We start from the raw sequence: 115,343 nt of genomic DNA, 5'->3' as shown, positions 1-115,343 counted from the left end.
GTAGACACAAGATTTAAACAGGTGCTATTCGATAAGGAATGGGAATCTTTTAAGATCTAGCAAAAAGAATTACCTTGATGTCTCCTCAAAAGTTACCTTAAGGACCTTTTCGGTCTCCTTATTAAATTCTATATTAATAAAAACACCGAATTCCCTATTGTTTTCTTTTAACCAAAGCTTGAACCTTTCGGTGGAGGTTTGTGGTTTACTCGTTCTTCCAACGTGTAGATAATCAATTATTTTTGCATGCGGATACTTTTCATGTGTTTTTTGTAGGGCTAATGTACCCCACTTAGCATAGGGGGGAATCGGCTTATGTTGTGCATTTGCTGTATGAATTGAGGTCAGTGGATGTACACTTTCCGAGATAAAAAGTAAGCTTATATATAAACTAATCAGGATCTTTTTCACGTAATTACCCTCTTTGTTTTTGCTTATAGCATTTCATTTCGAGCAAAAACTTATGTAGGTTTTTGTAAATCATTGTGTTTGTTAACTATCAACACAAAAAATGATGCCATTCAAACCTCAGAGGAGTTATGAATGAAGGAAAAAAAAACAAAATGGATTAAAGAGAGGGGATTATTTTGAAAATTAAATTACTGGATGCATCTGATGCAGAGAGATATTGGAAATTAAGACTAGAAGCACTAAAACAAAATCCTGAAGCATTTTTAACAAGTTATGAGGATGCCATAAAAAGAGAAAATCCCATTGACCAAGTTGCCCGTAACTTTACCACAGAAGGAAACTTTACGTTTGGTGCATTTGATGATGAAGAACTAATCGGAGTAGTCACCTTACTTCAAGAAAGTGCCGAGAAAATACGGCATCGAGCAAATATTTTTGCGATGTATGTCACGCCCAAGAAACAAGGACTAGGCGTAGGTAAGTCATTAATGGTAGAGGCGATCAATAAAGCTAAAACGATGGATGAGATTGAAAAAATTAATTTATCCGTGATGGCAAGCAATGAAAAGGCGAAAAATCTTTATACCCAATTAGGTTTTAAAGTTTATGGATATGAGGAAAACGCAATTAAAACGAATGGAGTTTATTATAATGATGAACATATGGTTCTTGATTTGAAATCAGGGAAGAGAGATTCTAGCCTTAAAGGTGAAAATATCTATATTAGACCATTTTCCACAGAAGATGCACAAGCACTCCTTACATTGCAAACTGTAAACCGCAGTTTTTTCGAACAGTTTTCGATGGAACGAAATGACGATTTTTATACGGTCGAATCTCAATTGAACCGGATAAATATATATGAAGAAGATAGTAAAAATGATCAGACCTATACGTTTGGAATTTTTAAAAATGATGGTCTCTTAATTGGTACTATTAATCTATTTCAAGTACTAAGAGGCTCGCTTCAAAGTGCGTTCATCGGTTATTTTTTAGATGAAAAGCACAATGGGAAGGGCTACACAACTGAAGCGGCTAAACTGCTGTTGAAATATGCATTCAATGAATTGAAATTACACCGGATAGAAGCCGGAGTCATGCCTCATAATATTGGTTCCATTCGAGTGTTAGAGAAATCCGGATTTCATAAAGAAGGAATCGCTTTGAAAAATGTAAAGATCAACGGAAAATGGGAAGACCATCAAGTTTTGGCGATTATTAATCCGAATGACTAATATTATTTCCGTGAAAAGGAAGGTCCCAAAAATGAATATAGTTGAAAAAGCGCTGCAGATAGCGAGTAAAAGTCATCGAAACCAATGCAGAAAGAATACCGACATCCCTTATATCACGCACCCGGTTACCGTCGGGATGATGTTAATGAAAGCAGGGTACGATGATGACATCATCGCAGCGGGAATATTGCATGATACGGTTGAAGATACAGAACTTACTTTGAAAGATATTGAGCGGGAATTTGGACCAAGAATTGCTAGGATTGTGGAAGGATGTTCTGAACCCAATAAATCCCTCCCCTGGAAGGAGCGAAAGGAACATACAATTGAGTTTTTAAAGACAGCATCAGAGGAAATTCGTGTTGTTGCCTGTGCCGATAAATTACATAACATTCGCTCCATAATAAAGGATTATGAGCAGCAGGGGGATGCTGTGTGGAACATATTTAACGCCGGCAAAGAACATCAAGCGTGGTACTACACAAATATTGTTGACAGTCTCCGTCACCAGTCATCGTTCCCATTACTAAAGGAATTAGAAGTTGAAGTAAATCTGCTTTTTAAAAAATAATGTCGATAAGACTCGAATCGGAAGGAGAGGACCTTGGTAAAGGAACTCTTTTTTTCGATTATGTTATAATAAAGTCACAAAAGTAAATTACTTTAATAAGTGTATATTATGATAGGGGGCAAAGGTGAATGGATAATAAACTAATTATGCCAACTGAAATGTCGATAAAAGATAAAAAACATAATGTAAAGGGTAATATAATAAGGGCAGCTGTATTTACACGAAGCAAAGTAATCGAGGTTATGACCGCTGACCAGGAAAGATATTATCTTATTTATTATAAAAATTCCCTAATATTTGGGGAGAAGCTTGATCGAATTGAAGAAGGAACATTTATAGATAAAGCATTTCATGAAGGTATTATTATTGAATCCCCGCATCCGCTCTTAAGTGCATTAATTCCCCTCGTAAACGTCACTATTCCGAATAAAAATAACCTTTTTTCTCAATTACAAATCCATTATTCACTTCAGGAAATGGTCTACATTCTGACAACACTTGACTCGTTTTTTCAAAAAGAACAGCTGATTAAGATCATCGACAAAGTTTTCTTCCACTTTAGAAGAAACGGGAAATTTATGAAATCCTTTCAAATCATTCAAATGTTAGCTGATTTTACACCGACATTAAAATCTGCACAAGAGCGTTTGGCCTCTCTCGAATTTAGTTCATACAACCATTTTTACCATTCCTCGAGTTTACCTGTTATCCAAATGAAGGACCCTCTATATGTTGAATTATATTGCTTCAAAAATCGAACCAATCCAGATGAACGAATATTATTAGAAGAAATAGTGAGTAAACAAGACGATTTAGTTGAGTTATTGCTATGGTTAGAAAATGCAGGGAAATCCAAAGAGGCTAAATCGATTGAAAAGTATACGAGTATTGCGTTGCGCTTTGTGACGATGGAAGAATGGATGCTGATATTGGCTCAACTCAACATCAATCCGTTTCTTGTACTGCCTGATTCAAAATCTTTTATCAAAAAAATGCTTAAAGATGGTAATTATGAGAAAGCTGCCTTATGCATATTAGATTTTATCGATGACATGCCCGCCTCCTACGATGCCATACTCCTTTTAATATGGGAAAATTCTGACCCGAGCTTTGTCATAGAACATTTAGACGAATTTATTAAATTGTTGCAGCACCTGCCACATGCTGAAAAGACCAGGCAATTTGAACAAAAGGTGTTTCAATTTGCTGAAATCCTTCTTAAAGAGCATGATCTTAAAACTGTTCATGAAAAACTTATCCCTATTCAAAAGGTAATCCCGGATTTAGATGTGATTAGAAAAATTAGTGAAATGGTAAATTTATTAGAGGATCCCGATCGGATGATGGAATTGGGTGATTATTATGCGGAATTTAAACAATTCGATCAAGCGATCGATTGCTTCTTCTGGGAAATGGAGCTGCAGCCGCAAAATCCTTCTCCTGTACGAAAAATCAGCAAAATGTATCAATCTAAAGGGATGGTAAAAGAGGCTTCAGCCTATCAAAAAATTTTCGCTCAATTAAAAAGTAATCAAGAAATTGGATGACCCGCCATCATCCGCTTAACTAGTCGCATAAGTTAAGGTCATCAGAGTAGACTTCTGATGACCTTTTGTGGTTACTATACCTTTAATCATAAAAACTAAATTCTGTTTTTAACATCCTCTCTTATTCGTTCGATAATATTCTCGGATAAATTCGCAGGCAGGGATGTCCCATTCTTAAAAACCCAAGCATTTACTAGTTCAAGGTCTCCTTTTTTAAAGGTAATACTATAATCTTGATCTTCGTATGTAAAATCAGCTGTCACTTCTTCTTGGTCATAAGCTTCCTCATCAATAATCATATTAAATATTTCATAAGGTTTCACGGTTATGCTCCTTTGTATCTTTATTGTATGTAAATAGGGTTAACTTTAAAAATATGTTTATTCAATGGTAGCCACAAAAACTACTATATTTCACTTTAATATATTAAATAAGAATATGATAAAATGGGGATGGGAGCGAATGGAGGTTGGCAGCAATTGATTACTTTCTATAAAATCCTTGTATGTATACATATTTTTTCAGCCATCTTGGGGATGGGTCCAGGTTTCATATTAACGACAGTGGTCAAATCTGGGAAGAACATGACCGAATTAAGACATTCATATAGGATTAGACATAAGTTACATATATTTGTAATGGTTGGCGGCACGCTTTTATTAATCACAGGGTTGAGCATGGGGTTTATCAATCCGAGCCTGTTTCGGATGGGATGGTATGTAACCAGTCTCTTTCTCTTTTTGGCTGCACTAGCAATTGGACCACTCGTTTTATCACCTAGGTCAAAACCAGTTAAAGCCCTTTTAGCATCGCACAAAGGAGAAGAAATTCCCGAAGAATATTGGAGTTTATCAAAAATTCTATTTCGATTTGAAAACCTTGAAAATGTAATCTTTCTCATCATCATCGCCCTGATGATTTTCAAGCCATTCTAAAAAGGTGTCAGGCACCACTCGTAGACAAATGTCCACGAACGGTGCCTGACACCTTTTTATTTATGTCTTTTAAGTTTACCTCTTAGCTTGGAATAGTACTGCTTTTAACGTAGAAGATGAGAATAAGCTAATCGGATGGGCTTTCAGTTGAAGTACATTGATAAGCTTTCCGTATACCTTTTGATTGCTTTCACAGGCTAAAATCACTCGTTTTACATACCACTTCAGTAATGGAAGGCCAAACGGTTTTGCACCGTCGGTATGGGTGAAGCGAAAATCTTCAGTTAAAGCGATTAACCATGGGACATCTATGATTTTACTGAAGCTTCGATGAGTATTTTTCGAAATTTGTGAAAGCTTATTTTTATTTAACGATTTTTGAAGTTCCTTTTTCAGAGCAATCGCCTCAAGTGCAGCGATGCTCATCCCCTGTCCAAAAACAGGATCAATACGGCAATAGGCATCCCCACTAACAATTAGTCCATTTGGGAAACGTTGTAACTTCTCATAATGAAAGCGGCGTAAGGCTGGAAACCGATAAACACTGACATCCGTCTCAGGTGTTCCATTTTTAATTGCTTCATATACATCAGGTTGTTCAAGGCTTTTGGCATAGTTTATAAATTCCTCTAACGTGCTAGGTGGTGATTCAACGCCATAGCCAAGTAATGTCACCATCCAGCGCTGATTTTCAATTGGGGAAATGCTCCCTCCACGATTCTGTCTAGGCGGATTAGGGTAAACCAATAAATTACCCCAGTCTTTATTTTTGGAGGAAAGCGAGCTGTAGATGCGACTGGCATAGAAAAGGTTTACTTTTACTTCGGTTTTTTGGGGGGCATCGAAACCTAATTGTCTGAGCCAATTAGTTGAATTTGACCCAGCCCCTGTAGCATCCACAACTAAATTAGCGTTAAGTGGAACGGCTGCTTCTCCATCCTTTTGAATTTCTACTCCTATGATACTGGTAGAATCACTATTTATCAGCATCCTTTTCGCTTTGGCACCATATAAAAAGCTTATATTTGGAATCATCTCGAGCCTGCGCTGGATATGCCATTCAAGGAAGGGTCTGCTTTGCTGGATAATTGATATCCCGGCATGATATTTCACCTTCCAGCTCCCATGATGATTCCAAGCAAGCTCACTGGTGAAATCTGATTTTACTGAGCCATCTGCGATTAGTTCATCGACAATCCCTGGAAAAAGTTCAGTGAGAATCTCCTCACCACTTTTTAAAAGGGCATGGCCATGTGACCCTTGTGGCACTCCGGTTCTGGTCAAATGTTTTTCGCGCTTTTGGTCCTTTTCTATAATTAACACTTCTTCAAAAAAGTCGGACAGGATGCGCGCAGCGAATAAACCAGCAATACTTCCGCCGATAACAAGTGCTTGTTTTCCTAAAAAACTATTTGTTGATGACATTCCTAGCAAACCTCCGATAATACTATTTGCACGATATAATTAATGGTTAGTATTATATCATTTTTTTATGGCCCCTATGAGTTTAGAATGTGGAGGATTTACCTAAACTAATAGGGAAGTAAAGAGAAAATCGGATTAGAGGGAGATTGGTGTGTTTGATAGATTATAAAATTAGTACATATGAGGAAGCGGTCCAGGTCGTTAAGCAAGTTGGTCTACTTCCATTGTCGCCGCTCATTCCTCACTATCCTTCACTTGATAGCATTACATCCAAAGAACATTGGTATTCGGGTTCAGAATTTGACCCATGGTTATGGAGGGCGCAGTTCCCTGTTGATGGTGTGGCAGCCTACGGAAAGTTTGTTAAGAAGAAATCAGTTTTAATTTCCCGCGAGTTCCTCCCATTAGTAAGTGCGATATTGGGGTCACAGTATTCAGTGGCTAAACGTTACAATGACGGTCTTGTTTCTAGAGAAGCCTTAGAATTATTTACTTTGATTAGTGAGGAAGAAGGCATAGACACAAGAGTATTAAGGGCCAAAGCAGGCATGAAAGACAAAGAAAAGAAAAAGGTGTTTGATAACGCATTGTTGGAATTACAGGGGTCTATGGATATTGTTGTTTCAGGGACAAAGGAGAAAACGAATGTTTCGGGCGAGAAAAACGGCTGGAGCAGTACATCCTTCGAAACCCTTGCCTTTTGGTCAAAAAATAACCACGTGGATCAAAGAAAAATAGAAATGGACGAAGCAAAACATGAGCTGAAAAACCATTTTGAGCAGTTATGCGGTCCCGAGTCCATGAAAGCATTAGTAAAGATTTTTAAGGTTTAGGTTAATTTCATTGATATACATTTTATGACAAACTTCGCTCTTGATTCTTAGAGTAGAATAAAGTAGTATGGAAACTACGATATTCGAAAGGGTGACCATAAAGCCAATGATTCACTAAACCTATTAAAAGAAAAAAATTCGGATCATCATACGAACATATTTCTGGATAGGGTTAGTGCGGGCTTTTATAGACAAAAGGGAGTTGAAGGTACTTGGTGTACTGTGCCCTTTTGTTGTAAAGTACCTCCTGTCCAGATAAATGGATAAGGAGGTTTTTTTATGGAAGAAGCAAAATCAAACATTACCATGGGGGACTTATTTAGAAATCGAGTGATACGTACCATCTTGCTATCGACATTATTTTTACAAATCGGTATTTGGGTACGTAACTACTCCATATTGTTGTTTGTTATTGAGCAGACAAATGAAGATCCGGTTGCGGTATCGCTTATTTCTGTTGCAGAATTCGCGCCTATTTTTCTATTTTCCTTTATTGGAGGCACCTTTGCAGACAGATGGCGTCCGAAACGGACAATGATATGGTGTGACTTCCTTAGCGCGCTGTCTATCTTTATTGTATTGTTAACACTAGTATTTGGGGGCTGGAAAGTTATTTTCTTCGCCACACTTGTATCATCGATTCTTTCACAGTTTTCACAGCCTTCTGGAATGAAACTGTTCAAGCTTCATGTAAAGGAAGAACTAATTCAAATGGGTATGTCGATGTACCAAACGGTGTTTGCTTTGTTTATGATTTTAGGGCCGATTATCGGTACGTTTGTTTACCAGCATTACGGCATTAGTGCAGCGATTGCCATTATGGGGATTGCCTTTATGCTATCGGCAGCGATTCTATTTATGCTTCCACCTGACCGGGAAAACGAAGAAAATGCTGTAAAAACCACACTTATGGAAGAAATGAAGGAAGGTTTCCGTTATGTTTGGAACAGCCGGGCACTGACTTTGCTGGGTGGCTGTTTTGCAGCAGCAGGTTTAGGACTGGGGCTAACGCAGCCACTTTCCGTTTTCCTCATTACGGAACAACTTGGTTTACCTAAAGAGATGCTGCAATGGTTGATGGCAGCGTTTGGAGCAGGGATGATTTTAGGTGGAGGTCTCACGATGGGGTTAGCGAAAAAGACTCCTCCGCAAATCTTGCTTGCAATTGGAATGAGCGCCAGTGCTCTTGGATTTTTTGTAATGGGGCTATCAGAGCAGTTATGGCTGACATTGACTGCGCAATTTATTAGCGGCTTGTTTATGCCCTGTATTCACATTGGAATTAATACGATGATTTTGAAAAATACAGATGAAGCTTTTATTGGTCGAGTCAATGGCATTTTAAACCCGATGTTTATGGGGACTATGGTCATTACCATGAGTGCGAGCGGATGGTTGAAGAAATCAACTTCGCTTGTCGCGATGTACGAAGCGTCTGCCCTACTCTTTATAGTGGGTGTAATTATCCTCATTCCACTCTTCAAGCGTTCGGTTAGTATGTTGAAAAAGAGTGAGGAAGTATAAGTTTTACAGCTGCTCTGTTTTTAGAGCAGCTTTTTTACGCAAAAAAATCGCCAGTGCCATCTGCTCTTTCTTCCACAAAAAAAAACGTAGTGGAAGCCTACGATTTTTTAGTCACTATTTTCGTCGATTACTAATGGAAGTGTAATTACTACTTGAGTTCCCTCATTTGGATTACTCTTTATAGAAATTTTCCCGCCATAGGAGTCGATAATTCGTTTGCATACTGTTAAACCTAGTCCAGATCCATCTTTCTTTAATGTGAAGAATGGGTTAAATGCTTGGCTAATTTGATCTTTCTGCATCCCAACTCCATTATCAGTCACTGTAATCAAACAATTATCTAATTGTTTATGAAGCGTAATAGAAAATTTTCCTCCATAAGGCATTGCTTGTAGGGAGTTTTTTGTTAAATTAAGAATGACTTGCTTTAACTGATCCTTGACACAAGAAACAAGCAGTTCTTCTGAATGATAATCAACGGTTAATACCACATTCATATAATTGGCTTCCGAATGAATAATCGGCTCAATCTCAGCTACTATGGAATTAGCATTATAAGTTTTAAGTGTGTGGGCAGTCGGTTTTCCGAGAACAAGCAATTCACTAACAATCACATTGATTCGATCGATCTCCATTTGAATCACTTCGAAATAGGATTGAGTTTTCTTATCTTGATATTCCTCACTTAAAAGTTTTACTAACCCTTTTATTCCGGTTAAAGGATTCCGTATTTCATGGGCCGTACTAGCCGCGAGTTTTCCGATTAATTCTAATTTATGAATTTCAGTTTGTTCATTTTCTTTTTTTATCTTCCTTTTTAAAAGAAAATATTGGGCCAATAAAAATATGATATTTGAAATTGTTAGAAAGATGATTAGGTATTTTAAAAAGGGTTTCCAAAAAGCGAGGTCATTTTCAGACCTAACTAAGACTGATATTGTTAAAGGTATTTTCGCTATCTTCATACTGGATTTTATAGAACTCTCTTCAGGAACGGATCCTGCTGTTAGTAAAATATGATCAGAACCATCTGTGACGATGACCATCTCATCTTTAACATGGTTTTTAATGGCTGCTTTTATTTCGTCTATACGCAAACTGGCAACGAGAACTCCCTGTAATTGGCCATGGTTGATAATGGGAGTAGCAATGGAAATGATTTGCCTTCCTGTAACCCTGCCTATATGTACTTCTGAAAAACTTGTTTTCTCTGTTTTGATTGCTTGCTGAAAATAAGGTTGATCGCTTACATTGATATTTTTTGAATTTGTATTCGTGCTAATTAATAAGTCTCCATTTGCATTTGTCCAAAAAAAACCTGAAAGGCGAAGATCTTTACCCATTGTTTCCCGAAGTAAATTTTCCACATCATTTATGTTATTTTTCTGATATTTAATAGAAGTAGCGAGCATTTCTAATCTGCCAACCGTTTCTCCAAGGAAATTTTCAATGTTCTGTGTGTGAAAGTCGGCATACTCTTGTGCTTTGTATTGATTTTGATCTTCCAAAAATTTAACTTGGTGCTGTGCTAAGACCGTACTGATTGCTATAGTGGGGATCAATGTGAGAAGTAGATATAATAGAAATTTATTCTTCAGGATCGATGTAAAACTTCGAATGACAACCAAGTGGAATCTACTCCTCAAAATTTGTTTATCATTATTCTACTATTTTTTTATGCGCTGAAGTATACCCTACCCATTATTTTGTGATTAAATGAGTAAATTATATTCATGTAAGTGTTGAATCGTTAATAGTTTGGATCTGTTATACTTGGCTGTTGATTTCCGCTCCAGGCGCGTGCGGTTCGCGGGCGGTCCGGGGAGCCTCCTCGGCGCTAAGCGCCTGCGGGGTCTCCCCTTCCCCGTCCTCCCGCAGGAGTCTTCGCGCCTTCCGCTCCAATCAACATGTGCCAAATCAACAATGAGCTTTAACCTAGCCAATAGTTTAAGAAACTGCAAATGAAGGAATAAGGGATAAAAATTCTGTTAAATCCTGTATATTTATCATAAATGTTCTCTTTTTGTGGATTCTAATACCAAATGGTATGTATAATCCGAATTTATATAAAAGAACAGAGGCGATTCTATGGAAGATAAAATAAAAATTCGATTAACGGCTGCCGAAATGTCAACATTATGGAGCCAATATTTGAGTGACACACTTGCGGTTTGTGTGTCCAGTTATTTTATAGAGAAGGTGGAAGACGAGGAAAGTACGTCCCATCATTGAATTTACACTGGATGTAGCTAAAGGCAACATAACGATTATGCAGGAACTGTTTAAAAAGGAGAATTTCCCTGTCCCGATTGGCTTTACGGATCAAGATGTAAATCCAAAAGCCCCAAAACTATTTTCAGACACTTTTGTTTTAATGTTTTTTCGCAGTATGTCTATTCTTGCAATGGCTGCAAGTAGTGCAGCATTAGGATTGGTGACACGGGCAGATATCGTTGATTTTCATAAACGTATATTAAATTGTGCGGTTAAGTTACAGGATCTGACAAGGGATCTCATGTTGGAACAAGGTACATATATCAGACCTCCCTACATTTCTACACCTGACAAAGTTGATTTTGTGAAAAGGGATCATTTTTTGGCTGGCTTTTTTGGACATAAGAGGCCGATTACTTCTGTAAAAGTTACGCATTTGTTTTCAAATATCCAAACAAATATGATTGGAAAGGCATTAATTACAGGGTATGCACAGATTGCGCAGGATCAAGAAGTGAAAGAATTTTTGGTAAGAGGAATGCAAATTGCGCAACATCAGGCAAATCAATTTAGTGAGATTTTAATAAATGAGGATCTTCCCGCTCCAATGAGTTGGGATTCTGCTGTTACCGATTCAACCGTACCTGTGTTTTCAGATAAATTTATTATGTTTAATGTTTCATCAATGATCGCAGCAGGGATTGGAAATTACGGGATGGCCATCGCTGCAAGTCCGAGAAGGGATATTGCGCTAAAGTATGCTTCGTTGCTTCCGGAAATCTCTCAGTATGCGGAAGGAGGAGCGAAGATTATGATCAAACATGGGTGGATGGAGGAACCTCCTCAAGCAGATGATCGGGATGAAATCATTCAGGGCTAGGAGACTAAGTTTAAGTTACTATCTTCAACTATTTTTTTGAAAACCGTCATTTTTAAAATGTCGGTTTTTTTCTTATTTTACTTAAACCGCATATAAAGATACAGCTTGATACTACCGAAGTTACTAAAATAAAAAATTTGAAACTTTTGGACCATCAGGATTTCACCGTTTATTCCTCCAAAAAAATAATCAAATAAATTTTCCCAACGCAAAAATGAACTTAGCGTTGGGATTTTTAATAGAATAGATGATATTTTCGCTGGTGCCTGACACCATGTCCCAACTTTTTCCCAATTATCCTAAAAGATTCATCGTGTTATGATTATTTTGAAAATTCTTACAGAATGATCATTAGGAGGCGGTTGGAGATGAAAAAGAGAACTTCACTTGTACTAGCTTTGGGATTAACGATGGGGTCTGTACTACCGATTACTGCTGCAGCAAAAACTATTCCGTACAATGTTACCGTTACGAAAGACGCGGCGCAGTTTGGTAAGGATGCAAAGGTTAACTGGAAGAAAGGACAAACGGTACCATCTTTTGTCCATGGGAAACTATCGAACAAAGTTTATAAAGACATAGATGGGATTAAGCAATTTTTAAAAGAAAATAAAGCACTTTATCAGTTAGATACAGCTAAAGATTTAACATTACTTGATGTTGAGACGGACGGGCTAGGCAGCACTCACTATAATTTTATTCAATCGATTCAGGGGATTCCGGTGGATGGGGCGAAGTTTAAGGTCCATACCGATAAAAATGGAATCGTAACGGCAGTCAATGGTGATGTGTTCCCAGAAGCATCTTCTTATTTCAAAGGGGCTCTGAAAGCACAGCTATCCAAAGATGCTGCCCTTGATCAGTCTTGGAAATCTATAAAGGTAACCAAAGAGGAAACCATCACGAATGCTGAAGCAGGTCCTACTGGCAAAAAAATAGAAGATACCGTTGAAAAGGCGGAACTAGTTGTTTATAAAAATGGTAATGAATTTAATCTGGCTTACAAAACAAATCTGCAATTTATTCAGCCATATCCTGCAAACTGGGTGGTCTATGTGGATGCCGTAAATGGTAATATCTTAAATTCTTATAATGCGGTAGCTGATGGAACAGGGGTCGGTGTTCTAGGGGATACAAAAACGCTTAATACCTACTATTCGAGCGGTACGTACTATCTATATGATATTACCAAGCCAATGACGGGTGTCATAGAAACAAGAACGGCAAGAAATCTATCTTTCATACCAGGCAATTATTCTGTTGATCCTGATAATAATTTTAACGCAACGTCACAGAGAGCCGATGTAGACGCTCACTATTATGCCGGTGCCGTATATGATTATTATAAAAATAGGTTTAATAGAAATAGTTTTGATAATAATGGAGCTACGCTTCGCTCAACAGTTCATTATGGCAGAAAATACAACAATGCTTTCTGGAACGGAGCGCAAATGGTGTATGGAGATGGCGATGGAACAACCTTCCGTTCATTGTCAGGTGCGCTTGATGTTGTTGCCCATGAATTAACACATGCAGTTACTGAAAGAACAGCAGGACTGGAATATCAATATCAATCAGGTGCCTTAAATGAGTCCATTTCTGATACGTTCGGGGTATTCCTTGATAAAGGCGATTATTTAATAGGAGAAGATGTGTACACGCCTAATAAAGCTGGCGATGCGCTCCGCAGTCTTTCAAACCCTAGTCTTTATGGACAACCGGAGAATATGAACGGCTACGTGAATACTACTTCAGATAATGGAGGAGTTCACACGAACAGTGGTATTCCGAACAAAGCAGCCTATTTAACGATTTCAAGTCTGGGTACAACTGTCGCTGAAAAAATCTACTATCGAGCACTCACAGTTTATTTAGCTCCACAAAGTGATTTTAGTGACGCACGCGCGGCTCTTCTTGCAGCTGCATCTGATTTGTATGGCTCAAGCAGCACACAGTACAATGCCGTTAAATCTGCTTGGACACAAGTGGGAGTAAACTAGACCATTAACTATTTCCAATGTCAGCCGTCACATAATGTGATGGCTGACATTTTTATGGGCAAAAAAAATAGATTGGTGTCAGCACCAATCAAAATTATGGGAAGTTTTAAGAAATGACTCTTTGAACCATTTCCGTATTAACTTGACTTAATCATAAGAAAAACTTGTGTAGAATTTAGGTGGAACTAATGTGGAAGTTGTGAAGATTTCAAACTGACCAGTGTATTTTATAAAGACCTGCGCCCATTTAAGGATTAAAAGAAATAATGATGACAACTGCTACTAGATTAGTGGCGGGTTTTGTTTTAGAACAAGCAGAATTAATGTTATGATAACGTTATTGCTTTCCTGCTGATTTGTAAGGTGAGAATTTGTCTACAATATGAGTAGGATTATTATAATTGATGGGATGAAAAGATGATTAAAGAAGTCAGTTTAAAAGTGAAACCAAAGTTTGTAAATAAATTTAAAAGCGGCTATCCACTTATTTCTAAGGAAGCCATCATAAATGTGAACGACCTCGTAGAAGAGGGGTCCATTGTTAAATTGGTCGATGAAAGAAATATATTTTTTGCCAAAGGCTATTATGGTAAGCAAAATAAGGGAATTGGCTGGGTGTTGAGCAGAAAAGAAAATGACTCTTTTGATCAACGTTTTTTTGAGAAAATGCTAAAAGAAGCGATTAAGGATAGGGAATCATTTTATCAAAGTTCAGAAACTACCGCGTTTCGAGTATTTAATGGTGAAGGTGATGGAATCGGTGGTTTGACGATTGATTACTTTGCTGGTTATTATTTGTTAACATGGTACAGCAAGGGTATCTATCATTTTCGAGACGATATCATTCAAGCTTTAAAGGAACTGGTTGAATTTCAGGGCATTTATCAGAAAAAGCGTTTTGATGAAAAAGGGCAATACATCGAGGAAGATGACTTTGTCGCAGGTGAAAGAGGTCATTTCCCGCTTATTGTCAAAGAAAATGGTGTCAACTTTGCCATTTACTTAAATGAAAGCGCCATGGTCGGGGTGTTTTTAGACCAGCGGGATGTAAGGCGCACAATCCGAGATGTGTATGCAAACGGTAAGACAGTTTTAAATACTTTCTCTTATACGGGGGCTTTTTCCGTGTTTGCAGCTCTAGGGGGAGCAACGAAAACAACAAGTGTAGACCTGGCCAATCGGAGTAAGAGTAAAACGATTGAGCAGTTTAGTGTAAATGGTGTGGACCATGAAACACAAGCAATTATTGTTGAGGATGTATTCAAGTACTTTAAATATGCAGTCAAGAAACAACTGAAGTTTGATATGGTCATCCTTGATCCGCCGAGCTTTGCCCGTTCAAAGAAATTTGTCTTTAGTGCCGAAAAGGACTACAAGAATCTTCTAATCGAAGCGATTGCCATAACTGCGGACAACGGAACCATTGTTGCATCCACAAACAGCAGCGCTTTTGGGATGGATAAATTCAAGAGCTTTATCGATGCTGCCTTTAGAGAATCTGGCGGCCGGTACAAACAATTGGAAGAATTTTCACTTCCCGTCGATTTCAAAACCATTAAAGAATTTCCAGAAGGGGACTACTTGAAGGTAGTATTTATAAAAAAAATAAGATAAGAATGGTGCCTGACACCCACATGGAATTTGATGTGGGGGGGCCTTTTTTTATTTTTCAGGGTGTTGTAAATCCCATTTTTGCAATATAATAAAGGGAAGATGTTCATGAAATTGTCACAAATGCTACTTTCGTAACTTACATAAATTAAAAAATAATCATTTCTGGGGGAAACGATATGATTAGAGCGGCTATTGCTGGTGTTGTTGGTTTTGTGCTTATTTTTATCGAGTCGATGATTGTGATGAAGCTAAAAGGTCTAGAAACGATTGAATTTGGCGGGTTGGCTCCGTTCATTAATGTCTGGGCGATGAATTTCTTTTTCATGTTTGCCATCCTTACACAGGTAACCAATTGGTATATGAACAAAGAAAGTTTAAAAGAAGATAATAGTTTTTAGTATTAAAAAAAAGCGGCGCAATCTGGTAGGATGACCAAGACTGCGTCGCTTTTTGTTTGGATTAAACATTATGTTTTACAGCTTTATTCCCTTTAAATGCTGTGTTACGAATGAATGGGATAACCCAACGGTCAAGACCGATGCGGCCAGCATTATAGCCTGAGAAAATAATAATTGCTCCTAGGAAAAGATCTGTTGGAATATGTGATACGGTTCCTGCTAAGAAAAATGAAAAGTTCATTACAAGTCCAAAGAACATAGCAGCAGTTGTTAAGCATCCAAGAATAAGTCCAAGTCCGATTAAGAACTCTCCCAGAGGGACGATGGTGTTAAAAATATCAACGTTTGGTAAGGCGAAATGCTTTAAGAAATCAACATACCAGCCATAAACCATCGCGCCGTCTGGCCCCTTCACTGGATTAGCGATTGCCCCTTTTAGATAGCCAGAAGCATCAAAACCGCCTGATAATTTGTGGAACCCAGCTGTTATCCAAGAATACCCCATATATAAGCGAAGAACTGTTAAAATTCCAGCGGCAACTTTGTTTTCTCTTAACCAATTTACTACCATGTGAAACACTCCTTGTTAATTTATTTTTATTTGTTTGTTCGTTAACTACATTTTTACTATACTTGACTTATTTTGAAATTAGGGTAAATTGTTCACTATTTCACATATTTGTAAAAAAGTTATGAACAAATTTCACACACACAAGATTCTTCACAAGACAATTGGAGAGTGTTGTAGATAAGGGAGTTTATGAAAGACATTCCCCATGCTTACTTGTATTAAACGTTATGTTTCACTGTTTTATTCCCTTTAAATGCTGTGTTACGAATGAATGGGATAACCCAACGGTCAAGACCGATGCGGCCCGCATTGTAGCCAGAGAATAGGATAATCGCTCCTAGGAAAAGATCTGTTGGAATATGTGATACGGTTCCTGCTAAGAAAAATGAAAAGTTCATTACAAGTCCAAAGAACATAGCAGCAGTTGTTAAGCATCCAAGAATAAGTCCAAGTCCGATTAAGAACTCTCCCAGAGGGACGATGGTGTTAAAAATATCAACGTTTGGTAAGGCGAAATGCTTTAAGAAATCAACATACCAGCCATAAACCATCGCGCCGTCTGGCCCCTTCACTGGATTAGCGATTGCCCCTTTTAGATAGCCAGAAGCATCAAAACCGCCTGATAATTTGTGGAACCCAGCTGTTATCCAAGAATACCCCATATATAAGCGAAGAACTGTTAAAATTCCAGCGGCAACTTTGTTTTCTCTTAACCAATTTACTACCATGCGAAACACTCCTTGTTAATTTATTTTTATTTATTTGTTTGTTTGTTTGTTCGTTAACTACATTGTTACTATACCAAACTTATTTTGAAATAAGGGTAAATTGTTCACTATTTCACATATTTGTAAAAAAGTTGTGAACAAATTTCAAACGAAATGATCTTTTATCCATAATACCTTGAGAGTTTTGACCATCATCGGCATTATAAAGGACAGATCTCCAGTTTTCCAACTGAGTTTTGTCCTTCAGACCAAGTGTCATTTAAGTGATCCCACTTAAAAATAGGTATTCACATTCTACCTTCCTTTTTATTACAATGAATATAACGAATTTTCAGTAAAGGAGGATATTATGCATCTGGCGTCCGAACTAGAATCCTTTCCATACCCATTTAAAGAAGTAGTGTATCGTTACTCAAATAACTCGACACCGTTAGATCTTTCTAACAGTGTGGAAATTACCCCTCATTATAAAGAGGAAATAAAGCTAAGGCGGCAGCTTCTCGAACATCATCCTGAACGCTGCTATCAATCACTGCCACATACGCTGAATGGACAATGGGAAATCCTTGAGTTGGTAATGGACCATCTAGCAACCTATTATCCTGAAAAGTTTAATCTTGATAAGAATTGTAAAAAGTGGACGTTTGAAAATAAAATTCTTCAGGAAAAGCATGATTTTATTGTTGGTGATGTAACGACTCTGCCATGCCAACCATTAGATTTTATCGGGCGGCATGTACAAGAGGACATCATCTTCATGATGCAGCGGGACGGAGATTTATACTTGGATGCTGGGCAGTTATGTTTTCCAGCTAATTGGTCATTGGCTTTTGATCTAGGGATGAGTTTTAGAGAAATTCATAAGCCTATCCCTGGATTTAAGGAGGGAGGGTTGGACGGGCGAATTCTCCAATTTCTGTTGCAGTTGGAGGCAGGTTACCCTTGGTGGAGAAAAAATTGGTCCTTAATGGCTGGGAATTGCTTAGATACATCGCTTGAAACCTTTGATGTCTGGGGGAAAGGCAGGAAAGAGGTAACAAAGGAAAATGCTGGTGAGTTTGTTCATTTACGAGTGGAAGTGCAAAAGTTATTCCGATTGCCTCGGTCAGGAGGAATTCTGTTTACGATCCATACCCACTTGCTTTCATTAGAAAAATTAACCTTAAAATCTGAATGGGCTGAGCAATTCTATCAGATCATTCGTGAGTTGCCACCCCATATTGTCGATTATAAAGGGCTATCTCTTTTCAAGGATGCTGTCATCGATTACTTAAAAGAACAGTTAACAAACAGGGGTGTTAGCTAATGGATAGTGCAACTTTTGTACCTGGAAAGCGAAAATATTTATTTTGTACCGACGAGAAGGGGGGTGCGATTTTACAATCGATTATCGACCAAGTGGTAGATAAAAATCTCTCTTTTGAAATGGTTTTTATCGGCAAAGTTCAATTTACAGATTTGGTTGCATGGTTAAGTGAACAGAGGATGGGGAGTTACCTTTATATTGCTGCCCATTGGAATCAATTGAAGGCGATCAAACAATTAGCTGAAGAGATTGGTTTTTCCGAGGAAGAAGCGCAGTACATTGGCTATGGTGAGAAGGAGAAAAATGTGTTTTGCGGCCGTTGTCATGGAATCACTACAATCGATACTGAAAACACGGAACAAGTTGAAGTGGACTGTATTTATTGCAATTTAAGACTTGAGATTTCTAATCATTATTCTCGTCTAAGGGATGCTTATCTAGGATATGTTGCTAAACTTTAAAAGGGGGTGGATACCATTGAAACAGGAAAAAACAATCGAAGTATTGGTGAAATCCATTCACCAGGAAACCCCAGATGTTAAACGATTTTCACTAGCTCCAGTTAGTATGTCAGAACTGCCTGGGTTTAGTGGTGGTTCGCATATTACTACATATATAAAAGATAGAAACACCACCATCGAAAGACACTATTCTTTAATCAATCAACCGGAAGATACAGAGTGCTACCAAATTACTATTCTATTAAGTAAGACATCGAGAGGCGGCTCTCATTACTGGCATCATCAGGTAAAAGTGGGAGATCGATTACAAGTTAGTTACCCGAAGAATCACTTTACACTAAGCTTTAAAGCGAGGCATCACGTGTTTTATGCAGCGGGAATCGGCATTACTCCATTCCTATCAATGATGGTAGAGTTAGCAGGTCGAGAAGGATTTTTCGAGTTACATTATGCTGCTAAAACAAAAGCTTCATGCGCTTTCTATGATTTTTTGAAAAATAAATACCCCAAACAAAGCCATTTTTATTTTTCACAAGAAAGAGAATCTAAAAGGTTAGACTATTCTTCACTGCTAAATCATCCAATTGGCACTCATGTTTATTTTTGTGGACCAGAAACTTTTATTACTAGCTTTACGAATGCTGCGTATCAGATAGGTTATCCACGGACTAGCGTTCATTATGAAAGGTTTACACCACCCAAAGTCCAAGCGGCTGCATCTTTTCAAGTGCAAGTGCAATCATCAGAAGGTTTAACCATGAATGTACCGAAACAAAAAACGTTGTTGGAGGCATTGCTTGAAGCAGGTGTTAAGGTACCCTATTCCTGCCGAGTAGGACGATGCGGCACATGTGAACTTAATGTGTTAGAAGGCGAGATTGAACATTATGATTCTTTCCTAAGTGAGGAACAGAAAAATGCCCAAAACGTCATTTTAACCTGTGTATCACGGGCTAAATCAGAGAAAATCGTAATCGAGATTTAATAATAAAAATCTGGGCAATGAAGTAAGGAATGTTTTTAAATAATGATATAAAAAAATGCTTGGAGACGCTCCAAGCATTTTAAGGTAAATTGTAAATACGAGTATATGAAACTTATCCTAAATGTTTTTCTAATGGGTTCCAGTAATTCGCTCCCCATCCTGCCGCAAGATGTTCTCCTTCAGCCTCAGGAAAACCGATGTGGTCGAAAACCAAAAGGGTTTTTGAGTCTTGTTCTTTTAGCTCAAACTTAGCAATAGAATAAACTCCCTCTGGCCAGTTCGCTACTCGCCAAGCTTGTACAATTCGCACACCTGGAACAAGTTCAATGTTTCTTCCAAGAATCATGCCGCCAAAACACGAAAAAGTACCACCAGCTTCGGGACTTATTTCTGTAGGTGCACCTCCCGTCATTTCGCTGAATTGTTTCGAATCTGTGAGTGCTTCATATATAAGTCCAGGGCTGGCATTGAAAATTACTTCTTGATGAATTGTTTTAGTCATTTTTTATTCCTCCAATATATTATTCCGTAGAAAAGGTTATTTATTTTTTATAAAAAATTAATGCATGGCCATTTCGGACCAAGGGTCAATACCAGGATCGTTGCCTTCTGCAAAATCTTTAATGCGGGGCATGTAATGTGACCATCCTTGTTGGTGAGATGGGATTTCTTCAACTGGCAAGTCAAAATGAGTTAAAACTAAATTTGTGCCATTTTCTTTCGGAGTCAGTTTGAATTCGACCTTACTTGAACCAGGTGGCACGAGCTTTGATTTTTCCCAACCCCAAGACATGACGATTTTTTCATAAGGAACAATTTCTACATATTCGCCCATGGCAATATCGCTGCCATTCACATCAATTCGATATTTACCTCCGATTTTTGGTTCGAGCAGGATATGTCTCCCCATCCAGCGAACCATTTTGTCCGCATCAGTAAAAAACGAAAATAATGTTTCCGGGCGGGCTTCAATAAATATTTCTTTTGTGATGATTTCATTATTGGTCTGATTCATTTTTTCTCCTTTCTTCCTCTTCGGCAGCTTCTTTCAAACGAAGTAAACTATCATCCCAAAAACGGTCAATATACTGCTTTAATTCAGAAAAACCGTCCCTTCTAATACCGTAGTACCGTTTCGTTCCGTCTCTCCGAACTATAACTAGGCCGGATTGTTCGAGAACTTTGAGATGCTGAGAAACCGCTGGAGCTGAAATGTCAAAATGTGAGGCAATCGAGCTGGAGGTCATTTCTCCATCACGAACGAGATAGAGTATATCTCGACGTCTAGGTTCTGCTAATGCATGAAGGACTTTTTCAATCATATCGTTATTTTAGCGTAGACTTAATTAAGTGTCAACTTAATTAAGTTATAGTCATATTAGTATCTTTTGGCAAAAACGATGAATATATGAATTCATAAGAGGATTGTAATTTCTTCCAAAAAAGAACTTGATAAAACTAATGGTATTAGTTAATATAAAACTAATGATAATAGTTAAAGGGGATGTGTGATTATGAGGATGATCAAAAATGGGTACTTGTATCAAGTTACATTCATGGCGAATGTATTTCCGGTCAACTGCTATTTGGTGGAGGAAGAGGACGGGTTAACGTTAATTGATGCAGCGCTTGGCTTTTGTGCCAAAGGCATTATGAAGGCGGCTGAATCGATTGGAAAGCCGATTACCAAAATTGTGTTGACGCATGCACATGAAGACCATGTCGGGGCGTTGGATGCAATAAAAGAAATGCTGCCAGATGTACCGGTTTATATTTCGATACGAGACCACAGACTTATGAATGGCGATCGATCGCTAGATCCTCAGGAGGCGCAAACCCCGATTAAAGGCGGTGTACCGAAAAAATTAAAAACGCGGGCCAATCTATTATTGAAGGAAGGAGACCTGATTGGTTCGTTAACAGCGATCGAAACGCCAGGACATACACCAGGCTCCATGTCATTTTTAGATTTGCGGACAAAGGCGTTGATTGCAGGTGATTCCTTTCAAACACGAGGTGGAATGGCTGTTGCAGGGGATATTAGAGCTTGGTTTCCATTCCCGGCTTTTGGTACGTGGAGTAAGGAAACCGCCTTGTCCAGTGCCCGGAAATTAGTGAGTTATCGGCCTGAATTGCTTGCAGTCGGCCACGGAGAGATCGTGATAAATCCTGTAAACTCAATGGAGCATGCAATCAAAAATCTGGAACGAAAAATAGGATAGGGAGTAATTATTATGTCACCAAGACCAAAAATCGGTCTCGAAATATCTTTTATTATCGAAGCAGCAGGAGAGATTGCCGACCAACATGGTGTGCAGGAAGTTACCTTGGCCAACTTAGCAAAGAAGCTTGGGATACGTTCTCCTTCTTTATATAATCATTTTGATGGACTCACTGGATTAAGAAAGAAATTGGCGATTTACGGAATCGATAAGCTTTATGAAGTGATGGCAAATGCAGCAAGTGGGGTGTCAGGCACCGAAGCTGTGCTGGCGGTTAGCCAGGCCTATGTGGGTTTTTCCCGAAAGCACCCAGGGATTTATGAGGCGACCTTACTTGCCCCTGACCCGGAAGACGTGGATGTGCAGCAAGCAGGGGAGAAAATCGTTGACCTTTCCGTCCACGTTTTGCAGGCGTATCATTTAGAAGGGGAGCGTGCTTTGCATGCTGTCCGGGGTTTACGTAGCATTTTACATGGATTTTCTGCACTAGAGCAAAAAGGAGGGTTCAAGATGTCGTTGGATTTGAATGAAAGTCTTATGATCATTATTAAGGCATTTCTTGCGGGGATTGGGCTGGAGGATTAATAGATGGCAGGGTCTGTAGTGCCCATGCTGGAGGAAAAAAGCCGAGGACAGTAACTAAGAGAGGATCACAGTGCCCGTACTCATCGAAAAATATCGGTCACGGTCACTCTGAGTGGACCACAGTGCCCGTACACATCGAAAAGTATCGGTCACGGTCACTCTGAGAGGATCACAGTGCCCGTACTCATCGAAAGATATTGGTCATGGTCACTCTCTAAGGTTCCTACTCTGTAATATTCTCATTAAGGTACATTTTGGAGATAGAGTCCTATGGCAAGCTTTGGTATAATGGGATAAAGTTTAGTATTAAGGGATGATCATTTAGATGAGGTCAGAAAAATTGGGTTTAGTATTAGATGTAGAGACAACCGGTTTAGGTCCTACCAAGGATGAAGTAATCGAGCTCGCATTAAAGTTATTTTCCTATCGAGCAGATACCGGCGAGGTTATCGATATTATTGATGAAGACTCCTTTTTGCGTGAGCCGCTTTCCCGTTCAGCAAGAAATAATTATGACACAGCCTATCGAGTTCACGGAATCCCTTATGAGTTAGTTCAAGGGAAAAGCTTTTATGATGTAAAAATAAAAACCTATTTTCATCGTGCCGATTCGGTTTTTGCCCACAATGCTTCTTTTGACCGAAGCTTTCTTTATCACATGTATCCGGAAGTCAACGACCTGAAGTGGTATTGCACAATGAGAAACATCCCTTGGAAAAATTACGGCTTTCCAAATGGGAAACTATTAACCCTATTACAAGCACACAACATTACAAATTACCAAACACATAGAGCACTAGATGATATTACATACTTGTTAGAGTTGCTCAAGAAGACAAGTCCGAATGGAAACCTCTATCTGCAAGAGGTGCTAGAAAAGGCCCCCATGAGAAAATATCAGCCTGCTGTTTCGCGTACTAAAATGGGTTAAAAAAACTAATCAAACGTTTTGATTAGTTTTTTTGCTAATTTGTCAATAATGTTACGAGTTGCCAATTGAAATAAAAATTAATCCTAAACAATAATTTATAAAAAAGAAGGAGTATTACTATGGCAAAAGTTACACCATTCTTAATGTTTCAAGGAAACGCGGAAGAAGCAATGGATTACTACATATCATTGATTGAGGATTCAGAAATAATCAGAATTACTCGTTATGGGGCAAACGGACCGGGGGAAGAGGGAAGTGTTATGCATGCAGCCTTTACACTCAAAGGTCAGGAATTCATGTGCATTGATAGTAATATAAAACATGAATTTACTTTTACACCATCATTCTCTATTTATATCACCTGTGATACTGAAGAGGAAATAAATCGACTATATGAAAATTTGTCTAGTGGTGGCGGCTTATTAATGTCGTTAGATAATTATGGTTTTAGCAAAAAGTTTGGCTGGGTAGTTGATAAATTCGGCGTTTCATGGCAACTTAATCTACAATAATAAATAAATTGACGTACATAGGAAAAGCCCGGTCGCATTTGGACCGGGCTTATTTGCGTGCATCTCGTATGTAAAAGTCCTATTGTCGACCCTCTGTGAAGATTTGAAAGTTCACACCGAACTTATCTGTTAGACTACCATAAGCTGGGCTGAAAAACGTTTCCTGAAGCGGCATACTCACTTGACCACCTTGCTGTAAGGCTTCGAAAAATTTATGCGCCTGGTCTGCGTCGTTCGTTGAAATACAGATGGTCACTTGATTTCCGCTTTGATGGGGTTGCCCTGGCCACGTATCTGAAAACATAACTTCCGTTTCGCCTACTTTTATTGTCGCATGACCTATACGATCTTTGGCATCGGCAGGTAATGGAAATTCAGGGTTTTCTGGCATTTCTCCGAAAGACTGAGAAAAGAGAACTTGTGCATCCAAAGCCTTTTCGTAAAATTGAATCGCTTCCTTCGCATTTCCATCCATCACTAAATAGGGAATCAAACGTAATGTCATAATAAATCTCTCCTCGATTTAAAAGTATTTTTTTGCTATCCTCGATAGGAAATAAGCTAGCCGGCCTCCTAAGAGATGCTCACTTCTTATTATTACCGATATTTTAATTATAAAATAAAGAACAAATGTTCGCAAGTAAATTTTTACCAAAATCAATAAAAACCCATGAGCTAAAACTAAACTCACGGGTTTTTAATCGTGGTGCCTGACACCATTTTCACTTCGATGACATGGTTTATTTCAATAAAGAAAGGTATCTTTCACTAATGATTTTATAATGGTGGAGGGCGTGACCTGCGATAATGTAGCCTATGGAACGGGCCGTGACTTCAGTGTTATTGGCAAAGCCAATGTTTGCCCAAGCCTCTTCCGGCATGTTTTGAATTAAGGTAAGACTAGCTTTTCTAATTGCAATAAAGTCTTCGAGAATATTTTTTATTGGTAATTTATTAATTTGCGAACCTTGGACATAATCATTCTCGTTAAAACCAGCCAAAGCAGTCTGGTCTCCCCGTCCAACACGGAGAAGCCGGTAGCTCATAATTCTTTCAGTGTCTGCCATATGGCCAAGTACTTCTTTGATGCTCCATTTATTTTCGGCATAGCGAAAGTGACCATCTTCTTCCGAAAGCGACTCAAAAAGCTCAATCGTTTTGACCAAATTCTCTTTCAAAAGTGTTAATAGATTCCCCTCAGGAACTAGATTCACATAAGGTTTATAGTATTCTGGGTACTCACTTGCTAAAGGACGTTGCAGCATTTCATTTTCTCCCTTCTAATCGCATGCCATCAGTCTCTCCTCATCCTAATGGTATGAGGGACAGCAAAGATATTATTCGTTTTTTTTTAAGAAAACCCATAAGGTGGACTAGCATACAATAATCCTATCATAATATTCATAACTACATGACCGGCGTTTAAAAAATAAGCCGAGTAAAGTACATTTCCTATAGTAAAGGACCATTTGATGAATAAGACATATTATAAATAGAAAAAGAATATTTTTACAGGGGGAGATTTAATGGATTTTTTCTTGGTAGGAATCGTCTATTGGCTATTGATCGGAGCATCCGTCCTGCTTTTTGTTAGGGGTCTTTGGAAAAAATCATGGAAAGCCTTTTTGTGGAGTGGGATTGCCCTTGCTATACCAACCATCTCGCTCTATGTTGGCGGTGCGGAGGGATGGTTTAGATTCGCTGGTCTGCTGCCTCTGCTATTGTTTGGACTTGCTTATTATACAAAAAAATAGTCACTCATTTTTAATTATCTATTTTTAAAATTAAAATTGGGTGGAAGAAATACCTTTTTTTGTATAAATATTAAATAAATTCTTCCAATTTGTGCATTCTAAAAAGAAAAAAGGAATGGCATATAGATGCGAAAGAATAAAATGATTTTGCTCGTAATGATGATAATACCTTAGTTGTCGATGCCGTTCATAGGGAAACGAACAATCCAGCGCTTTTTCCCTGGGGCGAAGTCAAGAGTAAATCAGTGATCATGTATGGGATTCAGAACTCAGTGGATAAGTTGAGGAAAAAACCTAAATCCCTTCTTCAAAAAATATTTTCGTAAATAGAGCCACCACAAGTTATCGGTTAACTTGTGGTGTTTTTATTATGAATTATTAAATCCCTTTAATAATTACAAGAGTTTCTGTTATAACTCAAGGAGAAGCATAATAAAAATCATATTTTGTGTAAAATTACACTACGATATTAGGACCTTTATAATTTATTTAAATGCATTCCCCATCCATGGGCGAATTTTTGAGTTCTATGAGCGAATCTTTGGTTTCAATGAGCGAATATTGGACTTCTATGGGCGTATTTAGTGTTTTTATGGGCGAATCTGTGCTTCCAATTTTCGGCCGCTCTTAATTTTAACATGATACAATTAATATATATAATCCACAAGAGGTGAAAAGCATGAATCCGTCTAATCCAAACAATACCTCACGATCAAGTGAAATCGATTTAAAAACTATCCTTACCAATCAAAATAAAGAAGAATTAATGAGGATTATTCTTGACCTGTCAGATGATTTCCCCGAAATTGAAAAACAGCTTCTTTTTAAATACACTTCTCATAAAGACGAAATTTCATCAGCGAAAAAGCTTATTACTGAATCTATTAATCGTGCAAAAAGGAAAGGTTTCATCGATTGGCGTCACGTGGCCCCAGCATTACAAGGTGCAGATCTGACTCTCCAAAAAGCACAAGAAAAAGTAGATAAAGGTGAATGGGAGAGTGCAATTTTATTATCACTAGTTGTATTGTCACCTGTTGTAAAAATGCTCAATTTTTCTGATGACTCAAATGGCTCAATCGGTGACGTTATGAATTGGGGATAAGAACGATTGACGATGCAGTAATTGCCAGTCTGCCCAATTTTAATGAAAAAGAGAAGAAGGGGCTTTTTGACGCGATCGTGAAAGAAGCTTTAAAAGAACATTATAATGGCTGGAGTGATTGGCGCTATGCTCTTTTAAAAATTTGTACCTATTATTCTCCTATTAAAGATTTGAAAAAAAAGTTAGAAAAACAGCTAAAATCCCTCTTTGAGAAGACAGAATCATCTTGGAGTGATAGATTTGAAAAAACACAAATAAAATTGCTACAGTTCGAAAACATTGAACGTTGTGATGGTGTAGATGCTACTGAGATATTTATATATGAAAATATCCAACATAGCGAATTTCGTGAAAAGGCAATCGCTAATGAACTAGGAAAAGGTGAATTCAAGAAAGTGATTCAACTTTGTTTGGATGGTGAAAAAGCAGACGCAGAATATCGAGGCCTTGTCCATAAGTGGCGAGAATACCGATATCAAACCTATGAATTGCTTGGAGATATTGAACAACAAAAGCAATTAGCAAGAGAATTGTTATTCACAAATGAATTTACCTATTACTTAAAACTAAAAGAATTATATCCCGCAAACGAATGGGATGATGCTTTGAATAAGATTGTAGATGATTTTAAAAAGATGAAGAACAAGCTCCCTGTGTACCTGTCAATTTTAAAAGAGGAAAATTTAACTGCAGAGCTTTTAACCTATTGCCAGAGTAATATTCGGTCTATTATTGATCTGTATCCCTATATTATTAAAGATTATTTAGAAGAAGTAAATAAGCTTTTTATTAAGTTTATTGAGTACTCAGCTGAGGAGGCTACCGATCGAAAAAAATATCGAACGGTTTGTTCCATCATAAAAACCTACAAAAAAGCCTGTGGAACAATCCATTCACATAAGCTAATTGGAGAATTAAGAGAAAAATATAAACGCCGACCAGCGTTTATAGAAGAGATTAGGAAAATTAGGTAAGCCGATAGGAGATCAAAGCTATGCTGCATCATTTAGAAATCTATGTTTCCAACCTTAGCAGATCAAGTGAGTTTTGGGGGTGGTTTTTAACTGAAATTGGATATGAGCCTTTCCAAAAATGGGAGTCTGGTTTCAGCTGGAAACATGGAGAGACTTATATTGTTTTTGTTCAGGCGGATGACCGTTTTCTAGATATTCCGTATCATCGTTCTAGAGTCGGCCTGAACCATTTAGCTTTTCAGGCAGTATCAAGAGAGCAGGTTAATCAAATGACATTACAATTGAAGGAAAAAGGCGTTAATATTCTATATCCAGATAAACATCCATTTGCTGGCGGGGGATCTCATTACGCTGTTTTTTTCGAAGATCCTGATCGAATCAAAGTGGAATTAGTAGCACCGTAAAAGCAGAGGTCAGTCTCCGATAAGTTACGCGCTAACTTCCCTGAGAGCTGACCCTTTTAAGTATTATGATAGTGCCTTTAAGCCGACAACACCTATAATAATTAAAATGACGCTAAAGATGCGCCCAAGGTTTTTTGATTCACCAAAAAGAAACATATTAATAAAAACAGCACCAGCTGTCCCAATTCCGACCCAAACGGCATAGGCAATGCTTAGTTGAAGAAACTGAAATGACACATATAAAAAAGCCAGTGATGCGCCGAACCCGCCAATATATAGAACACCATTTCGGAGCGTTTTTTGCTGGCTGTATAATTTGAGTCCAGCCGCACCGGCGACCTCACTTGCAGCTGCTAAAAAGACAAAAACCCAGCCCATATTAGGCAACTCCCTTTACGGCTGCTTTTTCATCTTCTTTGTCCGAGAGATTTAATCCGATGACGCCAATGACAATGGTCAAGATAAAAAAAGCCTTCCCAGGACTAAAGCTTTCCCCAAATAGGTATATATCCATTAACACCGTTCCAATTGTCCCTATTCCGGCAAATATCGCATAAACAGTACCTGTGGGGAGAGTCTCGCATGCCATAGGTAGAATATGGTAGTCTAAAAAAATAACTCCAACGACGATTGCCCACTGCCACCACGTTTGTGCCTCATTAAATCCGTATACCCAAATTAATTCAAACAAACAGGTTAAACCAACGTAAATCCAGGCCTTATTCATTCTTTACACCTCTTGAAAGACCGCTTGTACTATAAACCAAAATGGTCCGATTAAATACTAATATGAAACCAGCATATTATATTAGGATACCACAATTTTTTAGAAAGTTGTTTTAAACACCTTTCCAACGCGTGGGAATTTATGTATTTTTTTATTTACTGTGATATCAATCACAAAAACCTTTCCGCTTTAACCTTATAATAATCAAAAATAGGGAAAAAAATAAAAGTGGATGGTGACGAAATTGGAATACAAACTTAAATCACTATATGAGGAAATAGGCGGACAGGAAACAATTGATAAACTGGTCAATGCCTTTTATCCGCGAGTATATGCTGACCCTGAGTTAAGACCATTGTTTGAAGGGGACATGGAAGAAATAAAGCGCAAGCAGCGAATGTTTCTCCCGCAGTTTTTAGGAGGTCCGGCCCTTTACAGTCAGGAATTTGGTCCGCCAGCAATGAGAGGGCGGCATCTGCCATTTGAAGTAACGCCGAGAAGAGCCGCATGCTGGCTCCGCTGTATGAAGGAAGCATTTGAGGAAATTGGACTTGATAAAGAACCAGTAGGACAAGCATTTTATGATCGCTTAACGCAAGTGGCTGGGATTATGGTCAATAGCCCGGATCGTGAATAAGAACTAGTTAAATATTAAAAGGCTCTTCTCAGATTGAGAAGAGCCTTAGATTTTTAATACTACTTCTTTAATTTAGCCCAAGTTGCATCTAAAGCTTTTTCTGTTTCTGCTTTAGATTTTTGGCCGCCAACATAGGCTTGAAGGGAAGCGCCGAATTCTTGACCTGCACCATCAGGATATTTCATGAACTGCCAAGAGTAGGTTTTGCCTTCTTGAGAGTATTTCTGAAGTTCTGCACCTAGTGGTCCAATATCTTCTGCTTTTGCTTCAATTGTTTTAAAAGCAGGGATGTATTTGAATTCCTTAACTAATGCTGTTTTACCTTCTTCAGATGAAACCATCCAGTTTAAGAAATCTTTTGCCGCTTTTTTATCTGCTTCAGGAGCTTTGTTATGAACTACCCAGTTTGTTGGTACGTCAACCATTAATTTATCTGCTTGTGCTGCATCATCAGTAAGTGCCAATGGAATGAAACCAACTTCCATGCCAGGATTTAATTTATCTAGCATCGGCTGAATCCAGTTACCTTGCTGAATCATTGCTGTTTCGCCGTTGGCAAATTGCGTTACTTCTGTATTGTAGTCAGTTGTTAATGGATTTTTATTACCGTATTTAATCGTTAAGTCTACAAGCTTAAAGTAGTCATTGAAGTATTTGTTGCCTTCAATTTTAGCTGTACCTTCGTTTAAACCCTTAATGAAGTTTTCGTCATCTGCTTGTTGGTAAGCGAACGGAACGTTAAGACCATGGTTTGCTAAAACCCACCATTCAGCATATCCAACTGAGAAAGGTGTAATCCCGGCAGCTTTCAGTTTTTTCGATGCAGCTTCTAACTCTGTGAATGTTTTTGGTACTTCGGTAATACCGGCTGTTGCAAATAACTTTTTATTGTAAGCAAAACCATAGCCTTCCATATTAACAGGTTGACCATAAATTTTTCCATCGATTGTCATAGGTAGTAATGCGCTCTCATAGGCATCTTTTACCCAAGGCTGATCGGATAAATCTTCAAATTTATCTTTCCATGTTTGTGCCTCTTGATAACCGCCATTACCAAAGATATCAGGAGCTTTGTTAGAAGCAAACTTTGCTTTTAAGGCTGCAGAACCATCTGCGCCACCGCCCACTGTTTCAATATTAAAGGTAACTTCTGGATGTTCTTTTGTATATTGGTCTGTTAATGCCTTTAATTGGTCAGCGATTTCAACTTTCCCATTAAAAAGATCAACAACTACTTTCCCATCTTTGCCACCGCTGCTTTTTTTATCACTAGATGCACTGTCGCTAGAACAAGCTGTTGCTAATAGAAGTGAAGCGGATAGTACACCTGCAAGTAAAGAATATTTTTTGATCCCCATTAAAATTCCCTCCTGTAGTAAAATCTATTTTTATATTAGTCTCTGCTATCTGTCAAACAGATAGCAGAGGTAGTTCCTCATAACTAAATTATATTACTACTTAATTGATCCGCTGGTAATCCCTTTAATAATGTGTTTTTGCATCGCAAAGAAGAAGATTAACAACGGTATGATGCCCATAACCAATGCTGCAAGTGCTAAGTCCCATTGCTTTGTATATTGTCCAAAGAAGGAGAACGTTGCTAATGGAATCGTTTTTAATTCCGGATCCTGAAGAACAAGTGATGGTAATAAGAAGTCATTCCAAATCCATAAGCTGTTTAAAATGACGATCGTAACCGTAATCGGTTTTAATAGTGGAAAAACGATTCTCCAAAATACACCAAACCTTGAACAGCCATCGATAATTGCTGCCTCTTCAAGTTCGACCGGAATTCCTTTGATAAACCCGTGATACAAGAAAATCGTCATCCCTGATCCAAAGCCTAAGTACATAATGACAAGACCCCAGACGCTATTTAAAAGTCCAAAGGTACCTGCTGTTTTGATGAGCGGGATCATGATCGATTGAAACGGAATAATCATCGCTGCAACGAAAATCATGAAAATTACGTTACTGATCTTCTTTTTTGTTCGGACCAGCATGTAGGCCGCCATTGAACAAAAGACAACCAGAACGACATTACTTACAACTGTAACAATTAAAGAGTTTGAAAATACCTTCAGATAGTTCAATTTTTCGAAGGCGCTCACATAGTTCTCAAACTGCAGCACGGACGGCAGGGCCGAAGTGTTAGTTAAAATCTCAGCAAACGGCTTTAAGGAGTTCGAAATAACATAATAGAAAGGGACTAAAAAGGCTAGGCCAAGCAGGATGGCAAGGATTTCAACAATAAATGTTTTTCCTGAGTACCTGTTTCCCATTAGGACTCAACCTCCTTTTTCTTCGAATATGTCACTTGAATAACAGAAATAGCTGCGACAACAAGGAAGAAAATAAGTGCTTTTGCTTCACCAATTCCGTAGCGGTTATTAACAAATGCTTCTGTGTAAATATTAAGCGCTAACATTTCAGTTGACTTAAATGGACCGCCATTCGTCAGGGAAAGGTTTGCATCAAAGACCTTAAAGGATGATGCCGTTGTTAAAAATAAACAAATGGTAACAGCTGGTGCGACGAGGGGCATGGTGATGTGACGAAGAATCTGCCACCTATTTGCACCGTCAATTTTCGCTGCTTCAATTAATTCTTGAGGAACGTTCTGTAATGCTGCAATATAGATAATCATAATGTAGCCTGCACCTTGCCATACACTGACAATCACAATTCCCCAGAAGGCGGTATTTTTATCGCCTAACCAAGCTAACTCAAAAAGAGGGATACCTGTAAGCGCACCGATGGAGGCAAAGCCTTTGACAAAAATAAACTGCCAGATAAATCCTAATAAAAGACCGCCGATCAAGTTAGGCATGAAGAACACTGTCCGTAAAATATTTCTCGTTTTCAACATTTGGGTGACAAGTAAAGCTAATCCAAACCCAATTGCATTTGTTAAGATAATGGCAACGACCGTATATTTCGTTGTAAGTTTAAAGGAAGCTTGGAATTGCTTGTCCTCGGTGAAAATGTACTTGAAATTGTCCAAGCCCACCCATTTGACCGCTCCTGTGATTCCGTTCCAGTCTGTAAAGGCATAATAAATTCCTGTAAAGAAAGGAATCAGAACAATGAGCATAAAAGCTAAAAAAACGGGTCCTACAAATAGAGCAAATAATCCTGCTTCTTTCAGTTTCTTATTTTTATTTAAGGAAACTGACTTCGATACTGCTACGTTTTTTGGTTTTACTAATACTGAGGATTCAACTTTTTCCACCTTACTTTGGCTATTCATTACCTGCACCTCCATAATTTCATTTTAGAGAATAATAAAAATTATGAAACGGCTTACATTGACCAGTAGGGTGGAATATATTGAACAGTCATTCCTATGGACAAGTCAATATATGCCCTAGGAATGGATATAGATAGTTGTTACAATGGAGAAAATTCATTAATTGGAGGAAGGTTAGTTCTATTTTTTTATATAACTAACCAAGATGATATGCAGTGGGGAATTCGTAAAAAGCTTATTATATTTTTAATACTAGTAACGGTTCTGCCTTTTGGAAGTTCGATCGCGATTACTTATTACCAAACAACAAAGTCTCTTAATAATCGCTTTGTTTCAACCAATCATGACCTGATTGTCAAAGGTGAAGATGAACTAACTGTTTATTTGGAAGATGTGGCCCAGATGTCGTCCGTACTTTACCGATATACGCCCTTTATGAATGTGATGAGGGATGGGCTATCACAGAATTTAAATACTAATCAGGAAGAAGTTCGACGAGCTCTTGCTTATTTATTTAATACACGACCTGAGATTGAACAAATGCACATTTACATTGATAAAGGGAAGGATTCCTATACCAATTATCATTCTAGAATTAGCGGCAGAGCAAAGTATGAGAGTATCTTTTCGCATCCTTATTATGCACGTTTAAATCGATATAACAGCCTTTTTTCTGTTATTGAACCGCCCCATGAAATGTATAGTTATAACAATATATCGGTTATCCCAAACTCGGAAAAGAAAAATGTCCTAAGCTTTCATAACGTCCTTCGTGACGTACCGTCAGACAAGCTATTAGGCTTTTTGTCTATTGATATTAATCTTTCCAAAATAGGTGCGATTGCCGGCCGCTTATATACAAAGGACATGGAAGACTTGTACATTATGGATGAAAAAGGAGTTATAATATACTCCTCCAATGAATCAATGATCGGCAAAGAAAATAAAGAAAAGTGGTTTGGGAAAGTAAAAAAGGAGTCTGCCTCAAGTAAAAGTACGGAATGGAAGGATAAACAATTCTCAGGTGTGATTGTTCACGATAAGTTCTCCGCTCCCTACAAGAATTGGTATATCGTGAAACGAATTCCTTACGATGTACTTTATCAAGGGGCTAGAGAAACCGCATTGATCAATATTTTGATCGGTATCGTGACTCTCATTTTTGTGCTAATCGCCACCATGTTTGTTTCATTTAAGATAACTGCACCGATAAAAGTATTAATTGATAACATGAAAAAAGTAGAAAAGGGTGAATTTGAGGCGGATTTTGATTCATTAGGAAATGATGAAATTGGGATGTTGGGAAGGCATTTCAAAGTAATGATTGCGAAAATCAATGATTTAATTGAGCGAGAATATAAATTAGATATAGAAAATAAAGAATCACAGCTGCGCGTATTGCGGTCACAAATTAACCCGCATTTTTTATATAACGCCCTTCAATCGATTGGTACCTTGGCGTTGAAATCGAAAGCCGTTCCTGTCTATTCCTTACTCACTTCATTATCGAAAATCATGAGGTACAGTATGAATATGAAGGAAGACATTGTCCCTTTTATTTCAGAGCTGATGCATGTTAAATCCTATTTATTGTTACAAAAACAACGCTTTGACGAGCAGTTTGAATTTGAATTAAATGTCCCAAAAGAAGTTCAAGAAATACTAATACCGAAAATGATTTTACAGCCAATTGTGGAAAATTGTTTTAAGCATGGCTTTGATCAGCAGGTAGGAAAAGCATTTATTCATATTGAGGCGAGTGTTCAGGACGACGCGTTGGTTTGCCTTACTGTAAAAGATAATGGAATAGGCGCAAATGAAGAACAGTTGAAAAGTATCAGGCAGGAATTATATCATGGTGTGTCAAAAGAAGAGAAGCATAGAGAAACGATTGGCTTAAAAAATATATATGACCGATTACAGATTTATTACGCGAATCAAGCACACATGACAATTAACAGTAATGAAGAAACTGGATTTTCTGTGACCGTTCAGTTTCCAAAGGTTATGCAAAAAGAGGTGGAGCATTCATGAAAGCATTAATCGTCGATGATGAAAAGCACGTTCGAGAAGGAATTAAGATCCTGGGTGATTGGGAACAAAACGGAATTGATGAAATTTATGAAGCCGGTAATGGAGAAGAAGCGATACAGTTAATTCAAAAGTATAAGCCAGAGATTATTTTTTCAGATATGAAAATGCCAAAAATGGATGGCGTCAACCTGTTAGAATGGATTAAAGAAAATCAGCCCACCAGCAAAACTATTGTTGTGACAGGTTATGATGATTACCACTACATGCGCAAAGCCATTCATTTCGGAAGTTCAGATTATCTCTTAAAGCCGATTGATCCCGAAATCTTAAATCATACGTTGGAAACAGCTGTGGATGAATGGAAAAAAGAAGCTTTGGACAGGGAGAGAAAAGAAAGCAGCTCTCAATTAATCAATGAAATGAAGCCGGTTTATCGAGACCGCAAGCTTACCCAGCTAGTAAATAGCGATAACCTGAAGGAAGATTTGTATGAGAATTTTGGTATTCATCCGTCTCACAATTATCAAATAGCCCTTGTTCGGATTAACGGAAAGACAATTGAGGCATTTCAAGGAGATCGTGATTTAGCCTACTTTACGATTTTGAACGTCATTAACGAAATTATGATGAAAAATGAATGTGGAATTGGATTTCGTTACTTATCCAATAAAGGCGAAATTGTGATTATCTTTTGGAACAAGTTTGAGCAAATAGGGGAACTATTAAAACAAATCTTTAAGATGCTAAGAGGTACAATGAATATCTCTTGTCCGATTGTTTTAGGTAAACTGGTTAATGAGAGTTCCAGCTTAATTGAGTCCTATCGTCATGCTAAGCAATTATTTTATAATCGTAATATTTTGGAAGATAGAGAAACTCGCGTCCATGTGACAGAGGACCTTCCAAATCATGGATTAAGGAACCTTATGGACTACTCTGCTAGTATAGAAATGGCTGTACAAGCTGGGGAGATTGGGGCCTTTGTTGAAGTAATCAACCAAATCGAGTCTGATTTTACAGAAAACCACTTTCTATCATTAAAACAGCTGTTCCATTTAGAAAATGAATATTTGGTGATCAGCAATAGATGGTTTAAGCATTATAATCTACCTGTTAAAGTAGCAGAGGACATCGAAAAACGAATTGATTTATTTTTTGATGTAAACGGTCACTTTATGCTTGAAGAATACAAAGAGAGAAAGAAACGAGAGATTGCTATCTTTTTGAAAAAAGTTAAGAAAGGAACCCTTCAGAAACAAAGTAACATCATTTATGATATTGAAAAGTATTTGCAAGCGAACTTCGATCGGGATGTAAAACTGCAAGAGATCTCCGAGCATTTTTATATCAGTCGAGAATATATCTCGAGAAAATTCAAACAAGAATTTAACGTCAATATATCAGATTATATTGTGAAGTTTCGGATGAAGAAGGCCAAAACATTATTAAAAAACAGCCAGTTAAAAATTTATGAAATTGCTACTATGATAGGGTATCAAGACGACAAATATTTTCGCAAAGTATTTAAAAAGATTGAGGGCATTACCCCGAATGAATATCGTGAAGCCTATATGAATCAGAGATGAGCAGAGCCGGAATCCGGCTTCTGCTCATTTTTATGGTATGAAATAACCCGTGGTAAGTTGATAGGGGATATGTTAAATTGAATAGATACTAAAAGTCAAAACTTATTGATTGAGCCTTTGAATGTAAGGGTTTTCTTTTTCGTTTGGGGGGATACCATGTTTTTTTCCTTACGCAATCGCCTATTTATTATTTTTACTTGTTTGTTAACAATTCCATTAATCATTTTGTCGATGATAATCCCGAGCTGGTTTACATCTATTATTGAAGATCAGACCCAGGAGTTAACAATAGAAGCAATGGATCAGTACTCGCTCTATATTGACTCGATTACAACGCAGGCGGAGGATTTAGGAAAACAGGTCCTAGTCAATCAAACGACACAGCAGTGGTTAAAGTTAGAAAAAAGGGATGCAAATATACCGAAAGAACAGAGCTTGTTACAGAAGAATCAACTGAAAATGATGCTATCATCAATGATGGTGAACAATTCAAATGGTATGTCTATCTCAGTCGTTCTGAATAATGGTGAGGGGGCATGGGGCAATAACCCCAACTTACACAACCTAGATTGGTTTAAAGACTTTACGATCAATGAACAACGATTTGTAAAATCACATATTGACCCATATATGCCAGCACAAGGAAATAGTAATAGTTATATTTTGCCGCTGGTTGATTTGAACACGGTTGTTTCATACGGATTAATAAAGGTTAATTTCCCTTCATCTTTGCTAGAAACAGCCTTACGAAAAATCACGATTGGAAAAAATGGACATGCTTATTTATTAGATCAGCAGGGAGCAAATGTATTAGAGGGGAAAATCGATACCCCAAAAAGGGTATTAAAAAATAGTTTAACTAAAATAAAGAATAATACAAAACAAAAAGGTTTATTAGAAACTGATTATCAGGGAGAAAAATACTTTGTTTTTTTCCAAAAGTTAGCAGTTGGTGATTGGATTCTTGTCAGTGAAGTGACCAAGTCTGACTTATTCTCAAAAGTTAATATTCTACAGCGAAACTTACTTATTACTAGTGCGATTGTGTTTTTAATAACAATCTTTGCGTCGTTCATGCTCTCTTCCAATATCGTAAGCCCTTTAGGAAAACTAGCAAAAGCGATGAAATTTATCGAGCATGGGGATTTTTTAGGTGCAAAACGCTTTATGCCAACCATTAAATCGTCTAATGATGAAGTTGGTTATGTGATTAAAGTATTCGACCATACAGTCGATCAATTGAAGCATTTAATTGAAACAGAATATGAAGCCAACATCCGTCGAAAAGATGCGGAATACAAAGCCCTATTACTGCAAATCAATCCGCACTTTTTGAACAATACCCTTGAAATCATTGGGGGATTAGCTGTTCAGGGCAAGAATAAAGAGGTCATGAATGTAAGCATCTACTTAGGCCGGATGATGAGGTATTCATTGAATACACAAAATGACGTCGTGAGATTAGGTGAAGAAATCAGCTATATTCGCAGCTACACCGACATTTTAAAGGTGAGATATGAGGACGCCCTCACGATTGATATTGTGGAGGATCCGGAGACAAGAAATCTCTCTATTATTAAATTCATCCTCCAACCGCTCGTAGAAAATGCCGTCAAATATAGTTTTATAGAAAAGACCACGGCTGAAATTTTTATTAAAACGAAAAAAGCGAATAATCAAATAAAGATAGTTTTAGAAGATAAGGGAATTGGCATGTCGGAAGAAGTGATATCAGACTTAGTGAGTGAAGAAACAAAGAATGAAACCATTAGTGTCCTAGCGAGCAAAGGAAACAGCATTGGTCTAAAGAATGTCCTTGGGCGATTAAAGCTTTACTACGGAGAGCGCTTTTCCTATCAGATTGAATCTGAAAAGAATGTAGGCACGAGGATTACATTATGTATAAATTTTGATAGAGGTGATATACATGATGAAGGTCATAATCACGGATGATGAAATTCAAGTTCGTAAAGGTTTACGAATGAAGGTGGATTGGGAAGAAGAAGGTTTTGAAATTGTTGGCGAAGCTTCTAATGGGAAAGATACACTTGAATTGCTTGGTTGCATGGATATTGATTTGGTCATTACAGATATGAGGATGCCCATTATGGATGGCCTTGAATTAGCTAAACGATGTCAGCAGGAATTTCCAAGAGTAAAAGTGATCGTATTATCGGGTTATTCCGATTTTGAATTGGTACGTGGTTCCATGAAGGAAGGGGTTAGAGACTATCTGTTAAAACCGGTAGCCCCAGATGAATTAGTAGAAGCATTACGAAAAATTCGTAAAGAAATTGAGGAAGAGCGGCGAAAACAAGTTGAAACGGCTCAGATGCGTCAGCTTGTTCTTACTCAGCTTCAAGAAGTACAGGAACAATACTTGCTCTATTTAGTTAAAGAGGAATGGTTACAGCTTAATCTGGTTATTGAAAGACTGCGCCAGCTACAACTCGAGGAACTTGTAAATGAGGACGCCATTGTCCAATTTGTCAGCGTGGAAATTAGAGAGGGCTTTGGCAATCCCAATCGATTAAAGGAGCTCTGGCTTCCTTTCCAAATGTTATGCAAAGAGATCTCAAAAGAGAATACAGGAACTTATTCGTTTTACGACCCAAGTTATGCTAATATGGTTCATTTTCTAATACGAATAGATATAAATAGTCCTTCTAGTTTGGTTGAAAGAGTACAACAGAATGTGAAAAGGTTGTTGAGTTTAGAAACGGTGATTGGAATCGGAAATGTTGTCAAGGGTCTAGCTAGCTTTAAGACAGGTTATATTTCTAGTTTGCTTGCCTGGAGTCAAAGTCAACTAGGCTGCCATTCACAAGTGATTGATGCGGCGATAACGAAAGAGGATGCATTTGAGTTTTCACCTGATTTTGAAAGAAAGTTAACAAATGCAATTGAAAATGTTCATTTCGAGGCATTTAAAGAAAATATTCAAACCATATTGAGAGGGAATGGAAACCAATCGATTTTATCCTTTTCTTATGCTGCCAATCGAGTGTTATTTCTGTTAGGGTCTCTGGCAAAAAAATATGATATCGAAACGAAAGATATTCAAAAAATGATTTGGAATTGCCAACAAAGTATCTGGGAACTTAATTCGCAAAGTAAAGTGCTTGAAAACCTCTTTCAATTGGCTCAGTTAATCATTGAAAAGGTACGTATGGCGCGGTTTTCGAACGGGAAATTAATCGTTGATAGTGTTCGGCATTATCTAGATCAGCATTATGCTAGTGAAATTTCACTTACTCTTTTATCTGAACTATTTCATATCAATAGTGCTCATTTATCGGAAACATTTAAAAATTATGTCGGGCAGAATTTTAGTGATTATCTTGTGAATTTACGAATGGACAAAGCCCGGGAGTTTTTAAGAGATAAGCAACTAAAAATCATTGATGTAGCAAACTTAGTTGGCTTTTCTAACTCTGGATATTTCAGTACTGTTTTTAAAAAACACTTTGGACAAACCCCTGTTGAATTCCGTAATGCCTTAGATGTTTAAGTTTTCAAGAAAGAAAGGGAATGTTGATGAAAAAATGGTTCACTATTTTTGCAATTATACTTTTGGGTATTTTAGTGTATGCGTTGTCCTTTTTTGATACATTCTCTGGTAGCACCCAAAAAGAGAAAGCGGAAAAACCAAAGAGTTCCGAACGAACTGAGTTGACGTTTTGGCGAAATAGTGGAAATACGGCTGAAAATAAAGCATTTGAAGAATTAGTTTCTGTTTTTGAAAAGGCAAATCCCGATATCTCGGTGAATATGAAGTCTATTCCATACGGTGATTATGAAATAAGGCTGCGAACTGAACTTGCCGCAGGGAACCCTCCGGATATTTTGACGATTGACAGTCCTACTCTTGCTCTTTATGCAAATACCGGATCGTTATTATCAATTGATCCATTTATGAGAAAGGAGGGGCAGATTGATGATATTCCTGCCTCTACCTTGCGAGGATTAAGTTATAAGGGTCAAATTTACCTTGCACCGATTGTCGAGTCAAGTATTGCTTTATATTACAATAGACATATATTTAAAGATGCCGGTATCCCTTATCCATCTGAAGATCCCAAAAACCCATTAACATGGGATGAGGTATTAGAGATTGCTAAAAAAGTAAATAATCCTGCAAAAGATGTGATCGGTATTGACCCGGCACAGAGTTTTAATGATGGAGAATCTCCTGCTTATTTTAAAACACCGCTACTTTGGCAGTTTGGTGCTAATATTTTAAGCCCCGATGGAACTACGGCAAGTGGATATTTAGATTCAAAAGAAGCGTTAGATGCCCTTCAATTTTTTCAAGATTTATATCATAAAAATGCTGTTGCGGCATTTGAATTACCCCCAGCTGCGTTTGAGTCAGGCAAACTTGCGATGACTGTGCTTGGTTCATGGACACTTGCAGATTTGGAAAAAAATCACCCTGAATTCAAGCTGGGAGAAGATTTTGGAGTAACGCCACTGCCAAAGGATAAGTATCAGTTTGTTCCAAATGGAGGATGGGCGCTCGGAATCACCTCTAAATCAAAACATCCACAGGAAGCTTGGAAGTTTATTAAATATGTGACAAGTTATGAAGGAATGAAAAAGTATGTAACCATAACAGGTGATGTTCCTGCAAGATACTCTGTAGCAAAAGATTTTCCAGAGCTGAACGAATATCCTAAGAACATTTTCTTACAGCAAACGCAAAAATATTCAAGGAACCGCCCGGTTACTCCTGCGTATCCGGTTGTAAGTGATGCAATAAGGAAATTATTTGAGGATGTTGGAATCGGCGGGAAGGATGTAAATGCTTCGGCGAAGGAAGCAGTAGAAAAAATCAATGCAGGGCTTAAAGAAATTCAATAAATTGGGGGCAGGGATTTACATGAATAAACCTGAAATAACCATGAAAAGTCTCACACCAATCCTTCGTATATTTGATGAGTCTAAAGCCAGAGAGTTTTACTTGAGTTTTCTGGGATTTGTGCTGGATTGGGAGCATCGATTTGAGGGAAATATGCCGTTGTATATGCAAATATCTTATCAAAATTGTATCATTCATCTTTCTGAGCATCATGGTGATTGCTGTCCAGGTGCAGCGGTGAGGATTGAAGTGGGGAACATCGAGTCATTTCATTCACAGCTTCTTTCAAAGGATTATAAGTACGCCCGTCCTGGCATCGAAGAGACTCCATGGAAAACCAAAGAACTATGCATTCATGACCCGTTTGGCAATAGAATAATATTCTTTGAGAGCACCTCTTCTAGTTAAGGAACTAGGGGAGTTTTTTTTTGTTGGTTCGTGCTTTAAAAGGCATCTCCCACTTCCTCTCATATGTTTTAACAATCCACCTTAATCATAAATAAAAAAACAAAAGAAGAAATGCGTGAATACTTTGTTAATTTATCCAAAAGTAAATGGAACCGTTTCCAACTGCCGAAAATTTTAAACGTCCATTTCCGAAGATATTAAACTCTCTCCTTTTCCAAATTTGCTAAAGTTAAAACCAGATAAAGAAAAAAGCTATTTGATAGGAGGTTAAGAGCTTGCAAGAGTTAGTAAATGTTCAAAAAGAACCAGTTGTACAGATCCAAGCGGAAAAGAAAGCAGCTTCGAAACTGACAGGCAAATTGGAATATATCAAGAAAAACTATCATCTTTATTTGCTTATCGCTCCAGCTGTTATTCTAACAATCATTTTTAAATATATTCCGATGTATGGAGCCATTATTGCCTTTAAAGATTTTAGTACGATCAAAGGGATTTTAGGAAGTGATTGGGTCGGATTTGATAATTTCACCAAATTCTTATCTTCACCTAACTTTACTGACATTTTTATGAATACGCTTAAACTCAGTTTTTTTGGCTTAATCGTTGGGTTCCCTGTCCCTATCATACTTTCATTGATGCTTAATCAACTACGAAGGGCGGCCATTAAAAAAAATATTCAACTCGTGCTCTATGCACCAAATTTTATTTCTGTGGTTGTAATTGTTGGTATGGTGTTTATTTTCTTATCACCAACAGGCCCTATCAATCAACTGGTTAGCTTCATAACTGGAAAGCCGCTTATGTTCATGTCAAATCCAGATTATTTCCGATCAATCTATATTATCTCTGGTATTTGGCAGGCGGCAGGCTGGTCATCGATTATCTACGTGGCGGCTTTATCGAATGTTGACCCTGAATTACACAATGCAGCAACGATTGATGGAGCAAATATTCTTCAAAGAATGATTCACATCGATTTACCGACATTGAAACCATTAATGGCAGTAACATTTATTCTGGCTGCTGGAGGGATTATGTCGATTGGATTTGAAAAAGCATATTTAATGCAAACCGCAATGAATTTGCCTTCTTCCGAAATTCTGCCAACTTATGTGTATAAAGTAGGTTTGCAGTCCGGCGACTATGCTTATTCAACAGCTGTTGGCCTGTTTAATTCAGTCATTAACGTAATCTTGTTAATCGTAGTTAATAAAATCGTTAAGAAGTTAAACGAAGGCGAAGGTTTATATTAACGAGAAAGGAGTCTTGATATGAATATAAAGCACACCCGCATAGACCGAATCATATTAGGCTTTAATAATATCTTTCTATGCTTAGCCGTATTAATCGTGTTAGTTCCCTTGGTATATGTCGTTCTTGCGTCATTCATGGATCCAACGGTGTTATTAAATAAAGGGATTTCGTTCAATTTTTCAGATTGGAGTTTTAAAGGATATCAGTTGATTTTATCCAATGATGCGATGGTCCATGGCTTTATCAATTCTATTCTTTATTCAGTAGGATTTGCCGTTATAACCGTTGTAGTTTGTATTTTTGCTGCCTATCCATTATCGGTAAATGGCTTTGTCGGGAAAAATTTCTTTATGACACTATTTATTATCACCATCTTCTTTGGAGGTGGACTTATCCCAACCTACCTGGTTGTAAAAGACCTCGGAATGTTAAACACCCCATGGGCGATTTTAATACCGGGCGCCGTGAATGTTTGGAATATTATCCTAGCAAGGACTTATTTTAAAAGTATTCCTTATGAATTACATGAAGCAGCAAAGGTGGATGGAGCATCCGATCTATTAATCTTCTTTAAAATCGTTATGCCACTTTCCAAACCTATCATTTTCGTCCTAGCAATGTATGCATTTGTTGGTCAATGGAACTCTTATTTTGATGCGATGATTTATCTCGAGGATCCGAAATTGCACCCATTACAATTAGTTTTGAGGTCAATATTGATTCAAAATCAGACTGGACCAGGAATGATTAGTGATCAGCAGGCTATGGCTGAACTTAAAAAGCTTTCAGAAATGATCAAATACTCATCGATTGTTATTTCTAGTCTGCCGCTTATTATCATGTATCCATTCTTCCAAAAGTACTTTGAAAAAGGTGTCATGGTGGGTTCATTGAAATAATGAGCCAATTTAATAGATTTTATTGTAAATGCTTACACACAATATTTAGGAGGGTAATGATATGAAAAATGTAAAAAAAGTTATGGCTGCATCACTGGCTATGATATTACTAGTTTCAGGCTGCAGTAACAGCAGCAAAAGTGAAACTGCATCATCAAAAGAGTACAAACTAAAGGATGTAACATTTCCTTTAAAAGAAAAAGTGACATTGAATTTTATGACCCAAAGCTCCCCACTAGCGCCGGCTGATCCTAATAAAAAATTAATTTATAAGCGTTTGGAAGATCAGTCGGGTGTTCATATTAAGTGGAAAAACTATACCTCCGATGCTTTTATTGAAAAAAGAAACCTGGCAATGGCGAGCGGCGATCTGCCGGATGCCATCCTCGATGCAGGTTTTAATGACCACGATCTATTAAAACTTGCAAAAGATGGTGCGATTGTTCCTGTGGAAGATTTAATAGAGAAGTACATGCCTAACCTACAAAAGGTTTTGGAAGCAGCACCTGAATATAAAGCAATGATGACTGCTCCTGATGGACATATTTACTCTTTCCCATGGATTGAGGAGTTAGGTTCAGGAAAAGAAAGTATTCACTCGGTTGATGATTTCCCATGGATCAATGTGGAATGGTTAAATAAATTAGGTTTAAAAATGCCGACAAACACAGAAGAATTAAAGCAAGTATTGATTGCCTTTAAAACAAAAGATCCAAATGGCAACGGAAAAGCGGATGAAATCCCGATGTCGTTTATTGGAAAGCAAGCAGGCGGGGAAGACCTAGCATTCTTATTTGGCTCGTTTGGCCTTGGTGAAAACTGGGATCATACGGTTGTAAGTAATGATGGAAAAGTTACGTTTACTGCATCAGATAAAGGGTACAAAGAGGGAATGAAATTTCTCAATGAGTTATATAAAGAAGGTCTAATCGATGTTGAAGCGTTTGAACAAGATTGGAACACGTATCTAGCAAAAGGCAAAGATAATCGTTATGGTTTATATTTCACTTGGGATAAAGCAAATATTACTGGTATGAATGACAAATATGACCTAATGAAGCCGCTGGCTGGTCCTGATGGCCATGTGAACGTAGCGAGAACCAATGGAATGGGATTTGATAGAGGAAGAATGGTTATTACAAGTGCGGATAAGAACATTGAACTAACTGCAAAATGGATTGATCAATTATATGAACCAAAGCAATCTGTTCAAGATAACTGGGGTACGTATGGTGATAAAACCCAACAAAATATCTTTGAATTAAATGAAGCAGCAGGAATGCTAAAACATTTACCTTTATCAGGTACAGCACCAGTGGAATTAAGACAAAAAACAAATATCGGCGGACCATTAGCGATTTTAGATGAGTATTATGGAAAAGTTACCACAAAACCAGATGATGCTGCATGGAGATTAGGATTAATGAAGGATGTTATGACTCCTCATATGACTGCAGAAAATATTTATCCAAGAGTATTCTTCTCATTAGAAGATAGCGATAAACTTACAACAATTGAAACGGATATGTTTGCTTTCGTTATGAGAAAACGGGCCGAATGGATTCAAAATGGAAAAGTGGAAAAAGAATGGGATGGATATTTGAAAGAATTAGACCGCTTAGGATTACAAGAGTGGTTAAAGATTAAACAAGCAGGATACGACAGGAACACAAAATAAACGATTTTAAGTAATAGGGCTGAGGTTGTACTGTACAAGCATACGTACAGCCTTATTCCAATTTAGGATGATAGAAATTCATAAAAAATGGCGATGAAGTACAAATCTGATTGAAAGCCAGTATCTGTCCATCATAAGGTTGATGAAAGACAAATCTAACGGAGAGCCAGTGAGATCATCCCATCGTAAGGTCGATGAAAGACAAATCCAATGGAAAGCCAGTGAGATCTGTCCATCATAAGGTCGGTGAAAGACAAATCTAACGAAAGCCAGTGAGATCTGTCCATCATAAGGTCGATGAAAGACAAATCTGATTGAAAGCCAGTGAGATCTGTCCATCATAAGGTGGCTGAAGGACAAATCTAATAGAAAGCCAGTGAGATCTGTCCATCATAAGGTGGATGAAAGACAAATCTAACAGAAAACCAGTGAGATCTGTCCATCATAATCGAAATAAAAGATATTAAGAGAAAACAAAGGAGTGACACATTATGACACAACGATATAAAGAAAAGCATCGTCAGCAGTTTCATTATTCACCTGAAGAAAAATGGATGAACGACCCCAACGGCATGGTTTTTTTTAATAATGAGTATCACCTTTTTTATCAATACCATCCATTTGGTACCACATGGGGACCAATGCACTGGGGACATGCGGTTAGTAAAGATCTAATTCACTGGGAACAGCTGGCGATCGCGCTATATCCAGATGAGCATGGTGCAATTTTCTCTGGAAGTGCAGTAGTGGATTGGAATAACACATCAGGATTTTTCCAGAATGGACCTGGGTTGGTAGCCATTTATACGAGTGCGGATAACTATCCAGATTCCGAGCGGCCGCGTCAGCGTCAAAGTCTTGCTTATAGTACCGACAATGGAAGAACATGGACCAAATACGAAGGAAATCCCGTACTTTCTGATGTAAACATTACCGATTATCGTGATCCAAAGGTTTTTTGGCATGAAGAAACGAATAAATGGGTAATGGTGTTAGCGACTGGACAATCCATCACCATTTACACCTCTCCAAACCTAAAAGATTGGGAGTTTGCAAGTGAATTTGGAAATAATGCTGGGTCACATGACGGCGTTTGGGAATGCCCTGACCTGTTTCAATTGCCAGTAGATGGTGATGTAAACATCCCAAAATGGGTCCTGTTTGTCAGTATTGGTGATAACCATGATTTCAAAGAAGGTTCAAGAACACAATATTTTATTGGTGAATTTGACGGAACAACCTTTGTAAATGAAAATACTGATGAAACAATTCTTTGGATGGATAATGGTAGGGATAATTATGCAGGCGTAAGTTGGTCTGATAACCCAACTGAAGATGGAAGAAGAATTTATATTGGCTGGATGAGTAACTGGCGTTATGCCAATCAAGTACCAACGGAAGAATGGCGCAGTGCGATGACATTACCTCGAGAATTATCGTTAACTTCTAGTGAGGATGGAGTCGGCTTGGTTCAAAAGGTGGTTTCAGAAATCAATTCGATTCGAAAAAGCTCAGAAGTTTATCAGAACCTAACGATTGAATCAGGTCAGCCTGCATCTTTTAATATGTTCAGTCCACTGGTCGAAGTAAATTTAGAGTTTGAAAAACAAACTTCCAATTCGTTTGGTATCGTCTTACAAAGTTCAGAAAATGAAAAAACAGTGATTCGTTATGATGTGGAAAGGGAACTAATAGCAGTTGACAGAACTAATGCAGGAGATAATAGTTTTTCAGAATCTTTCGCAGCGGTACAAGAAGCTCCTTTGAAAATGGAAAATGAAAAAATCAATCTTCAAATTTTTGTCGATGCCTCTTCCATTGAATTATTTGCAAATGATGGGAAGGTAGTAAGTACTAGTTTAATCTTTCCAAATCAGCCATATGAAAAAATTGTTTTGTTTTCAAATGAAGGAGACACCCAGGTGTCTTTATTAAAATTAACAGAACTAGATTCTATATGGGGTAAGTAATTTCATTTTTAGCAAAGCTCTAATCGAAATATCAGGTTAGAGCTTTGTTTTTGCAGAGCCATGAGCAAGTTATTATATACAACAATTTAAAAAGGACGGTTGAGATAAAATGAAAAACAATCCATCAGTCATTTGTATTGGAGAATTATTAATCGATTTTTTCTGTACAGATGTGGACATGGACTTAGTCCAAGGTCAAAATTTTGAAAAACAGGCAGGGGGAGCGCCTGCTAATGTTTGTGCTGCGATTGTGAAATTAGGGGGCAGTGCTCTGTTCAGTGGAAAAGTTGGAAATGATCCGTTTGGTCATTTTTTAAAAAATATATTAGAAGAAGTGAATGTCGATACCTCTATGCTTGTACTAGATAATGAGCATCCTACAACTCTAGCTTTTGTTTCATTGAAAGCAAATGGAGAAAGGGACTTCGTATTTAATCGCGGGGCAGATGCTTTTTTAACTGAAGACGAGCTTGATAAAGAAAAAATAATAGAATCGAGTATTCTACATTTTGGTTCAGCGACCGCTTTATTAAATGATCCCTTTCAATCGACTTATTTACATGTCATGCAGGAAGCAAAGGACGATGGTAAATTTATCTCATTTGACCCTAACTATCGAATTGACCTTTGGAAAGGGAGAAGAGACCAATTTGTAGAGTTAGTGCAAAAGGGAATCGCTATCGCTGATTTTGTAAAAGTAAGCGATGAGGAATTAAAAATTATCTCTGGCATGAACGATTTAAGTGATGGAATCGAAGTTCTACATCAACTGGGAGCATTAGTCGTTGCGGTTACTTTAGGAAAAGAAGGAACGATGATTTCTAATGGGCAAAATATGGAGATGGTTCCAAGTATAAAAGTAGATTCTATCGATTCTACCGGTGCGGGTGATGCATTTGTAGGCGCAACACTTTACCAGTTGGCTAGAGCAACAGAACCAAAGAGAGTTTTAGAAGACTTCGAACAACTGAAACAAATCATGTCCTTTAGTAATAAAGTGGGAGCAATGGTTTGTACGAAAGTAGGAGCCATTTCTTCCTTACCAACCCAAGAGGAAGTCATCCATTTTCAAGAGACACAGCGGGAAATATTAAACAGCCTTTCTATTTAAAGGAGGGCTGTTTCGAATACCTAAATAAATTTTTTCTCATTCATACAAAGACCGAAACAATAATATGATGTATTTATGTTTAAACAGAATTGGAAGGAGGAAACGATCTTTGCAAAGCATGCGATGGATATGGGGATATATACGGAATTACCGGGTTAGATTATTCATTGGACTTCACTTGCGCTAGCTGTTTCAGTTCTAAATATGTTTAATCCCTATATTGCCGGTAAAATCATCGATAAGGTCATTTATGGACATCAGAATGATTTATTATGGCCCCTGTTGGGATTAATGATTGGTGTAACCATAACCAAGACAGTGATTCGTTATAGGTATCAATTAATGTTTGAGCGGATTTCGCAAAATGTAATATTTACGATAAGGGAAGAGCTGTATACTCGTCTTCACCAATTGAATTTTGTTTTTATGATCGAACAAAAACGGGAGATGTCATGGCGCGCATGACTGGGGATTTGGAAGCAGTCAGGCATTTTACTGCCTGGGCTATTTATATTATTTTTGAAAATGTTACCATTTTGCTGTTTGCCATTGGAGTCATGTTTGCTCTAAATCCGCCGTTAGCTTTGGTCATGCTCGCCGTAACACCGATTATTGGTTTCTTTGCTTTTCGTTTAACCTATACTGTAAAGCCCACTTTTTCAGCGATACGGGAACAGTTTGCCAGGCTGAATTCAGTGGTGCAGGAGAATATCAGCGGAAATCGAGTGGTAAAAGCCTTTGCCAAGGAAGATTATGAAATAGAAAAATTTTCAGTAGAAAATACAGGTTTCAAGGAAAAGAATCTTAACTCGGCAAGAGTATGGGAAAAGTACTTGCCCGGACTAGGGGGATTCATATGGGTAATTTCAAAATGGTATGTTTGGATATTGATGGGACATTACTGAATTCCAGGCATGAGATTACGGAAAAAACGAAACAAGTAATCCAGAAAGTTGCTAATGAAAAACAAATTCCAGTCATCCTAGTTTCTGCAAGAATGCCTAAAGGGATAAAGTTCTTGCAGCAAGCGTTAAATATCGTTCAGCCCATTATTTGTTACAGCGGTGCGTTCATTTGGAATAATCGTGATACGCTATTAAACATTACGATACCAGTTTCAGATGTAAAGAAGGTGTATACTATTGTCAAAAACTTAGGCATCCATATCAGTTTATACAAGGATGATGAATGGTATATAGAAGAAATGGATGAATGGGCAAAACAAGAGAGTGAAATAACCAGTATTACTCCTGCTATTTCCGATTTTAGTAACCTATTTACTATTTGGGAGCAAGAAAGTACTGGACCTAATAAAATTTTATGTATGGCTGAATCCCCAGATATCCAACAATTGGATACAAAAATGAAAGAATATCTTTCTAATCATTTAAATATTTATCCTTCAAAGCCTAACTACTTAGAAATAATGCCCAAACATACAACCAAAACTTCTGCCATTGAATTTTTATGCGAAGAGTTTGATATCCTAAAAAACGAGATAATCGCAATAGGCGACAACTATAACGATATGAATATGATCGAATATGCGGGACTTGGAATTGCCATGGGAAATGCACCGGAACAAGTGAAACAAATTGCTAATGATATCACACTTTCCAATGATGAGGACGGTGTAGCAGAGGCATTAAAAAAATACATTCTATCTTAAAAAAAGAAATCAGAAAAATTAATTTATTTTTAAAAAAAAACGTTGAAACGTTTCCAAGATGGTGATATCATAGGTTCATGGAAACGTTGAAACGTTTCCATGATGGTAATATCATAAGTTTATGAAATCGCTTTAATATTGGAGGTAGTTGTAGTGCCAAGTTTAAAAGATGTTGCAGACCTAGCAGGAGTTGGAGTTGGCACTGTTTCACGAGTCATTAACAATCATCCGAATGTAAGGAACGAAACACGGGAGAAAGTGAATGCTGCGATCACACAATTAAATTACATACCTAATGAAGTTGCAAGAAACTTTAAAATGCAAAAATCAACAATGGTTGCGTTATTACTCCCTAGTATTTGGCATCCGTTTTTCTCGGAACTGGCCTATTATATCGAAGATGAGCTTGACCGAGAAGGGTATAAATTGATGCTTTGCAATAGTGGGGGCAGACCCGACAAAGAGCTTTATTATTTAGATATGCTCAATCAGAATAAAGTAGCAGGCATTATTGGAATCACTTACAATGACATCGAAGATAGTGTGAGTACTGATATTCCGATTATCAGCATTGACCGCCATTTTGGAAAAAAAATCACATGCGTAACCTCGGATAACTACACTGGCGGCCGCATTGCCGTAAGAGAGCTTGTGAAAGCGGGAACTAAAAAAGCCGCATATCTTGCAACCTATAGTGATGTTTATAGTGAGGTTGAACTTCGGAAAAAAGGATTCATCGATGAAGCAGAGGCTCAAGGTATCGAATATATCATCTACGAGGAGCTTGATGCTGTTTTTAATGATGAAAAATACTTCGAAAATTTCTTTAAAATAAAAGAACATCAGGATGTGGACGGGATATTTGCCAATACCGATCTGCTTGCCGCCAAATATATCGATAAAGCTAAACAATATGGCTTGCGGACTCCAGAGGATGTAAAAGTAATCGGATATGATGGAATTCAGGATAATAAGCTGTTTCATCCAATTCTATCAACGATCCGGCAGCCGGTTGAGGAAATGGCAAGAATGTCTGTAAAGCTTCTCTTAAGAAAGATTGAAGGTGAAGCACTGGAGCAAGAGATTTATCGAATCCCTGTCATGTACAGGGAGGGCGAAACAACTTAGCTATTATTTGCAATTTTTTTAACTCTTCGTTGGAAACGTTTCAATTGAAACGCTGGAGGATAAGGATTTATCGAATGCCTCTCGTTACAGAGAGGGAGGAACCTTAGATATATAATTTTTTTAACTCTTTTTGGAAACGTTTCAATGAAACGTTCAAGTAAGAGATTTATCGAATACCTATGATGTAAAGAAAGGAAGAAACGGTTTAGATAACAAAATTTTTTTAGCTATTGTTGGAAACGTTTCAATTGAAATGTTAGACAAAACAAAAAAACATTGTTGAAAGTGAGGCAAGGATATGGAAGTGGTTAGGAAAGCAAATTCGGTAATCGATTCACCCATCCAAGTAAAAAAAGCATCAAAACTAAAAAAAATCTTGAGTAATTATCAGCTCTATTTATTTCTTTTACCCGCTTTAGTTTATTTTATTGTTTTCCATTATGTCCCGATGTATGGAATATTAATTGCTTTTAAAGATTTTGTTGCAACAAAAGGAATTATGGGAAGTCCGTGGGTTGGATTTAAACATTTTGAGCGATTTTTCGATTCCTATCAATTTTGGAGCCTGATTAAAAATACTCTTGGTCTTAGCGTTATACAACTAATCGTTGGTTTTCCGCTTCCAATTTTTCTAGCTCTCATGATGAACCAAATTAGAAGTGATAAGTACAAACGTTTTGTTCAAACAGTTGTTTATGCGCCGCATTTTATATCAGTAGTTGTTTTAGCGGGTATGATTTATGTCTTCTTTTCAAACAATGGGCTTATTAATAACTTAATCCTGATTTTTGGCGGCGATCCGATTTCGTTTATGGCAAAACCTGATTGGTTTAAACCATTATATATTGCCTCAGGCGTTTGGCAAGAAACCGGATGGGCTGCGATTATATATCTAGCAGCGCTTGCAGGAGTCAGCCCTGAACTGCATGAGGCTGCGGTAATGGATGGAGCAAATAAGTGGCAGCGGATTTTTCATGTGGATATTCCGGCGATTATGCCAACGGCTGTTATTCTATTAATTCTAAACGTTGGTAACATTATGAATATTGGTTTTGAAAAGGCTTACCTGTTACAAACACCAATGAACCAGCCGGCAGCAGAGATTATCCCAACCTATGTTTATAAGATGGGGTTACAGCAGGCGCAATATAGTTTTGCTGCCGCAGTAGGATTGTTTAATTCAGTGATTAACTTAGTTTTATTAGTCTTAGTAAATAAGTTTGCGAAAAAATTATCCGGAACAGGATTATGGTAACAGGAGGTGCAGCATAAATGAGTATATTAGCTTTAAAGAATAAGAGAATGACAAGAAAATCGAAGGAAGATAAGGTCTTTGATATTATTAACTTTTTTCTGGTCGCGATCATCTTACTATTGGTAGTCTATCCATTGTACTTTATTGTAATTGCCTCTATCAGTGACCCAAACATGATTTACGAAGGAAAGGTATGGCTATTGCCGAAAGAGCTGACCCTTGAAGGGTATCAGCGAATCTTTGGAGACAGCAAGATTTGGCTGGGCTATAAGAACTCCATCATGTATACGGTGGTTGGTACGATTGTAAACGTTTCTTTTACCTTAATGGCTGCCTATGCATTATCAAGAAAAGATTTATATGGAAGAAATGTGATTATGTTTTTATTCCTCATGACGATGTTTTTCTCAGGCGGATTAATTCCTACATACCTGGTTGTTAAGAATCTTGGTTTGCTTAACACTATGTGGGCGCTAATCCTTCCAAAAGCTGTTGCGGTATGGAACGTCATTGTGGCCAAAACGTTTTTTGAGTCCTCTATTCCTAATGAGTTATTAGAAGCGGCACGAATAGATGGATGCTCGGATGTGAAATTTTTCTGGAAGATTGTTCTGCCGTTATCAAAACCGATTGTGGCTGTTATGGTCCTATTTTATGCCGTTGGACACTGGAACTCCTATTTTGATGCTTTAATCTATTTAAATAATGAAAATTTATATCCGTTGCAATTAATTTTACGAAACATTTTAATTCAAAATCAGGCATCCACAATGATGATCAGTGATTTGGACTCCTTGGCCGCAAAACAAAGAGTGTCTGAGCTAATTAAATACGGTGTGATTATTGTCGCTACCATCCCGCTTTTAATCGTCTATCCATTTGTTCAAAAATACTTTGTCAAGGGTGTTATGATCGGTGGAATTAAAGGTTAAGCGAAATGATTTGCAATAAGGGGTGGTGGTCGACGTCATTTATAGTTTGCCATCCATTTAATCGATCTAATAGGGGGAAAAACAAATGTTGAAATCAATCAAGAAAAATGTTCAGAAAAACAAGAAAAAGAGCATGGCAATGGCATTGGTTTTAGGATTAAGTGCTTCATTCGTATTAACTGGCTGTTCAAACAGTGATTCTGCCAGTTCCGAGAAAAAAGCAGATGCTGCCTTTCATAAAACAGGTTTACCGATTGTCGACAAACAGGTTACGTTAAACATTGTTTCACCAAAAGCAGCTCTGGCACCTGACTATTCGAAAATGGTCATTTTTGACCGACTTCAAAAAGCAACAAACGTTCAAATTAAATGGAATAATATCCCTGGAGATGGATATCAAGAAAAGAAAAATTTAATGCTGGCAAGCGGTGACCTGCCAGATGCGTTCTATTCGTCAGGCTTTTCTGATCATGATCTCGCCCAATATGGTCAGAACGGCACAATTATCCCATTAGAGGATTTAATCGACAAATATGCACCAAATTTAAAGAAACTATTTGAAGAGAGACCAGAGTTGAAAAAGGTTGTAACCGCACCAGATGGGCATATTTATTCCCTTCCGCGTGCTGAGGAAATGGATCTAATCGGTATGCCAAATATTATGTTCATCAACAAAGCATGGTTAGATAAGCTTGGCCTAAAAATGCCGACAACATTAGAGGAATACCATGATGTGTTAAAAGCATTTAAAGAAAAGGATCCGAACGGAAACGGTAAGAAAGATGAAATTGGGTTGACTTTCTGGTATAACGGCTGGTGCGGTAATGAAGGAGATTTAATTGGTTTATTCGGAGTGCCGGATGCTCCATTTGAAGCTGACCACCGTATTGTAAGAGATGGAAAAGTCCTTTATGCAGCGGTTCAGCCAGAGTTTAAAGAAGCAATTAATTATTATAACAGCTGGGTAAAAGAAGGTTTAATTGACCCTGAGGTCGTAACCCAAAAGACGGAGCAGCTGTTTGCCAAAGGGAAAACACAGAATCCAACACTAGGCTCGTTCATTTGGTGGGAAAATACGGAAGTAGTTGGACCGGATCGAGTTAAAGATTATGTCGTATTACCGCCATTAAAAGGGAAAGATGGCAAAATTGTGATTGGACGTTCCAACTATTCCGAATATGGAAGAGATGCCTTTGTGATTACCTCAGCTAACAAAAACCCTGAGATTACGATGCGCTGGGTTGACCAATTATATGAGCCAAAAATGTCAGCACAAATTAACTGGGGCCCAATTGGTGAAATTTACGAGGAAGATGCAAATGGCATGTTAGTGAATAAAGAGCTTCCAGCAGGCGTAGCAATGGGTGAATTACGTCAAAAGGTTGCTCCGGGCGGTCCGTTTGTAGTCTTAAAGGAGCACTTTGGTAAAGTAGTAGACATGGAGCCAAGAGCAAAGGAAAGATTACAAATTCTTGACCAGTATTATAAACCACATATGGTACAAGAAAGCTATCCATCCATCTTCTTTAGCCCTGAAGAGCTTGAAGTGATTAATACGATTGAGCCGGAAATTAAAGCCTTTGTGAAGCAAAAAGAAGCTCAATGGTTGATCGAGGGAGGAATTGAGAAGGAATGGGATGCGTATGTGAAGCAATTAAATGATATGGGTCTTGATAAATTAATGAAAGTTTACCAAAAAGGATTGGACCGCTATAACAAACAATAATCCCAGTATAAAGCCAGATATCCTTTCTTGTCTGGCTTTTCTTTTCAAAAAATAAGAAATAGGATGATGTACATGTTTGATGTCACGGCTTTAGGAGAAGTTTTAATTGATTTCACACCCTCCGGTCATTCGGAAAAGGGCCATATATTATTTGAAACAAACCCTGGCGGGGCACCGGCCAATGTCCTAGTGGCACTCTCCAGATTAAATAAGAAAACGGCGTTTATTGGAAAAGTGGGGCACGATCAATTTGGTCATATTCTCAAGGGTGTCTTAGAAGACCAAAAGATTGATACAAGCAATCTTTTATTCTCGGAAACAGTCAATACAACACTAGCTTTTGTTCATTTAGATGAAAAAGGGGATCGTTCCTTTAGTTTTTATCGAAATCCAGGAGCCGATATCATGCTGGAGAAAAATGAAATTGATGAAGATACAATCAAACAGTCCCGTATCTTTCATTTCGGTTCTTTATCGTTAACAAATGAACCTGCAGCCACTGCCACTTTTACCGCATTGGAATATGCAAAAAAGCATAATGTAACGATTTCCTATGATCCGAATTTGCGAACTCCTTTGTGGAGGTCACTTGATGAAGCAAAGCGGCAGATTTTAAAGGGATTTAAATATGCTGACATCGTTAAAATTTCAGAGGAGGAACTGGAATTTTTAACCGGCTATCGTGATGTCATAAAGGGCACGGAAGTTTTACAGGAACAATTTGGTACAGCTGTAATATTTGTCACTTTAGGGCCAGAAGGCTGTTTTTACCGAAGCATACAAGGATATGCCAGTAAAAAAGGGTATCAAGTAAACGTTGTCGATACAACGGGAGCGGGAGATGCCTTTGTTGGCGGTGTATTATATCAAATCCTTGAAAGGAAAAAACCGTTAGCTCATTTAACTGCATCAGAATTTGAAGAAATGGTTACTTTTGCTAATGCAGTTGGTGCCCTAACGACAGAAGGAAAAGGTGGAATTCCCAGTATTCCAACCATCGATCAGGTTGAAAGGTTTTTAAAAAAAGGCTTTGTTAAAGGCTAGTGTTGATTTTGGGTGGAGAGTAAAAGTCTGTGCTGGTTTTATATAGATAGATTAGTTTTTATATATTAACAATATTCGATAAACTGTGGAAAGGAAATAAAATCAATGGTTTTGGGGACTGTATCAGCTTTACGGGAGACTATAGATGAATTTCGCCAGAGTATGTACGAATTAGCAAAGAAGAAGGGCATTTCTGATCCACGTGTAATAAAAATCAGTCAGCAATTAGATGGAAAAATCATGATGTTGCAAAAAATCATATACCATTCTCAATCTTTATCAACAGCAAAGACTCTTTATTATGATGAAAACAAGATTGAGCCTGTAAATATTACTCATAGTAAATAGTTTAACTGAAATAATCAACAGCAAACCTTAACAAAGCCTAAAAAAAGAGTTCCTGAGAAAGGAAGAGTGTAAGAAATGAATAATAACGTCCTGGAAAAAAAACAGTATTATACAGAAAAATACCGTCCGCAGTATCACTTCTCACCGGAGCGCCAATGGATGAATGACCCGAATGGGATGGTGTATTATAACGGAGAATATCATTTATTTTATCAATATCATCCCAATGGAACGACATGGGGTCCGATGCATTGGGGGCATGCGGTAAGTAAAGATCTTGTTCACTGGGAACACCTCCCAATTGGTTTGGCTCCCGATGAGCATGGAACGATTTTTTCGGGTAGTGCAGTCGTGGATTGGAACGACACAAGCGGTTTCTTTGAAGGGAAATCAGGGTTAGTGGCAATTTTCACCCATGCGGATACATACCCTGATTCTAATCGTCCACGACAAAGGCAGAGTCTTGCCTATAGCAAAGACAATGGGCGTACATGGATAAAATATAAGGGGAACCCTGTTCTGCAAGAAGAAAGTATAACAGATTTTCGTGATCCAAAAGTGTTCTGGCACCGTGAAACAAATCAATGGATTACGGTATTAGCCGCAGGTCAAACCGTTAGAATATACACTTCGAAAAATTTACTATCATGGGAGTTTACGAGTGAATTTGGAGAAGGACATGGCTCACATCAGGGTGTCTGGGAGTGTCCCGACCTATTTGAATTACCTGTTGATGGGGATTCCAATCAGAAAAAATGGGTGCTATTTGTCAGCATTGGTAATGATCCAAAATATGAAGAAGGATCCAGAACCCAATATTTTATTGGCGATTTTGATGGTAAAACATTTTTCAACCATTACGAATCAAAAAAGACCCTTTGGATTGATCATGGACGCGATAATTATGCGGGCGTTAGCTGGTCCGATGTTCCAGATGAAGACGGAAGAAGGATTTATATTGGCTGGATGAGTAACTGGCAATATGCAAATGTAACTCCTACTATAGAATGGCGAAGTGCGATGACGATTCCTAGAGTACTTGAGCTTAAGAAAACCGAAGAAGGGATTCGACTTGTACAAAACCCGGTTCATGAGTTACAAGATATTCGTGATAGAAAAATATTAATTCAAAACGAAGTGGTTGTACCCGGTAAAAATCTTTTAGAAAATGTGAATAGTAACACATTCGAAATCATTGCCGAGTTTGAAATTGGAACCGCAACGGAATTTGGGTTCAAGGTTTGTAAGGGAGCCAATGAAGAAACAATTATTGGATTCGATGTAGAAAACCAAACATTGTTTATAGATCGAACTAATTCGGGAGAGGCTGCTTTCCATGAGGCCTTCGCAGGAAAACATGAGTGCTATCTACTACCAGAAAATAATAAGATCACTCTACATGTTTTTGTTGACCAGTCGTCTGTAGAATTGTTTGGAAATAATGGAAAGTCGGTCATAACGGACTTGATCTTCCCAAATCAAGAAAATAAGCAATTGGAGCTCTATGTAAAACATGGAGAAATTAAGTTACACTCGTTAGAGCTTTATTCGTTAAAATCTACTTGGCGATAATGTAGTGAAAAGGTAATAGGGGGAATGAAATTAATGAACGGTTTAAACAACAGATTATTTAATACCTTGAATACAATGGTAGATTTATTTCTTTTAAATTTACTATGGGTCATTACTTCGCTCCCCTTAATAACCTTTTTTCCTGCAACAGCAGCCATGTTTGGCGTTGTCCGCAAACGAATTTTACAAAAGGAAACAGAAAGTGTTTTAAAAAGCTTTTTAAAAATTTTTAAAGGAAATTTCAAACAAAGCTTTATTATCTCGATTATTTGGTCGGTACTTGCCTGTTTCTTATATTTTGATTATAGGCTTATAGATCCAACCAGGTCTGTTGGTCACCTCATTCTGTTTATCATCTTAGTCATTGGCATTTTGTTGTTTAGTTCGCTCTCCATTTATCTATTTCCGATTATGGTCCATTTTGAACTAAGCTTTAAGCATGTTATTCGAAATGCCTTTCTCTTTTCCCTTATGAACCCGGTCTTAACGATTCTTTTATTGATAATTGTTGGGGCGGGTACTGCTCTTTTCTATTTTTATCCAGCTACGATTTTCATCATCGGCAGTCTCGCAGCATATGCAGTTTATTACTTATGTCAATTATGGTTTAACCAGTTGCTGAACATGAAAGGAACAAACTGAAGATTAAAAATTATTCTAGGGTGCACTTAAACAATACATATTAGCACCCATTCTTATAAGTTGATTTGTAAGCGCCTTCTATTTGCTTGGATAGTAGTGATAAATAAATGTTGGAGGGGAACAGGGTTGAAGCAAAAGATAAAAAATCAAGGAATATCGATTATTATCATTTTTTCATTAATGATTTCGCTGTTTATGCCCACTGTTTCTAGTAAAGCGGAATCTAGTGTATCATCCAGTTCGTCTGTTGATGGCGAAAATGAACCATATCGGTCCAAATTTCATTTTTCTCCGGAAAAAAACTGGATGAATGATCCCAACGGCATGGTGTATTACGATGGGGAGTATCATCTGTTTTATCAGCATAATCCTACTGAATCAAAGTGGGGACCGATGTATTGGGGACATGCGGTAAGTAAAGACTTGGTCAATTGGGAATACCTGCCGATCGGTCTTTATCCAGATGAAAAAGGTTTTATCTGGTCAGGGAGTGCAGTTGTGGATTGGAACAATACGACTGGATTCGGAAAAGACTCTAAACCGCCGATGGTTGCTGTATTTACTCAGGAAAAAGGTGGTCATCAAGTTCAAAGTTTAGCTTACAGCAACGATAAGGGCCGTACTTGGACGAAGTATGATGGCAATCCGATTATCCCTATGCCAGAGGGGATTGATGTTTTCCGGGACCCAAAGGTATTTTGGCATGATGAAACAAAAAAGTGGATTATGGTAATTTCAGCTGGTGATCGTGTTTATTTTTATAACTCACCGGATCTGAAAAGTTGGACGAAAGTAAGTGAATTTGGCAACAATGACGGCTCCCATACGGGAACATGGGAATGCCCGGATTTATTTGCCCTTCCGGTTGATGGAGATCCAACTAAGAAGAAGTGGGTATTAGCTGTCAGTATCAGTGAAGGGTCCCCTGCCGGCGGTTCGGGGATGCAGTATTTTATTGGTGATTTTGATGGGAAAACCTTCACCAATGCCAATGATCCGAGTAAAGTCCTATGGGCCGATTATGGGGCTGATTTTTATGCAGCTGTTTCATGGAGTGATGTCCCTGATGGACGCCGTTTATGGCTCGGGTGGATGAATAATTGGAAATATGGGCAGGACATTCCAACATCCTCATTCAGAGGAACGATGTCGACCCCGCGTGAACTTGCCTTATCAACGGTTGAAGGTGAAGGGATTCGACTTAAACAAAAACCTGCAGCTGAGTTAGAAAGCCTTAGGGGTAATCCACAAGATATCGAAAATAAAGTGATAACTCCGGGAGAAAATCTGCTTTCGAAGTTAACAGGAGATGCCTTTGAGATTACGGCTGAATTTGAATTGAATTCGGCAACGGCAACTGAGTTTGGTTTGAAAGTTCGAAAAGGGGAAAGCGGGGAGACGAAGATTGGTTATGATATTGGCAGTAAAAAAATATTTGTTGACCGCTCTAACGCTGGTGAATCAGGTTTCAACGGTCAATTTGCCGCAATACATGAAGCACCGTTATCAGCCATTAATCAAACCGTTAAAATCAATCTAATAGTTGACCGGGCATCTGTTGAAGTATTTGGCAATGATGGTCAGGCAGTAATAACAGATCAAATCTTCCCCGATCCTAAAAATCAATCTCTTGAACTTTACACAACCGGCGGGGAAGTACAACTTAAATCATTAATGGTATATGATTTGAACCAGGCTTCTTTTGTTTCAAACATAGACAAAATGGCCGTTGATGGAGGCAGTCTGCGAAATGAGATTGAAAATCCAGATTTTGAGACTGGCAATCTATCAGGATGGACAGAAGCAGGATCCGCATTTGATCATCCAGTATCCAATGTTACAAGCTTCTGGGGTGGTCCTTTTCAGCAACAAGGAACCTACCATGTTTGGGGATTTGCCGGGGCAGCCAATGATGCAAATGCTGATTTTCGCACGGGTGTAATGAAATCTACTGTATTCAAACTTGGCGGGAATGGAATGATTGATTTCCTTGTTGGCGGGGGTCAGGATATAAATAAGCTATATGTTGCCTTAGTTCGGGCTTCAGATGGAAAAGAGCTTTTTAAAGCAACTGGATCAAATACAGAAGCCTATCGAAGAGTCAGTTGGGATGCATCAGAATATATCGGAGAGGCATTGTATATGAAAGTTGTTGACTATCATTCTGGCGGATTTGGGCACATCAATGTCGATGATTTTCATGTTTTTAATAATGACCCAGTAATGACCGACGATATTCAAAATCCGGATTTTGAGACAGGTGATTTAACAGGATGGACAATCGTTGAAGGTAATGCCTTCAGTAATCGGGATGTTACAGACGATAAAGATTGGGGTTGGGGTGGTCCGTTTAATCACCATAACGATTACCATCTATGGGGAGCTAAAGATGGCGGAGACGGACAAACGGGAATTTTAAAATCAGCAAACTTTACCCTGGCAGGTAATGGAGAAATTAATTTCCTTATCGGCGGCGGTAATGACATAGACAAATTATATGTGGCCTTGGTCAGGGCCTCAGATGATAAAGAATTAATCAAAGCAACTAATACCAATTGGAAAGAAAGCGAAGCTTATACTCGGGTAAAGTGGGATGCAGCCAATTACTTGGGGGAAAAAGTCTACATCAAAGTGGTGGACCATGCGACAGGTGGATGGGGCCATATTAACGTAGATGACTTTCATGTGAAAAATACCGGCATCATAGCAAACTGGCCATTGGATGAAGGCAGTGGAACCAAAACAAAAGACTTTGTTAGAGGAATGGCAGACCCTATTTCCTATGTGTTTACGAAAGCTTTATACAAGCCATCGACCGATCCTTTATGGAGAGATGGGATTCGTAACAAAGCTTTACTGTTCGATGGATATTCTACATCGATTACTAGGCCATCTAATCAAACTATTAAGCCAACTGATGCTCTCACAATTGAAGCATGGGTTGCTCCAAGATCTTACGAATGGGGCGATCTCGGCCAATTATCAGCGATCGTCAATCAACACAATAAAACGGCAAGCGAAGGTTATATCCTTGGCTTGGGACGGCACGGGAAATGGTCGTTTCAGGCAAGTATTAACGGTGAGTGGAAGGAAGTTTGGGCTGCCGAAAACAAGCCTCTTGAAAAAAATAAATGGTCGTATATTGTTGCCACCTTTGATAAGGCTGAACAAAAAATGAAGCTTTATTTAAATGGTGAATTGGTCGGGGAGACGGTCACACCAAAAGGGACCATCACACCATCTTCAAATGATTTATTAATCGGAAAACATAACAGCGCTGCTTTGGTTAATGGAGCTTTCACTGCCAATATGTTTAATGGAATGATTGACGAATTAAAAATGCATAACCTTTCGCTATCAGGGGAAAAAATTAAAGAAAATTATGATTCGTATTTAAGTAGTTTTGAGAATCATAAACTTCCAATACCTGATTTGGCACCAGATCGGAGCAGATATGATGGCGACCGGTACCGGCCGCAATATCATTTTATTGCACCGGAGCATTGGATGAACGAGCCTCATGCACCGTTCTACTATAATGGGAAATATCATCTATTCTATCAAAATAATCCCCAAGGCCCATATTGGCATCAAATTCATTGGGGGCATTCTGTAAGTGAGGATATGGTTCATTGGAAGGATGAACCGATAGCTCTTGCACCTGATGGGAACTCCGTTGCGCCTGATGGTGTTTGGTCAGGCGGATCAACTGTTGATGCTAATGGGAATCCGGTGTTATTTTTTACAGCCGGGGATGATAAAAAGGTTCCAAATCAAATGACGGGTCTTGCAACGAGTAAGGATCCCGAGGACCCGGATTTGAAAGAATGGTCCATGTACGAGAAACCAGTTACGGTTCAAGCGCCAAACCTGCCGGCAAAAGAAGGGGAGGTATGGTACGGGCAATTCCGTGATCCGTATGTTTGGAAAGATGGAGATTCATGGTACCAGCTCGTTGGTTCAGGTATTAAAGGAGCAGGGGGAACTGCCCTTCTCTATACCTCTAAAGACCTAAAAAATTGGGAATATAAAAAGCCGATGATTGTTGGCGATTATAAACAAAACCCGAAAACAGGCCAAGTTTGGGAGCTGCCAGTATTTCTGCCATTAGGAAAAGATAAAAAAGGTATTGAGAAATATGTTTTCTTTTTCAACCCGTGGTTTGATGGGTACAGTCCGCACAATGTGAAATATGTATGGTATTGGATCGGAACATGGGATAAAGAAAAACTAGAGTTTGTTCCTGACCATACGGACCCAAAACAATTTGATTACGGGGAACACTTTACAGGACCAAGCGGGATGGTTGATGGAAAAGGACGTTCTATTCTCTTTAGTATTGCCCAGGACCGCCGGACGGAGCAGCAGCATTACGATGCCGGCTGGGCTCATAATGCAGGATTGCCGCTAGAGCTTTCCTTAAACTCAGAAGGCGGGTTGGGAATTAAACCTATTACTGAATTGAGTTCTCTAAGGAAAAAGGAACTTGTTTCAATCAAGAATGAAAATACAGATAAAGCCAATGAATTATTAACAAATGTTAAAGGTGATCTGTTGGAAATTCAACTGGAAATCAATCCAGCCTCTGCAAAACAAGTGGGTCTAAAAGCTAGAAAGTCAACAAATGGCGAGGAAGAAACATTACTATTCTTTGATGTTGAAAAACAATTACTAAACATTGATCGAAACAAATCCAGTCTCGATGCGGATATCCAAAAAGGGATACAGGGCGGAGAACTTAAGATTGGTAAAGAGAATCTCAAGCTTCATATTTATCTGGACCGGTCCATGATAGAAGCCTATGTGAATGGCAAAAAAAGTATCACCTCACGTGTATATCCAACCCTTTCCGATGCTCTGGGCCTTGAGTTATGGAGTAATGGCGGAAAGGCGAAAGTGGTATCGATGAAGGTATGGGAAATGGGTTCCGCATACGGGGAAACGGTTCCTGCCTATTGGCCTGAATCGAATGGCGGCGGAGATACAATTCCAGAAAGTACAGAATTGCCAAATCATGATTTCCAATCAGGTGATTTAACAGGATGGACTGTTGTAGAAGGGAAAGCTTTTAGTAATGAACACGTATCCAAGGCAAACGATTGGGGATGGGGCGGACCGTTTAACCAAGCCTCAGACCGAATCGACCCGGAACGATACCATCTGTGGGGGTTTAATGGCGAAAAAGGAGGAGATTCATTGACAGGAGTCTTAAAGTCTGAGAACTTTGTGTTGGGCGGAAACGGAAAAATCGATTTCCTAATTGGCGGAGGAGCTAATATCGATAGACTTTATCTAGCACTGGTACGAGCTTCAGACGGCAAAGAGTTAATGAAGGAAACGGGTGGTAACTGGGAAGCCTATCGAAGAGTTAACTGGGATGCTTCGGATTATATAGGAGAAGAGTTATACATCAAAGTTGTAGACTATGAAACTGGCGGATGGGGACATATTAATATTGATGATGTAAATGCACCTGTGGCCATAAAAAGGTAAAATCTTACCTTGATAGATAGAATCAAATAACCTAGAATAATCATGTGAAATTCAATATTGCAGGATTGCGACTGGTTAGCAGGCAAGACCTAAAATGAGTGAAGGACAGAAGGTACCTTTGTGTATATGTCCTTACCCATTTTAGGTCTTTTTTTGTTATTAAGGTTGAATACACTGTACTAGATAAGGAGTTTTTAAGATGAAAAAGAAGATGATTATATGGATGCGGCTGCTTGTTTTAGCAGTATGCTTCCTGACGATTACAGGAGTTTTAATCAAAAAACAGGTGAACACCAGATTAGAAACAACCAATATCAATCAAAAGAAGGATCAACCTTTAGACCTGGTGCTTAGTAATCGTGCTCTCCATCAGTGGGGATTTGATGAAGGGGATGGTAACGTCACTCGTGATCATGCTCAATCTGTGTCGTCTGTTATTCATTATGCATTAACATCAGATCCGGAATGGAAAAACGGCATTAGCGGTAAAGCATTATTATTTGATGGATATTCCAATTGGCTGGAAATTCCTTCGAAAAAGGTTCATAACCCAGCTGGGTCTTTTTCCATTGAAGCATGGGTTGCCCCGAGAGCCTATGAATGGGGCGACAATGGACAGCCCTCCGTGATTATCAATCAACAGGATAAAGGAAATAAACAGGGATTTATGCTCGGAATGGGACGGCATGGATATATCACGTTTCAGCTTGCCATAAACGGGGAATGGCAGGAAATTTGGTCGCCAGAAGGGAACATTTTGCCGAAAGATCAATGGTCTCATGTTGTTGCACAATTTGATAAAGAAACAACTAAAGTCTCACTTTATTTAAACGGTGTACTCATTCAAGAAAAAGCAGTGCCTCCGAATAGTGAGTTTACACCAGCAGCTCATACGCCGTTACTTGTTGGAAAACATAATCAGGCAGTCGCTGTGTCTGAGGTTTTCCAAGTTAATATGTTTAATGGATTAATGGACAATGTTTCCCTATACAACAAAGCATTTAGTAATGAATCAATTAAACGACACTATGAAGAAGCCATTAACGGCTGGAACAATAAACTGCCGATACCGGATACTTCATTTGATCGAACGGTTTATAAAGGAGACCGCTATCGTCCTAATTATCATTTTACTGCTCCACAGCATTGGATGAACGAGCCTCATGCACCGATTTACTATAACGGAAAATACCATTTATTTTATCAGTTTAATCCATCTGGTCCTTTTTGGCATCAGATTCATTGGGGACATGCTACAAGTAAAGACATGATTCATTGGGAAGATAGTCCCATTGCTTTAAGTCCAACAGAGGGAACTGCAGCAAGAGACGGCGTATGGTCCGGCAGTGCCACATATGATAAGAATGGAGTACCAGTATTATTTTACACAGCAGGACACGATGAAATGAAGCCGAACCAAATGACTGGTATGGCACGGCCAGAAGAGGAAAATGATGTAACCTTAAAACATTGGATCATGAATCCTGATCCTGTAACAGTACAAGAGGAAAATATGGAAACACCAAAAGGAAAGGTATTGTTTGGACAATTTCGTGATCCCTACGTATGGAAAGATGGAGACAAATGGTACCAGCTTGTCGGCTCGGGTATAAAAGAGGCAGGAGGAACCGCTTTACTCTATACCTCAGAAGATCTTGAACACTGGAAGTATGAAAAACCATTGATGATAGGTGATAAAGTGAAATATCCGCATACAGGAGATGTATGGGAACTGCCATTTTTAGTTCCGATTAAAAACAAGGAGACTGGTGAACAAAAATATGTATTCATGATCAGTCCTTATTTTATGTCCCCTAGTCCGGATGCAGCTCGTTTTACATTTTATTGGATCGGGACTTGGGACCCAAATCGGTTGGAGTTTATCCCTGAACATGAGGAGCCTAAACTGTTTGATTATGGTGAACATTTTACAGGAGCACAAGGTTTTACAGATGGGAAAGGCCGTACCATCGTGACAAGTATTTTGCAAGACAGGCGTTCGGAAAGGGAAAAATATCAATCAGGATGGGCACACGGGGCTGGGCTGCCGCTCGAAATCTATTTAAATGATAAGCAAACTCTTGGAATTCGTCCGATTGAAGAGGTGCAGTCACTTCGAAGAGAAGAACTGGCATCCGCCCAAAATGTTACAATGGATGAAGCAAATAAACAGCTTCGAAAAATCAAAAGCGATCAATTCGAAATCGAGTTGGAATTCGATGTTTCCAATACGAAAGCAGCCGGTTTAAAAATATTAAAAGACCCAAATCAACAGGAAGAAACCAGTATTTTTTATGATAATGAAAGGAAAACCGTTCATATTGACCGCCAGCATTCAAGTAAAAATCCTGATATTGAAAAGGGAATTCAAGGTGGGGCGCTAAACCTTGAAGACCATATCTTAAGGGTAAGCCTATTTGTTGATAAATCGATTGTGGAAGCATACGTCAATAATGAAATAGGTATTTCGTCCCGTGTATTTCCAAAATTGGATCAATCGAAAGGCCTCGAAGTATTTGGAGTGGATGGAGAGCCATATATACGTTTGATGAGGGTATGGAGTATGGAAACAGCCATTGAAGGCGAGAAAGATTAGCCTTTCGGGTTTAACGCTATCTAATGAGATTTGAATTCGTTTATATGAAAATGTAACTAGTAAATCCTAATGAAATTAAGTGTATATTATCCTATTGTAGGGAATTGTCGAAAAGAATATAATGTTCCCTGTAAACAAAATTATGCGGGATTGTGACTGGTAAAGCAGGCAAGACCTAAAGTGTATGAAGGGCGAAGTGTACCTTTTTGGTAGACGTACCCTTGTACATTTTAGGTCTTTTTTTGTTCTCTGAGAAAGAATTTTAACTAGTTTGAATAGACGGAAAATTCTTAACGGACACAATGTTCCCGCGAAAAATGGAGGATTTAGGGGAAATGGAAATGAAAACTCGTAACAAATCGAAATTGAAAAAGCTGGTTTTGACAGCCGTTGTTGCTGTCAATTGCCTGTCAGTAACACAAGCATTTGCAGCGGAAATCAGTTCAGATTACACATCCATCTGGTCACGTCAGCAAGCAGAAAAAGTAACGCCTACTGACAAAACAACAGCACCGAAAATTGATCTTGATTTTGATCTTGTAGCACCTGATCAATGGGTATGGGATACATGGCCATTACAAAATAGAGATGGTTCAATGGCGATTGTCAATGGCTACCGAGTGGCTTTTGCATTGGTAGCACCGCGTTCTTTAGGATGGGGTGAGCGCCATACAGAAGCAAGAATTGGAATGTTCTACTCCAAGAACGGCAAAGATTGGACGTACGCAGGAATCCCTTATGACTATAATAAAGCCTTGGGGCATATGCAATGGGCCGGAACAGCAATGCTTGATGACAATGGAAAAGTTCATTTATTCTATACGGCAACCGGTGAAAAAACAAATTGGGATAACAATGGATGGGATAAAAGAGCCGTACAGCGGATTGCGAAAACAACCTTTGATATTCATACGGATAAAAACGGGGTTCATCTGACCAATGAAGGGAAACATCAAGTCATTCTTGAAGCAGATGGAAAATATTACGAGACACTTGCACAAGCGAATAGTCCGATCATTACGGCATTCCGTGATCCATTCTTCTTCCAGGATCCGAATACAGGCAAAGAGTATATTATCTTCGAAGGACAAGCTGGAAGCGATAGAGACTTTATCAAACCGGAAAATATCGGGGATGAAGAATACCGCAAAACCCATTCCGTTCCTGCAGGAGCCGAATTGTATAACGGTAATATCGGGATCGCAGAAGTACTTGACAAAGACGTAACCAAATTAAAGCTTCTCCCGCCATTGCTTGAGTCGGTTGGAACCAATCACCAGATGGAACGTCCGCACATGGTCGTAAACGGAGATGATTATTATCTATTTACCATCAGCCATACCTTTACGTATGCTCCTGGCTTGACTGGTCCTGATGGTGTCTATGGATTTGTTGGTAAAGGACTGTTCGGCAGCCATAAACCAATGAATGAAAGTGGTCTTGTGATTGCGAATCCAAAGGAAAGCCCTTATCAAGCCTATTCTTGGATGGTTCTTCCAGACCAGCAGGTAATCAGCTTTATTAACGAGCCGAAAGATGAGAACGGTAATGTGAAATTTGGCGGTACATTCGCCCCAACTCTAAAAGTGAAGCTGAATGGCGAAACATCTGAAGTTGTAAAAGAAGGTAAAGCGGGCGAAATTAAACCATTCGGGGCAAATCGCTAATGATAACTCGAAAAGGAGAAAGAAGGATGACCGTTATGAATAAGAAAGCAGTTTCTGCCATCGTCTTGGCGGCGAGTGTTATAGCCTCAACTTTTTCCGGGGTTTCTGTAAAAGCAGAAGACGTAGGGCAAACGACAAATTGGACACGGGAACAGGTCTCAAAAATTGAACTTAATCAAGATAATACCTTGCCTTATACGGATATAAGCAAGCTTAAGAAATTATCACCAGATTATCATATTTGGGACACGTGGCCCCTGTTGGATCGCGATGGAAATATCGCTTCAGTAAAAGGCTGGAAAGTGATGTTTGCCCTATCCGCTCCAAATAATGTGCTGCCTGGAAAAGTACATGACATTGCAACAATCCGCTATTTTTACTCGAAAAATGGTAAGGATTGGACTCTCGGCGGGACACTTTTCCCAGAAGGAGCTTCATTAGGTTCTCGCGAATGGGCTGGATCTGCCATGGTCGATAATGGGAAAATTCATGCCTTCTATACGGCAACTGGCCATAGAGGGGAAGAGCGATTGACATTTGAGCAGCGCATTGCTGAGGCATCCGGTGATATTATTGCTGATAGCAATGGAGTTCATTTTGAAAATTGGGGCAAACACAAGATCATTTTAGAGCCGGACGGTAAATATTATCAGACGAAGGAACAAGCTCAGCAAGGCGAAGGCGGCGGCTACGCTTTCCGTGATCCGATGTGGTTTAAGGACCCAAAAACCGATAAGGAATATATTTTATTTGAAGGAAATTCAGGCGGTACTGTAGGGGAGCGCACATTTAAACAAGAATATGCCGGAAGTTCCGAGTATACAAGCAATATCCCGGTACCTGCGGGAGCTGTTCATGCCAATGCGAACATTGGTATCGCAGAGGTAGTGGATGGTGATCCTTCTAAACTTAAAATGCTGCCTCCTCTTTTGGAAGCAAATTATGTCAACGAAGAATTGGAACGCCCGCATATTGTAGTAAAAGATAAAAAATATTATCTCTTTACTGACAGCCATATCAATAAATATGCTGAAGGGCTGCAAGGACCTGAAGGGATGTATGGATTTGTTTCTGATACCTTGATTGGTGGTTATCAGCCGCTGAATAGGAGTGGTTTGGTTTTAGCCAATCCTCCAGGAAACCCATACCAAGCGTATTCATGGCTTGTCCTTCCTAATTTGAATGTCGTCGGGTTTGCCCATTTTGGCGATTTAGGCAACATGTCAATTGGTGATGTTGGAAACCAATCACCAGAATTCCAATTTAGCCATTTTGGAGGCACATTGGCGCCAACGATACAGCTATCAATCAAAGGCGACACAACAAAAATAGCAAAAGAATTAAGCCCTGGCTGGATTAAACAATAAGGAAATGATTTGACCGGTTCCCGCGCTCCAATCGCTCACTAAGAGACCGTATAAGCGCTCGTGGAACCGGTTCCTGTGGTGTGAATTGGTCACTAAGGGTCCAATATAAGAGCCCATGGTACCGGTTCCTGAGCTCTAATCGGGCGCTTGAAATTTATGGTTAATCAACAAAGTTTTTAACAAAGCAAAAGTAAGAGGGCATTTGGGGGAACACTTTTCATGAAATGGAACAAAGTTAAAAAAAGCAAATCTATCATAGCAGCTATTATCGGACTTTTTATTATCTTCATACCCATTGTTGGTCCAACCGTTTCTGCCCAAGAAAATGCAGATACATTCAACTGGACTAGAGAAAATGTTAGCACTCTAACAATCAATGAGCAAAATACAGCTCCGACATTTAATAAAGATGAGCTTGTTAAACTTTCATCAGACTATTATATTTGGGATGCATGGCCATTGCAGGATTTGAACGGTCATCCAGCTGTAGTAAATGGTTTTAAAATTATTTTCGCCCTATCGGTACCGAAGGATGTCCTTCCTGGAAAACGCCATGATCTAGCTCAAATTCAATATTTCTATTCAAAAGACGGAAAGAGCTGGGTGTCAGGTGGTCCCGTTTTTAAAGATGGAGATGCATTGGGATCCAGACAGTGGGCTGGCTCATCCATCATTAATCGAGATGGGAGATTACAACTCTTTTACACAGCAACAGGGCAAAAAAATGAAGCTCAACTAAGCTATGATCAGCGGCTGGCAACTGCAACGGCAGATATTCGTACAACAAACACCAGTCTGACATTTAAGAATTGGTCCAAACATGAAATAATTGTTGAGGCAGATGGTAAATACTATCAAACAAAGGAACAAACAGGGAATGAAGAATCTTCTTATGCGTTCCGTGATCCGTATTTTTTCCAGGATCCAAAGACTGGGGAAGAATATCTTTTATTTGAAGCGAACTCCGCAGGAAAGCCTGAAGATCGTCCATTTAAACCTGAATATATTGGTTCCGAAGAGTTTCGTAGAAACCATGTAAACCCTAAGGGTTCCAAAGCTTTTAATGGCAGCATTGGCATTGCCAAAGCAACCGATAAGGATTTATCTAAATTTGAATTACTGCCGCCCTTATTAGAAGCAAATTATGTCAATGACGAACTTGAGCGGCCGAGTGTAATCGTAAAAGGAAACAGCTACTATCTTTTTACGAAAACACACAGGGAGAAATTTGCACCCGGTCTTGACGCACCGGAAGGATTATATGGATTTACTTCAGACTCTCTCTTTGGAGGCTATCATCCGTTAAATAATAGTGGACTAGTTATTGCAAATCCGACCGATAATCCGTATCAGGCATATTCCTGGATGGTTATGCCGAATGGCACTGTCACGAGTTTTGTGAATTATGTTAATGTGGACAGTAAAGATATTTATGAAGTTGGCGAGCAATCACCGGAGTATCAAATGGAGCATTTCGGCGGAATGCTGGCACCGTCCTTAAAAATATCGATCACACGGGATGAAACAAAGATTGTTCATGAAAAGAAGCAAGGGGTTTTTAAATAAGACACAGTTGTGGCGTTCAGTTTTCTACTGAACGCCACTGTGCATTCTTAAAATATTTGTCATTATTTACCTAAAAACAATATACAACATGATGTGATACAGACACTCATAAATTTAAGGTGGAAGATGAACATTCAAGACGAACGGAAAGAAACTAAAGATATTGCGCAGGAATTATTACCATTATTAGGCGGCAAAGAAAATATTATGAATATGACCCATTGCACGACTCGATTGCGTTTTGAGCTTCAAGATGAGAGCAAGGTTAATAAAACTGGAATAGATGAAATGGATGGTGTACATGGGACCTTTTCCCGAATGGGACTTTTCCAAATTATTTTAGGCCCCGGAATTGTAAATAAGGTATACAGGGCAATTCTTGAAACAAAGCCAACTCCTGTTTCTGTCATCTCCAATACAGAACCGCCAAAGGTGAGAATGAATCCATTTATTCAATTTGCCAGAACATTGTCGAATATTTTTGTTCCTATTATTCCAGCTATTGTTGCAAGTGGTTTACTAATGGGACTTATAGGAATGATCAAGGTGTTTCAGTGGGCACCGCCTGACAGTTCATTAATGAAAATGTTGGATATCTTTTCAAGTGCGGCATTTATAATTTTGCCAATATTAATTGGCTTTAGTGCTGCTAAGGAATTTGGAGGCAATCCAATCTTGGGTGCAGTGATAGGTGGGATTTTAACTCACCCTTCCCTATTAAATCCTTCCAAGCTTGGATATAAAGTACCGGAATATATGGAGTTTCTAGGGGTTGATATCCCTTTAATAGGGTATCAGGGAACCGTAATACCGATATTAATTTCTGTCTTTTTTATGAGTAAGCTCGAATTGCGCTTGAGAAAAATTGTACCAAGTGCATTAGATCTATTTTTTATCCCATTTTTAGTCATCATATGTATTGGTTCTATCTCACTTTTAGTAATAGGCCCGATCTCATTATTCATCGGTGACATGATGACAAATACGTTTCAGCTTATCTATCAATCTGGAGGTGTAATAGCCGGATTTTTACTTGGCGGCTTATATTCTCTCATTGTGGTAACGGGGCTGCATCATACTTTACATGCAGTTGAAATGGAATTGCTTGCAAATCCAAAGATAGGTGTTAACTTTTTATTGCCAATTTGGTCTATGGCCAATATGGCTCAAGGAGGAGCGGGGTTAGCCGTATTTTTTAAAACCAAGAATGAGAGACTGAAAAAAATTGCAATCCCTTCAGCTTTTTCAGCATTTTTAGGTATTATTGAACCGGTTATTTTTGGGATTAATATAAAACTTTTCAAACCATTTATAGGCGCAGCAATAGGAGGTGCTTTTGGAGGAGCGTATGTGGTTCTTACTCATGTAGTAGCAAACTCTTATGGCTTAACAGGAATTCCAATGATTGCTATTGTAGCTCCATTAGGGATTTCAAATTTAATGCATTACCTTTTTGGTCTTGGTATCTCTGTAATTACCGCATTCATAGCTACTTTGATTCTTTGGGAGAAGGAAGAAACCTAATATTGTAGTCAAGATTAAAATCACAGTTAATGCAAGAGCAAAAGAGGAAGGTGAAAGATATGAGAATTAATAAAATCTTAAATAATAGTGCGGTTGTAGTGAAAGACATAGACGGAGAAAAGATCGTGATGGGAGAAGGAATAGGATTCCAGAAAAGAAAGAATGATCTGGTGAATCAAGCTAAAATTGATAAAGTTTTTGTCATAAAGGATTCAAATGAGCATAAAAAATTCGAGGAAATATTACAATTATTACCAGAAGAGCATATAAAAATCGCAGAAGAGATCATCACTTATGCAGAAAAGGAATTGGGTGTCATGATAAACGAGCATATCCATGTCGCTTTTTGTGATCACTTATCATTTGCAATTGAACGATTAACAAATGGCATTTCCATTAAAAATGCGCTACTTGATCAAATTAAAATTCTTTATGTAAAGGAGTTTCAAATAGGACTTTGGGCAAAGGCGTTAATCAAAGAAAACTTAGGAGTAGAAATTCCTGAAGACGAAGTAGGTAATATTGCAATGCATATCCATACAGCTAGGATGAATGCAGGAGATATGCAGGAAACGATTGATATCACTACGACTATTCAAGAAATTACAAGAATAATTGAAAGTTGTTTAAATATAAATATTGTGGAAGATACGATGTCATATGAACGATTAATTACCCATTTGCGATTTTCGTTCAAAAGTCTATTATCAAATGTGACGAACCATGATTATGATCAAAAAATGGCTTCGATGATCAAGGAAAATTTTAAAGAAGCATTTTCCTGTGCAAAAGAAGTTGGCCAATTTGTGGAAGGGAAATACCGTGTAAAATATCCTGATGCAGAGTTAATGTATATTTCCATGCATATTCAAAGATTCTATAATCGAGCTGTTATGCGGAAACAACAGATGTGAAAGCTGATGTCAATACCAAGTCGCTTTTCTTAACTTTCGGCAAAAAAGGTCTGCCATGATCCCGGCAGACCTTTTCGATGACCACTTACTTGGTCTCGCTTATCGTTTTTGTTAGGACATCGATGACATAGTTCTTTGTATTCTTGGTAATAGAACCGCCGTCCCCTTTAAAGATGTTGGACTTGGTTGTATCATTTGGTTCAATGTGAACAGGTACTTGAGTCTGACCTGCTTGAAAGGTAAAGGATTGAGTGAAATTCATATCATTTCCGACTGTCACTTTTTCCCCGTTGATAGTGAGGTCAGCTCCCTTAATTGCATTCCCCTTTATAGTCATAGTTGATCCATTGACATCGATTTGGCTGACTGCCAGCGGCATATCAATCCAGCGCAGAATGGTATCCTGTACAACCATTTTGTTGTTCCCTTGGTTGGTGACCACAATTTTCATATCGGTTCCTGCGGCACCATAGCCGTAGTTACTGATATCGTCATCCGAATGATCGGATGGCGTATGATCTGCTAACCCTTCATGATCCCAAGTATTGTCCCTCGTATATTTATACGTAAGCTCAGTTCCTTCTTCAAGCTCCACTGTGTATTCCCAATCAGGCGTCACAGCGCCATTACGGCTCATAGTCCAGGCACTATTATTCCAACCATTCAAGCTGCCTGGTATATTGACCTGCGCTGCTAAAGGTGTATAATCCGGTGCATGAACCTTAAAGGTTACTTGTACCATAACAATTTCAGGGGTTACACTTACCTTGTTGGATTCTACATGGTTTCCAGCCTGGTCATAGACACGCACTTGATATTGGTAGGCAGTTCCATTTGCCACCTGATAATCACGGAAGGTGGCGGCGCTGCCGTCCAATGTTGAAAGAATTTGGCCGTCACGGTAAATGACCGTTTTAAATGGCTGATCCGGCTGCGTGAGTTTCCAGTTCAAGTTGACCTGACCGGATTCCTTGATCGGAGTGTCCAAAGTAACATCATTAGCAGGCGGGGTAGTATCAGACGTGCTGTGTGAAAAGGTCACTTCACCAGTAATTGAGTAAACCCATGTATTCCCTAAATCCGGCGTAAAAGCCATTCGGTATTCATATTTGCCCGCCTCATACGCTGTAAAGCTTCCCTGAAACTCATTTGCCTGGTCTCCCTGAGCCTGGCCATTATAAAAGGCTTGGTAAGATGTCCAAGCGGTTTGGCCTTTCATTCTTACTTGGAGATCGGCCGTGATTCCTTCTGCTGCACCAGTTTCTGTCGCACCTGGCAGGTAAAAAGCTGCTTTAACATTGGAGGTCTGTGCCAGATTCAGTTCCCCGTTGTCTAAAGTAGTCAGGTCCTTAATACTAGCCTTTTCAGCATCATAATGAGGCACAAGGCCGGATGAGGCAGCAGGTACAGATTCATTACCACTTTCATTCAAGGCCGTCACAGTAAAATAGTAGGTACGACCATTATTTAAATCGGAAATGTTCACAGATGTACCTGTAGTTTCCTTCACTTTTGTCCATAATCCACCTGAAACTGTAGATTGATAGACATTGTATTTTGTACCTGTTCCTGTTCCTGTCCAGCTTAAAGTAACCTCCTTAGAACCAGCTGTGCCGGTAACTTCTTTAACAGGCTGTGGTTGTTTAACATCATTAACCGTTATTAACATTCTTCCGGACTCTGCCGGAACTGTTAATGACAGCTTGCCATCCTTCGTTGTAGTCAGATATTTAGGGTCCAATTGGTCCACAAAACGAAGACCATTCGCGAGCAGCACTTTTGTATCGATATCAACCGTTTGTGTGGTTTTCCCTCTGTTAATAATGACAAGGCCAGATTTTGTTTCTTTTGTCCGGACATAGGCTAACACATCACCCTTTGCGTATAAATGGTGCAGATCGCCATGAGCGAATAGGTCAGCATTTTCCTTGCGGATTTGACCAATCTTTTGATAGTGTGCAATGAGGTCTTTGTTTTCGTTCCCCCACGGATATGTGCGTCGGTCATCTGGGTCTTTGGATCCTGTTTGACCCGCTTCATCTCCGTAATAAATGGTTGGTGCTCCAGGGTAACCCATTTGCAGGATAGAAGCCAGCTTCAATCGCTTCACACCTTCATCGTATTTGTAGTTCGGATCTTGTTCCGCTCTGAAATACGTATCCGTTCCATTGCCTAACAGGAAGATTGCCCGAGCTGTATCATGGGATCCCATCAGGTTCATGAGGGCATAAAAAGCTTCCTTTGGATAGTCCTCCTGTATAGCGAGAAGGGTGTTTTGTGCATTAGCGGCATTACCGTTCTTTAAGTAATCCAAAATGGCTCCGCGGAAACGATAGTTCATGACTGAGTCATATTGATCCCCTAAGAAGTACTTGGATGCATCATCCCAAATTTCACCTAGAATAAGTGGCTCTTCTTCTTTTTGAAGTGTTTTTCCGGCTCCTATCATAGTCTTGGACTTCATTTGCTTGCGGAATTCCTGCCAGAAGGAACTGTCCACTTCATTAGCTACATCCAGGCGCCAGCCAGATGAACCTCGATTAATCCAAGTTTTTCCTACTGAGTCCTTGTCATAAAAAATATAATTTGCCAATGCTGTGTTGTTAAGTTCACTTGGATGGTCAACCTTTGTGCCGTTAACGGATTCGAATACAGGAAGACTGTCGTATCCCCACCAGCCTTCATACTTATAATGCTCACCCGTCGAAACACCGTTGACTTTTTCATTTGGAACTTTAACATTTTCAATATGGAACCAGTTTTCAAAGCCGTATGGGCTAAATGTTTGTCCTTCAGCCAGGAGTTGCTGTTTGGCCTTATCCTTAGCAGCAGTTTCAGACAATTTTTCGTTATTCATTAAATCGTAAATACGAGACCAGTATTCATAGGCACCCACTGTTTTATATTTGTGATAGCGGTCAAAATAGATGGAATCATCAGCCACATGATTAAATACCCCGTCCAAAATCAGGTGCATGTTCCGTTTAGACAATTCCTTGGCGAAATCCTCGAATTCTTTTTCCGAGCCAAACATCGGATCCACCTGTTTATAGTCTGCTGCATCATATTTATGGTTGGACGGTGCAAGTGCAATTGGGTTTAAATATAGGGTATTGACGCCAAGTGATTGAAGGTAATCAAGCTTCGCCTTAATACCAGTAATGTCGCCGCCAAAGAAGTCGTTTGTAAATTCTCCGTCCCCTGTGTAGGAGCCAGTGCCTTGTTCATATGGATTATCCGGCAAGGATGACCAGGAGTCGGGATGTTCTATTGGCTGGCTGCCTCGGGCTCCAATCTGATCCTTTACATGGTCATTTGCTTTGTTGCCGTTATAAAAACGGTCCGGATATATTTGATAAACAACAGCTTCCTTCATCCAATCCGGTGTTTGATAGCCCGGGTCGAAAACGGTCAATTGGAAGAGTCCTGCATTTTTATCCTCCGCTTTACCGGTATGCCCTTCCTGTGTGTCTTCTCCGTATTCCACTGTTGTATCCTGATCCCCGGCAATGAATTTATAGCCGTGAACTCCTTTGTCAGACGGTGTAAAGGTGGTTTCCCAGAACTCAATGGCACCTTTGTCTTTTGTGTCTGACCAGCCTGTATTCTTCATTGAAAGAACCTTTGTTGTGCCTGTATTATAGTTTTTCACATACAGACTGGCTCTGGTCAGGTCACCCTTTTTAGCCGATACTCGGAAGGTGACAGGTTTCCCTGCTGGAACTGCCCCAAACGGCGTCCGGTATACTTGGTCCCATGAATCATGATAAAGAGCATTCTTATCTATCATGCCATCAGATCCAATAGGTTTATAATCTGAATAAACTTCTTTTGTTTGGTTGTTATAGAAAAATGTGATTGTCGTATCAGAGAGTACATTCAGCTTCTCATTTGAACCAGGATAGGATTCCGTCCAGTCCTTGCCCAATACAATCTTGTATTCGTAGCTGCCTCTAGGTACCTTTGCAGTAAAGGAATAGACGTTATCAAAATGGGTGTCCTCCATTAATGCTGTTGAGTCTGCCGGACTCCATGCAGTCCCTGCGTGAATGGCAGGTTGAATGGTTCCTACTAAGCGGGGCTTTTTGTCCTCATTTAAAAGCGTGTAATGGGTACTATCAGCAATGGCATGGGTATTGTCATTGTAGTAGAAGGTGACTTTTTTTTGTTCGGTCAGAGTTAGTTTAATGTTGTTTCCACCAGGCGCGCCGCCGTCTCCGTAATTTTCGGACCAGCCTCCTCCAATGGCGATTTTGTATTCATATGTCCCTGACGGCAGTGTGCCAGTAAGGCTATACAAACCATTTCCTTGGTAATCCATTTGCGTTTTAACAGAAGATGGATCCCAATCTCCTGAATTTCCTAAAACTGCCTGCAGACTGCCAACAAGTACAACCTGCTTTGGTGTTGTTTCTGCCGCTTTGGCTGTTTGACTTGTCACAAGTCCAGAAAATAACTGAAGAATTAGTCCAACTACGGTAACAAGCGACAGCAGTGATCTCTGATTTCTCTTCATGAAAAATCTCCTTTCCCTAACTCTATTAATCTAGGAAAGCGTTTGCATGTAGTTGCACAAAAAAGCCATATGTAAGATACTTAGAGGACTGTATTAGTGTGCAAACGTTTGCGCAATCACTTTCAAAATTTATTATATCTTTTTCTCAGCACAATTCAATAGAAAACCAGAAAAAAATCTAAATTTTCTGATACATCATTACCAAAATCGGGAAGTCAATATTTTTTAGCTGTATAACTGGTTGTAAACACTTTATAATAAAGGGTGGATTGTGCAACCGATTTCGTAAATGTAAGTGTTGTAAAGACGATGGAATATGCAAAAATGACCGTTTCTATTATATTAAAATTAGTAGTAGAATCAATTAACTTCGAATGAGAGGGGAGAAGAAATGGCTGTTACCATCAAGGATGTGGCAAAGCTTGCAGATGTCGCACCATCAACTGTTTCAAGAGTAATTGCCAATAATTCACGAATTAGTGAAGCAACGAAACGAAAAGTTAAAAAAGCAATGGAACAGCTAGGGTATCATCCTAACCAAAATGCCAGAAGTCTTGCCAGTCAATCAACCCAAACAATAGGGCTTGTCATGCCGAGTTCTGGAGATGTCGTTTTTCAGAATCCGTTTTTCCCTTCTATTTTACAGGGAATAAGTGAGGGGGCCCGTGAAAAAAAATATGCTTTGCAAATGACAACGGGGAAATTAGAAAAGGAAACACTTGAAGCAGTTATTAATATGGTACAAGGGAAAAGAGTAGATGGCATGATTCTTCTTAACTCCAAGGTGGAGGATAAAGTCATTTCGTACTTAAGAGAAAGGGATTTTCCTTTTGTTGTTATTGGAAAACCTTCTAAAGATGCAGAAGAAATCACACATGTTGATAATGATAATGTTCGTGCCATGAGAGAAGCTACTGAATACTTAATAGACCATGGCCATCGGAAAATTGCTTTTATTGGAGGGAACCCAGAACTAATGGTTACGGTTGACCGTTTGAATGGGTATAGGCAGGCTTTAAAAAAGGCAAACATTCCTATAAAAAATGAATATATCCTTCATGAGGAATTCCTAAGGGAAGGCGGTCAGGAGGCGGTGAGTGAGTTAATGGCACTTGAGCAACGCCCAACTTCACTCGTGGTGGTTGATGACTTAATGGCACTAGGTGTACTTAGTACATTAGATGAGCTGGGAATCAGGGTTCCGGAAGAAATCTCAGTCGTTAGTTTTAATAACGTCCTCTTAGCAGAAATGTCCAAACCACCCTTAACTTCAATGGATATTAATATTTTTGATCTTGGATACCAGGCATCCTGGAGTTTAATTCAAAAAATAGAAAACAAAACAGAACCAACCAAGCGCATTATCATTCCTCATAAATTGGTTGAACGTCAATCATGCAGTCACCAAATTCCTTTAACCATAGATGAACAAAAGGCAGACGGTAACGAGAATCTATAAAGATTACCGCTATACCGTCTGCTTTTCATCTATTAAGTTAACTTTGAAGTTCTTATAAATTTCCAAACTATAAGCAGGGAGTAGATGATTCGAAGCATTCGATGTGATTTGCACCGAGTGCTTTTCTTTATTCTTGCGAAAAATGGGAGAAAGTTCATTTAACACGTTAATTGAACTTTGAAGGAAGAATGAAAAATAGCAAAATAATAGATATTTCAATTATATTATCTATGTTTATTTGCATATCAAAGATATAAGATGTAATCAAATAAGTAATGTTTTGAAAAAGCAGAAGTGAGAATTAAAGAAAACCTATAGAGAAAATGATGGCAAAAAAAGGAGATATAAAAATGACGAATAGAAACTATCATTTAGTTATAGTTGGTTACGGTGGTATGGGAAGCTATCATGGAAAGCTGCTCAAAGAAAACCAAAACATAAATGTCGTTGGAACCTATGATATTCTGGAGGAAAGAAGAGCCGCTTCCTTGGCTGATGGTTACAAGGTATATGAAAGTTTAGCTGCTGTTTTAGCCGACGATTCTGTTGATTTTGTTCTTATCGCCACTCCTAACGATGTGCATAAAGAAATCGCAGTCGCAGCCTTAAACGCCAAAAAGAATGTAATTTGTGAAAAGCCGGTCACTATTTACAGTGAAGAGTTAATCGAAATTATGCAGGCTGCAAAAATGAATGACAGAGCGTTTATTGTGCACCAAAACCGTAGATGGGATGAAGACTTTCTAACGATAAAAAAAGTATGCGATGAACTGATTATCGGAGATGTCTTTCATATTGAATCACGGGTACAAGGAGCAAACGGGATTCCAGGAGACTGGCGCCATCAGAAGGCTTATGGCGGGGGGATGCTGCTGGACTGGGGTGTCCATTTACTAGATCAACTGCTATTTATGATCGACAGTAAGATTACGAGTGTCTATGCCAATTTAAGTTATATTTTAGGGAACGAAGTAGACGATGGTTTTCAAGTGTTTATCACGTTTGAAAACGGCATCACCTCTTTAGTGGAAGTGGGAACAACAAACTTCATTCAACTGCCGCGGTGGTACGCAAAAGGAACAACAGGAACGGCAGTCATCCATGATTGGGATATTAACGGTAAAATCGTGACGCAAAATCGGGGAGTGGAAGTAGAAGCTCCGAAACCGATTAAAGCCGGGCAAGGGTTGACGAAAACGATGGCACCTCCGTCTGAAAAAGCTGTCAGTACATCGGATTTACCGAAAGTAGATAAGACGATGGAAAGCTTTTATGACAATGTGATTTCTGTAGTTGAAGGAAAAGCAGAACCAATCATCAAAAATGAGGAAGTTTTGCGTGTCTTACAATTGATGGAAACGATTTTTAAATCAGCAGAGACAAACGAAGTCGTCAAAGACTTTGATAGGGTAATGGACGGGAAAATCCTATTTTAGATATATAAATGTGGATTGTATCAAATAATAGAAAAGCTAGAAATACTGATGTGAAGTGGGAAACTCAGTGATTTCTAGCTTTTCTAATTTTATTAAAACATTACATGTATAGGAAAACATTTAAACTAGTATTCTATCCGCCTGTACACACCAGGAGCAACGCCGTATTTCTTTTTAAATACCTTATGAAAGTAAGGATAGGTTCCGAAGCCGCAGTCTTCAGCAATCTGTTCAAGTGTCAGTGTTGTGTATTTCATCCGCTCAATGGCCGAGGATAACCGGATTGCCTGCGCGTATTCCATTATCGTTTTCCCAACGCTGCTTTTGAATAGATGAACGGACCTTGAGACGCTGAGCCCAGCATGCTGGGCCACATCCTCCACTTTAAAGGCGATCGTGGCATGCTCCTCAATGTAACGCATCATCCGTGTCACCGTATACGGGTGACTGAAGGATCGGCCGGTTTCGCTGATAGCCCGTTCCAGAGATAAACAGAGCGCTCGCAGCAAATAGCCGGAGAGCTCTTCGTTTTGGCTGGATGAAGGACGGCGTTTTTCAATCATGATCTGGCGCCATAAGGTCAATAGCTTTTCATCCAAATCGATTCGGGAAACATCCGGCTTTTCAGAACGGCTCCACCATTCGTCCATCCACGCGCCTTCACAAACTAAGTGATAATCCCCGCTGTTTTGCCCCTCTTTGACAAGCAGTTCGTAGTGATCCCCAGGTTTAATGAGCAGTAGGTCACCTTTCGCGAGTTCCATTTTTCTCCCCTTCACGACTACTTCGCAGAGACCTTCTGTTTGCAGTCTGAAAAGATACGAAGGGTATCCGGATTTATGTTGAGAATGATATCCATTGGTGTGAAAGGAATAGCCGCAAAAAAATATGTTCGTCTTCATAAGCTCCCTCTATTCTAACAAAATAGAAAAATAGCAAAATAGTAGATGTTTTAATTATATCATCTATGTTTATTTGTAGATATACAATATAAGATGTAATCAAATAAGTAATGTTCCAAGAAAGTGGGGGATAAGGATGATCAAAATTCCAGTAGCCGTACAAATGTATACATTGCTGGAAGAAAGCGCGCAAGATTTTGCTGGCACTTTAAAATAAAGATATATAAGCGAGATAGTTGTTAATATTTGTGATAGAGTTTGAGCTCTTTTGGAATCTATCACAAACCAATTATAAATGGACTATTAATTATTCTGGGTTTTTCTCACCTAAATTGTTTTTAATTTAACGTCAAAGGATTATTAGGTTCAATATTTTCCACCCTTCGTGTCAATGTAAGCCGTTTCATAAATTTTTTCTTTCTCTAAAATAATAGTTAAAGTGAACGATAAAGAAGGAGTAGGTAGATTATGGTAAAGGTAACTGTATGGAATGAAAATCGTCATGAACAAAAAAATCCAGTCGTACGAGATATTTATCCAACCGGGATCCATGGTGCGATTGCCCAATTCCTTCAGGCCGAAGGAATCACAGCCGGAACAGCTACTCTTGATGAGCCGGAACATGGCTTAGCCGATGAAGTACTAGCTGCTACCGATGTATTAGTTTGGTGGGGACATCTAGCACATGGAGAAGTGAAAGATGAAGTAGTACAGAAAGTACAACAGCGTGTTCTAGATGGAATGGGACTAATTGTTCTCCACTCCGGCCATTTTTCAAAAATCTTTAAAACATTAATGGGAACCAGCTGTGATTTAAAATGGCGGGAAGCTGATGAAAAAGAACGACTTTGGGTTGTGAGTCCAAGTCATCCAATAACAGAAGGAATCAATGAATATATTGAATTAGAAAAAGAAGAAATGTATGGGGAGCATTTTGATATCCCACAGCCAGATGAGCTTATTTTTACGAGCTGGTTTGAAGGCGGCGAAGTATTCCGCAGTGGCTGTACATACAAACGTGGAAATGGGAAAGTATTTTATTTCAGACCGGGCCACGAAACCTATCCAACCTACCATAACGAACAAATTCAACGTGTAATTATTAATGCGGTAAAATGGGCGGCACCTGTCAAGAGGGAACGTCCCGTTTATGGAAATGCGAAACCACTAGAACAAATCAAAGGGGGACAAAAATAATGAAAAAGTTAAAAGTTGGAGTAATCGGATGTGGCAGTATTGCCCAGCATCGCCATTTACCTGAATATAAAGCGAATCAAAATGTGGAGCTTGTGGCAGTTTGTGATATTAATGAAAGCCGAGTTAAAGAAATAGCAGAGAAATATGAAGTCACTGCTTACACAAACTATGAAGAGTTATTAAGCAGCGGAACGGTTGATGCAGTCAGCGTTTGTACACCAAACTATCTTCATGCCCCCATTTCGATTGCTGCCTTAAATGCGGGCCTTCATGTTCTTTGTGAAAAACCAATGGCAACTTCAAAACAGGAAGCAGAAGAAATGATTGCCGCGGCCAAAGAAAGTGGCAAGAAGTTAATGATTGCTCATAATCAGCGTTTTGTACCTTCCCATCAAAGAGCACGTCAGCTGATTGCAAGCGGGGAAATCGGCAAAATTTATAGTTTCCGCACAGCATTCGGGCATGGCGGTCCCGAGGGATGGAGTGTAGATGGGAAAGAAAGCTGGTTTTTTGAAAAAGAAAAAGCCTTCGTTGGTGCAATGGGCGATTTAGGTGTCCATAAGACTGATTTACTGAGGTATGTACTAGGTGAAGAAATTACCGAGGTGGGTTCTTTCGTTGAAACAAGTGCCAAAGAATTTGCTGATGTTGATGACAATGCGGTTTGTGTATTAAAAACAGAAAGCGGGATTATCGGAACACTTGCGGCAAGTTGGGCTTATGTCAGTAAGGAAGATAATTCAACCATTATTTATGGTGAAAAAGCCATTCTACGTTTAGAGGATGATCCAACTAATTCACTTGTCGTTCAATATGCCAACGGTGAAGTCGTAAATTATCAGCTTGGAAAAATTCAGTCGAATGATTCGGGCGGCCAACGTACAACACATGTAATCAACCATTTTGTAGATGCAGTTATTCATAATCAAGAGACACCTGTTCCTGGTGAGGAAGGAAAAAAATCACTAGAGGTGATTTTAGCAGCCCTTCAATCAAGTGAAACAAAACAAATTGTTAAAGTGAGCGAGCTATCATAATTTTGCGTTAGATAAAAAGGGTGGTGGACCATACTAGGCCGCCATCTCTCTATTGATGTCTACAAGTTACCTATCACGGATCAATCGTATAAAGAGTGAGCAGTTATAGAGAGGGGAATTCATTATGAAACTAGGAGTTTTTACCGTATTATTTGCTGAAAAATCATTCGAGGAAATGCTTGATACAGTTAAAGAAGCAGGACTACATGCAGTTGAAATCGGAACGGGATGCTATCCTGGAAACAACCACTGTGATTTAGATGGGTTATTGGAAAGTGAAGAGGCTAGACGTGAGTATATCCAAAAGGTAGAGGAACGCGGACTGGTAATCAGTGCATTCAGCTGTCATGGAAACCCGATTTCTCCGGAAAAAGAATTTGCTAACAACTCGCATGAAACACTCTTAAAAACGATTAAACTTGCTTCGCTTCTCGAAGTGCCAGTTGTTAACTGTTTTTCAGGAACAGCAGGAGATCATGAAGGGGCGAAATATCCAAATTGGCCTGTAACACCTTGGCCGAATGAATATGGCGACGTGTTAAAGTGGCAATGGGAGGAAAAACTGATTCCTTATTGGAAGGAAGTTGGTCAATTTGCTAAGGAGCACAACGTGAAAATAGGACTTGAACTACACGGAGGTTTTTTAGTCCACACACCATATACACTTTTGAAATTGCGTGAGGAAACCTGTGATGCGATTGGCGCTAACTTAGACCCAAGTCACCTATGGTGGCAGGGAATTGATCCAGTTGCAGCGATCAAAATTTTAGCAAAAGAAAATGCGATTCATCATTTTCATGCAAAAGACACATACATTGATCAGGAAAACGTGAATATGTATGGATTAACGGATATGCAGCCATATGGAGAAGTGAAAACGAGGGCTTGGTCCTTCCGTTCGGTTGGCTGTGGACATAGCCTCAAAGAATGGTCCGACATGATGAGCGCACTAAGAACCTATGGCTATGATTATGTTGTCAGCATCGAACATGAAGACCCAATTATGTCTATTAACGAAGGGTTCAATCGGGCAGTAACCAATTTAAAATCGATCTTAATTGAGGAACCAGTTTCCCAAATGTGGTGGGTGTAATGATGAAGAATATACCAGTTGCCGTCCAAATGTATACCTTACGGGAAGAAAGTGAAAAAGATTTTGCGGGAACATTGAAAAAAGTAGCAGAGCTTGGTTTTGATGGAGTGGAATTCGCTGGTTATGGTGGATTATCAGCGAAAGAAGTTAAAACGTTAATAGATGAGCTTGGCCTTCGCGCTGCAGCAAGCCACGTCCCGCTTGAACAATTGGAGACCAAGTTGTCTCAAGTTATTGAGGATATGAAAATATTAGGAAGTAAGTATATTGTCTGCCCTTACTTGATGCCAGATCGTCGAAGTGAACAGGATTATCAAGCGCTTATTTCTTTATTAAATCAGGCGGGTGAAATATGCCGAAAAGAAGGTATTACCCTTTGTTATCACAATCATGATTTTGAACTAGAGCGCTTGTCGGATGGAAGAATGGCATTAGAAGCCATTTTTGATGATACAAGCATCGACCAGGTAAAAGCTGAACTTGATATCTATTGGTTGACTAAAGCCGGTGAAAAACCTGTGGAATGGATCAATCGTTATAAAAATAGAACACCGCTCATTCATTTAAAAGACATGACCACGGATGAAGAACAATTTTTTGCGGAACTTGGAACAGGTGGCGTTGATCTTGAAGCAGTACTTAATACCGGAGAAGAAGCCGGTGTAGAGTGGTGGGTGGTCGAACAGGATATGAGCCGCCGTACGCCGTTTGAAAGTATTGAAATCAGCATCAATTACTTGAAATCGAAGCTGCCCCATCTTGTGAACAAATAACTGAAATGTGGTATAGAAAGTTGATCGAACTGAGGTGCACAAGTGAACAAAAAGTGGTGGAAAGAAAGTGTTGCCTATCAAGTCTATCCTCGAAGTTTCATGGACAGCAATGGCGACGGGATTGGTGATTTAAAAGGTGTAACAGCCAAATTAGATTACCTAAAAGAGCTAGGAATTGATGTGATTTGGCTGTCGCCGATGTATAAATCACCTAATGACGACAATGGTTATGATATTTCAGATTACCAGGATATTATGGAAGAATTCGGAACGATGGCAGACTTTGATGAGTTGCTTGACGGAGTTCATCAGCGTGGAATGAAAATAATCCTGGATTTGGTCATCAATCATACGAGCGATGAACACCCTTGGTTTATTGAGTCACGCTCCTCTAAGGACAACCCGAAGCGTGACTGGTACATTTGGAGAGATGGCCAAGATGGAAAAGCGCCGAACAATTGGGAGTCGATTTTCAGTGGGCCTGCTTGGAGATATGATAAAGAAACAGAACAGTATTTCATGCACATTTTCTCTGCACGCCAGCCCGATTTGAATTGGGAAAACCCTGAGGTAAGGGATGCTTTATACGATATGGTGAACTGGTGGCTGGAAAAAGGGATAGATGGTTTCCGTGTGGATGCCATTTCCCATATCAAAAAGGAACCAGGATTCCCTGATATGCCTAATCCAGATGAATTAGATTTCGTTCCTTGCTTTCCTAAAATGATGAATGTGGATGGAATTGATGAGTTTCTCACAGAATTTTCTCAAAAAACCATTAAGAACTATGACATCATGACAGTTGGGGAAGCTAATGGTGTCGGTCTAAATGAAGCTGATAAATGGGTAGGCGAAGAAAACGGCTATTTTAATATGATATTTCAATTCGAATTTTTAGATCTGTGGGATAAGGATGTAGAAGGATCTATTGACGTTCGTAAGTTGAAAAAGGTTTTAACCAAATGGCAGACAGGTTTGGAAGGCAGAGGATGGAATGCCTTATTTATCGAAAACCATGACCAGCCACGACGGGTTTCTAGCTGGGGAAACGATAGGGTGTATTGGAAAGAAAGCGCCAAGATGCTAGGAGCGCTATATTTCCTAATGAAAGGGACTCCATTTATTTACCAGGGTCAGGAAATTGGGATGACGAACGTCCAATTCCCGTCTATTCATGATTACAACGATGTTGGCATGATTAACTATTATCATGTTGAAACCGCCAAAGGCCGTTCCCATGAAGAAATTATGAAAGTTATTTGGGAAAAGGGCCGGGATAATGCTCGGACGCCGATGCAATGGGACTCATCTAACATGGGAGGATTCACTACTGGCGATCAAACATGGCTGGGTGTAAATCCAAACTACACAGAAATAAATGTTGAATCACAATTAAACGATCCTGACTCGATTTTATCTTTTTATAAAAAATTGATTCGCTTAAGAAAAGAGAATCCTGTATTTGTTTATGGTACTTACAGCTTAATAGCTGCGAATCATCCGAAACTGTTTGTGTATTCGCGCAGATTAGGTAAACAAAAAGTACTTGTTATTAACAATTTTAGTGAAAGATCAACGAGGTTTCGCGTGCCAGGGAGTTTATCTTATTCCACTTCTGACCTTATCCTTAACAATTATGATGTTGTGGGTAAGAAATTACCGAAAAATTTCACATTAAAACCTTATGAAACAAGGGTATATATGTTGAAGTAAAACTTGGGGGCATTTGCCCCTTTTCTCATTTTTGAGAGACCTATAAATATTGGGATTTAATGAATGATGAATAAATAATTAAACAAAGAACAAATTAATATTATGTATTTTTTAAAGGTAAAATGAACTAGTCATTTTACCTTTTTTCTATTTTAGTAAACACAAGGCTATTGTTAAGTTACGTTAACTAAATAAAAATTGATTATTTTTAGAAAAAATTGATTATTTTTAAAATAAGTATTGATTGAAAGCGCATAACTTGGTATATTATTAATATAAATTTAGTTAACTTAACTAAAAAAATAAAGTTGTAGGTGAGTATATGGCAACGATTAGAGATATTGCGGAGCATGCCAGTGTTTCAACGGCAACCGTATCTAGAATACTAAACAATGACCCTACTCTTTCTGTATCCGAGGATACGAGGAAAAGGGTCATCGAAATCGTCAATGAGCTAAATTATAAACCATTAAGAAAAAAAAGTGGAAAAGCGGATAAACCAATAGAAATATTTAATATTGGCCTGATCATGTTGAACGATGAAACTATTGACCCGTACTTTCAGTCAATACGGCTGGGAGTGGAAAACACCTGTAATCAATATTCCTTTAATATCGCCTCGACATTTATGGTTGGTAAAAGCAACATAACAGCAGAGAGCTTAAGTGGTTTGGATGGTCTTATTGTTATGGGGGACGTTGATATTAAAGATTTAAAAGAAATTTACTATGAAAATAATAATATCGTTGCAGTAGACTATCTTCCGCAAGATTTGAATGTGGATGTTGTAATTTCAGATTTTGAAGGCGCTACCCATCAAGTTTTGGAGCATTTAATTGGTCTTGGTCATATTGATATTGCCTATTTAGGCGGAAGAGGAATGGTCTATGGTGTGAATAGTAATATAACAATTGAAAAAGAGGATACAAGGAAAAGTGCATTCGAAAAAATAATGAAAGAGAAGGGCTACTATAACCCGGCTAAAGTGTTTGAAGCAGATTGGGGCCCATCCAGTGGTCACTTATTAACGATGCAATTAGTAGAAAGTGGGCAGATGCCAAGTGCAATTGTTGTTGGAAGTGATCCAATGGCATTGGGTGTCCTTCGTGCCTTACATGAAGCAGGGATCAAAGTTCCCGAAGAAGTTTCGGTTTTTAGCTTTGATGATATCGAAGCTGCCGCCTATATGAATCCGCGCCTTTCTACTGTGAAAGTACATGGAGATGAAATGGGGAAAACCGCTGTGAAGCTTTTATATGATCGTTTAAAAGGGAGAACCCTACCACTGAAGGTTACTTTACCAACTGAAATAGTTTTACGTGATAGTGTCAGCGCAAAAAAACAATAAAACGGGTTCAAGGAGGGAGATGGGAGTGATTATAAGCAAATTCTGTAATCGCTGCCAATCCTTTCATTAAATAAAGTTTTCTAAAATGAAAATCTATCAAAATATGGGGGATTCTCGATGAAAAAATCAATCTCGTTAGTTGCAACTGGTATGATCGCGCTATCCGTTCTTGCAGGGTGTGGCAGTAAGGAAACTTCAGGTGGTTCAAATGGAAAGGTGAAAATTGAATTTTTAGAGTACAAATCTGAAGCAAAAGGTACATTTAGTGAATTAGCCAAAAAATTTGAAAAAGAAAACCCCAATATTGATGTTATTGTTATCAATCCACCGGATTCTGTAACCGTATTAAAAACGCGGGTAGCCAAACGTGATCTTCCTGATGTTATTGGGATGGGCGGGGATGTATCCTATGCAGAGATTTCAAAGGCAGGAGCTTTGAAAGATGTTTCGAAAGACAGCGCATTAAATGACATTCAGCCAGCGTATATTGACATGTTAAAGGATATTTCAAAACAGGACAAAGTATATGGAATTCCCTATGCAGCAAATGCCAATGCAGTAATATATAACAAAACTATTTTCAAAGAATTAGGCATTGAAGTACCAACAACATGGGAAGAATTTATCGCGGCAGCGGAAAAAGTTAAAGCTGCAGGGAAAATTCCATTTTACTTTACCTTTAAAGATGCTTGGACAGCCTTACCTGCTTACAATGTTCTCGCAGCAAATACACAGGGAGATGACTTCTTTAAAAAGTTAGATAAGGGAGATACGAAATTTGCAGAAGGGCACAAGGAAGCAGCTGAAAAGCTATTAACCCTGCTCGAATTTGGCCATAAAGATCAGAATGGTAAAGCGTATAATGATGGAAACGTAGCCTTTGCAAAAGGTGAGTCTGCTATGTATCTTCAAGGTATTTGGGCGATTCCAGAAATTAAAAAAGCAAATCCAAACATTGAGGTAGGCGTATTCCCTTACCCAATTGGTGACTCAAAAGTTGTATCAGGTGTAGATTTATTACTTGCTCAATCTGCGACTACTGAGCATCCGAAAGAAGCTAAAAAGTTTATTGAATTTCTTTTGAGTGATGAAAATATGAAAGAATATCTTACACAGCAAAACGCCTTTTCAGCTAAAACAGGTATCGTACAGGAAGCACCTGAGTTAGAAGGACTAAAAGCAAGCTTTGAAAAAGGTGCTGTTGTTGACTTCCCTGACCACTATGTACCTACTGCTGTAGCCCTTGAAAAACAATTGCAAGTACTAACACAGAAAAAAGATGTTAATCAATACTTGAAAACTCTAGATACTGAATGGGAAAAGGTAGCTAACCGTAAATAATAATTTAATCATGGAGAAATTGGGGGAATCCAAATTTCTCCATCTTTATAAAGGAGTGAAAGAAGTGAGTAAGGAAGATTTGGCGTTAAAAAATGGGAGTATTCCTTCAGCTAGGATAAAAGAAAAGAAGAAAACTATGAAACTCAAAAACGTACCGTTTTATTTAATGACAGTGCCTGCGCTTCTTCTTTTCGCTATTTTTCATACATATCCAGCTATTCAAGGCATTTATTATTCATTTACAAACTGGGACGGCTTAGGTTTCACTTACGACTTTGTCGGAATAAAAAATTACGTAAACTTATTTAAAGACCTAAATATTCTAAACTCTTACTTATTTACCTTTAAATTTGCAATTATTTCAACGATTCTCGTAAATGTTTTAAGTCTCTTGATCGCGATAGGGCTAAACGCAAAAATTAAAGGAAAGAACTTTTTTCGAGCAACATACTTCTTACCAAATGTACTCGGAGTACTAATTGTAGGATTTATTTTCAATTTTATTTTTTCGAATGTTATCCCAAATTTAGGCGATAAGCTAGATATTGGGTTCCTTTCTATCAATATATTAGGCAGTGACAAGTTTGCCTGGTTAGGAATCGTTATTGTAGCTGTATGGCAGGCATGTGCGTTCAATGTGATTTTATATTTATCAGGTTTACAAACCGTTCCATCTGAACTATATGAAGCATCAAGCCTTGATGGAGCCAATAAATGGCAGGAATTCTGGAAGATAACCTTCCCGATGATCGCGCCATTCTTTACTATCAATATGGTACTTTCAATGAAAAACTTCCTTATGGTCTTTGACCAGATTGTAGCTTTAACAGGCGGCGGACCAGGCCGAGCGACGGAATCGATTTCGCTATTAATTTATAAAGGCGGATTTCAGGGGGGAGAGTTCGCCTACCAATCAGCCAACTCCGTTATCTACTTTATTGTGATTGTTGTCATCTCTGTAATTCAAATTAAGGTACTCCAAAAAAGGGAGATGGATATGTAATGTTGAAACAAAAAACGAACTGGCCCGTTACCATTTTAATCGCATTAGGGTCCTTATTCATACTTTTCCCGTTGTATATTGCCGTTTCCATTGCTTTAAAAACACCGGACGAGATGGCGCAATCGGTACTTTCTCTTCCAACAGGGCTTCATTTTGAGAATTTTGCCAAGGCCATCGAAGCGACGAACTTTTTTGCCGCTTTCAAAAATAGTGCCTTGATTACGGTCGTTACGGTGGTTTTTACAATCTTAACAAATTCAATGGTCGCTTTTGCGATCGCGAGAAATATGGATAAGAAATTTTTTAAAGGACTGTACTACTATTTTGTCAGCGGCATGTTTATCCCATTTCCGATTATTATGCTTCCGCTGGTAAAACAGACAGCCGCCTTTGGCATGGATAACCAAGGCGGACTAATCTTTTTATATATAGTCTATGGAGCCGCATTAAATATCTTTATTTACGCTGGTTACATCCGCTCAATACCAAAGGAACTAGAGGAAGCGGCTATCGTAGACGGATGCGGTACATGGGGAGTATTTTGGAAAGTGATTTTCCCGCTGTTAACTCCGATTAATGCAACTGTTGGAATTCTAACATGCTTATGGGCTTGGAACGACTTTATGCTGCCATTGATCATCTTAAATGATCCAGCAGATGCGACTCTTCCTTTGGTTCAATATATTTTCCAGTCTGAGTTTGGTACGGACTTTAATTTAGCATTTGCATCATACCTATTAGCTTTATCACCAATGGTCATTGTCTACATCTTTGCACAGAAATGGATTATCGGCGGTGTGGTAAAGGGAGCTATTAAATAGCAGTTAAGGAGTTGAAGTTTTTCATGGGAATCCAATTTGATTCAAAAAATAAAACGTTTCATTTACAGGCCAAGGATACAAGTTATGTCATGGAAATTCTCCATGAAGGATATTTGGTGCACCTTTATTGGGGCCAAAAAATCAATACCTATCGTCATTCTAATTTTCTGCAGTTTTTAGATCGCGGTTTCTCAGGAAACCCTTATCAGCATAAAGATGACAGGACTTTCTCCTTGGATACACTTCCGCAAGAGTATCCACAGTATGGGAATACAGATTTTAGGAAGCCTGCTTATCAAATCCAGCTCGAAAACGGTTCAACCATTACTGACCTAAGATACCAAACCCATTCGATTTTTAAGGGGAAAGCTCCTTTGGAGGGGCTGCCTGCAACGTATACAGAGTGTGACAACGAGGCGGAAACGCTTGAAATTACAATGGAAGATTCCTTAATCGGCCTGAAAGTGATCCTAAGTTATACCGTTTTCGAGCAGTTTAATGTCATTACACGTTCCGTACGATTTATAAATGAGGGGAGTCAGTCACTAAAGTTGGTAAGTGCGCATAGTCTCTGTGTTGATTTCAGGGATGCAGATTTTGAGTTTTTACATCTTCATGGTGCCCATGTAAAGGAACGACATATTGAACGATTGCCGCTCCGTCATGGAATCCAGTCAGTTGAAAGCACAAGAGGTGCCAGCAGTCATCAGCATAATCCGTTTATTGCTTTGTTAAGGAAAGGCACAACAGAAGATTCAGGAGAAGTATATGCCTTTAACTTTGTATACAGTGGTAATTTCCTGGCGCAGGCGGAAGTGGACCAATTTAGGAACACGAGAGTCACAATGGGTATCAATCCCTTTGATTTTAGCTGGAAGCTTGAACCTAATGAAGCCTTCCAAACACCAGAAGTTGTTATGGTATATTCATCAGAAGGTGTAGGCAGTATGTCAAGGACGTTTCATGAGTTGTACCGTACGCGCTTAGTGAGAGGCAATTACCGGGATAGAGAACGCCCAATTTTAGTGAACAACTGGGAAGCAACTTATTTTGATTTTAATGCGGACAAGATTTTGGATATTGCAGAAACAGGGCGTGAGTTAGGAATCGAATTGTTTGTCCTAGATGATGGGTGGTTTGGTAAGAGAAATGATGATAAATCTTCATTGGGAGATTGGTTCGTTGATCGCCAGAAACTTCCCGAAGGTTTGAATCATCTCGCTCTTCGTGTCAAGGAGTTGGGGCTGGATTTTGGACTATGGTTTGAACCGGAAATGATTTCTGTTGACAGTGATCTATACCGTGAACATCCAGATTGGTGCCTACATGTTCCAGGGCGCAATCGTTCGGAGAGTCGTAATCAATTAATACTCGATTTCTCAAGGGAGGATGTCTGCAATGAAATTACAAAGAGAGTTTGTAATATTTTAGCAAGTGTCCCAATCTCATATGTGAAATGGGATATGAACCGCCATATGACCGAAATCGGTTCGGCTGCTCTTCCTCCTGAAAGACAAAGAGAGACAGCGCACCGTTATATGCTTGGATTATATAAGGTGATGGAATCTATCACATCTTCCTTCCCGCATGTTCTATTTGAAAGCTGCTCGGGCGGAGGAGGAAGATTTGATCCGGGAATGCTCTATTACATGCCGCAGACATGGACAAGTGACAATACGGATGCTGTCTCACGGTTAAAAATTCAATATGGCACAAGTCTTGTTTACCCGATTGTTACCATGGGTTCACACGTATCTGCTGTTCCGAATCATCAGGTTCATCGCAGTCCTTCTATACAGATGCGTGGCGATGTAGCGATGTCTGGGAATTTAGGATATGAGCTTGATTTATCGAATCTATCAGAGGATGAAAAAGAAATTGTCAAAGAGCAAGTTTCTCACTATAAGGAAATTCGTCAATTAATCCAGTTTGGTGATTTTTATCGATTGCAAAGTCCATTTGAAGGAAATGAGACATCTTGGCTTTTCACTACTAAGGACAAGACAGAAGCAATCGTCTATTATTTCCGGGTTTTGGCAGAACCAGCTGCACCAACTGCAGTTTTAAGGCTAAAGGGAATTGATCATTCAAAACAATATCGAGTTGACGGTACTGATCAAGTATTTGGCGGGGATGAACTCTCTTATGTTGGACTCGCTATTCCGGTGGAAATAAAGGGAGACTTTCAAAGTTTTGTTTGGCATTTGAAAGAACTATAGTTTTTGATAGTTAAAGTCCATAAATAGTTATAAGGGAACGATGAAAACCAATGTGTTAAATGGCTTCATCGTTTTTCTTTTTTGTGATAAAAAAAAGTGAGGGATATTCATGGAACAGAATCATCAACAACGTTTGTCAATGATGGAGAAACAGTAATGACAACACGTATATATACTGACCCGTTAAGTACTTCCGTAGAATTATTTAGTGAGGCTAGAGTAGCCAATTTAATAAAATTAGATTCTTGGACTTTAAACGATATATGGAGATAAGGAGACAAAAGAATGCAGGAGCTCGTTCCACTTTTTGGCTATGTTGCAGCTATTTTAACCACCCTTTCTTTCCTGCCACAGGCAATTAAAACAATCAAAGAGAAAAATACAGAAGGAATATCATTAGTCATGTACAGCTTGTTCACTAGCGGAGTTTTAATGTGGCTGTTGTATGGACTATTTGTAAATGATATTCCAATAATTGTTGCAAACGCTGTAACGTTAATTTTAGCTGTAACCATATTAACTTTAAAAATTAAATATAGTGCAAATGCTAAATAATACGAAAAAGACGATTCGGAGCCGAACCGTCTTTATTCATGTTTATTAATTTAAATATAAATCTATGTAATCGTTTTCGATATGGAGTTGGTTTAGCTAGAAGTGAAAAGAGTAGTGGTATCTCAATTTAATTGGGGTACCACTTTATCTGAGGAATTAGTTTTTTTCAGGTAGAATGTAAAGGGTCTCTATTCAACAATTAAATTCCCCATTTCATGAACACCTTTAAAGTGCAGCAGCTGGCAGGATTATTTTGGTTTGGTTGTGTGGTGAGTTCAAAAATGACGCCACTTGGCGTAAATGTAGTTATCACAGGTACTTTTAATCCGACGGTACTGATTAAATGATCAACATCCGCTTTTTTTCCTTGCTGGGCAGCACTCATCATTTTTCGAGCGAAACCTAAATCCCCTAAGCGATCTAGCAAAATACTTCCTTGAGCCATTAATAGTCGAAATGACTTGACTGATTTTTCAAATATTTTTACGTCTACTGGTGGATAACTCCTTGGAAAGGGCGGATACACCATTTGAGGTGGGTAAACGGGCAATGGAGGATAGATTGGATATTGATATGGGAAATAATACATGATTACTCTCCTTCCATATTTAACACACAAGGCAATATACGGTATGTATCTTGGAGAATATTGGTTACTGGCAGTTTTTTATCTATCGTGATACATATATGTGACAATCCAACGGTTGGCGTTCTTTGGTGTACTACTTACTTATTTCTTAATTGTTTTTGGAGGGTATGTGGCTTCCTCAAATTCAGGGATGGGATGCGGGCCGGAATGGCCATTGTGCAATGGTGAGGTTGTGCCAGCTTTAAAAGGGGCAACACTAATTGAGTATATGCACCGAATCATCGGGGCATTGCTTGGCTTCCTGTCTATCCTGTTATTTTTCAAGCTTTTTTTTACAAACGTTGGTCAAACTGCTCGCTTCGTGGGATTAGCTATGTTAGGATTGCTTATTATTCAGATCCTTCTCGGAGCTATCGTTGTGGTCCGCGATTTGCCGTCCATTATCATCACCATCCATCTTATTATCGCCATGCTTTTCCTAGCGTGCTTGATTTGGATATGGAGATATCCAGGTCATGAAGAAGGAGAGAATGGCCGCGGAAATTTAGGAGAAGGTAAACAAGGAACGATAATAAAGCATTTAAATATTTTACTTTTTCTCCTCATAATGACACTAGCATTTGGTGCCTATATTAAGCATCAGTCCTATGGTTTATCGTGCGGGTGGTTAGGCTGCAGACAGTCTTTTTTTCCAATGGCTACCCCCGAACTCCTGCAATCCATTCATCGTGGACTAGCTCTCCTTACCACACTTTATATCCTCTTGCTTACTTACTGGTCATTTTTAAAAGGATGGGGGAGGAGTCTTCAAAGACGCTTTGTTCTAAGCACGTTGACTGTGCTTTCTCAGCTAGCGATTGGAGCAGGGGTTATCGTGACAACCATCGATATTCCGTTGGCAGTATTCCACCTTGCTGTAGCCACGGGTTTGTTTGTTTTTATAAGTGAAGCAAGATTCCATGTAGGGAATATGAGGATATCAACAAGTTTAAACAGAATGTCCAGAGGTAAATGGCAAAGTGGACGAAGAAGTTTGGATTAACTAAGAAAAGCGCATGGATTAGAAATCCACGCGCTTTTTAATATATGGAAATGAATATCAGTTTTGATATGAAAAATTTTTCGGTTTTCGAAAGATTTTTGAGAGCTAGGATTCAAAAGATAAGAAATTGTGGTATTCTTTGTAATGGAGGTGTATTCAATGACATTAAAAAAAATAACGCCGAAAGAACTTCATGAAAGACTGCAAAGTGAAGAAAAACTTGTCCTTCTTGACGTTCGGGATGAACAAAAATACAATGAATTCCATATAGAAGAAAGTCAAAACGTACCGAAAGCGGTTATTTTTGGCCTGCAAGAGTCAGGTGAAAATACACAGCAATCTTTACCGAAGGATCAAGAAATGATTGTCACTTGCACAACGGGGAATTCGGCAACGAAATGTGCACGTATTCTTGATGCGAATAATTATAAAGTGACGGTTTTAGATGGAGGAATAACTGCTTGGAAGGCATATATAAGTTCGCTACGAGACGAATAGGGAGACACTCTACATGCTGGAAAAGATAAATAAACAACTAGAAAGAATCATGCCATTAATTACCCCGGTTGGTGTATTGACTGGAGTATTGTTCAGTGTCCATCTAAAGGATTATTCATATTTAATTCCTTGGATTTTTGCTTTTATGACCTTCGCTGGGAGTTTAAGTTCCAATTTCCATTCATTAAAAGAGGTGATCGTTCATCCGTTTCCAATTTTTATTGCAATGGCAATTCTCCATGTCCTCATGCCAATTTGGGCATGGGGTGTAGGTCATGTTGCCTTTTCTGGTGATGTTTACACGATTACCGGACTTGTTTTGGGAATGGTTATTCCAACAGGAGTGACAAGCTTTATGTGGGTAGCCATATACAAAGGAAACATTCCATTAGTCTTATCGATCATTTTAATTGATACCTTGCTTTCACCAATCATTGTTCCATATTCGTTATCGTTATTTATAGGTGAAAAAATTGAAATGGACTTTATCAGTATAATGAAAGGTCTATTGGGAATGGTGGTCATTCCTTCTTTAATTGGGATGTACTTAAACCAAGTTACAAAAGGGAGAATTAAAGACCAATTAGGGACACGTCTTGCTCCTTTTTCGAAAATTAGCCTTGGATTTGTGGTCATGCTTAATGGAGCAGTGGTCGCACCCTATTTAAGAAATCCTAATTTTAAACTTGTAAGTATTACCATAACGGTCTTCTTGATTGCGCTGACTGGTTACTTGTTTTCATTTTTAATTGGTCGATTTTTTAATGGTGGACGAGACAACGTCATATCGCTGACATTCACTGGAGGGATGAGAAATATCAGTGCTGGGGCAGTTATAGCTATTACTTACTTCCCAGCTGCAGTTGCGGTACCAGTAGTGGTTGGGATGTTATTTCAGCAAATACTTGCCTCGTTAAATGGGCATTTTCTCAATCGTTATTATAATAAAAATGTGGAAAAGCAAGAATCGATTGCAATGTAAAAGGATGTTTAAAAAAAGAAATCCCCTCGGAATTATTTGCGAGGGGATGTTTTTATGAGGGGATTCCCTCAAAAGAGCCGATTACTTTGTTGCATACTTGATTATTCCAGATAAATAAACGGAGCAGTCTCGTTGGACAACTTCTCTCATTTTTATTTTTCCATCTTGTACTAATTCTCTAACCAAGCCTTCAATAAGTTTTTCATCTTCTTTTACAATCTTTGGAATCTCAATTGAAAATAAATTACTCCGACTGGCATAGTGTAGATTTTTTAATAATTCAGCTTTATTCATTGGACAACCCCTTTACCTTAACTTCGACATTTGGAGGTGTTTCTCCTTTGAATTTAAAGAGATAATTTCCAATGACAAAAAACTCAGTCAAAAAATAGCTTAATCTTTTGTTAGTTCTTCTTCAAAGAAAAAGGTATTTGGATGTTCATTGACAATGTAAGAGTACCTTTTCATGTTTTTTACATATTGAGATTTATTGATTGTTACTGATTCACCCGAAGAACGAATATTTACTTCATCACCCTCATTAAATATACTTTTCTTCATTTTCCCATCCTTTCAAACCAGGGTGTTTTCTTCTATCCAGCACCTTTGCTAGATATTTTATTATTTCCTAAGCATCGAGATCTATATGCTCAAACTTACTAATCTGGAACAAACCCTTATCAGTTAGCTTAAGTTCCGGTATGACAGGAAGTGATAAAAACGAAATCGTTAAAAATGGGTTGAAGTGGTCGTGTGCACCTAGTTTTTTGAGGGCAAGATTTATCTCATTTAAATTCGAATAAACCTCTTGATACGGGCGATCTGACATTAACCCTGCGATGGAAAGTCGCAATGAGGCAATCACTTCGCCTTGATTGACAACAACGAGCCCCCCTTGGATTTCTTTGATCGCCTTGGCAGCAACTACCATATCCAAATCGGTTGTTCCGGCAATAATAAGATTATGGGAATCGTGAGCAATGGTGGTTGCAATCGCACCTGATTTTAGACCTAACCCTTTGACAATCCCTAAACCTATTTGATTTTTCATATGATGACGCTCAATCACGGCCAGCTTTAATTGGTCATTTATGATAGAGGGTTGAAATATCCCTGAATCATTAGCATTAACTTTTTCAATAATATGACGCGTTACAAGACTATTAGGGATAATTTCAATTATATTTGCTTTGTTCGTTTTTAATTGAATTTGAAAATGATTTTCTGTTAATTCATGGAAACGAACAGAACTTTTTAACCGGTCTGTTTCAACCAAGGAATGGTCCTGTGATTCAATAATAAGCCGTCCATTCTCGACAACGGCAATCCCATCTTTATAAACGGTTGTAATAGTAATATTCTCAAGGTCATCAAACAGGAAGAAATCCGCTTTGTATCCAGGTGCAATTGCACCCTTAGCCTCCAGCCCAAAGCATTCTGCTGCATTAATGGTTGCCATTTGAATCGCTGTTATGGAAGATATACCTGAGGCGATCGCCAGCCTTACGTTGTGATCGATGCTGCCATCATGGATGAGGTCGTCTAAATGCTTATCATCCGTTACAAATAAACATCTTCTTGCATTTCGCTCATTGACGATGGGAATCAATTGTTGTAAGTCTTTTGCCACCGTACCTTCGCGAATCATTAGGTACATTCCTCTTCTGAGACGTTCCTTTGCTTCTTCAGCTGTTGTACTTTCATGATCTGTTCGAATACCTGCTGCCAGATACACATTCAAATCATTGGCCGATAACCCCGCCGCATGGCCGTCAATTTTTTTGCCAGATTGTTTTGCCGTTAATATTTTTTCAAGCATGTCGTCCGCAGCCTTATAAACTGCTGGGAAATTCATGACTTCAGCTAAACCTAAGACTCGTGGCTGCTGATAAAAGGGTTTTAGATCTTTTGCATTAAGAGTGGCGCCGGAATTTTCAAATTCGGTCGCAGGAACACATGAAGGAAGCATAAAGAAAAAGTCAAACGGTAGATCTTCAGAGGAATCAAGCATGTATTGTATCCCCTCAGTGCCTAATACGTTGGCAATTTCATGTGGGTCTGCAATGATGGTAGTTACCCCGTGCGGAAGAAGTACCTTTGCAAATTCATTTGGAGTGACCATCGAGGACTCAATATGAACATGACCATCGATAAAAGCAGGGGATATATAACGGCCATTTGCATCGATCACCCTATTCCCCTCATAATCACCTATACCGGCAAAGTATCCATCAACAATCGCAAGGTCTCCTTCGATAATTTCTCCATTAAAGACATCGATAATTTTCCCATTTTTAATGACCGTATCCGCTGGCTCTCTTTTAGATGCTACAGAGATTCTTCTCTTTAACTGTTTTGCCTCCATAGGACAACATCCTTTTCTGTCATATTAATACTCTACTTTATCTTGTGAATTCTCCCATGTTCTAAACGGAATATCTCCATCTGGGGGAAAAATCTTTTTCATCGGTATTTTTCGATATTCGATGGGGAGGGAGAGTTGATCATAAATAAATTGATCATCAAACCCTATTTTCGCTGCATCTTGTTTGGTGCAAGCATAATAAACAGCCTTGGGGCGCGCCCAATAAATGGCGCCGATGCACATTGGACAAGGTTCACAGCTGGTATAGATTTCACAATCGTTCAGCTGGAAGTCGTTTAAATTCCGGCAGGCATCTCGAATGGCTTGCACTTCGGCATGTGCAGTAGGATCGTTTGTCCCAGTTACTTCATTTCGGCCAAGACCAATGATCTTGCCGTCCTTGACGACGACCGCTCCAAATGGTCCCCCTTGCTTCGTCAAAACATTATTTAGCGCTAGTTCAATTGCCTTTTCCATAAAGTGAGAATCTGTCATACAACCTCTCCATTCCAGTTAATTAATTTAAAATACATTATTCTACATGATGCTTACAATTGCTCAATTGTTGTAGGTATATCTAACATATTTTTTTATAAAATAGCTCTGGTTACTTGCCTGTTGATTTCCGCTCCAATCAACAATTTTTCCATGTTAGATTATATGACATTAGTGTAGATACTATTTCCCATTTTGGATATTATGGTGAAAAAAGATGACATATGCTTTGTTAGTAATGTTCGTCTATCTACTGAAAATCTACCCATCATCAGAAAATTGAAAAAGAACATGGGTGTATTTTGGGAGGTCTATCAATATATATAGTGTTAGATAGCTCGGAAAGAATAGGGGGTCAAGATGGAAGGGGTTCAAAAAGGGCATCAAATGGTGGTTTCTCTTGATGGATGACGACGGAGTCATCGCAGTCTATCTTGCGGCGGGTAAGAGCCGCCGGATGGGAGTTAACAAGCTTGAACTCCCTTGGGGGCAGAAAACAGTTGGTAATTCAGCCTTAGAAAAGGCAGTGAATTCTAAACTAGACTATACGATTGTTGTGACAAGGGAAGAGGATACACTCTACTGGGTTAACAGCACCCTTTTCTTTACTCCCCTCCGAGAACGCTGGAAAGCTTTGAGATGCCGTGATGCAGATAAAGGGCAGGCTCATTCCTTGAAAAGTGGATTGCTTGCAGCCATGGAAATGGAACCCAAAGGAATCATGATTCTTCTTGCTGATCAACCGCTCTTACCAGTAGAAATCATCAATGATTTGGTTAAACGATACCTGAAGGAATATCAGGAAAATAAAAATGTTCCGTTTATAGCGGCTAGTTTTCAGGGGATTCCGAGACCGCCCATTATTTTTTCGCCAAAGGTGGTTCCTGATTTACTGAAACTAGAGGGGGATGAAGGGGCACGACAGCTTTTTAAAAAGGAAAAATTAACTGGCATACTAGTTGATTATGAGAACGGTTGGGACTTTTTTGACGTCGATACCAAAGAAGAATATGACCGGCTGAAAGGGTGGAGGCACGAGTGGTGAAGAGAGGCAAGTTGTCTGTTTCTCCTGAAATCCTGCTGAAATCAGTTAGTTTGGGAGAGATGAAACCATGGATGTAAAGGAAAATAATCAAGGCTCCATAGAGGATATAAATCAAATGAACAAAGAGGAATTTGTGAGTACAGTAGGCTGGGTGTTTGAGCACTCCCCGTGGGTGGCTGAGAAGGCATGGGAGAGTATACCCTTTAAATCTCGTGAGGAACTCTTGCAAATAATGGTGACAGTTGTAAAAAATGCAGAGGCAGCCTTTCAATTGTCCCTGCTCCGTGCCCATCCGGATCTTGGTACTAGATTAAAAATATCAGAGGTTTCTCAAAAGGAGCAAGCGGGAGTAGGTCTTGATCGGCTCTCGAAGAATGAACATAGTGAGTTTGTTTCCCTCAATCAGAGGTATGTCGAGCAATTTGATTTTCCTTTTATTATGGCAGTGAAGGGCCAAAGCAAGGAAACAATTCTTGCAGCGATGAAAGAACGTGTGGGCAATACCTATGAACAGGAATTCCCGACAGCCTTGGATGAGGTCTATAAAATTGCAGGGTTCCGCTTAAATGATGTTATTCAATAAAGGGGGATGATGATATGCAAAGAACGATGCGCTATGGTAAAGCAGATGTTTGGGTTTATCGCACCTACGCAGCCCCATTAACAGGAGTCCGTACCATTCCTGAATCAGCCTTTACGGGCCGCAGCAATATTCTGTTTGGAATGAATGTTAAGGTGGCAGTAGAAGGCGAAGCCTTCTTATCGTCGTTTAAAGATGGGGATAATACATTAGTTGTGGCAACGGATTCGATGAAAAATTTCATTCTAAAACATGCTGGCGATTATGAAGGTTCAACACAAGAAGGATTCCTAGAATTTGTCGCCCGCCGTTTCCTTGAAACGTATCCTCATATGAGTGCTGTCGATATCTCTAGCGAACAAATCCCATTTGACGAGCTCCCCGTACCAACGACAGATAGTTTTGAACCGAGTCCATTCGTATTCCGCTATTCATTAAATGAACAATCGTTGGCTCAAGTTGAAGTGAAACGCTCTGGAGAAAAGATCATTACAGCCGATCATCTCAGCAGTTTGAAGGGACTAAAGCTTTTAAAGGTACGTGGCAGCTCCTTTTATGGATTTGTGAAGGATGAATATACGACACTGCCAGAGTCTTATGACCGGCCGCTATTTATCTTTTTGAATATTGGGTGGCGCTATAACGATTTCGATGCTGCAAAGGGCAGTACCACAGATGGATATGTCGCAGCAGAGCAAGTTAGAGATATTGCTTATACGGTTTTTCATGAAGAGAATTCTCCCTCCATTCAAAATCTTATCTACCGCATTGGTCTTCGTATATTAGAGCGTTTTCCACAGTTAGTGGAGGTTCGCTTTGAATCCAATAACCGGACCTGGGAAACCGTTTTAGACGAAATCCCTGCCTCACAAGAAGGGAAAGTTTTTACCGAACCGCGTCCTCCGTATGGGTTTCAATGTTTTTCCATGACACGTGAAGATTTAGAAAATCCAGGGGAATCACCGAAATGACTGGAAAGGTAACCACGCATGTCCTTGATTTAAGTTTGGGAAAACCGGCAAGTGGAGTGGTAGTGGAATTATGGCAGGTAGGTCCAGACAACACATACGAATTTATTCAATTCAGCCAAACCAATGAAGATGGCCGAGTAAATCAACCTCTCCTCGAAGGGGACAGTATGAAAAAGGGAATCTATGAAATTCGTTTTCATGTTGGAAATTATTTTCGGAATCGCGGCCCTTTACTCGGAGATCCTTCGTTCCTAGATTGTGTTCCCGTTCGCTTTGGCATTTCTGAACCCGCCTCCCACTATCATGTACCATTGTTGATTTCACCTGGTGGGTATAGTACCTATCGCGGGAGTTAAGGAGGGTCATAAGATGAAAGATCTATGGGTGAAGAATGGTCTTGTTTTTACTGAGGAAGGTTTTCGAGAGGTAAATATTCGAGTTCTTGATGAGAGGATTGACTCCCTTGTAAAAAGTGAAGGAGAACCATTGAAAGAGGAAACGAATACGATTATTGATGCAAGCGGCTGTCTAGTTGTTCCTGGCTTTATTGATGCCCATGTCCATTTCAATGACCCAGGAAGAACGGATTGGGAAGGAATCGAGACAGGAAGTCTAGCTGCTGCTATCGGCGGAACCACTACCATTTTTGATATGCCGCTGAATTGTGCCCCTTCTGTTACTACTGTTAAGAATTTACTTGATAAAAAAGAGTATTTAACCTCTATGTCTCATGTCGATTATGCTCTCTGGGGTGGAATGACAGATACGAACCTCGCTAACCGGCGAGAACTCACTCAAATGAGTAAGGGGATTATTGCCTGGAAAGCATTTATGAGTGAGAGTGGGATTGAGGATTTCCGCTTTGTCCCACCTGATGGATTGAAACAAGCCATGCAGGCTGCAAAGGAGCATAAGAAGATTCTCGCTCTCCATGCGGAATGGGAAGAGGAGATTAATAAATTTACAGCTTTCTATAAACATAGGGATGGGATGAATGAACGAAAGGCCTTTCTCGCGAGCAGGCCCGTATCAGCAGAAGAGAAAGCAGTTAGTTATGCCTTAGAGCTTGCTGCCAAATACGGAACAGCCCTTCATCTTGTTCATATTAGTTCGGCGAAGGTAATCGGAATTATCGATCAAGCCAAAAAAAGCGGAGTAGACGTTACAGTTGAAACCTGCCCGCATTATTTACTTTTTGATGAAGAGGATTTTATTAAAAGTGGTGCCATCCTCAAATGTGCGCCGCCGCTAAGATCGCGCGAAGAGGTAGAGGGGCTATGGGACTGCATTCAGAGAGGCTGGATTGACACGATTGGATCTGATCATTCCCCGTGTCTTTATTCGATGAAAGCAACGGATTCCATCTGGGATGCATGGGGAGGGATTCAAGGGGTTCAATTTACCTGGCTGGCCTTGCTTGATGAGGCCCTTAAACGGAGAATTAACCTTAAACAAATTTTACCATTAGGGACGTCGAATGTGGCTGAACGGTTTGGAATAGCAGACCGAAAAGGGCGAATTCGTCCCGGCTTAGACGCTGACCTTGTTTTGATACGTTTAGATGAAACAACGATTGCTGATAAACAATCATTGGCTTTTCGAAATGCCTATTCACCTTATGAAAATAGAGAGTTTTTACTTAAGGTGAAGAAAACGATTTTAAGAGGAAAGGTCATTTATGATGAACAATCCGGGGTGATCCAGGAGAAATTTGGTGTTTGCCTGTAAGTGGACACGCAACCAAAAGGAGGAGCTTTATGAATCAGGATAAGAAAAGTTTGGTCCAGTGGATTGAGGAGCACCAAGCAGAAATGATTGATTTTCTAAAAAAAATAGTGCAGGTTCCTTCTGATAACCCTGCTGGTGATTGTTACCCTATTGCTGCCTTCTTACACCACCAGCTTCAAGAACTTGGCTTTGTGGATGTATCTCTATTAGAGGTAGATGAAGAGGAAGTCAAAGCCGCTGGAATGTTTAGTTTGGCCAATGTTCTTAGCAGCACCGAGTTTGGGAACGGGGCAGGAACAAATATTGTCTTAAATGCTCATGGTGATGTGGTGCCCCCTGGGTTAGGCTGGAGTGTTGACCCATACGGAGGGGAGATCATTAATGGAAAGATGTATGGACGGGGCGTGGCAGTTTCAAAATCTGATATTGCTGCCTATTCATACGCCGTTTTAGCCTTAAAAAAAGTCAAAATCAGTCACCCTCTGCACGGGAAAGTCGACCTTGCTTTTACTTTTGATGAAGAAACAGGCGGAGAATTAGGACCCAAAAGGCTGCTAGATCAAGGGAATATCAGTCCTGACCAGGCGATTGCAGCTGGCTTTACCTATTCGGCAGTTAATGCCCATAACGGCTGTATACATTTTGAAGTGAAAACAACAGGGAAGTCTGCCCATGCTGCCCTGCCACATACAGGAATTGATGCGCTTGAGGCGACGACAAAGATTTTAAATGGTTTATACGAATATCGGCAGACTCTCACGGCCAATAAATCTACTGTGCCTGGGATTGACCACCCAACCTTGGTTGTCGGTCTCATTTCGGGAGGAATTAACACAAATGTTGTACCCGACGAATGTACAATAAGGGTTGACCGAAGATTAATTCCAGGTGAAGACGGGGTTCAAGCGGAAGTGGAATTTAGAAAAGTTGTGGAAGAAGCGGTTAAGACGACCCAAGGAATAAAACTAGAAATTCGAAAAATACTTCATGCAGAAAGCTTCGGGCCTGTTCCGGAAGATTCACCACTGATTTCAGCATTATCCGCGAACTGGCAGTCCATTATGAAAGGGAAAGGTGATTTAGCGATAAACGGAGTACCGATCTATGCAGATGCCCGTCATTTTTATGAAAAAGGCATCCCAACGATCATGTTTGGTGTTGGGCCCAAATTGCTGGAAGAGGCTAATGGGCACCGGGCTGATGAAAATATCCGTGTAGATGATCTGGTTGATGCCACAAAGATTATTGCCTGTACACTTTATGATTTACTAGGGGGAGGTAAGGGATGAAATTAACCCAGCGGGAGCAGGAAAAATTAATGATTGTCATCGCAGCAGACTTGGCCAGGCGCCGAAAGGACCGGGGTCTAAAATTAAATTATCCCGAAGCGATTGCCCTCATCACCTACGAAATTATGGAGGGGGCAAGAGATGGGAAATCGGTGGCTGAATTAATGAGTGAGGGAACAAAGATATTATCAAGCGAAGATGTGATGGAAGGGATACCGGAAATGATTCACGATATCCAAGTAGAGGCAACATTTCCAGATGGAACCAAGCTTGTTACCGTACATGAGCCGATTCGCTAGATTGATATTTTTATAGATAAGGGGGTGCGATGTTGATACCAGGAGAATATCGATTAAGACAAGAGCCGATTATCTGCAACCAGGGTAGGAAGGCTTCTAAAGTTATGGTGCTCAATCAAGGCGATCGGCCAATTCAAATCGGGTCCCATTTTCATTTTTACGAAGTAAATGGCGCTTTAAGATTTGAACGAGACCAAGCATTTGGCAGGCACCTAAATATCCCTGCTGGTACCGCTGTTCGGTTTGAACCAGGAGATGCGAAAGAAGTAGAACTCGTTCCCTTCGCCGGTCAAAGAGAAGTCTATGGGTTAAATAATAAAACCGATGGCCCATTGGACCAAGGAGAGGGGAACCCGTTATGAGTTTTCGAATGTCGAGAAAGCAATATGCAGACATGTTTGGTCCTACAACAGGCGATGCCATCCGGCTAGCGGACACCGATTTATTTATCGAAATAGAAAAGGATCTTACCGTTTATGGTGATGAGGTCAAATTTGGCGGCGGAAAAGTAATCCGTGACGGGATGGGACAGCATCCGCTTGCTACACGAGTAGATGGGGCACTTGATGCTGTAATAACCAATGCGATTATTCTAGATTATAGCGGGATTTATAAGGCGGACATTGGAATTCGTGATGGCCGAATCGCTGGGATTGGAAAAAGTGGAAATCCTCTTTTAATGGAAGGGGTAGACATGATCATTGGGGCATCAACGGAAGTCATTGCTGGAGAAGGCATGATTGTAACGGCTGGCGGCATTGATGCCCATATCCATTTTATAAGCCCGCAGCAAATCGAAACCGCCCTTTCATCTGGGATTACAACCATGATTGGCGGCGGCACTGGTCCGGCAACCGGAACAAATGCAACCACTTGTACACCGGGTGAATGGAATATTCACCGAATGTTAGAAGCTGCCGAAGAATTCCCAATGAATCTTGGATTCTTAGGAAAGGGGAATTCGTCCGCTGAAGAACCGTTAATTGAACAAATCAATGCCGGCGTGATTGGACTTAAACTGCATGAAGACTGGGGGACGACCGCCTCAGCCATTGACCATTGCCTCAGGGTTGCGGACAAGTATGATGTCCAAGTAGCCATTCACACCGATACATTAAATGAAGGCGGTTTTGTAGAAGATACTTTGGCAGCCATTAATGGCCGAGTTATCCATACCTATCATACAGAAGGAGCCGGCGGCGGTCATGCTCCCGATATTATTAAGGTCGCAAGCTTTCCGTATATCCTGCCGTCATCCACCAATCCAACACGGCCTTATACAAAAAATACCTTAGATGAACACTTAGATATGCTAATGGTTTGTCATCACTTAGACCCGGACGTACCTGAGGACATTGCCTTTGCTGATTCACGCATCAGAAAAGAAACGATTGCAGCGGAAGATATTCTCCACGACATGGGTGTATTCAGCATGATAAGTTCAGATTCACAAGCGATGGGGAGAGTCCGCGAAGTAATTACTCGAACCTGGCAAACCGCTGATAAGATGCGAAAGCAACGAGGCAAGTTGCCTGAAGACACAGGAGTAGGAGATAACTCCCGTGTAAAGCGATACATTGCCAAATATACGATTAATCCGGCAATTACGCACGGTATTGCTGAGGAGGTTGGTTCGGTGGAAGTGGGGAAATTGGCGGATCTCGTCATTTGGGAACCTGCATTCTTTGGCGTTAAACCAGAGATCGTCATTAAAGGTGGAATGATTGCCCACAGTTTAATGGGAGATCCGAATGCCTCCATACCTACTCCGCAGCCAGTTCTGTACCGTCCAATGTTTGCTTCCTTCGGAAAAGCCAAGTACAGCACCTCAATTACTTTCATGTCAAAAGCAGCCATTGAACTTGGTGTACCTGAAAAGCTTGGACTAAAAAAACAAATCAAACCAGTAAAGGGAATTCGCCAGCTATCAAAAACAGATATGATGCTCAATGCGGAGATGCCAACAATTGAAGTGGACCCACAAACCTATGAAGTCATTGTGGATGGTGAACTTGTGACCTGTGATCCAGCAGAAGTATTACCGATGGCACAGCGTTATTTCTTATTTTAGGAGGAAAATCATGATCATTGAACAAATCGTGGGAAATGTAGATGAAATCACAGCCTCTGGCCGCCACATTGAAAGAGTATATATATCAAGCGATGACTTAGTGAAGCGAATTCAGCGGGTGACAACGGACCACGGTAAAGAGATTGGCATCCGGCTGAAGGAACCAAAAGACCTGATTGATGGCGATGTATTATTCATGGATGATCGAAATATGATCGTTGTCACTGTCACGAGTGACGACTTGCTGGTAATTCATCCGACAAGCTTTAAGCAAATGGGGGAAATTGCGCATCAGTTGGGTAACCGCCACTTGCCTGCACAATTTGAAGGCAAGGTGATGCTCGTCCAATATGATTACCTTGTGGAAGAACTGCTGAAACAATTAGAGATTCCATACGCAAGGGAAGATAGAAAAGTGAAAAAGGCATTCCGGCATATCGGTCACTCCCATGGATAATCAACTCTTGTCCTTATTGCAAATAGGGGATTCCAATTTTCCGTCGGGAGCTTTTTCTCATTCATTTGGATTGGAAACCTACATCCAGGAAGAAATCGTCTATAGTAAGGAAACCTTTTTTGAATGGATTCGAATTTACTTGGAAAAACAAATCGCCTATACGGACGGACTTGCCTGCAGATTGACCTTTGACGCCTTACAAAAAAATGCTAGGCCAGTGCTATGGGTGCTCGATCAAAAATTGTTTGTCCAGAATATCCCTAAAGAAGCACGAGAGGCAAACCGAAGGATTGGAGAAAGATTGATTCGAATGGGAATTGATTTATATTCGATATCATTATTAGAAGAATACCTAAAAAAGATACGTGCCAAGGAGGCGTATGGTCATCCTGGAATTGCTTTTTCGATTATCTGCCAGTACTTAGGAATCGAGAAAAGACAAGGAATACTGACTTTCTTGTATTCAAGTATGGTGACCCTTATTCAGAATGGTGTAAGAGGGATACCACTTGGGCAAACAGCTGGTCAACGTATTCTTTTGGAATTACACCCCTATTTACAAAAGACTACAGAGAAAATTGAAGGAATGGATACTGATGACTTTGGAGCTGTGGCCCCTGGAATTGAAATTTCACAAATGCGTCACGAGAGATTACATACCCGTTTGTTTATGTCCTAAAAAATGATGAAAGAAGGGGTAACGATGGAACCGATACGTATAGGAGTTGGCGGACCAGTTGGAGCAGGGAAGACGTTGCTTGTGGAGCGATTAACGAGATACCTCAAAGATGAATATAACATGGCGGTCGTAACCAATGACATTTACACCAAGGAAGATGCACAATTTTTAATAAAAAATAGTGTACTTTCAGAGGATCGAATTATTGGTGTGGAAACAGGAGGATGCCCGCATACGGCGATCCGGGAAGACGCATCCATGAATTTTGCTGCAATTGATGAGCTAAAGGAGAAACATCCGAATCTATCACTTATTTTTGTCGAGAGCGGCGGCGATAACCTAGCTGCCACCTTTAGTCCCGAACTCGTAGACTTTTCTATTTATATTATTGATGTAGCCCAAGGTGAAAAAATTCCGCGTAAAGGCGGCCAAGGGATGATTAAATCTGATCTGTTTATTATCAACAAAATTGATTTAGCTCCATATGTAGGAGCAAGCTTAGAAGTCATGGAGGCAGATACAAAGCTGGCAAGAGGCAAGAAGCCATATATCTTTACAAACTTAAAAGAGGATGTTGGTGTAAACGAGGTTATTGAGTGGCTCAAGTTAAATGCGCTATTGGAAGGATTAGGGTAGGTGGAACAGCGGACCGGATATTTGCGGCTAACGGGTGCAAGAAAAGGTAAGAAAACGATTTTAAAAGAATCCTACTCAGAGGGTGCATTAAAAATTACTAGACCTGTTTACCTAACAGGAGGCGGCGAAGCCTATCTATATGTGATGAATCCAGGTGGGGGCTACATGGATGGTGATTCCTACCAAACGGTCATCTTATTGGAGGAGAATGCTGAGGTAGTTGTTACCACCCAATCCTCTACTAAAATATATAAAACACGAACCTCTCCAGCCTTTCAGGAAATGGACATACATTTGAAAAGCGGAAGTGTTTTAGAATATCTGCCAGATCCAGTCATTGCTTACCAGCATGCTTGTTTCAAGCAGCGTACGGTCATTCGAATGGAACAAAACTCTTCCCTTATTTGCACAGATATTTTTACTCCAGGCTGGGCTCCTGATGGGACACCTTTTAAATATGACTTACTCCAAGCAAAAATGGAAATTTATATGGAAGACAAACTTATTTTATTTGATCATGTAAAACTTCAACCTGACAATGATCTTAGAGGGATTGGCATGATGGAAGGATTTTCCCATTTTGGAACGATGATTGTTATTGATCATCGTATCAATCCTGCTTTAGTAGAAGAGTTGCAAGAAATTCTCGATACTTTCCTTGATGTTAGAATTGGTATTTCGATACTGGCCGTATCTGGGTTTGCGCTAAGGGTATTGGCGAATACCACACAGAATATAGAAAAAGTCTTACATGTCTGCCATGAAATCATTAGGATCAAAGTATTGGAAAAAGAACCTGTTTTTCTAAGAAAATATTAATCGGCTGGTGTATCAACCATCGCCGATTTTTTCTTGTCTTTACTGGAATTATTGTAGTTAGGTTTTTCATTACAGTATAATGAAAGTATCTAAAATAACTATTATAGAGGAGGAATGAAATGAGTAAGCTTTTTGTTGACCAAACGATTGAAATCAATGCTCCAGCGTCAAAGGTATGGGATGTTCTTACCGTTAGTGAGTATAATAACCGTTGGGCGACGGAATTTTCAAGCGGCGGACCACAGTTTCATCTCGATTCCACTTGGGAGCTCAGAAGTCCTGTCCTATGGAAAGGGGAGGATGGGACCGTCATTGTTGAAGGAAATGTAACGGCTCTCGAGAAGAATATACTCCTTCGGTTTACTGTATTTGATGTTCGGAGTGAGGAAAAGGCACTTGTCACGGAAGAAGACGGGATCACCTTCCATTTGTCTGAGGACAATGGAAAGACGACTCTACATATTTTACAAGGGGATTTTTCTGTGATGCCGGAAGGGAAAAAATACCGCGATTTAAGTGCAGAAATTTGGGACAAGGTGCTGCCAAGTATAAAAATGATGGCGGAATCAAACTAATTAATTTATAATAAATCATTAAATTTGTGTTGGGCTGGGTTTGTATCAACCTAGCCCATTTTGTTGTGTTAAAATTTTTATAAAAAGGAGACTTGCTAAATGAATATCATTGATTTACATTGTGATGCCCTAATGAAACTCCAAGAAGCTCACGGTACATTGCGATTTTGTGACGCACCAGAATTAGAAACCAATAAGACACGATTACAGCAGGGCCAAATTAAAGTCCAGTGCTTTGCGATATTTATTGAACCCGAAATAAAGGGGGACCAGAAATTTCAGGTTGTCCTCGAGCAAATCGATTATTTTTACAAGGAAGTGCTTGGAAAAAATCCAGACATGGTCCATATCAAAGAATGGTCGGATTTTGATCGCTTAAAGATCGGTCAGATTGGCGCAATGTTAACGCTTGAAGGCGTGGATCCAATTGGGAACGATTTAGCCAGGCTCCATATACTTTACCAACTCGGGGTTCGTTCTGTTGGTCTGACATGGAATCAAGCTAATCTTGCCGCAGATGGCGCTGGTGAACCGCGCGGCGCGGGGCTGACGCTGTTCGGAAAAGAAATTGTCGAGTTTAATAACGAGCATCAAATTCTGACCGATGTTTCCCACCTAAGCGACAAGGGGATTTGGGAAGTCATTGAATTAGCCAAGTATCCGATTGCGAGCCACTCGAATGCTCGAGCACTTTGCAACCATCTGCGAAACCTCACAGATGATCAGGCAGCGGCGATGTTTGCTAAAGGCGGGTTGATTCATGTTGTTTACAATCCACCTTTTGTAAAAGAATTTGGAGAAGTGACGATTCCAGACCTTGTTAAACATATCGATCACTTTTGCTCATTAGGAGGGGTAAAACAAATTGGATTCGGCTCGGATTTTGATGGAATTTCAACATTTATTACCAATTTGGAAGACGCCTCTAAGAGCCAAAATCTTATTAATGAACTATTAAAATATTATAGTGAAGAAGTGGTTCGCGGATTTGCCTATCAAAATTTTCTTGATCATCGGCCAGGATTTAGACGATGAAAGTTAGAGAAAAAGGAATTATCGTTGGCAAGCTGTCAACTGGCAAGAAAAACTGTATAACGGATGTTGCAGATGTGATGGTGGGACATGTAACAATTGACTACCCTCTTAATGAGTCTGGGGAGGAGTATGCCTGTACAGGTGTAACGGCGATACTGCCACATAAGGGCAATTTGTTTAAAGAAAAAGTAACCGCAGCGAGTTATGTCATTAATGGCTTTGGAAAAACCACTGGTCTTGTTCAGTTAAATGAGCTTGGAGTTATTGAATCGCCCATCATGCTAACGAATACATTCGCGGTACCAGCTGTCACACAAGGAGTACTGGTATACATGTTAGAGGAGAATCAAGAAATTGGTGACACGACAGGAACTGTTAACGTAGTAGTGGGGGAATGCAATGATAGCTACTTAAATTCTATTCGTTTATTTCCTGTTAAACCTGAGCATGCAGTTGAGGCAATCAAGAATGCATCGGATTGCCTTGCGGTTGAAGGGGCAGTCGGGGCAGGCAAGGGAATGATTTGTTTTGGTTATAAAGGGGGAATTGGTTCCTCTTCACGTATGGTTGAGGACTATACAGTTGGCTGCTTTGTCCTCAGTAATTTTGGCAAAAAGGAAGATCTGCAGAGATATCGCTATTCAGAGAGTGAAGGTTTATCTGAAACTTCGGATGGCTCGATTATCATTGTCTTAGCAACCGATGCCCCGTTAAGTGATCGGCAATTGCAGCGCTTGGCAAAACGCTGCGGCATTGGTCTGGGTCGAACCGGCAGTCATTTTAGTCATGGCAGTGGGGATATAGTCATCGCTTTTTCCACGGCACATAAAATTCCTCATTACTCAGATGAGAAGATTGAAACCCGCAGCCAGCTCCGTGAGGATCATCCGATGATGAATCAACTTTTTACAGCGGCGGCTGAAGCAACAGAGGAAGCGATACTCAATTCATTGTCACAGGCGGGCAATACAATGGGAAAAGCAGGCCGGGTTGTCCAAGAAATCAATTTATTAAAAGAGGAGTAATCATATTGTACATTACTATAAAAGAGACAGCAGAATATTTATCGGTTCCTGAGGCAACTGTCAAAAGCCTCATCCAACAAAAGAAAATCCGCGCCCTATTTGACGGGGAAGAGTACCTAATCTACAAAGAACAATTCAGCACCCACCTAAAACAAATGGAAAAATACAAACAACTAATCGAAGAAATCCTGAACGAACCCATCCCAGAAAGTATCGACGTAAAAGACGAAGATTAATTGAGGGCAATTGGTGCCTGACACCATTCGTGGACAAATCTATGGGTTTGTCCATACAGGGTGGACACAAAAACTAATATAAGAATGAGGTGAATTATTATGTCTAATCTTTTTATGAAAAGGATCTATGAGTCCTATGAGGAAATGGATGGATGTAGAATTTTAATTGACCGTTTATGGCCGAGGGGAATTTCGAAGGATGCGGCGAAGCTTTCGTTTTGGTTTAAAGATCTAGCTCCAAGCAGTGAGCTGCGGAAGTGGTTTTGTCATAAGCCTGAGCTGTTTGAGGAATTTAGTAGAAGATACCTTGATGAGCTTCGCACGGACGAACAAAAGAGGGAATATATTCGGCAAATCATTGAAATGGAAGCTGAGGGTTCAGTAACACTCCTCTATGGAGCAAAGGAAAAGGTCCATAATCACGCCTTGGTATTGATGGAGGAACTTGGTAGATTAATTGGAATGGAACGATGAAGTAGGAGGAATTTCAAGCGTATGATGCCCGTGAAGGATGAAGAATTGGTCCAATGG

Annotated in this window: 110 protein-coding genes and 1 pseudogene; 88 read left to right on the top strand and 23 right to left on the bottom strand. The window is 39.3% G+C overall.

What is annotated here, in order from left to right:
• Positions 1–69: 69 nt before the first annotated feature.
• The gene (locus tag AB7942_RS04275) at positions 70–348 is read right to left on the bottom strand and encodes a DUF3889 domain-containing protein (protein ID WP_483310839.1); all 279 of its coding nucleotides are present in this window, start codon (positions 346–348) and stop codon (positions 70–72) included.
• A 239-nt stretch (positions 349–587) separates the two neighbouring features.
• Between AB7942_RS04275 and AB7942_RS04270 the strand changes: the two are divergent.
• The 4 genes and pseudogenes from AB7942_RS04270 to AB7942_RS04255 form a co-directional block, all read left to right on the top strand.
• A pseudogene (locus AB7942_RS04270) lies at positions 588–1,055 on the top strand (GNAT family N-acetyltransferase); the annotation flags it as partial.
• A gap of 18 nt (positions 1,056–1,073) precedes the next feature.
• Positions 1,074–1,646, top strand: a complete 573-nt coding sequence (locus tag AB7942_RS04265; RefSeq protein ID WP_369446131.1) for a GNAT family N-acetyltransferase — start codon at positions 1,074–1,076, stop codon at positions 1,644–1,646.
• A gap of 31 nt (positions 1,647–1,677) precedes the next feature.
• Positions 1,678–2,217 (top strand): HD domain-containing protein, encoded by a 540-nt coding sequence (locus tag AB7942_RS04260; protein WP_369445927.1) that lies wholly within the window; start codon positions 1,678–1,680, stop codon positions 2,215–2,217.
• Positions 2,218–2,345: 128 nt separating this feature from the next.
• Complete coding sequence (locus AB7942_RS04255; protein WP_369445926.1) at positions 2,346–3,764, top strand: tetratricopeptide repeat protein; 1,419 nt, start codon at positions 2,346–2,348, stop codon at positions 3,762–3,764.
• Between the two features lie 95 nt (positions 3,765–3,859).
• Here AB7942_RS04255 and AB7942_RS04250 read toward each other — a convergent pair whose 3' ends face one another.
• Positions 3,860–4,087: a hypothetical protein gene (locus AB7942_RS04250; RefSeq protein WP_088085616.1), complete on the bottom strand. Its 228-nt coding sequence runs from the start codon at positions 4,085–4,087 to the stop codon at positions 3,860–3,862.
• A gap of 156 nt (positions 4,088–4,243) precedes the next feature.
• Between AB7942_RS04250 and AB7942_RS04245 the strand changes: the two genes are divergently transcribed.
• Positions 4,244–4,699: a DUF2269 family protein gene (locus AB7942_RS04245; protein ID WP_088090311.1), complete on the top strand. Its 456-nt coding sequence runs from the start codon at positions 4,244–4,246 to the stop codon at positions 4,697–4,699.
• A gap of 75 nt (positions 4,700–4,774) precedes the next feature.
• Here AB7942_RS04245 and AB7942_RS04240 read toward each other — a convergent pair whose 3' ends face one another.
• The gene (locus AB7942_RS04240) at positions 4,775–6,124 is read right to left on the bottom strand and encodes an FAD-dependent oxidoreductase (protein ID WP_369445925.1); all 1,350 of its coding nucleotides are present in this window, start codon (positions 6,122–6,124) and stop codon (positions 4,775–4,777) included.
• Between the two features lie 155 nt (positions 6,125–6,279).
• Here AB7942_RS04240 and AB7942_RS04235 point away from each other — a divergent pair, with 155 nt between their 5' ends.
• Positions 6,280–6,957, top strand: a complete 678-nt coding sequence (locus AB7942_RS04235; RefSeq protein WP_369445924.1) for an AlkZ-related protein — start codon at positions 6,280–6,282, stop codon at positions 6,955–6,957.
• A gap of 279 nt (positions 6,958–7,236) precedes the next feature.
• The gene (locus AB7942_RS04230; protein ID WP_369445923.1) at positions 7,237–8,481 is read left to right on the top strand and encodes an MFS transporter; all 1,245 of its coding nucleotides are present in this window, start codon (positions 7,237–7,239) and stop codon (positions 8,479–8,481) included.
• 107 nt (positions 8,482–8,588) lie between these two features.
• Here AB7942_RS04230 and AB7942_RS04225 read toward each other — a convergent pair whose 3' ends face one another.
• Positions 8,589–10,109: an ATP-binding protein gene (locus AB7942_RS04225; protein WP_369445922.1), complete on the bottom strand. Its 1,521-nt coding sequence runs from the start codon at positions 10,107–10,109 to the stop codon at positions 8,589–8,591.
• A 460-nt stretch (positions 10,110–10,569) separates the two neighbouring features.
• Between AB7942_RS04225 and AB7942_RS04220 the strand changes: the two genes are divergently transcribed.
• The 5 genes from AB7942_RS04220 to AB7942_RS04200 all read left to right on the top strand — a co-directional run bounded on the left by AB7942_RS04220 (position 10,570) and on the right by AB7942_RS04200 (position 15,587).
• Positions 10,570–10,713 carry a DUF3231 family protein gene (locus AB7942_RS04220; RefSeq protein WP_369445921.1) on the top strand — a complete coding sequence of 48 codons (144 nt, stop codon included), beginning with the start codon at positions 10,570–10,572 and terminating at the stop codon, positions 10,711–10,713.
• Positions 10,714–10,750: 37 nt separating this feature from the next.
• Positions 10,751–11,575 carry a DUF3231 family protein gene (locus AB7942_RS04215; protein ID WP_369445920.1) on the top strand — a complete coding sequence of 275 codons (825 nt, stop codon included), beginning with the start codon at positions 10,751–10,753 and terminating at the stop codon, positions 11,573–11,575.
• Between the two features lie 368 nt (positions 11,576–11,943).
• Entirely contained in the window at positions 11,944–13,575 is a 1,632-nt protein-coding gene (locus AB7942_RS04210; RefSeq protein WP_369445919.1) for a M4 family metallopeptidase, read from the top strand.
• A gap of 417 nt (positions 13,576–13,992) precedes the next feature.
• Complete coding sequence (locus AB7942_RS04205; protein WP_369445918.1) at positions 13,993–15,189, top strand: class I SAM-dependent rRNA methyltransferase; 1,197 nt, start codon at positions 13,993–13,995, stop codon at positions 15,187–15,189.
• A gap of 176 nt (positions 15,190–15,365) precedes the next feature.
• Positions 15,366–15,587 (top strand): hypothetical protein, encoded by a 222-nt coding sequence (locus AB7942_RS04200; RefSeq protein ID WP_335397896.1) that lies wholly within the window; start codon positions 15,366–15,368, stop codon positions 15,585–15,587.
• A 61-nt stretch (positions 15,588–15,648) separates the two neighbouring features.
• Here the strand turns inward: AB7942_RS04200 and AB7942_RS04195 are convergent, their stop codons facing one another.
• Together AB7942_RS04195 and AB7942_RS04190 are read right to left on the bottom strand one after the other, a co-directional pair.
• The gene (locus AB7942_RS04195) at positions 15,649–16,158 is read right to left on the bottom strand and encodes a DoxX family membrane protein (RefSeq protein ID WP_369445917.1); all 510 of its coding nucleotides are present in this window, start codon (positions 16,156–16,158) and stop codon (positions 15,649–15,651) included.
• A gap of 218 nt (positions 16,159–16,376) precedes the next feature.
• Positions 16,377–16,886, bottom strand: a complete 510-nt coding sequence (locus tag AB7942_RS04190) for a DoxX family membrane protein (protein ID WP_215017023.1) — start codon at positions 16,884–16,886, stop codon at positions 16,377–16,379.
• Between the two features lie 349 nt (positions 16,887–17,235).
• Between AB7942_RS04190 and AB7942_RS04185 the strand changes: the two genes are divergently transcribed.
• Genes AB7942_RS04185 through AB7942_RS04175 form a run of 3 tightly spaced genes read left to right on the top strand, consistent with a single transcriptional unit; the run spans position 17,236 to position 19,638 of the window.
• Positions 17,236–18,192, top strand: a complete 957-nt coding sequence (locus tag AB7942_RS04185; protein WP_369445916.1) for a heme-dependent oxidative N-demethylase family protein — start codon at positions 17,236–17,238, stop codon at positions 18,190–18,192.
• On the top strand, positions 18,192–18,653 hold the full coding sequence (locus AB7942_RS04180) for a dimethylamine monooxygenase subunit DmmA family protein (protein ID WP_369445915.1): 462 nt from the start codon (positions 18,192–18,194) through the stop codon (positions 18,651–18,653). The genes AB7942_RS04185 and AB7942_RS04180 overlap by 1 nt, the downstream gene beginning before the upstream one ends.
• 16 nt (positions 18,654–18,669) lie before the next feature.
• Positions 18,670–19,638, top strand: coding sequence for a PDR/VanB family oxidoreductase (locus tag AB7942_RS04175; protein ID WP_369445914.1), 969 nt, complete (start codon positions 18,670–18,672; stop codon positions 19,636–19,638).
• A 112-nt stretch (positions 19,639–19,750) separates the two neighbouring features.
• On the opposite strand, the gene AB7942_RS04170 is transcribed toward AB7942_RS04175, so the two are convergent.
• From AB7942_RS04170 to AB7942_RS04160, 3 genes are read right to left on the bottom strand one after another with little or no spacing between them, the layout of a single operon-like run.
• On the bottom strand, positions 19,751–20,140 hold the full coding sequence (locus AB7942_RS04170; protein WP_369445913.1) for an SRPBCC domain-containing protein: 390 nt from the start codon (positions 20,138–20,140) through the stop codon (positions 19,751–19,753).
• Positions 20,141–20,197: 57 nt separating this feature from the next.
• The gene (locus AB7942_RS04165; protein WP_335397907.1) at positions 20,198–20,653 is read right to left on the bottom strand and encodes an SRPBCC family protein; all 456 of its coding nucleotides are present in this window, start codon (positions 20,651–20,653) and stop codon (positions 20,198–20,200) included.
• Entirely contained in the window at positions 20,637–20,960 is a 324-nt protein-coding gene (locus tag AB7942_RS04160) for an ArsR/SmtB family transcription factor (protein WP_335437071.1), read from the bottom strand. The genes AB7942_RS04165 and AB7942_RS04160 overlap by 17 nt, the downstream gene beginning before the upstream one ends.
• A gap of 192 nt (positions 20,961–21,152) precedes the next feature.
• Between AB7942_RS04160 and AB7942_RS04155 the strand changes: the two genes are divergently transcribed.
• The 4 genes from AB7942_RS04155 to AB7942_RS04140 all read left to right on the top strand — a co-directional run bounded on the left by AB7942_RS04155 (position 21,153) and on the right by AB7942_RS04140 (position 23,888).
• Positions 21,153–21,860 (top strand): MBL fold metallo-hydrolase, encoded by a 708-nt coding sequence (locus AB7942_RS04155; RefSeq protein ID WP_369445912.1) that lies wholly within the window; start codon positions 21,153–21,155, stop codon positions 21,858–21,860.
• A gap of 12 nt (positions 21,861–21,872) precedes the next feature.
• On the top strand, positions 21,873–22,445 hold the full coding sequence (locus tag AB7942_RS04150) for a TetR/AcrR family transcriptional regulator (protein WP_369445911.1): 573 nt from the start codon (positions 21,873–21,875) through the stop codon (positions 22,443–22,445).
• 325 nt (positions 22,446–22,770) lie between these two features.
• Positions 22,771–23,376 (top strand): exonuclease domain-containing protein, encoded by a 606-nt coding sequence (locus AB7942_RS04145; RefSeq protein WP_088085635.1) that lies wholly within the window; start codon positions 22,771–22,773, stop codon positions 23,374–23,376.
• 119 nt (positions 23,377–23,495) lie between these two features.
• Positions 23,496–23,888 carry a VOC family protein gene (locus tag AB7942_RS04140; protein WP_369445910.1) on the top strand — a complete coding sequence of 131 codons (393 nt, stop codon included), beginning with the start codon at positions 23,496–23,498 and terminating at the stop codon, positions 23,886–23,888.
• Between the two features lie 79 nt (positions 23,889–23,967).
• On the opposite strand, the gene AB7942_RS04135 is transcribed toward AB7942_RS04140, so the two are convergent.
• Together AB7942_RS04135 and AB7942_RS04130 are read right to left on the bottom strand one after the other, a co-directional pair.
• Positions 23,968–24,393, bottom strand: coding sequence for a VOC family protein (locus tag AB7942_RS04135; protein WP_369445909.1), 426 nt, complete (start codon positions 24,391–24,393; stop codon positions 23,968–23,970).
• A 235-nt stretch (positions 24,394–24,628) separates the two neighbouring features.
• The gene (locus AB7942_RS04130) at positions 24,629–25,153 is read right to left on the bottom strand and encodes a DinB family protein (RefSeq protein ID WP_369445908.1); all 525 of its coding nucleotides are present in this window, start codon (positions 25,151–25,153) and stop codon (positions 24,629–24,631) included.
• Between the two features lie 261 nt (positions 25,154–25,414).
• Here AB7942_RS04130 and AB7942_RS04125 point away from each other — a divergent pair, with 261 nt between their 5' ends.
• The 4 genes from AB7942_RS04125 (at position 25,415) to AB7942_RS04110 (ending at position 28,125) form a co-directional block, all read left to right on the top strand.
• Positions 25,415–25,642, top strand: coding sequence for a hypothetical protein (locus AB7942_RS04125; RefSeq protein WP_088085639.1), 228 nt, complete (start codon positions 25,415–25,417; stop codon positions 25,640–25,642).
• 679 nt (positions 25,643–26,321) lie between these two features.
• Positions 26,322–26,747, top strand: a complete 426-nt coding sequence (locus tag AB7942_RS04120; protein WP_369445907.1) for a hypothetical protein — start codon at positions 26,322–26,324, stop codon at positions 26,745–26,747.
• Positions 26,738–27,721, top strand: a complete 984-nt coding sequence (locus tag AB7942_RS04115; RefSeq protein WP_369445906.1) for a hypothetical protein — start codon at positions 26,738–26,740, stop codon at positions 27,719–27,721. The genes AB7942_RS04120 and AB7942_RS04115 overlap by 10 nt, the downstream gene beginning before the upstream one ends.
• A gap of 20 nt (positions 27,722–27,741) precedes the next feature.
• Complete coding sequence (locus AB7942_RS04110) at positions 27,742–28,125, top strand: VOC family protein (RefSeq protein WP_088085641.1); 384 nt, start codon at positions 27,742–27,744, stop codon at positions 28,123–28,125.
• Between the two features lie 63 nt (positions 28,126–28,188).
• On the opposite strand, the gene AB7942_RS04105 is transcribed toward AB7942_RS04110, so the two are convergent.
• Both AB7942_RS04105 and AB7942_RS04100 read right to left on the bottom strand, forming a co-directional pair.
• A complete protein-coding gene (locus AB7942_RS04105; RefSeq protein WP_369445905.1) occupies positions 28,189–28,503 on the bottom strand; it encodes a DMT family transporter in 315 nt (104 codons plus the stop codon).
• 1 nt (position 28,504) lies between these two features.
• A complete protein-coding gene (locus tag AB7942_RS04100; RefSeq protein ID WP_088085643.1) occupies positions 28,505–28,852 on the bottom strand; it encodes a DMT family transporter in 348 nt (115 codons plus the stop codon).
• 232 nt (positions 28,853–29,084) lie between these two features.
• Between AB7942_RS04100 and AB7942_RS04095 the strand changes: the two genes are divergently transcribed.
• A complete protein-coding gene (locus AB7942_RS04095) occupies positions 29,085–29,489 on the top strand; it encodes a globin domain-containing protein (protein WP_483310835.1) in 405 nt (134 codons plus the stop codon).
• Positions 29,490–29,548: 59 nt separating this feature from the next.
• Here AB7942_RS04095 and AB7942_RS04090 read toward each other — a convergent pair whose 3' ends face one another.
• The 3 genes from AB7942_RS04090 to AB7942_RS04080 all read right to left on the bottom strand — a co-directional run bounded on the left by AB7942_RS04090 (position 29,549) and on the right by AB7942_RS04080 (position 32,739).
• Positions 29,549–30,847 carry an ABC transporter substrate-binding protein gene (locus AB7942_RS04090; protein ID WP_369445903.1) on the bottom strand — a complete coding sequence of 433 codons (1,299 nt, stop codon included), beginning with the start codon at positions 30,845–30,847 and terminating at the stop codon, positions 29,549–29,551.
• A gap of 96 nt (positions 30,848–30,943) precedes the next feature.
• The gene (locus AB7942_RS04085) at positions 30,944–31,771 is read right to left on the bottom strand and encodes a carbohydrate ABC transporter permease (protein WP_369445902.1); all 828 of its coding nucleotides are present in this window, start codon (positions 31,769–31,771) and stop codon (positions 30,944–30,946) included.
• A complete protein-coding gene (locus AB7942_RS04080) occupies positions 31,771–32,739 on the bottom strand; it encodes a carbohydrate ABC transporter permease (RefSeq protein WP_369445901.1) in 969 nt (322 codons plus the stop codon). Before AB7942_RS04080 ends, AB7942_RS04085 begins: the two co-directional genes overlap by 1 nt.
• Positions 32,740–32,835: 96 nt before the next feature.
• Between AB7942_RS04080 and AB7942_RS04075 the strand changes: the two genes are divergently transcribed.
• The 29 genes from AB7942_RS04075 (at position 32,836) to AB7942_RS03935 (ending at position 73,983) form a co-directional block, all read left to right on the top strand.
• Positions 32,836–34,773 (top strand): sensor histidine kinase, encoded by a 1,938-nt coding sequence (locus AB7942_RS04075; protein WP_369445900.1) that lies wholly within the window; start codon positions 32,836–32,838, stop codon positions 34,771–34,773.
• The gene (locus AB7942_RS04070; protein WP_369445899.1) at positions 34,770–36,359 is read left to right on the top strand and encodes a response regulator transcription factor; all 1,590 of its coding nucleotides are present in this window, start codon (positions 34,770–34,772) and stop codon (positions 36,357–36,359) included. Before AB7942_RS04075 ends, AB7942_RS04070 begins: the two co-directional genes overlap by 4 nt.
• A 156-nt stretch (positions 36,360–36,515) precedes the next feature.
• Entirely contained in the window at positions 36,516–38,312 is a 1,797-nt protein-coding gene (locus AB7942_RS04065; protein WP_369445898.1) for a histidine kinase, read from the top strand.
• A complete protein-coding gene (locus tag AB7942_RS04060; protein ID WP_369445897.1) occupies positions 38,287–39,870 on the top strand; it encodes a response regulator transcription factor in 1,584 nt (527 codons plus the stop codon). Before AB7942_RS04065 ends, AB7942_RS04060 begins: the two co-directional genes overlap by 26 nt.
• Before the next feature lie 26 nt (positions 39,871–39,896).
• Positions 39,897–41,222: an ABC transporter substrate-binding protein gene (locus tag AB7942_RS04055; RefSeq protein WP_369445896.1), complete on the top strand. Its 1,326-nt coding sequence runs from the start codon at positions 39,897–39,899 to the stop codon at positions 41,220–41,222.
• 19 nt (positions 41,223–41,241) lie between these two features.
• Positions 41,242–41,628 (top strand): glyoxalase superfamily protein, encoded by a 387-nt coding sequence (locus tag AB7942_RS04050; protein ID WP_369445895.1) that lies wholly within the window; start codon positions 41,242–41,244, stop codon positions 41,626–41,628.
• A gap of 317 nt (positions 41,629–41,945) precedes the next feature.
• On the top strand, positions 41,946–42,881 hold the full coding sequence (locus AB7942_RS04045; RefSeq protein ID WP_246869768.1) for an ABC transporter permease: 936 nt from the start codon (positions 41,946–41,948) through the stop codon (positions 42,879–42,881).
• 18 nt (positions 42,882–42,899) lie between these two features.
• On the top strand, positions 42,900–43,781 hold the full coding sequence (locus tag AB7942_RS04040) for a carbohydrate ABC transporter permease (protein WP_088085655.1): 882 nt from the start codon (positions 42,900–42,902) through the stop codon (positions 43,779–43,781).
• A 61-nt stretch (positions 43,782–43,842) separates the two neighbouring features.
• Positions 43,843–45,459, top strand: coding sequence for an ABC transporter substrate-binding protein (locus AB7942_RS04035; protein WP_369445894.1), 1,617 nt, complete (start codon positions 43,843–43,845; stop codon positions 45,457–45,459).
• 491 nt (positions 45,460–45,950) lie between these two features.
• On the top strand, positions 45,951–47,429 hold the full coding sequence (locus AB7942_RS04030; protein WP_369445893.1) for a glycoside hydrolase family 32 protein: 1,479 nt from the start codon (positions 45,951–45,953) through the stop codon (positions 47,427–47,429).
• Positions 47,430–47,538: 109 nt separating this feature from the next.
• Positions 47,539–48,540 carry a carbohydrate kinase family protein gene (locus AB7942_RS04025; protein WP_369445892.1) on the top strand — a complete coding sequence of 334 codons (1,002 nt, stop codon included), beginning with the start codon at positions 47,539–47,541 and terminating at the stop codon, positions 48,538–48,540.
• 204 nt (positions 48,541–48,744) lie between these two features.
• Positions 48,745–49,005: a 6TM ABC transporter family protein gene (locus AB7942_RS04020; RefSeq protein WP_369445891.1), complete on the top strand. Its 261-nt coding sequence runs from the start codon at positions 48,745–48,747 to the stop codon at positions 49,003–49,005.
• The gene (locus tag AB7942_RS04015; RefSeq protein ID WP_369445890.1) at positions 48,993–49,445 is read left to right on the top strand and encodes an ABC transporter transmembrane domain-containing protein; all 453 of its coding nucleotides are present in this window, start codon (positions 48,993–48,995) and stop codon (positions 49,443–49,445) included. The genes AB7942_RS04020 and AB7942_RS04015 overlap by 13 nt, the downstream gene beginning before the upstream one ends.
• Positions 49,397–50,209, top strand: coding sequence for a Cof-type HAD-IIB family hydrolase (locus AB7942_RS04010; protein ID WP_369445889.1), 813 nt, complete (start codon positions 49,397–49,399; stop codon positions 50,207–50,209). The genes AB7942_RS04015 and AB7942_RS04010 overlap by 49 nt, the downstream gene beginning before the upstream one ends.
• 153 nt (positions 50,210–50,362) lie before the next feature.
• Positions 50,363–51,337 (top strand): LacI family DNA-binding transcriptional regulator, encoded by a 975-nt coding sequence (locus tag AB7942_RS04005; RefSeq protein WP_369445888.1) that lies wholly within the window; start codon positions 50,363–50,365, stop codon positions 51,335–51,337.
• A gap of 298 nt (positions 51,338–51,635) precedes the next feature.
• Positions 51,636–52,592, top strand: a complete 957-nt coding sequence (locus tag AB7942_RS04000; protein ID WP_369445887.1) for an ABC transporter permease — start codon at positions 51,636–51,638, stop codon at positions 52,590–52,592.
• A 17-nt stretch (positions 52,593–52,609) separates the two neighbouring features.
• Positions 52,610–53,524 (top strand): carbohydrate ABC transporter permease, encoded by a 915-nt coding sequence (locus tag AB7942_RS03995; RefSeq protein WP_369445886.1) that lies wholly within the window; start codon positions 52,610–52,612, stop codon positions 53,522–53,524.
• A gap of 85 nt (positions 53,525–53,609) precedes the next feature.
• Positions 53,610–55,250, top strand: coding sequence for an ABC transporter substrate-binding protein (locus AB7942_RS03990; RefSeq protein ID WP_369445885.1), 1,641 nt, complete (start codon positions 53,610–53,612; stop codon positions 55,248–55,250).
• Between the two features lie 72 nt (positions 55,251–55,322).
• Complete coding sequence (locus AB7942_RS03985) at positions 55,323–56,294, top strand: PfkB family carbohydrate kinase (protein WP_369445884.1); 972 nt, start codon at positions 55,323–55,325, stop codon at positions 56,292–56,294.
• 105 nt (positions 56,295–56,399) lie between these two features.
• A complete protein-coding gene (locus tag AB7942_RS03980) occupies positions 56,400–56,642 on the top strand; it encodes a Spo0E family sporulation regulatory protein-aspartic acid phosphatase (protein ID WP_369445883.1) in 243 nt (80 codons plus the stop codon).
• A gap of 75 nt (positions 56,643–56,717) precedes the next feature.
• The gene (locus AB7942_RS03975; protein ID WP_369445882.1) at positions 56,718–58,214 is read left to right on the top strand and encodes a glycoside hydrolase family 32 protein; all 1,497 of its coding nucleotides are present in this window, start codon (positions 56,718–56,720) and stop codon (positions 58,212–58,214) included.
• Positions 58,215–58,247: 33 nt separating this feature from the next.
• Positions 58,248–58,856 (top strand): YesL family protein, encoded by a 609-nt coding sequence (locus AB7942_RS03970; protein WP_369445881.1) that lies wholly within the window; start codon positions 58,248–58,250, stop codon positions 58,854–58,856.
• A gap of 126 nt (positions 58,857–58,982) precedes the next feature.
• Complete coding sequence (locus AB7942_RS03965) at positions 58,983–64,349, top strand: GH32 C-terminal domain-containing protein (RefSeq protein ID WP_369445880.1); 5,367 nt, start codon at positions 58,983–58,985, stop codon at positions 64,347–64,349.
• A 199-nt stretch (positions 64,350–64,548) separates the two neighbouring features.
• Positions 64,549–66,945 (top strand): GH32 C-terminal domain-containing protein, encoded by a 2,397-nt coding sequence (locus AB7942_RS03960; protein ID WP_369445879.1) that lies wholly within the window; start codon positions 64,549–64,551, stop codon positions 66,943–66,945.
• 341 nt (positions 66,946–67,286) lie between these two features.
• Complete coding sequence (locus AB7942_RS03955; protein WP_369445878.1) at positions 67,287–68,612, top strand: glycoside hydrolase family 68 protein; 1,326 nt, start codon at positions 67,287–67,289, stop codon at positions 68,610–68,612.
• On the top strand, positions 68,612–69,979 hold the full coding sequence (locus AB7942_RS03950) for a glycoside hydrolase family 68 protein (protein WP_369445877.1): 1,368 nt from the start codon (positions 68,612–68,614) through the stop codon (positions 69,977–69,979). The genes AB7942_RS03955 and AB7942_RS03950 overlap by 1 nt, the downstream gene beginning before the upstream one ends.
• Before the next feature lie 219 nt (positions 69,980–70,198).
• Positions 70,199–71,545, top strand: coding sequence for a glycoside hydrolase family 68 protein (locus AB7942_RS03945; RefSeq protein ID WP_369445876.1), 1,347 nt, complete (start codon positions 70,199–70,201; stop codon positions 71,543–71,545).
• Positions 71,546–71,671: 126 nt separating this feature from the next.
• Positions 71,672–73,069 carry a sucrose-specific PTS transporter subunit IIBC gene (locus tag AB7942_RS03940; RefSeq protein WP_369445875.1) on the top strand — a complete coding sequence of 466 codons (1,398 nt, stop codon included), beginning with the start codon at positions 71,672–71,674 and terminating at the stop codon, positions 73,067–73,069.
• Positions 73,070–73,128: 59 nt separating this feature from the next.
• Entirely contained in the window at positions 73,129–73,983 is an 855-nt protein-coding gene (locus AB7942_RS03935) for a PRD domain-containing protein (RefSeq protein ID WP_369445874.1), read from the top strand.
• Positions 73,984–74,068: 85 nt separating this feature from the next.
• On the opposite strand, the gene AB7942_RS03930 is transcribed toward AB7942_RS03935, so the two are convergent.
• Entirely contained in the window at positions 74,069–78,499 is a 4,431-nt protein-coding gene (locus tag AB7942_RS03930) for a pullulanase X25 domain-containing protein (RefSeq protein ID WP_369445873.1), read from the bottom strand.
• Between the two features lie 391 nt (positions 78,500–78,890).
• Here AB7942_RS03930 and AB7942_RS03925 point away from each other — a divergent pair, with 391 nt between their 5' ends.
• Both AB7942_RS03925 and AB7942_RS03920 read left to right on the top strand, forming a co-directional pair.
• Positions 78,891–79,958: a LacI family DNA-binding transcriptional regulator gene (locus AB7942_RS03925; RefSeq protein WP_369445872.1), complete on the top strand. Its 1,068-nt coding sequence runs from the start codon at positions 78,891–78,893 to the stop codon at positions 79,956–79,958.
• Between the two features lie 350 nt (positions 79,959–80,308).
• Positions 80,309–81,394, top strand: coding sequence for a Gfo/Idh/MocA family protein (locus AB7942_RS03920; protein ID WP_369445871.1), 1,086 nt, complete (start codon positions 80,309–80,311; stop codon positions 81,392–81,394).
• A gap of 125 nt (positions 81,395–81,519) precedes the next feature.
• On the opposite strand, the gene AB7942_RS03915 is transcribed toward AB7942_RS03920, so the two are convergent.
• On the bottom strand, positions 81,520–82,296 hold the full coding sequence (locus AB7942_RS03915; protein WP_369445870.1) for an AraC family transcriptional regulator: 777 nt from the start codon (positions 82,294–82,296) through the stop codon (positions 81,520–81,522).
• A gap of 468 nt (positions 82,297–82,764) precedes the next feature.
• On the opposite strand from AB7942_RS03915, the gene AB7942_RS03910 reads away from it, so the two are divergent.
• From AB7942_RS03910 to AB7942_RS03855, 12 genes are all read left to right on the top strand, one after another.
• Positions 82,765–83,493 carry a ThuA domain-containing protein gene (locus AB7942_RS03910; protein WP_369445869.1) on the top strand — a complete coding sequence of 243 codons (729 nt, stop codon included), beginning with the start codon at positions 82,765–82,767 and terminating at the stop codon, positions 83,491–83,493.
• Positions 83,493–84,530: a Gfo/Idh/MocA family protein gene (locus AB7942_RS03905; RefSeq protein WP_369445868.1), complete on the top strand. Its 1,038-nt coding sequence runs from the start codon at positions 83,493–83,495 to the stop codon at positions 84,528–84,530. Before AB7942_RS03910 ends, AB7942_RS03905 begins: the two co-directional genes overlap by 1 nt.
• 124 nt (positions 84,531–84,654) lie before the next feature.
• On the top strand, positions 84,655–85,623 hold the full coding sequence (locus tag AB7942_RS03900) for a sugar phosphate isomerase/epimerase family protein (RefSeq protein WP_369445867.1): 969 nt from the start codon (positions 84,655–84,657) through the stop codon (positions 85,621–85,623).
• A gap of 2 nt (positions 85,624–85,625) precedes the next feature.
• Entirely contained in the window at positions 85,626–86,396 is a 771-nt protein-coding gene (locus tag AB7942_RS03895) for a sugar phosphate isomerase/epimerase family protein (protein ID WP_369446130.1), read from the top strand.
• A gap of 42 nt (positions 86,397–86,438) precedes the next feature.
• A complete protein-coding gene (locus tag AB7942_RS03890) occupies positions 86,439–88,109 on the top strand; it encodes a glycoside hydrolase family 13 protein (RefSeq protein ID WP_369445866.1) in 1,671 nt (556 codons plus the stop codon).
• 322 nt (positions 88,110–88,431) lie between these two features.
• The gene (locus AB7942_RS03885; protein ID WP_369445865.1) at positions 88,432–89,457 is read left to right on the top strand and encodes a LacI family DNA-binding transcriptional regulator; all 1,026 of its coding nucleotides are present in this window, start codon (positions 88,432–88,434) and stop codon (positions 89,455–89,457) included.
• Between the two features lie 117 nt (positions 89,458–89,574).
• Positions 89,575–90,798 carry an ABC transporter substrate-binding protein gene (locus tag AB7942_RS03880; protein ID WP_369445864.1) on the top strand — a complete coding sequence of 408 codons (1,224 nt, stop codon included), beginning with the start codon at positions 89,575–89,577 and terminating at the stop codon, positions 90,796–90,798.
• A gap of 136 nt (positions 90,799–90,934) precedes the next feature.
• Positions 90,935–91,801 (top strand): carbohydrate ABC transporter permease, encoded by an 867-nt coding sequence (locus AB7942_RS03875; RefSeq protein ID WP_335439416.1) that lies wholly within the window; start codon positions 90,935–90,937, stop codon positions 91,799–91,801.
• A complete protein-coding gene (locus AB7942_RS03870; protein WP_369445863.1) occupies positions 91,801–92,622 on the top strand; it encodes a carbohydrate ABC transporter permease in 822 nt (273 codons plus the stop codon). The genes AB7942_RS03875 and AB7942_RS03870 overlap by 1 nt, the downstream gene beginning before the upstream one ends.
• Before the next feature lie 23 nt (positions 92,623–92,645).
• Positions 92,646–94,841 (top strand): alpha-galactosidase, encoded by a 2,196-nt coding sequence (locus AB7942_RS03865; protein WP_369445862.1) that lies wholly within the window; start codon positions 92,646–92,648, stop codon positions 94,839–94,841.
• A 96-nt stretch (positions 94,842–94,937) separates the two neighbouring features.
• Positions 94,938–95,114, top strand: a complete 177-nt coding sequence (locus AB7942_RS03860; RefSeq protein ID WP_369445861.1) for a GH32 C-terminal domain-containing protein — start codon at positions 94,938–94,940, stop codon at positions 95,112–95,114.
• Between the two features lie 12 nt (positions 95,115–95,126).
• Positions 95,127–95,396 (top strand): SemiSWEET transporter, encoded by a 270-nt coding sequence (locus AB7942_RS03855; protein ID WP_088085673.1) that lies wholly within the window; start codon positions 95,127–95,129, stop codon positions 95,394–95,396.
• A gap of 199 nt (positions 95,397–95,595) precedes the next feature.
• Here AB7942_RS03855 and AB7942_RS03850 read toward each other — a convergent pair whose 3' ends face one another.
• Positions 95,596–95,985 (bottom strand): YuzC family spore coat inner layer protein, encoded by a 390-nt coding sequence (locus tag AB7942_RS03850; protein ID WP_369445860.1) that lies wholly within the window; start codon positions 95,983–95,985, stop codon positions 95,596–95,598.
• A 100-nt stretch (positions 95,986–96,085) separates the two neighbouring features.
• Between AB7942_RS03850 and AB7942_RS03845 the strand changes: the two genes are divergently transcribed.
• From AB7942_RS03845 to AB7942_RS03835, 3 genes are all read left to right on the top strand, one after another.
• Positions 96,086–97,027, top strand: a complete 942-nt coding sequence (locus tag AB7942_RS03845; protein WP_369445859.1) for a COX15/CtaA family protein — start codon at positions 96,086–96,088, stop codon at positions 97,025–97,027.
• A gap of 159 nt (positions 97,028–97,186) precedes the next feature.
• Entirely contained in the window at positions 97,187–97,525 is a 339-nt protein-coding gene (locus AB7942_RS03840) for a rhodanese-like domain-containing protein (protein WP_369445858.1), read from the top strand.
• 13 nt (positions 97,526–97,538) lie between these two features.
• Positions 97,539–98,507: a bile acid:sodium symporter family protein gene (locus tag AB7942_RS03835; RefSeq protein ID WP_369445857.1), complete on the top strand. Its 969-nt coding sequence runs from the start codon at positions 97,539–97,541 to the stop codon at positions 98,505–98,507.
• Positions 98,508–98,588: 81 nt separating this feature from the next.
• Here the strand turns inward: AB7942_RS03835 and AB7942_RS03830 are convergent, their stop codons facing one another.
• From AB7942_RS03830 to AB7942_RS03815, 4 genes are all read right to left on the bottom strand, one after another.
• Positions 98,589–98,801 (bottom strand): hypothetical protein, encoded by a 213-nt coding sequence (locus AB7942_RS03830; protein WP_369445856.1) that lies wholly within the window; start codon positions 98,799–98,801, stop codon positions 98,589–98,591.
• A 99-nt stretch (positions 98,802–98,900) separates the two neighbouring features.
• On the bottom strand, positions 98,901–99,068 hold the full coding sequence (locus AB7942_RS03825; protein WP_168242104.1) for a hypothetical protein: 168 nt from the start codon (positions 99,066–99,068) through the stop codon (positions 98,901–98,903).
• Positions 99,069–99,135: 67 nt separating this feature from the next.
• Positions 99,136–100,872 carry an adenine deaminase gene (gene ade, locus AB7942_RS03820; protein WP_369445855.1) on the bottom strand — a complete coding sequence of 579 codons (1,737 nt, stop codon included), beginning with the start codon at positions 100,870–100,872 and terminating at the stop codon, positions 99,136–99,138.
• A gap of 24 nt (positions 100,873–100,896) precedes the next feature.
• Entirely contained in the window at positions 100,897–101,367 is a 471-nt protein-coding gene (locus AB7942_RS03815) for a nucleoside deaminase (protein ID WP_369445854.1), read from the bottom strand.
• Positions 101,368–101,770: 403 nt separating this feature from the next.
• Between AB7942_RS03815 and AB7942_RS03810 the strand changes: the two genes are divergently transcribed.
• The 18 genes from AB7942_RS03810 to AB7942_RS03725 all read left to right on the top strand — a co-directional run bounded on the left by AB7942_RS03810 (position 101,771) and on the right by AB7942_RS03725 (position 115,286).
• Positions 101,771–102,412, top strand: coding sequence for an NTP transferase domain-containing protein (locus tag AB7942_RS03810; RefSeq protein ID WP_369445853.1), 642 nt, complete (start codon positions 101,771–101,773; stop codon positions 102,410–102,412).
• 67 nt (positions 102,413–102,479) lie between these two features.
• The gene (gene uraD, locus AB7942_RS03805; RefSeq protein ID WP_369445852.1) at positions 102,480–102,995 is read left to right on the top strand and encodes a 2-oxo-4-hydroxy-4-carboxy-5-ureidoimidazoline decarboxylase; all 516 of its coding nucleotides are present in this window, start codon (positions 102,480–102,482) and stop codon (positions 102,993–102,995) included.
• 14 nt (positions 102,996–103,009) lie between these two features.
• A complete protein-coding gene (gene pucL / locus AB7942_RS03800; protein WP_369445851.1) occupies positions 103,010–103,963 on the top strand; it encodes a factor-independent urate hydroxylase in 954 nt (317 codons plus the stop codon).
• Complete coding sequence (gene uraH / locus AB7942_RS03795) at positions 103,960–104,319, top strand: hydroxyisourate hydrolase (RefSeq protein ID WP_369445850.1); 360 nt, start codon at positions 103,960–103,962, stop codon at positions 104,317–104,319. Before pucL ends, uraH begins: the two co-directional genes overlap by 4 nt.
• Positions 104,320–104,332: 13 nt before the next feature.
• Entirely contained in the window at positions 104,333–105,691 is a 1,359-nt protein-coding gene (gene allB, locus AB7942_RS03790; protein ID WP_369445849.1) for an allantoinase AllB, read from the top strand.
• Positions 105,692–105,720: 29 nt separating this feature from the next.
• A complete protein-coding gene (locus tag AB7942_RS03785; RefSeq protein ID WP_369445848.1) occupies positions 105,721–106,980 on the top strand; it encodes an ArgE/DapE family deacylase in 1,260 nt (419 codons plus the stop codon).
• Positions 106,977–107,279: an urease subunit gamma gene (locus AB7942_RS03780; protein ID WP_168242111.1), complete on the top strand. Its 303-nt coding sequence runs from the start codon at positions 106,977–106,979 to the stop codon at positions 107,277–107,279. The genes AB7942_RS03785 and AB7942_RS03780 overlap by 4 nt, the downstream gene beginning before the upstream one ends.
• Positions 107,280–107,311: 32 nt before the next feature.
• Positions 107,312–107,641, top strand: coding sequence for an urease subunit beta (locus tag AB7942_RS03775; protein WP_088085687.1), 330 nt, complete (start codon positions 107,312–107,314; stop codon positions 107,639–107,641).
• Complete coding sequence (ureC, locus tag AB7942_RS03770; RefSeq protein ID WP_369445847.1) at positions 107,638–109,350, top strand: urease subunit alpha; 1,713 nt, start codon at positions 107,638–107,640, stop codon at positions 109,348–109,350. Before AB7942_RS03775 ends, ureC begins: the two co-directional genes overlap by 4 nt.
• 10 nt (positions 109,351–109,360) lie before the next feature.
• Positions 109,361–109,807: an urease accessory protein UreE gene (ureE, locus tag AB7942_RS03765; RefSeq protein ID WP_335439381.1), complete on the top strand. Its 447-nt coding sequence runs from the start codon at positions 109,361–109,363 to the stop codon at positions 109,805–109,807.
• Between the two features lie 7 nt (positions 109,808–109,814).
• Entirely contained in the window at positions 109,815–110,486 is a 672-nt protein-coding gene (locus AB7942_RS03760; RefSeq protein WP_369445846.1) for an urease accessory protein UreF, read from the top strand.
• 24 nt (positions 110,487–110,510) lie between these two features.
• A complete protein-coding gene (ureG, locus tag AB7942_RS03755; RefSeq protein WP_088085691.1) occupies positions 110,511–111,122 on the top strand; it encodes an urease accessory protein UreG in 612 nt (203 codons plus the stop codon).
• Positions 111,123–111,941, top strand: a complete 819-nt coding sequence (locus tag AB7942_RS03750) for an urease accessory protein UreD (RefSeq protein WP_369445845.1) — start codon at positions 111,123–111,125, stop codon at positions 111,939–111,941.
• A gap of 119 nt (positions 111,942–112,060) precedes the next feature.
• Entirely contained in the window at positions 112,061–112,516 is a 456-nt protein-coding gene (locus tag AB7942_RS03745; RefSeq protein ID WP_369445844.1) for an SRPBCC family protein, read from the top strand.
• 99 nt (positions 112,517–112,615) lie between these two features.
• The gene (locus AB7942_RS03740; protein ID WP_369445843.1) at positions 112,616–113,551 is read left to right on the top strand and encodes a dipeptidase; all 936 of its coding nucleotides are present in this window, start codon (positions 112,616–112,618) and stop codon (positions 113,549–113,551) included.
• Positions 113,548–114,576, top strand: coding sequence for a DmpA family aminopeptidase (locus AB7942_RS03735; RefSeq protein ID WP_369445842.1), 1,029 nt, complete (start codon positions 113,548–113,550; stop codon positions 114,574–114,576). Before AB7942_RS03740 ends, AB7942_RS03735 begins: the two co-directional genes overlap by 4 nt.
• A 5-nt stretch (positions 114,577–114,581) precedes the next feature.
• The gene (locus AB7942_RS03730; protein WP_088085696.1) at positions 114,582–114,812 is read left to right on the top strand and encodes an excisionase family DNA-binding protein; all 231 of its coding nucleotides are present in this window, start codon (positions 114,582–114,584) and stop codon (positions 114,810–114,812) included.
• Between the two features lie 99 nt (positions 114,813–114,911).
• Positions 114,912–115,286: a DUF488 domain-containing protein gene (locus tag AB7942_RS03725; RefSeq protein ID WP_369445841.1), complete on the top strand. Its 375-nt coding sequence runs from the start codon at positions 114,912–114,914 to the stop codon at positions 115,284–115,286.
• The last annotated feature ends 57 nt before the right edge of the window (positions 115,287–115,343 follow it).

Source organism: Neobacillus sp. BF23-41 (assembly GCF_041106275.1).
The sequence above is the reverse complement of the archived record's forward strand: the minus strand, read 5'-3'. Positions and strand labels throughout refer to the sequence as shown.

Bases quoted from the DNA above. Each gene is read 5' to 3' on its own strand.
- AB7942_RS04265 (WP_369446131.1), top strand. From the start codon at position 1,074: ATGGTTCTTGATTTGAAATCAGGGAAGAGAGATTCTAGCCTTAAAGGT.
- AB7942_RS04260 (WP_369445927.1), top strand. From the start codon at position 1,678: ATGAATATAGTTGAAAAAGCGCTGCAGATAGCGAGTAAAAGTCATCGA.
- AB7942_RS04255 (WP_369445926.1), top strand. From the start codon at position 2,346: ATGGATAATAAACTAATTATGCCAACTGAAATGTCGATAAAAGATAAA.
- AB7942_RS04240 (WP_369445925.1), bottom strand. From the start codon at position 6,124: ATGTCATCAACAAATAGTTTTTTAGGAAAACAAGCACTTGTTATCGGC.
- AB7942_RS04230 (WP_369445923.1), top strand. From the start codon at position 7,237: ATGGAAGAAGCAAAATCAAACATTACCATGGGGGACTTATTTAGAAAT.
- AB7942_RS04220 (WP_369445921.1), top strand. From the start codon at position 10,570: ATGGAAGATAAAATAAAAATTCGATTAACGGCTGCCGAAATGTCAACA.
- AB7942_RS04215 (WP_369445920.1), top strand. From the start codon at position 10,751: ATGCAGGAACTGTTTAAAAAGGAGAATTTCCCTGTCCCGATTGGCTTT.
- AB7942_RS04210 (WP_369445919.1), top strand. From the start codon at position 11,944: ATGAAAAAGAGAACTTCACTTGTACTAGCTTTGGGATTAACGATGGGG.
- AB7942_RS04205 (WP_369445918.1), top strand. From the start codon at position 13,993: ATGATTAAAGAAGTCAGTTTAAAAGTGAAACCAAAGTTTGTAAATAAA.
- AB7942_RS04200 (WP_335397896.1), top strand. From the start codon at position 15,366: ATGATTAGAGCGGCTATTGCTGGTGTTGTTGGTTTTGTGCTTATTTTT.
- AB7942_RS04195 (WP_369445917.1), bottom strand. From the start codon at position 16,158: ATGGTAGTAAATTGGTTAAGAGAAAACAAAGTTGCCGCTGGAATTTTA.
- AB7942_RS04190 (WP_215017023.1), bottom strand. From the start codon at position 16,886: ATGGTAGTAAATTGGTTAAGAGAAAACAAAGTTGCCGCTGGAATTTTA.
- AB7942_RS04185 (WP_369445916.1), top strand. From the start codon at position 17,236: ATGCATCTGGCGTCCGAACTAGAATCCTTTCCATACCCATTTAAAGAA.
- AB7942_RS04180 (WP_369445915.1), top strand. From the start codon at position 18,192: ATGGATAGTGCAACTTTTGTACCTGGAAAGCGAAAATATTTATTTTGT.
- AB7942_RS04170 (WP_369445913.1), bottom strand. From the start codon at position 20,140: ATGACTAAAACAATTCATCAAGAAGTAATTTTCAATGCCAGCCCTGGA.
- AB7942_RS04165 (WP_335397907.1), bottom strand. From the start codon at position 20,653: ATGAATCAGACCAATAATGAAATCATCACAAAAGAAATATTTATTGAA.
- AB7942_RS04160 (WP_335437071.1), bottom strand. From the start codon at position 20,960: ATGATTGAAAAAGTCCTTCATGCATTAGCAGAACCTAGACGTCGAGAT.
- AB7942_RS04155 (WP_369445912.1), top strand. From the start codon at position 21,153: ATGAGGATGATCAAAAATGGGTACTTGTATCAAGTTACATTCATGGCG.
- AB7942_RS04150 (WP_369445911.1), top strand. From the start codon at position 21,873: ATGTCACCAAGACCAAAAATCGGTCTCGAAATATCTTTTATTATCGAA.
- AB7942_RS04145 (WP_088085635.1), top strand. From the start codon at position 22,771: ATGAGGTCAGAAAAATTGGGTTTAGTATTAGATGTAGAGACAACCGGT.
- AB7942_RS04140 (WP_369445910.1), top strand. From the start codon at position 23,496: ATGGCAAAAGTTACACCATTCTTAATGTTTCAAGGAAACGCGGAAGAA.
- AB7942_RS04135 (WP_369445909.1), bottom strand. From the start codon at position 24,393: ATGACATTACGTTTGATTCCCTATTTAGTGATGGATGGAAATGCGAAG.
- AB7942_RS04130 (WP_369445908.1), bottom strand. From the start codon at position 25,153: ATGCTGCAACGTCCTTTAGCAAGTGAGTACCCAGAATACTATAAACCT.
- AB7942_RS04125 (WP_088085639.1), top strand. From the start codon at position 25,415: ATGGATTTTTTCTTGGTAGGAATCGTCTATTGGCTATTGATCGGAGCA.
- AB7942_RS04120 (WP_369445907.1), top strand. From the start codon at position 26,322: ATGAATCCGTCTAATCCAAACAATACCTCACGATCAAGTGAAATCGAT.
- AB7942_RS04110 (WP_088085641.1), top strand. From the start codon at position 27,742: ATGCTGCATCATTTAGAAATCTATGTTTCCAACCTTAGCAGATCAAGT.
- AB7942_RS04105 (WP_369445905.1), bottom strand. From the start codon at position 28,503: ATGGGCTGGGTTTTTGTCTTTTTAGCAGCTGCAAGTGAGGTCGCCGGT.
- AB7942_RS04100 (WP_088085643.1), bottom strand. From the start codon at position 28,852: ATGAATAAGGCCTGGATTTACGTTGGTTTAACCTGTTTGTTTGAATTA.
- AB7942_RS04095 (WP_483310835.1), top strand. From the start codon at position 29,085: ATGGTGACGAAATTGGAATACAAACTTAAATCACTATATGAGGAAATA.
- AB7942_RS04090 (WP_369445903.1), bottom strand. From the start codon at position 30,847: ATGGGGATCAAAAAATATTCTTTACTTGCAGGTGTACTATCCGCTTCA.
- AB7942_RS04085 (WP_369445902.1), bottom strand. From the start codon at position 31,771: ATGGGAAACAGGTACTCAGGAAAAACATTTATTGTTGAAATCCTTGCC.
- AB7942_RS04080 (WP_369445901.1), bottom strand. From the start codon at position 32,739: ATGAATAGCCAAAGTAAGGTGGAAAAAGTTGAATCCTCAGTATTAGTA.
- AB7942_RS04075 (WP_369445900.1), top strand. From the start codon at position 32,836: ATGGACAAGTCAATATATGCCCTAGGAATGGATATAGATAGTTGTTAC.
- AB7942_RS04070 (WP_369445899.1), top strand. From the start codon at position 34,770: ATGAAAGCATTAATCGTCGATGATGAAAAGCACGTTCGAGAAGGAATT.
- AB7942_RS04065 (WP_369445898.1), top strand. From the start codon at position 36,516: ATGTTTTTTTCCTTACGCAATCGCCTATTTATTATTTTTACTTGTTTG.
- AB7942_RS04060 (WP_369445897.1), top strand. From the start codon at position 38,287: ATGATGAAGGTCATAATCACGGATGATGAAATTCAAGTTCGTAAAGGT.
- AB7942_RS04055 (WP_369445896.1), top strand. From the start codon at position 39,897: ATGAAAAAATGGTTCACTATTTTTGCAATTATACTTTTGGGTATTTTA.
- AB7942_RS04050 (WP_369445895.1), top strand. From the start codon at position 41,242: ATGAATAAACCTGAAATAACCATGAAAAGTCTCACACCAATCCTTCGT.
- AB7942_RS04040 (WP_088085655.1), top strand. From the start codon at position 42,900: ATGAATATAAAGCACACCCGCATAGACCGAATCATATTAGGCTTTAAT.
- AB7942_RS04035 (WP_369445894.1), top strand. From the start codon at position 43,843: ATGAAAAATGTAAAAAAAGTTATGGCTGCATCACTGGCTATGATATTA.
- AB7942_RS04030 (WP_369445893.1), top strand. From the start codon at position 45,951: ATGACACAACGATATAAAGAAAAGCATCGTCAGCAGTTTCATTATTCA.
- AB7942_RS04025 (WP_369445892.1), top strand. From the start codon at position 47,539: ATGAAAAACAATCCATCAGTCATTTGTATTGGAGAATTATTAATCGAT.
- AB7942_RS04020 (WP_369445891.1), top strand. From the start codon at position 48,745: ATGTTTAATCCCTATATTGCCGGTAAAATCATCGATAAGGTCATTTAT.
- AB7942_RS04015 (WP_369445890.1), top strand. From the start codon at position 48,993: ATGGCGCGCATGACTGGGGATTTGGAAGCAGTCAGGCATTTTACTGCC.
- AB7942_RS04010 (WP_369445889.1), top strand. From the start codon at position 49,397: ATGGGTAATTTCAAAATGGTATGTTTGGATATTGATGGGACATTACTG.
- AB7942_RS04000 (WP_369445887.1), top strand. From the start codon at position 51,636: ATGGAAGTGGTTAGGAAAGCAAATTCGGTAATCGATTCACCCATCCAA.
- AB7942_RS03995 (WP_369445886.1), top strand. From the start codon at position 52,610: ATGAGTATATTAGCTTTAAAGAATAAGAGAATGACAAGAAAATCGAAG.
- AB7942_RS03990 (WP_369445885.1), top strand. From the start codon at position 53,610: ATGTTGAAATCAATCAAGAAAAATGTTCAGAAAAACAAGAAAAAGAGC.
- AB7942_RS03985 (WP_369445884.1), top strand. From the start codon at position 55,323: ATGTTTGATGTCACGGCTTTAGGAGAAGTTTTAATTGATTTCACACCC.
- AB7942_RS03980 (WP_369445883.1), top strand. From the start codon at position 56,400: ATGGTTTTGGGGACTGTATCAGCTTTACGGGAGACTATAGATGAATTT.
- AB7942_RS03975 (WP_369445882.1), top strand. From the start codon at position 56,718: ATGAATAATAACGTCCTGGAAAAAAAACAGTATTATACAGAAAAATAC.
- AB7942_RS03970 (WP_369445881.1), top strand. From the start codon at position 58,248: ATGAACGGTTTAAACAACAGATTATTTAATACCTTGAATACAATGGTA.
- AB7942_RS03960 (WP_369445879.1), top strand. From the start codon at position 64,549: ATGAAAAAGAAGATGATTATATGGATGCGGCTGCTTGTTTTAGCAGTA.
- AB7942_RS03955 (WP_369445878.1), top strand. From the start codon at position 67,287: ATGAAAACTCGTAACAAATCGAAATTGAAAAAGCTGGTTTTGACAGCC.
- AB7942_RS03950 (WP_369445877.1), top strand. From the start codon at position 68,612: ATGATAACTCGAAAAGGAGAAAGAAGGATGACCGTTATGAATAAGAAA.
- AB7942_RS03945 (WP_369445876.1), top strand. From the start codon at position 70,199: ATGAAATGGAACAAAGTTAAAAAAAGCAAATCTATCATAGCAGCTATT.
- AB7942_RS03940 (WP_369445875.1), top strand. From the start codon at position 71,672: ATGAACATTCAAGACGAACGGAAAGAAACTAAAGATATTGCGCAGGAA.
- AB7942_RS03935 (WP_369445874.1), top strand. From the start codon at position 73,129: ATGAGAATTAATAAAATCTTAAATAATAGTGCGGTTGTAGTGAAAGAC.
- AB7942_RS03930 (WP_369445873.1), bottom strand. From the start codon at position 78,499: ATGAAGAGAAATCAGAGATCACTGCTGTCGCTTGTTACCGTAGTTGGA.
- AB7942_RS03925 (WP_369445872.1), top strand. From the start codon at position 78,891: ATGGCTGTTACCATCAAGGATGTGGCAAAGCTTGCAGATGTCGCACCA.
- AB7942_RS03920 (WP_369445871.1), top strand. From the start codon at position 80,309: ATGACGAATAGAAACTATCATTTAGTTATAGTTGGTTACGGTGGTATG.
- AB7942_RS03915 (WP_369445870.1), bottom strand. From the start codon at position 82,296: ATGAAGACGAACATATTTTTTTGCGGCTATTCCTTTCACACCAATGGA.
- AB7942_RS03910 (WP_369445869.1), top strand. From the start codon at position 82,765: ATGGTAAAGGTAACTGTATGGAATGAAAATCGTCATGAACAAAAAAAT.
- AB7942_RS03905 (WP_369445868.1), top strand. From the start codon at position 83,493: ATGAAAAAGTTAAAAGTTGGAGTAATCGGATGTGGCAGTATTGCCCAG.
- AB7942_RS03900 (WP_369445867.1), top strand. From the start codon at position 84,655: ATGAAACTAGGAGTTTTTACCGTATTATTTGCTGAAAAATCATTCGAG.
- AB7942_RS03895 (WP_369446130.1), top strand. From the start codon at position 85,626: ATGAAGAATATACCAGTTGCCGTCCAAATGTATACCTTACGGGAAGAA.
- AB7942_RS03885 (WP_369445865.1), top strand. From the start codon at position 88,432: ATGGCAACGATTAGAGATATTGCGGAGCATGCCAGTGTTTCAACGGCA.
- AB7942_RS03880 (WP_369445864.1), top strand. From the start codon at position 89,575: ATGAAAAAATCAATCTCGTTAGTTGCAACTGGTATGATCGCGCTATCC.
- AB7942_RS03875 (WP_335439416.1), top strand. From the start codon at position 90,935: ATGAAACTCAAAAACGTACCGTTTTATTTAATGACAGTGCCTGCGCTT.
- AB7942_RS03870 (WP_369445863.1), top strand. From the start codon at position 91,801: ATGTTGAAACAAAAAACGAACTGGCCCGTTACCATTTTAATCGCATTA.
- AB7942_RS03865 (WP_369445862.1), top strand. From the start codon at position 92,646: ATGGGAATCCAATTTGATTCAAAAAATAAAACGTTTCATTTACAGGCC.
- AB7942_RS03855 (WP_088085673.1), top strand. From the start codon at position 95,127: ATGCAGGAGCTCGTTCCACTTTTTGGCTATGTTGCAGCTATTTTAACC.
- AB7942_RS03850 (WP_369445860.1), bottom strand. From the start codon at position 95,985: ATGTATTATTTCCCATATCAATATCCAATCTATCCTCCATTGCCCGTT.
- AB7942_RS03840 (WP_369445858.1), top strand. From the start codon at position 97,187: ATGACATTAAAAAAAATAACGCCGAAAGAACTTCATGAAAGACTGCAA.
- AB7942_RS03835 (WP_369445857.1), top strand. From the start codon at position 97,539: ATGCTGGAAAAGATAAATAAACAACTAGAAAGAATCATGCCATTAATT.
- AB7942_RS03830 (WP_369445856.1), bottom strand. From the start codon at position 98,801: ATGAATAAAGCTGAATTATTAAAAAATCTACACTATGCCAGTCGGAGT.
- AB7942_RS03825 (WP_168242104.1), bottom strand. From the start codon at position 99,068: ATGAAGAAAAGTATATTTAATGAGGGTGATGAAGTAAATATTCGTTCT.
- ade (WP_369445855.1), bottom strand. From the start codon at position 100,872: ATGGAGGCAAAACAGTTAAAGAGAAGAATCTCTGTAGCATCTAAAAGA.
- AB7942_RS03815 (WP_369445854.1), bottom strand. From the start codon at position 101,367: ATGACAGATTCTCACTTTATGGAAAAGGCAATTGAACTAGCGCTAAAT.
- AB7942_RS03810 (WP_369445853.1), top strand. From the start codon at position 101,771: ATGGATGACGACGGAGTCATCGCAGTCTATCTTGCGGCGGGTAAGAGC.
- uraD (WP_369445852.1), top strand. From the start codon at position 102,480: ATGGATGTAAAGGAAAATAATCAAGGCTCCATAGAGGATATAAATCAA.
- pucL (WP_369445851.1), top strand. From the start codon at position 103,010: ATGCAAAGAACGATGCGCTATGGTAAAGCAGATGTTTGGGTTTATCGC.
- uraH (WP_369445850.1), top strand. From the start codon at position 103,960: ATGACTGGAAAGGTAACCACGCATGTCCTTGATTTAAGTTTGGGAAAA.
- allB (WP_369445849.1), top strand. From the start codon at position 104,333: ATGAAAGATCTATGGGTGAAGAATGGTCTTGTTTTTACTGAGGAAGGT.
- AB7942_RS03785 (WP_369445848.1), top strand. From the start codon at position 105,721: ATGAATCAGGATAAGAAAAGTTTGGTCCAGTGGATTGAGGAGCACCAA.
- AB7942_RS03780 (WP_168242111.1), top strand. From the start codon at position 106,977: ATGAAATTAACCCAGCGGGAGCAGGAAAAATTAATGATTGTCATCGCA.
- ureC (WP_369445847.1), top strand. From the start codon at position 107,638: ATGAGTTTTCGAATGTCGAGAAAGCAATATGCAGACATGTTTGGTCCT.
- ureE (WP_335439381.1), top strand. From the start codon at position 109,361: ATGATCATTGAACAAATCGTGGGAAATGTAGATGAAATCACAGCCTCT.
- ureG (WP_088085691.1), top strand. From the start codon at position 110,511: ATGGAACCGATACGTATAGGAGTTGGCGGACCAGTTGGAGCAGGGAAG.
- AB7942_RS03745 (WP_369445844.1), top strand. From the start codon at position 112,061: ATGAGTAAGCTTTTTGTTGACCAAACGATTGAAATCAATGCTCCAGCG.
- AB7942_RS03740 (WP_369445843.1), top strand. From the start codon at position 112,616: ATGAATATCATTGATTTACATTGTGATGCCCTAATGAAACTCCAAGAA.
- AB7942_RS03735 (WP_369445842.1), top strand. From the start codon at position 113,548: ATGAAAGTTAGAGAAAAAGGAATTATCGTTGGCAAGCTGTCAACTGGC.
- AB7942_RS03725 (WP_369445841.1), top strand. From the start codon at position 114,912: ATGTCTAATCTTTTTATGAAAAGGATCTATGAGTCCTATGAGGAAATG.